At 68.0% G+C, this 107,236-nt stretch carries 87 protein-coding genes, 4 tRNA genes and 3 pseudogenes; 32 read left to right on the forward strand and 62 right to left on the reverse strand.

The window, feature by feature from the left end:
* Positions 1 to 110 precede the first annotated feature (110 nt).
* From BSP109_RS09755 to BSP109_RS09765, 3 genes are all read right to left on the reverse strand, one after another.
* The gene (locus tag BSP109_RS09755; protein WP_101600318.1) at positions 111 to 431 is read right to left on the reverse strand and encodes a hypothetical protein; all 321 of its coding nucleotides are present in this window, start codon (positions 429 to 431) and stop codon (positions 111 to 113) included.
* A 100-nt stretch (positions 432 to 531) separates the two neighbouring features.
* The gene (locus BSP109_RS09760) at positions 532 to 2,055 is read right to left on the reverse strand and encodes an acyltransferase (RefSeq protein WP_180959686.1); all 1,524 of its coding nucleotides are present in this window, start codon (positions 2,053 to 2,055) and stop codon (positions 532 to 534) included.
* Positions 2,056 to 2,369: 314 nt separating this feature from the next.
* Positions 2,370 to 3,086, reverse strand: a complete 717-nt coding sequence (locus BSP109_RS09765) for a response regulator transcription factor (protein ID WP_257944641.1) — start codon at positions 3,084 to 3,086, stop codon at positions 2,370 to 2,372.
* Positions 3,087 to 3,207: 121 nt separating this feature from the next.
* Between BSP109_RS09765 and BSP109_RS09770 the strand changes: the two genes are divergently transcribed.
* The 5 genes from BSP109_RS09770 to BSP109_RS09790 are packed head-to-tail and all read left to right on the forward strand — an operon-like array spanning position 3,208 to position 8,948.
* A complete protein-coding gene (locus tag BSP109_RS09770) occupies positions 3,208 to 4,230 on the forward strand; it encodes a hypothetical protein (RefSeq protein WP_101600321.1) in 1,023 nt (340 codons plus the stop codon).
* Between the two features lie 5 nt (positions 4,231 to 4,235).
* A complete protein-coding gene (locus BSP109_RS09775) occupies positions 4,236 to 6,266 on the forward strand; it encodes a sensor histidine kinase (RefSeq protein WP_146001118.1) in 2,031 nt (676 codons plus the stop codon).
* 10 nt (positions 6,267 to 6,276) lie between these two features.
* A complete protein-coding gene (locus tag BSP109_RS09780; protein WP_101600324.1) occupies positions 6,277 to 8,064 on the forward strand; it encodes an ABC-ATPase domain-containing protein in 1,788 nt (595 codons plus the stop codon).
* Between the two features lie 15 nt (positions 8,065 to 8,079).
* Positions 8,080 to 8,541 carry a CrcB family protein gene (locus BSP109_RS09785; protein WP_101600326.1) on the forward strand — a complete coding sequence of 154 codons (462 nt, stop codon included), beginning with the start codon at positions 8,080 to 8,082 and terminating at the stop codon, positions 8,539 to 8,541.
* Positions 8,538 to 8,948 (forward strand): CrcB family protein, encoded by a 411-nt coding sequence (locus BSP109_RS09790; RefSeq protein WP_101600328.1) that lies wholly within the window; start codon positions 8,538 to 8,540, stop codon positions 8,946 to 8,948. The genes BSP109_RS09785 and BSP109_RS09790 overlap by 4 nt, the downstream gene beginning before the upstream one ends.
* A gap of 49 nt (positions 8,949 to 8,997) precedes the next feature.
* Here BSP109_RS09790 and BSP109_RS09795 read toward each other — a convergent pair whose 3' ends face one another.
* Complete coding sequence (locus tag BSP109_RS09795) at positions 8,998 to 10,917, reverse strand: NAD(P)/FAD-dependent oxidoreductase (protein ID WP_101600330.1); 1,920 nt, start codon at positions 10,915 to 10,917, stop codon at positions 8,998 to 9,000.
* Between the two features lie 141 nt (positions 10,918 to 11,058).
* Here BSP109_RS09795 and BSP109_RS09800 point away from each other — a divergent pair, with 141 nt between their 5' ends.
* Positions 11,059 to 12,072: a helix-turn-helix domain-containing protein gene (locus BSP109_RS09800; protein ID WP_101600332.1), complete on the forward strand. Its 1,014-nt coding sequence runs from the start codon at positions 11,059 to 11,061 to the stop codon at positions 12,070 to 12,072.
* 135 nt (positions 12,073 to 12,207) lie between these two features.
* Positions 12,208 to 14,499, forward strand: a complete 2,292-nt coding sequence (gene betT, locus BSP109_RS09805; protein WP_101600333.1) for a choline BCCT transporter BetT — start codon at positions 12,208 to 12,210, stop codon at positions 14,497 to 14,499.
* Between the two features lie 49 nt (positions 14,500 to 14,548).
* On the opposite strand, the gene BSP109_RS09810 is transcribed toward betT, so the two are convergent.
* A complete protein-coding gene (locus BSP109_RS09810) occupies positions 14,549 to 17,515 on the reverse strand; it encodes a hypothetical protein (protein ID WP_146001119.1) in 2,967 nt (988 codons plus the stop codon).
* 90 nt (positions 17,516 to 17,605) lie between these two features.
* Here BSP109_RS09810 and BSP109_RS09815 point away from each other — a divergent pair, with 90 nt between their 5' ends.
* Complete coding sequence (locus BSP109_RS09815; protein ID WP_257944642.1) at positions 17,606 to 19,099, forward strand: flotillin family protein; 1,494 nt, start codon at positions 17,606 to 17,608, stop codon at positions 19,097 to 19,099.
* Positions 19,100 to 19,115: 16 nt separating this feature from the next.
* On the opposite strand, the gene BSP109_RS09820 is transcribed toward BSP109_RS09815, so the two are convergent.
* The 3 genes from BSP109_RS09820 to BSP109_RS09830 form a co-directional block, all read right to left on the reverse strand.
* On the reverse strand, positions 19,116 to 19,889 hold the full coding sequence (locus tag BSP109_RS09820; protein WP_101600414.1) for a YggS family pyridoxal phosphate-dependent enzyme: 774 nt from the start codon (positions 19,887 to 19,889) through the stop codon (positions 19,116 to 19,118).
* 16 nt (positions 19,890 to 19,905) lie between these two features.
* On the reverse strand, positions 19,906 to 20,796 hold the full coding sequence (locus BSP109_RS09825) for a dihydrodipicolinate synthase family protein (protein ID WP_101600416.1): 891 nt from the start codon (positions 20,794 to 20,796) through the stop codon (positions 19,906 to 19,908).
* A 72-nt stretch (positions 20,797 to 20,868) separates the two neighbouring features.
* The gene (locus BSP109_RS09830) at positions 20,869 to 21,405 is read right to left on the reverse strand and encodes a TetR/AcrR family transcriptional regulator (RefSeq protein ID WP_101600337.1); all 537 of its coding nucleotides are present in this window, start codon (positions 21,403 to 21,405) and stop codon (positions 20,869 to 20,871) included.
* 141 nt (positions 21,406 to 21,546) lie between these two features.
* Here BSP109_RS09830 and BSP109_RS09835 point away from each other — a divergent pair, with 141 nt between their 5' ends.
* Positions 21,547 to 21,981: a pyridoxamine 5'-phosphate oxidase family protein gene (locus tag BSP109_RS09835; RefSeq protein ID WP_180959687.1), complete on the forward strand. Its 435-nt coding sequence runs from the start codon at positions 21,547 to 21,549 to the stop codon at positions 21,979 to 21,981.
* Positions 21,982 to 22,087: 106 nt separating this feature from the next.
* On the opposite strand, the gene BSP109_RS09840 is transcribed toward BSP109_RS09835, so the two are convergent.
* Positions 22,088 to 22,160: transfer RNA gene (locus BSP109_RS09840), tRNA-Ala, on the reverse strand.
* 97 nt (positions 22,161 to 22,257) lie between these two features.
* On the opposite strand from BSP109_RS09840, the gene BSP109_RS09845 reads away from it, so the two are divergent.
* Entirely contained in the window at positions 22,258 to 23,271 is a 1,014-nt protein-coding gene (locus BSP109_RS09845; RefSeq protein ID WP_101600340.1) for an alpha/beta fold hydrolase, read from the forward strand.
* Between the two features lie 150 nt (positions 23,272 to 23,421).
* Here the strand turns inward: BSP109_RS09845 and BSP109_RS09850 are convergent, their stop codons facing one another.
* From BSP109_RS09850 to BSP109_RS09875, 6 genes are read right to left on the reverse strand one after another with little or no spacing between them, the layout of a single operon-like run.
* Positions 23,422 to 23,850, reverse strand: coding sequence for a monovalent cation/H(+) antiporter subunit G (locus BSP109_RS09850; protein WP_101600343.1), 429 nt, complete (start codon positions 23,848 to 23,850; stop codon positions 23,422 to 23,424).
* Positions 23,850 to 24,110 carry a monovalent cation/H+ antiporter complex subunit F gene (locus BSP109_RS09855; RefSeq protein WP_101600345.1) on the reverse strand — a complete coding sequence of 87 codons (261 nt, stop codon included), beginning with the start codon at positions 24,108 to 24,110 and terminating at the stop codon, positions 23,850 to 23,852. Before BSP109_RS09855 ends, BSP109_RS09850 begins: the two co-directional genes overlap by 1 nt.
* Positions 24,107 to 24,493 (reverse strand): Na+/H+ antiporter subunit E, encoded by a 387-nt coding sequence (locus BSP109_RS09860; protein ID WP_101600347.1) that lies wholly within the window; start codon positions 24,491 to 24,493, stop codon positions 24,107 to 24,109. The genes BSP109_RS09855 and BSP109_RS09860 overlap by 4 nt, the downstream gene beginning before the upstream one ends.
* Positions 24,486 to 26,048, reverse strand: a complete 1,563-nt coding sequence (locus tag BSP109_RS09865; RefSeq protein WP_101600348.1) for a monovalent cation/H+ antiporter subunit D family protein — start codon at positions 26,046 to 26,048, stop codon at positions 24,486 to 24,488. Before BSP109_RS09865 ends, BSP109_RS09860 begins: the two co-directional genes overlap by 8 nt.
* Positions 26,048 to 26,374: a sodium:proton antiporter gene (locus tag BSP109_RS09870; RefSeq protein ID WP_087006085.1), complete on the reverse strand. Its 327-nt coding sequence runs from the start codon at positions 26,372 to 26,374 to the stop codon at positions 26,048 to 26,050. The genes BSP109_RS09865 and BSP109_RS09870 overlap by 1 nt, the downstream gene beginning before the upstream one ends.
* Positions 26,371 to 29,418, reverse strand: a complete 3,048-nt coding sequence (locus tag BSP109_RS09875; RefSeq protein WP_179207089.1) for a DUF4040 family protein — start codon at positions 29,416 to 29,418, stop codon at positions 26,371 to 26,373. The genes BSP109_RS09870 and BSP109_RS09875 overlap by 4 nt, the downstream gene beginning before the upstream one ends.
* Positions 29,419 to 29,570: 152 nt before the next feature.
* Between BSP109_RS09875 and BSP109_RS09880 the strand changes: the two genes are divergently transcribed.
* Positions 29,571 to 30,671, forward strand: coding sequence for a glycosyltransferase family 1 protein (locus BSP109_RS09880; protein ID WP_101600349.1), 1,101 nt, complete (start codon positions 29,571 to 29,573; stop codon positions 30,669 to 30,671).
* Between the two features lie 7 nt (positions 30,672 to 30,678).
* Here BSP109_RS09880 and BSP109_RS09885 read toward each other — a convergent pair whose 3' ends face one another.
* The 14 genes from BSP109_RS09885 to BSP109_RS09945 form a co-directional block, all read right to left on the reverse strand.
* Positions 30,679 to 31,335, reverse strand: a complete 657-nt coding sequence (locus BSP109_RS09885) for a histidine phosphatase family protein (protein WP_101600351.1) — start codon at positions 31,333 to 31,335, stop codon at positions 30,679 to 30,681.
* Positions 31,336 to 31,337: 2 nt separating this feature from the next.
* Positions 31,338 to 31,751 (reverse strand): ribosome silencing factor, encoded by a 414-nt coding sequence (rsfS, locus tag BSP109_RS09890; protein ID WP_087006076.1) that lies wholly within the window; start codon positions 31,749 to 31,751, stop codon positions 31,338 to 31,340.
* A gap of 20 nt (positions 31,752 to 31,771) precedes the next feature.
* Positions 31,772 to 33,415 carry a hypothetical protein gene (locus tag BSP109_RS09895; RefSeq protein WP_101600353.1) on the reverse strand — a complete coding sequence of 548 codons (1,644 nt, stop codon included), beginning with the start codon at positions 33,413 to 33,415 and terminating at the stop codon, positions 31,772 to 31,774.
* Positions 33,408 to 34,028 carry a nicotinate-nucleotide adenylyltransferase gene (gene nadD, locus BSP109_RS09900; protein WP_256970255.1) on the reverse strand — a complete coding sequence of 207 codons (621 nt, stop codon included), beginning with the start codon at positions 34,026 to 34,028 and terminating at the stop codon, positions 33,408 to 33,410. The genes BSP109_RS09895 and nadD overlap by 8 nt, the downstream gene beginning before the upstream one ends.
* A 30-nt stretch (positions 34,029 to 34,058) precedes the next feature.
* Positions 34,059 to 34,214, reverse strand: coding sequence for a hypothetical protein (locus BSP109_RS17290; protein WP_179207088.1), 156 nt, complete (start codon positions 34,212 to 34,214; stop codon positions 34,059 to 34,061).
* Positions 34,215 to 34,324: 110 nt separating this feature from the next.
* Positions 34,325 to 35,608 carry a glutamate-5-semialdehyde dehydrogenase gene (locus tag BSP109_RS09905; RefSeq protein WP_087006070.1) on the reverse strand — a complete coding sequence of 428 codons (1,284 nt, stop codon included), beginning with the start codon at positions 35,606 to 35,608 and terminating at the stop codon, positions 34,325 to 34,327.
* Positions 35,605 to 36,759 carry a glutamate 5-kinase gene (gene proB, locus BSP109_RS09910; protein WP_087006067.1) on the reverse strand — a complete coding sequence of 385 codons (1,155 nt, stop codon included), beginning with the start codon at positions 36,757 to 36,759 and terminating at the stop codon, positions 35,605 to 35,607. Before proB ends, BSP109_RS09905 begins: the two co-directional genes overlap by 4 nt.
* On the reverse strand, positions 36,756 to 38,345 hold the full coding sequence (gene obgE / locus BSP109_RS09915; RefSeq protein WP_087006064.1) for a GTPase ObgE: 1,590 nt from the start codon (positions 38,343 to 38,345) through the stop codon (positions 36,756 to 36,758). The genes proB and obgE overlap by 4 nt, the downstream gene beginning before the upstream one ends.
* A 164-nt stretch (positions 38,346 to 38,509) precedes the next feature.
* Entirely contained in the window at positions 38,510 to 38,761 is a 252-nt protein-coding gene (rpmA, locus tag BSP109_RS09920) for a 50S ribosomal protein L27 (protein WP_101589746.1), read from the reverse strand.
* Between the two features lie 30 nt (positions 38,762 to 38,791).
* Positions 38,792 to 39,100: a 50S ribosomal protein L21 gene (gene rplU, locus BSP109_RS09925; RefSeq protein WP_087006058.1), complete on the reverse strand. Its 309-nt coding sequence runs from the start codon at positions 39,098 to 39,100 to the stop codon at positions 38,792 to 38,794.
* Between the two features lie 190 nt (positions 39,101 to 39,290).
* On the reverse strand, positions 39,291 to 39,626 hold the full coding sequence (locus tag BSP109_RS09930; protein WP_101600355.1) for a chorismate mutase: 336 nt from the start codon (positions 39,624 to 39,626) through the stop codon (positions 39,291 to 39,293).
* Positions 39,627 to 39,775: 149 nt separating this feature from the next.
* Entirely contained in the window at positions 39,776 to 41,350 is a 1,575-nt protein-coding gene (locus tag BSP109_RS09935; RefSeq protein WP_101600357.1) for a sodium:alanine symporter family protein, read from the reverse strand.
* A gap of 179 nt (positions 41,351 to 41,529) precedes the next feature.
* Complete coding sequence (locus tag BSP109_RS09940; RefSeq protein WP_257944643.1) at positions 41,530 to 45,057, reverse strand: Rne/Rng family ribonuclease; 3,528 nt, start codon at positions 45,055 to 45,057, stop codon at positions 41,530 to 41,532.
* A gap of 264 nt (positions 45,058 to 45,321) precedes the next feature.
* Entirely contained in the window at positions 45,322 to 45,873 is a 552-nt protein-coding gene (locus BSP109_RS09945; RefSeq protein ID WP_087006255.1) for an NUDIX hydrolase, read from the reverse strand.
* A gap of 107 nt (positions 45,874 to 45,980) precedes the next feature.
* Here BSP109_RS09945 and BSP109_RS09950 point away from each other — a divergent pair, with 107 nt between their 5' ends.
* A complete protein-coding gene (locus BSP109_RS09950; RefSeq protein ID WP_257944644.1) occupies positions 45,981 to 46,616 on the forward strand; it encodes a vitamin K epoxide reductase family protein in 636 nt (211 codons plus the stop codon).
* 153 nt (positions 46,617 to 46,769) lie between these two features.
* On the opposite strand, the gene ndk is transcribed toward BSP109_RS09950, so the two are convergent.
* The 4 genes from ndk to ileS form a co-directional block, all read right to left on the reverse strand.
* Entirely contained in the window at positions 46,770 to 47,192 is a 423-nt protein-coding gene (ndk, locus tag BSP109_RS09955) for a nucleoside-diphosphate kinase (RefSeq protein ID WP_087006048.1), read from the reverse strand.
* 112 nt (positions 47,193 to 47,304) lie between these two features.
* Entirely contained in the window at positions 47,305 to 47,676 is a 372-nt protein-coding gene (locus tag BSP109_RS09960) for a DUF4233 domain-containing protein (RefSeq protein WP_101600360.1), read from the reverse strand.
* The gene (locus BSP109_RS09965) at positions 47,673 to 49,244 is read right to left on the reverse strand and encodes a folylpolyglutamate synthase/dihydrofolate synthase family protein (protein ID WP_257944645.1); all 1,572 of its coding nucleotides are present in this window, start codon (positions 49,242 to 49,244) and stop codon (positions 47,673 to 47,675) included. The genes BSP109_RS09960 and BSP109_RS09965 overlap by 4 nt, the downstream gene beginning before the upstream one ends.
* Positions 49,241 to 52,519, reverse strand: coding sequence for an isoleucine--tRNA ligase (gene ileS / locus BSP109_RS09970; RefSeq protein WP_101600362.1), 3,279 nt, complete (start codon positions 52,517 to 52,519; stop codon positions 49,241 to 49,243). Before ileS ends, BSP109_RS09965 begins: the two co-directional genes overlap by 4 nt.
* A 598-nt stretch (positions 52,520 to 53,117) precedes the next feature.
* On the opposite strand from ileS, the gene BSP109_RS09975 reads away from it, so the two are divergent.
* Positions 53,118 to 54,059: a hypothetical protein gene (locus BSP109_RS09975; RefSeq protein ID WP_101600364.1), complete on the forward strand. Its 942-nt coding sequence runs from the start codon at positions 53,118 to 53,120 to the stop codon at positions 54,057 to 54,059.
* A 216-nt stretch (positions 54,060 to 54,275) separates the two neighbouring features.
* On the opposite strand, the gene BSP109_RS09980 is transcribed toward BSP109_RS09975, so the two are convergent.
* Positions 54,276 to 55,028, reverse strand: a complete 753-nt coding sequence (locus tag BSP109_RS09980) for an SDR family oxidoreductase (protein ID WP_101600365.1) — start codon at positions 55,026 to 55,028, stop codon at positions 54,276 to 54,278.
* A 116-nt stretch (positions 55,029 to 55,144) separates the two neighbouring features.
* Positions 55,145 to 56,410: an acyltransferase gene (locus tag BSP109_RS09985; protein ID WP_257944646.1), complete on the reverse strand. Its 1,266-nt coding sequence runs from the start codon at positions 56,408 to 56,410 to the stop codon at positions 55,145 to 55,147.
* An 83-nt stretch (positions 56,411 to 56,493) separates the two neighbouring features.
* Between BSP109_RS09985 and valS the strand changes: the two genes are divergently transcribed.
* Positions 56,494 to 59,172: a valine--tRNA ligase gene (gene valS, locus BSP109_RS09990; RefSeq protein WP_101600367.1), complete on the forward strand. Its 2,679-nt coding sequence runs from the start codon at positions 56,494 to 56,496 to the stop codon at positions 59,170 to 59,172.
* 183 nt (positions 59,173 to 59,355) lie between these two features.
* Positions 59,356 to 60,021, forward strand: coding sequence for an AIM24 family protein (locus tag BSP109_RS09995; RefSeq protein WP_087006028.1), 666 nt, complete (start codon positions 59,356 to 59,358; stop codon positions 60,019 to 60,021).
* A 150-nt stretch (positions 60,022 to 60,171) separates the two neighbouring features.
* On the opposite strand, the gene BSP109_RS10000 is transcribed toward BSP109_RS09995, so the two are convergent.
* The 5 genes from BSP109_RS10000 to tig all read right to left on the reverse strand — a co-directional run bounded on the left by BSP109_RS10000 (position 60,172) and on the right by tig (position 65,591).
* Entirely contained in the window at positions 60,172 to 60,915 is a 744-nt protein-coding gene (locus BSP109_RS10000) for a transcriptional regulator (RefSeq protein ID WP_101600368.1), read from the reverse strand.
* 261 nt (positions 60,916 to 61,176) lie between these two features.
* Positions 61,177 to 62,460, reverse strand: a complete 1,284-nt coding sequence (gene clpX / locus BSP109_RS10005; RefSeq protein ID WP_087006247.1) for an ATP-dependent Clp protease ATP-binding subunit ClpX — start codon at positions 62,458 to 62,460, stop codon at positions 61,177 to 61,179.
* A 162-nt stretch (positions 62,461 to 62,622) separates the two neighbouring features.
* Positions 62,623 to 63,273, reverse strand: coding sequence for an ATP-dependent Clp protease proteolytic subunit (locus BSP109_RS10010; RefSeq protein WP_087006244.1), 651 nt, complete (start codon positions 63,271 to 63,273; stop codon positions 62,623 to 62,625).
* A 35-nt stretch (positions 63,274 to 63,308) separates the two neighbouring features.
* Positions 63,309 to 63,899 carry an ATP-dependent Clp protease proteolytic subunit gene (locus BSP109_RS10015; RefSeq protein ID WP_087006241.1) on the reverse strand — a complete coding sequence of 197 codons (591 nt, stop codon included), beginning with the start codon at positions 63,897 to 63,899 and terminating at the stop codon, positions 63,309 to 63,311.
* Between the two features lie 270 nt (positions 63,900 to 64,169).
* Positions 64,170 to 65,591 carry a trigger factor gene (tig, locus tag BSP109_RS10020; protein ID WP_087006022.1) on the reverse strand — a complete coding sequence of 474 codons (1,422 nt, stop codon included), beginning with the start codon at positions 65,589 to 65,591 and terminating at the stop codon, positions 64,170 to 64,172.
* 239 nt (positions 65,592 to 65,830) lie between these two features.
* Between tig and BSP109_RS10025 the strand changes: the two genes are divergently transcribed.
* Together BSP109_RS10025 and BSP109_RS10030 are read left to right on the forward strand one after the other, a co-directional pair.
* Entirely contained in the window at positions 65,831 to 67,123 is a 1,293-nt protein-coding gene (locus tag BSP109_RS10025; protein WP_146001121.1) for a hypothetical protein, read from the forward strand.
* Positions 67,120 to 68,478, forward strand: a complete 1,359-nt coding sequence (locus BSP109_RS10030; RefSeq protein WP_101600372.1) for an aromatic amino acid lyase — start codon at positions 67,120 to 67,122, stop codon at positions 68,476 to 68,478. The genes BSP109_RS10025 and BSP109_RS10030 overlap by 4 nt, the downstream gene beginning before the upstream one ends.
* On the opposite strand, the gene BSP109_RS10035 is transcribed toward BSP109_RS10030, so the two are convergent.
* From BSP109_RS10035 to BSP109_RS10050, 3 genes are all read right to left on the reverse strand, one after another.
* Positions 68,434 to 69,048, reverse strand: coding sequence for a cysteine hydrolase family protein (locus tag BSP109_RS10035; RefSeq protein ID WP_101600374.1), 615 nt, complete (start codon positions 69,046 to 69,048; stop codon positions 68,434 to 68,436). The two genes, BSP109_RS10030 and BSP109_RS10035, sit on opposite strands and share 45 nt — an antisense overlap.
* Positions 69,045 to 70,466: a cytosine permease gene (locus BSP109_RS10040; RefSeq protein ID WP_101600418.1), complete on the reverse strand. Its 1,422-nt coding sequence runs from the start codon at positions 70,464 to 70,466 to the stop codon at positions 69,045 to 69,047. Before BSP109_RS10040 ends, BSP109_RS10035 begins: the two co-directional genes overlap by 4 nt.
* A gap of 321 nt (positions 70,467 to 70,787) precedes the next feature.
* The gene (locus tag BSP109_RS10050) at positions 70,788 to 72,089 is read right to left on the reverse strand and encodes a cbb3-type cytochrome c oxidase subunit I (protein ID WP_146001122.1); all 1,302 of its coding nucleotides are present in this window, start codon (positions 72,087 to 72,089) and stop codon (positions 70,788 to 70,790) included.
* A gap of 153 nt (positions 72,090 to 72,242) precedes the next feature.
* On the opposite strand from BSP109_RS10050, the gene BSP109_RS17295 reads away from it, so the two are divergent.
* Complete coding sequence (locus BSP109_RS17295) at positions 72,243 to 72,392, forward strand: hypothetical protein (protein ID WP_180959689.1); 150 nt, start codon at positions 72,243 to 72,245, stop codon at positions 72,390 to 72,392.
* Between the two features lie 301 nt (positions 72,393 to 72,693).
* Here BSP109_RS17295 and BSP109_RS10055 read toward each other — a convergent pair.
* A tRNA-Pro gene (locus tag BSP109_RS10055) sits at positions 72,694 to 72,767 on the reverse strand.
* A 116-nt stretch (positions 72,768 to 72,883) separates the two neighbouring features.
* On the opposite strand from BSP109_RS10055, the gene BSP109_RS10060 reads away from it, so the two are divergent.
* Both BSP109_RS10060 and BSP109_RS10065 read left to right on the forward strand, forming a co-directional pair.
* Positions 72,884 to 72,957, forward strand: a tRNA-Gly gene (locus BSP109_RS10060).
* A gap of 181 nt (positions 72,958 to 73,138) precedes the next feature.
* The gene (locus BSP109_RS10065; protein ID WP_101600380.1) at positions 73,139 to 74,314 is read left to right on the forward strand and encodes a site-specific integrase; all 1,176 of its coding nucleotides are present in this window, start codon (positions 73,139 to 73,141) and stop codon (positions 74,312 to 74,314) included.
* Between the two features lie 72 nt (positions 74,315 to 74,386).
* On the opposite strand, the gene BSP109_RS10070 is transcribed toward BSP109_RS10065, so the two are convergent.
* The gene (locus BSP109_RS10070; RefSeq protein WP_101600381.1) at positions 74,387 to 74,890 is read right to left on the reverse strand and encodes a hypothetical protein; all 504 of its coding nucleotides are present in this window, start codon (positions 74,888 to 74,890) and stop codon (positions 74,387 to 74,389) included.
* A 28-nt stretch (positions 74,891 to 74,918) separates the two neighbouring features.
* Positions 74,919 to 75,551: a hypothetical protein gene (locus tag BSP109_RS10075; RefSeq protein WP_146001123.1), complete on the reverse strand. Its 633-nt coding sequence runs from the start codon at positions 75,549 to 75,551 to the stop codon at positions 74,919 to 74,921.
* Positions 75,552 to 75,644: 93 nt separating this feature from the next.
* Here BSP109_RS10075 and BSP109_RS10080 point away from each other — a divergent pair, with 93 nt between their 5' ends.
* Positions 75,645 to 75,920, forward strand: coding sequence for a helix-turn-helix transcriptional regulator (locus BSP109_RS10080; RefSeq protein WP_219618524.1), 276 nt, complete (start codon positions 75,645 to 75,647; stop codon positions 75,918 to 75,920).
* Positions 75,921 to 76,901: 981 nt separating this feature from the next.
* On the opposite strand, the gene BSP109_RS10085 is transcribed toward BSP109_RS10080, so the two are convergent.
* Positions 76,902 to 77,459, reverse strand: coding sequence for a DNA-binding protein (locus BSP109_RS10085; RefSeq protein WP_180959690.1), 558 nt, complete (start codon positions 77,457 to 77,459; stop codon positions 76,902 to 76,904).
* Between the two features lie 362 nt (positions 77,460 to 77,821).
* Positions 77,822 to 78,394: a hypothetical protein gene (locus tag BSP109_RS10090; RefSeq protein WP_101600387.1), complete on the reverse strand. Its 573-nt coding sequence runs from the start codon at positions 78,392 to 78,394 to the stop codon at positions 77,822 to 77,824.
* A gap of 178 nt (positions 78,395 to 78,572) precedes the next feature.
* Between BSP109_RS10090 and BSP109_RS10095 the strand changes: the two genes are divergently transcribed.
* The 5 genes and pseudogenes from BSP109_RS10095 to BSP109_RS17995 all read left to right on the forward strand — a co-directional run.
* Positions 78,573 to 79,865 (forward strand): DDE-type integrase/transposase/recombinase, encoded by a 1,293-nt coding sequence (locus BSP109_RS10095; protein ID WP_096145777.1) that lies wholly within the window; start codon positions 78,573 to 78,575, stop codon positions 79,863 to 79,865.
* A gap of 669 nt (positions 79,866 to 80,534) precedes the next feature.
* Positions 80,535 to 80,684 carry a hypothetical protein gene (locus BSP109_RS17300; RefSeq protein ID WP_180959691.1) on the forward strand — a complete coding sequence of 50 codons (150 nt, stop codon included), beginning with the start codon at positions 80,535 to 80,537 and terminating at the stop codon, positions 80,682 to 80,684.
* Positions 80,685 to 81,957: 1,273 nt separating this feature from the next.
* Positions 81,958 to 82,833, forward strand: coding sequence for a CPBP family intramembrane glutamic endopeptidase (locus BSP109_RS10105; protein WP_146001124.1), 876 nt, complete (start codon positions 81,958 to 81,960; stop codon positions 82,831 to 82,833).
* 118 nt (positions 82,834 to 82,951) lie between these two features.
* Positions 82,952 to 84,590: pseudogene (locus BSP109_RS10110) on the forward strand (Ada metal-binding domain-containing protein); the annotation flags it as partial.
* A gap of 503 nt (positions 84,591 to 85,093) precedes the next feature.
* Positions 85,094 to 85,342 (forward strand): annotated as a pseudogene (locus BSP109_RS17995) (methylated-DNA--[protein]-cysteine S-methyltransferase); the annotation flags it as partial.
* A gap of 15 nt (positions 85,343 to 85,357) precedes the next feature.
* Here BSP109_RS17995 and BSP109_RS10115 read toward each other — a convergent pair.
* Positions 85,358 to 86,020: a TetR/AcrR family transcriptional regulator gene (locus BSP109_RS10115; RefSeq protein ID WP_101600393.1), complete on the reverse strand. Its 663-nt coding sequence runs from the start codon at positions 86,018 to 86,020 to the stop codon at positions 85,358 to 85,360.
* Between the two features lie 260 nt (positions 86,021 to 86,280).
* On the opposite strand from BSP109_RS10115, the gene BSP109_RS10120 reads away from it, so the two are divergent.
* Positions 86,281 to 87,480, forward strand: coding sequence for a DUF418 domain-containing protein (locus BSP109_RS10120; RefSeq protein ID WP_180959692.1), 1,200 nt, complete (start codon positions 86,281 to 86,283; stop codon positions 87,478 to 87,480).
* On the opposite strand, the gene BSP109_RS10125 is transcribed toward BSP109_RS10120, so the two are convergent.
* Positions 87,404 to 87,862 carry a ribose-5-phosphate isomerase gene (locus tag BSP109_RS10125; RefSeq protein WP_087005993.1) on the reverse strand — a complete coding sequence of 153 codons (459 nt, stop codon included), beginning with the start codon at positions 87,860 to 87,862 and terminating at the stop codon, positions 87,404 to 87,406. The two genes, BSP109_RS10120 and BSP109_RS10125, sit on opposite strands and share 77 nt — an antisense overlap.
* Before the next feature lie 89 nt (positions 87,863 to 87,951).
* Positions 87,952 to 88,557 (reverse strand): DsbA family protein, encoded by a 606-nt coding sequence (locus BSP109_RS10130; protein WP_180959693.1) that lies wholly within the window; start codon positions 88,555 to 88,557, stop codon positions 87,952 to 87,954.
* 170 nt (positions 88,558 to 88,727) lie between these two features.
* On the opposite strand from BSP109_RS10130, the gene pepN reads away from it, so the two are divergent.
* The 3 genes from pepN to BSP109_RS10145 all read left to right on the forward strand — a co-directional run bounded on the left by pepN (position 88,728) and on the right by BSP109_RS10145 (position 93,349).
* Complete coding sequence (pepN, locus tag BSP109_RS10135; protein WP_101600399.1) at positions 88,728 to 91,352, forward strand: aminopeptidase N; 2,625 nt, start codon at positions 88,728 to 88,730, stop codon at positions 91,350 to 91,352.
* A 217-nt stretch (positions 91,353 to 91,569) separates the two neighbouring features.
* Positions 91,570 to 92,742 carry a mechanosensitive ion channel family protein gene (locus tag BSP109_RS10140; RefSeq protein WP_257944647.1) on the forward strand — a complete coding sequence of 391 codons (1,173 nt, stop codon included), beginning with the start codon at positions 91,570 to 91,572 and terminating at the stop codon, positions 92,740 to 92,742.
* 163 nt (positions 92,743 to 92,905) lie between these two features.
* A complete protein-coding gene (locus BSP109_RS10145; protein WP_087005985.1) occupies positions 92,906 to 93,349 on the forward strand; it encodes a globin in 444 nt (147 codons plus the stop codon).
* A gap of 45 nt (positions 93,350 to 93,394) precedes the next feature.
* On the opposite strand, the gene BSP109_RS10150 is transcribed toward BSP109_RS10145, so the two are convergent.
* Both BSP109_RS10150 and BSP109_RS10155 read right to left on the reverse strand, forming a co-directional pair.
* Positions 93,395 to 94,087, reverse strand: coding sequence for a hypothetical protein (locus tag BSP109_RS10150; protein ID WP_101600401.1), 693 nt, complete (start codon positions 94,085 to 94,087; stop codon positions 93,395 to 93,397).
* Positions 94,080 to 94,664, reverse strand: a complete 585-nt coding sequence (locus tag BSP109_RS10155) for a thioesterase family protein (RefSeq protein ID WP_257944648.1) — start codon at positions 94,662 to 94,664, stop codon at positions 94,080 to 94,082. Before BSP109_RS10155 ends, BSP109_RS10150 begins: the two co-directional genes overlap by 8 nt.
* Positions 94,665 to 94,824: 160 nt before the next feature.
* Here BSP109_RS10155 and BSP109_RS10160 point away from each other — a divergent pair, with 160 nt between their 5' ends.
* Positions 94,825 to 95,712, forward strand: a complete 888-nt coding sequence (locus tag BSP109_RS10160) for an acyl-CoA thioesterase II (RefSeq protein WP_087005980.1) — start codon at positions 94,825 to 94,827, stop codon at positions 95,710 to 95,712.
* Positions 95,713 to 95,834: 122 nt separating this feature from the next.
* Here the strand turns inward: BSP109_RS10160 and ettA are convergent, their stop codons facing one another.
* The 8 genes from ettA to BSP109_RS10200 all read right to left on the reverse strand — a co-directional run bounded on the left by ettA (position 95,835) and on the right by BSP109_RS10200 (position 104,709).
* A complete protein-coding gene (gene ettA / locus BSP109_RS10165; protein ID WP_087005978.1) occupies positions 95,835 to 97,517 on the reverse strand; it encodes an energy-dependent translational throttle protein EttA in 1,683 nt (560 codons plus the stop codon).
* A 112-nt stretch (positions 97,518 to 97,629) separates the two neighbouring features.
* Entirely contained in the window at positions 97,630 to 98,394 is a 765-nt protein-coding gene (locus BSP109_RS10170) for a hypothetical protein (RefSeq protein ID WP_101600403.1), read from the reverse strand.
* 150 nt (positions 98,395 to 98,544) lie between these two features.
* Positions 98,545 to 99,057, reverse strand: a complete 513-nt coding sequence (locus BSP109_RS10175) for a single-stranded DNA-binding protein (protein ID WP_087005973.1) — start codon at positions 99,055 to 99,057, stop codon at positions 98,545 to 98,547.
* 174 nt (positions 99,058 to 99,231) lie between these two features.
* The gene (locus BSP109_RS10180) at positions 99,232 to 100,938 is read right to left on the reverse strand and encodes a GTPase (RefSeq protein ID WP_257944649.1); all 1,707 of its coding nucleotides are present in this window, start codon (positions 100,936 to 100,938) and stop codon (positions 99,232 to 99,234) included.
* Positions 100,938 to 102,662 carry a dynamin family protein gene (locus BSP109_RS10185; protein ID WP_257944650.1) on the reverse strand — a complete coding sequence of 575 codons (1,725 nt, stop codon included), beginning with the start codon at positions 102,660 to 102,662 and terminating at the stop codon, positions 100,938 to 100,940. The genes BSP109_RS10180 and BSP109_RS10185 overlap by 1 nt, the downstream gene beginning before the upstream one ends.
* Positions 102,663 to 102,956: 294 nt before the next feature.
* Positions 102,957 to 103,029, reverse strand: a tRNA-Arg gene (locus tag BSP109_RS10190).
* Positions 103,030 to 103,188: 159 nt separating this feature from the next.
* Positions 103,189 to 103,506, reverse strand: coding sequence for a thiamine-binding protein (locus tag BSP109_RS10195; protein WP_087005966.1), 318 nt, complete (start codon positions 103,504 to 103,506; stop codon positions 103,189 to 103,191).
* 6 nt (positions 103,507 to 103,512) lie between these two features.
* Positions 103,513 to 104,709 (reverse strand): acetyl-CoA C-acetyltransferase, encoded by a 1,197-nt coding sequence (locus BSP109_RS10200; RefSeq protein ID WP_101600404.1) that lies wholly within the window; start codon positions 104,707 to 104,709, stop codon positions 103,513 to 103,515.
* 375 nt (positions 104,710 to 105,084) lie between these two features.
* On the opposite strand from BSP109_RS10200, the gene BSP109_RS10205 reads away from it, so the two are divergent.
* The gene (locus BSP109_RS10205; protein WP_101600406.1) at positions 105,085 to 106,656 is read left to right on the forward strand and encodes a cell division protein; all 1,572 of its coding nucleotides are present in this window, start codon (positions 105,085 to 105,087) and stop codon (positions 106,654 to 106,656) included.
* A gap of 139 nt (positions 106,657 to 106,795) precedes the next feature.
* On the opposite strand, the pseudogene BSP109_RS10210 reads toward BSP109_RS10205, so the two are convergent.
* Positions 106,796 to 107,236: pseudogene (locus BSP109_RS10210) on the reverse strand (hypothetical protein); the annotation flags it as partial.

Raw genomic sequence — 107,236 nt, forward strand, 5'->3', positions numbered from 1 at the left:
GCCGACTCACGTCCGTCGAGACCACCGGAGGCGAGGTGAGCACCGACCCCGACCACGCCCTCGAACTCAGCGCCTGAGACCCCTCAGCGAAGGATCCAACCGTTACACCACTACACGGGACTTGACCCGCGGCGCAGGATCCGGACGAGAGCGAAGCGGGCGAGCCGGTGCATCTGCACCGCGCGCAGACGACCGGACGCAGTCGAGGTCTGAGCCCATTCCCCCAGGCAATCAGCTGGAAGCGGAAGGTCTGCGTCGATATCGACGTCCGACCACTGCGACGACTGTGCCGAGCGCTCTGCTTCGTCAGCAGCGATCTCTGCGAAGAGCTGCGCGTTGGACGGCACATCAGCGGTGGCGAGCGCGACGCGCACATCGACGGCGCTCGCGTAGAACAGTTCCCCTGCTCTCCCCCGCAGTACCCGTTCCATCGCTGCCCTTCCCCGGACGCCCACCGGCTGCCCGTCACCCTCATCGCATCCACGTCTATGTGATGCTCCACACCCTACGAGGAGGTACGGACACAACTCCTCACCGAGCTTCGTCACCCGTGTCACCAGGAGCGCTGCGGTCCTCGCGGATGATTCCACCCGCCCGCCCACGGCGCGGCACAGGCCAGACGCTCAGAGTGAGGAGTGCGCTGGCGACCAGCGTGGAGGGAATGATGTCACCGAGGCAGAAGAGGACGATCACGACGCCGGCGACGGCCGCCAGCACGTACAGGACCGCCTGGTTCGCACTCGTACCCTGGTTGGCACTCGCACCTCGGTTCGTTCTCACACCCTGGTCCGCACTCGCACCCTGGTCCGCGCTCACACCCCGAGGCGAATGCTTCCCGCGAGATGACCAGCCCCATGAAGGAAGCGTCCACCGGGCGGCGACCGACGTAAGCGCCCGCCGGACCACGTTCTGCCACGCCCGGGTCATCGCCTGACGCATCGCGTAGGCACCGCCCCATACGAGGGCGAGCGCGACGAGCCAGGGGATGCGGGTCAGCCACCACGCCTCGGAGTGCGGCGCCGGCAGAGGCAGACCCACCGCCCAGATCGCAGCAGCGACCGCCAGGACGACGGGCATGTGCCACAGGTAGAGGGTCATCGACCCGGCGCTCACGGCTGATCCTGCACGGGCGATGGCTCGAACGCGCATCGCACCACGATCGGAGACGGCACCGCTGTGCTCGCTGCCGTCCGTCGCGTGCCACCACCGGTCCATCCGCGGCTTGACCGCACTCAGCGCGAAGAACTGCGCCAGGCCCAGCAGACCCAGCGCGGCAGTGGGCGGGTTGAGATTCACCAGCATGTCCGCCGAGTACGGTCCTCTCGTCACCACGACTACGAGCAGCCCCAGCACGACGACGCTCAGCAGCATCCCCCGTGGGATCCCACCAGAACGCCGCGCACCCGTACCCGCACCCAGTCCCACCCGAAGGCGGCGGCTCGCCCACACCTCCACCCGCCCATCGCTCAGCAGGAACCCCAGCTGCTGCATGAACAGCCAGACGAAGGCGAGGTTGGCATACCCGACGGCAGGAAGCTCCGCGGCGAGCCGCACGGCGTCCACGACCGCGATCCCACTCCCCAGGCCGATCAGCATCACGGTGGGTCGCACCTCATGCATCCGCATCATGATCGGCACCATCGCCGTCACACCGATGTAGACCGCGAGGAACCAGAGCGGCTGGGCCACACGCAGCCTCGCCTCTTCCAGAAGCGCTGGATCCGCCCCGAGTCCCCCCGCCAGTGCCAGAGCCGACCCCACCACCAGGATCATCGTCGCCGCGGGGAGATCAAGGCGCCGCACACGACTCCGGACGAACTCTGCCGCCGTACCGCCCCGGCTCTTCACACCTCGCCAGTGCTGGGCGGAGGCGAAGCCGCCCACGATGAAGAACAGCGGCATGATCTGGATCAACCAGCTGACAGGAGCGAACCACTCCGTGCCCGCCAGCGCGACCCGCGTGCTGAGGCCCCCGTCGGGCGACCTCTCCACTCCGACCATGAGGGCGTGCAGCATCACCACGATGAGCACGCACGCCGCCCGCACGACGTCCACGGTCTGCGACCGGACGATGCTCGGGGCCGGTCCGGGGCCTCGGTCGGGGCCGTGTTGGGCGCCTCGGCTCGTGCTCCCGTCAAGGGACACATGCAGATCGGGCGGCGTCGGTCCTCTCGATGCCAGAGGGGTAGCCTGCGGCGCAGGAATCAGGGCTGTCATGGTGTCTCCTCGTGTCGAACACGAGGACCGTAGGTCGCCGCCTGCACCTGCCGCGTCACCCTGTGGAGCGGTTCCCCACCCCTACGTCAGACCCATCCTCACCCTCCAGACCCATCCTCACCCGTCAGGCTCCCGAGCTCACCCAGCCCGCATCACCCAGCCGGACTCACCAGACCCGATTCGTACGCCACGACGACGATCTGGGTCCTGTCGCGCAGCCCCAGCTTGCCGAGGATCCGCGACACATGGGTCTTCACCGTCTGCTCTGCGAGGAACAGAACACCTGCGATCTCCGCATTGGATTGCCCGGTCGCGACCAGCTTCATGACCTCGATCTCCCGCTCCGTCAGCGGCGACAGCACCTCCGTTCGACGAGGAGCACGGGGCCTGGACGCGTAGTCCGCGATGAGCCTGCTCGTCACGGATGGCGCGAGCAGAGCCTCTCCCGCCGCCACGATCCGCACGGCGGAGACGAGGTCCTCAGCCGTCGCATCCTTCAGGAGGAAGCCGCTGGCACCGGCGCGCAGCGCGGAGAAGACGTACTCGTCCGCGTCGAAGGTCGTGAGGATGATGATCCGCGGGTGCCCCAGCCCGGGCATCGCCTTCACGGCCCTCGTCGCGTCGAGCCCGTTCATCCGCGGCATCCGGATATCCATGAGGATCACATCCGGATGGGTCCGCCGGACCAGGTCGACGGCATCACTGCCGTCACCGACGCTGCCGACCACGGTCATATCCGTCTGCGCATCGAGCAGTGCGCCGAATCCCTGCCGCACCATCGCCTGATCATCCACGATGGCGACACGGATCGGCCGGTCGTCCTCCCCACCGTCAGTCGGCGGGTTCTGTTCTCTTAATGACGGGGCCACACCTCGAGCGTAGTCCAGCCGGGCCCTCACGCTGCCGGTCGTCGCATACCCCTCAGGTAGCCCCGTGATTCACCCTCCGGAGTGACGCGAAGTCCTCCACCGCACCGCCACGCTCACTGTCATGTTCACCTTCGCCATCGGCATCGCCGTCATCGCTGCCCTCTGCCTGGCCCTCGGCACCCACCTCCAGCACCGGGCCGTGTCGGGTGCCGCCGACACTCATGCCGCCGTCACTCACACACCTACGGCCGGAACGACCCCACCCCCGCCGAGGCGCCTGGTCGGTCTCCTCCGCAGTCCCCTCTGGCTCGTGGGACTCGGGCTGCTGGCTCTGGAGACCGGGCTCAATATGGTCGCCCTGGGACTGGCGCCGGTAGCCCTCGTGCAGCCGATCGGAACCCTGTCGCTGGTCGCCGCGGTGGTCCTCGGGAGCCGGACCTCGCGGTCGCCCCGGCCTCCGGCCCGGAGTGTCCTCGGGGGCATCGGCCTCACCCTGCTCTCGACCGGCCTGTTCGTCGGGGTCTCGGCTCAGTGGTCCACCGCGCCCGAGGCCGCTGCCCCCGACCTCCTCACCCTCACCTTCCTGCTCCTGGGCATCGCCGGACTGGGCACAGCCGTCGCGCTGAGCGCGGTCGGGCATGCGGCCCGCATCGTGACGGCCGGTGTCCTCTTCGGCCTCGTCGCGACCGGTGCCCACGCGCTCCTCCACGCGCTCGCGGGGTCCGGGGCAGGTTCGTGGGTCGCACCCGCGCACGTCGTCCTGCTGATCGGGCTCATCGCCGGGTCGATCGTCGGGATGTGGATCGTCCAGACCGCGTACGCGAGCGGGCCGCCGGAGACGGTGCTGGCCGGTCTCACGGTCATCGATCCGCTGACCGCCGTCGTCGTCGGTGCCGCGGTGCTGGGCGAGTACTCGACGATGCCGCTCCTCGTCGTGCTCGTCCTCCTCCTCACCGGGGCGAGCGCCGTCGCGGGAGTGCTCCTGCTCGTCCGTGTGCACCCGGACGTCGTGCGGACGGGATCACCCGTGGAGCATCAGTCACCCACCCCTGCACGTCAGACATCGCCACCACGTCAGACACCACCGGCGCGTCAGCCCGCCCCCGCACTCCATGGTGCCCAGCCCACAGATACGAGAGAGTGATCACGATGACCCACGAGACCCCCGCCCCGCAGTCCGACCCGGACGCTCGCACGCGCCGCCCGGGCTCCTTCGGCTTCTCCCTGCGGCAGCTCGGACGTGACTACGCCTATGTCCTGCCGGGCTTCTTCCTCTCGCTGGCCGGCTTCATCGTCCTGGTGCCGCTCTTCGCCCTGTCCATCGCCACGTTCGTCGTGTGGGTGGGCGCGCTCCTCCTCCCGCTCACCCTCACCATCGCGCGCGGCTTCGCTCAGCTGTCTCGCAGAAGGGTCCGGCACTGGGGCACGGCCCCCGTTCTCGCCCACTATCGGCCCGCCTCATCGGGCCTCGCCGGATGGGTGACGTCGGTCGCTGACCCGCGTCCGTGGCTCGACCTCGTGTTCGAGACGGTCATCGCCCTCCCGCTGAGACTCCTCACCTTCGTCGTTGCAGTGTCGTGGTCGGCGGCTGCCGTGTCCGGGGTGACGCACGTCCTCTGGGGCGCTTTCCTCCCCGATGACGGGTCGGGCGCACTCACGATCGTCCTCGACGCGCTCTTCAACGGTGCACTCCCATCGTCGGTCACGGACAGCTTCGCTCTGGAGGCGCTGGCGCACTTCGTGCTCGGTGTCCTCTTCCTCCTCTCGCTCCCCGCTGTCATCCACGCTCTGGCTCGACTCGACGCTGCCATCACAGTGGGTGCACTCGGCTCGAACGACGGAGGCCCCAGCCCTGCACTCGGCACTGCCGTGACTCGCCCCGGACATGCTGCGACTCACTCCGGCCTTGTCTCGTCCCAGCACAGCCCTGCCTCGTCCAACCCCAGTCCAGAGGCATGGGCCTGGCTCTCCGCAGGGTTCGCCGCGATCGTGATGCTCGCAGTGTCGTGGCCGGTGACGGTCGTCGTCTATGGGGTCCCCGTGGTCCTCGCGATGGTCATCACGCTCCTCCAGAGCGCCGCCCTCGTCCTCGCAGTCCGCTGGCCCATCGCGGGAATCGCCGGTGGCGCGGCAGCGGTCTTCGCCATGGCCTGGGCCACCGGGACCGTGCTGGGCCTGCCCTGGCCCTGGCCGGTCACGACTCTCATCACCATCGGCCTGCTCGTCCTCGTCCTCGCTCTGCGACACCCGTGGCCATATGCAGTCGCCGGGTGGATCTCAGGAGCCGTGGCATCCGTCCTGGCAGTGCTCCTCCTGCGATCCGACGGGTTCCCCGGCGCGATCGACAGCGTCCTCATCGCGGCTCCGATCTGCGCGGGGCTCGTGGCACTCGGCATCAGCATCCGCCAGCTGACTCGCAGCCGGGAAAGCCTCCGTCGCGCGGAGGAGGCGAGCGCACAGCAGAGCGCACAGAGACGGGAGCTGGCGGAGCGGAACAGGATCGCCCAGGAGCTGCACGACGTCGTCGCCCACAGCATGTCCGTCATCAGCGTGCAGGCCACCACAGCGGAGTACCGCATGCCCCACATCGACGACGACTCCGCACAGGAGTTCGCCTCGATCGCGGACTCGTCCCGACGGGCACTCAACGAGATGCGGGGGCTGCTCACGATCCTGCGCGGGTCCGGCGACGCTCCACTGGTCCCCCAGCCGACACTCCTGGATATTCCCGATCTCCTCGACGCCACCCGGCAGTCGGGCACGACGATCACCGTCGACTCCTCGCCGGAGGACGTCCTCGGGGCCGCGGCCTCCCGCATCTCGACGTCCACGGGACTGACCTCCTACAGGATCCTGCAGGAGGCGCTGAGCAACGCTGTGCGCCACGCACCGGGCGCAGACATCGCCGTGGTCCTCGGGCTCAGCGACTCCCACCTCATCCTCGAGGTGGATAACGGCCCCGCGACGACAGCGGCCTCGGCCAGCGACAGCCCCGACCTCACACCCAGCACCAGCCCCGACCCCACACCCAGCGCAAGCCCCGACCCCACCTCGCCCCCCGGCGGCGGCCTCGGCCTCGCCGGCATCCGCGAACGCGCGACCGCCCTGGGAGGAACGGTCGAGGCGGGACCGCGCCCGGACGGGGGCTTCGCCGTGCACGCGCGCCTGCCCACGCTGTAGCGTCGCCCACATGGATCTCGCACAGCTCCTCACGTCCCTGGACGGTCGCGGATACGGCGACTACAAGAGAATCAGGGGCACGCACACCCTGCCGCTCCCCGGGAACTCCGGAGACACAGCACTCGAGGTCGACCGGGTGCAGGTCGATCCCTTCGCACCGCCGTCCCTCATGCGCGTGCGCGTCGACAGAGCGCAGACGGGCATCCCCGCCGACCTGCTCGCCGACCGTGCCGGCCGCATCGCCGCAGGCGACTTCCTCACGCGCTCCTTCTCCCGGGCCGTCTCCTCGCTGCTGGGCAGCGGCTCGACGAGCTCCCGCCGTGCGGACCGGGACACGCCTCCGCCGATCGTGATCGGCTCTCCCGGTCAGCAGGTGCTCGAGCGCACCTCCGTCGTCTTCACCGACGCCGAGGTCGAGGCGCGGATCACTGTCGCCCTCCCCGCCGCCGGGCGCAGGATCAAGGGCCGCAGGGCGGCGAGCCTGCTGTGCGAGGAGCTGCCGCAGATCGTCGCCGACGCACTCATCGCGCCGCTGGACCTCGACGCGCTCCGGGCGCACGTCACCCTCTACCGCGACCAGCTGGACCTCCGGGAGCAGCTGACGGCGCGCGGGCTCGTGTCCTTCGTCGCCGACGGTGCACTGCTCCCCCGCCGCTCCGGGGACTCCGATCTGCCGCTCACCGACGGAGGAGTCCCCTTCCGGTCCCCGGACGTCCTCCGGACCTCGTTCGATCTGCCCAGCGGCCGCAGCGTGGAGGGCATGGGCGTGCCGGAGGGGATCACCGTCATCATCGGCGGCGGCTACCACGGGAAGTCCACACTCCTGCGCGCCATCGAACGGGGCGTGTACCCGCACGTGGCCGGGGACGGCCGGGAGTGGGTGTTGACCAGGCCGGACGCCGTGTCGATCCGCGCGGAGGACGGCCGCTCCACCGCCTCGGTCGACATCTCCCCCTTCATCAACGACCTGCCGTCAGGAGCGGACACCCGCACGTTCACCACCACGAACGCGAGCGGCTCCACGTCCCAGGCGGCGAACCTCATCGAAGCGGTGGAGGCGGGAGCATCGGCACTGCTCATCGACGAGGACACGTCCGCGACGAACTTCATGATCCGCGATGAGCGCATGCGACGGCTCATCCCCGCCCACCGTGAGCCGATCACCCCGTTCGTCGATCGCGTCCGCGCGCTCCACGACGAGCGCGGGGTGTCGACGGTGCTGGTCGCCGGAGGTTCGGGCGCGTTCTTCGACGTCGCGGACCACGTGATCGCGCTCGACGCCTACGTCCCCGATGACGTGACCGAACAGGCCCGTGCGATCGCCCGCGAGGAGGCGCCCGCGGGCAGCGACGGCCGGCCTCACTCACAGGCCCAGCCACACCTGCAGGCCCAGCCACACCCTTCTGCCCAGCCTCACCCGCAGCCGCACTTCGCCGCCGCGCCCCGCGTGCCGGAGGCCGGCAGCCTCCGTCCCGCCGACAAGAGGAAGTTCGCCCGCGCCCGAGGCCGCGCCGCGATCCAGTACGGTCGCGACGACATCGACCTGACAGCAGTCCTCCAGCTGGTCGACACCGCGCAGACGCAGGCGATCGCGCACGCGCTCGAGCGCCTGGCCGACTCGCTCGATGCGCACGCGACGCTCACGGATGCGGTCGCAGCGATCGACCGCATGATCGCCGAGGGCGGGCTCGACGCCCTCTCGCCGCACACCGGTCATCCCGGCCACCTCGCCAGGCCGCGCCCCCAGGAGATCGCCGCCGCGGTCAACCGCTATCGCGGACTGCGCATCCGTGGCTGACTCGCGCCCCTTCCGGTGACCCGCAGCGCGCCTCTCCACCTGCGCCCCGGAGCACTCGCCCTGGTCTTCCTGGGCGGTTCCGCGGGAACGAGTGCGCGCGTGCTCCTCACGGATGTGACGCCGCTCGTCGCCGGAGTCCCCGCCGTGACCGTCGGGATCAATGTCGTGGGCGCCTTCCTCCTGGGCCTGCTCCTCGAGGCACTCATCCGCCGGGGCCCCGACACCGGCACGCCTGGCCGTCTCCGCCTGCTGCTGGGCACCGGCTTCCTGGGCGGTTTCACCACCTACAGCGCGCTGTCGCTGGACACCGCGGTCCTCCTCACGGACGGGCGACCGGGCCCCGCAGCCCTCTACGGCCTCGGCAGCGTCGTCCTCGGACTCCTCGCGGCCGCCGGAGGCGTGGCGTGCGGGACGAAGAGCCGGCTGCCTGCTGCCGGCACAGACCCCGCCCCCGAGGCCGGAGGCACCACTCCGTGACAGCCTCCCTCCTGCTCCTCACGTCGCTGGCCGGCGGTCTGGGCGCTGTGTGCCGGCTCGTCCTCGACGGCATGATCCGCTCCGGTCTGACGCCTCACAGCGGATCACCGGCCGAGCAGACCCGCACGCTCCCATGGCCCACGATCACGATCAACCTGTCGGGCTCGCTGGTGCTCGGAGTGGTCGTGGGCCTCACGCTCTCCTCAACGCTCCCCTCCGGCTGGGACGTCGTCGTCGGGTCCGGTTTCCTGGGCGGCTTCACGACGTTCTCGACCGCGTGCGTCGAAGCGGTGCGCCTGGCGCAGGCCGGGCGGTGGGCGGCGGCCGCAGCGACCGCGTTCGGAGTCCTCCTCGCAGGCACTGCGGCCGCTGGGCTGGGGATGTGGGCGGGCGCACTCGTCGTCTGAGGCGCGGCGCCCGCCGTTCGTCAGGCCCGCCTCACACAAGCCCTCGCCCTCACCGTGCGTGGTGCGATTCCTGCAGCCCGTACACCGGAGTCTCGATGCCCTCCAACCGTGCCTTGAGCTGCAGTGCGAGGTACCGCGAGTAGTGGCGCGACTGGTGGAGGTTCCCACCGTGGATCCACAGCTGCTCGACGTTCGTGGGCTTCCACATGTTCCGCAGCTCGCCCTCCCACGGTCCCGGATCCCGGGTGGTGTCGGAGCCGAAGCCCCAGACCTTGCCCACGCGATCGGCGACCTCAGGTGACACGAGGTCCGCCAGCCACGCGTTCATCGAGCCGTAGCCGGTCGCATAGACGATGAGATCCGCGGGCAGACGAGTGCCGTCCTCGAGCACGACGGCGTCGGACTCGATCCGCGCCACCTGACCGCGGGCGAGCGCGACCCGCCCATCGATCAGCAGCTGCGAGGCACCCACATCGATGTAGTAGCCCGACCCCCTGCGCAAGTACTTGAGGAAGAGACCCGAACCGTCCTCTCCGAAGTCCAGCTCGAACCCTGCTGCCTCGAGCGCGGCGTAGAAGTCCTTGTCCCGCTCCGCCATCGCATCATAGATGGGGACTTGGACATCCGGCAGGACCCGGTAGGGCCACGAGGCGAAGAGCATGTCCGCCTTCTCCGTCGTCACACCGTTCTCGAGTGCCCGTTCGGAGTAGAGGTCCCCCAGCCCCAGATCCATGAGCGATGCGCTGCGCGAGATGTGCGTCGACGACCGCTGCACCATCGTCACCTGCGCGTCCTTCTCCCACAGCGCGGCCGCGATGTCGTGGGCGGAGTTGTTGGAGCCGATCACGACAGCGCGCTTGCCGGCGAAGTCCCCCTCGCCGGAGAACTCCGACGAGTGCCACTGCTCGCCTGCGAATGCGTCCGCGCCCTCGAACTCCGGAGTGTGCGGGTAGCCGGAGACGCCCAGTGCGAAGACGACGTGGGTGGGCCGCAGCTCGATGTCCTCTCCCCGTCGGTTGACGCGCACGCGCCACGTGCCGTCCGCGTCGTCGAACTCCGCGCCCAGGCATTCCGTGCCGGACCAGTAGTCGAGTCCCATGATCCCGGTGTAGTGCTCGAGCCACTCGCCGATCTGGTCCTTCGCGGCGAACACCGGCCAGTCGTCGGGGAACGGCAGGTACGGCATGTGGTCGTACCAGACGGGGTCGTGGAGGTGGAGCGACTTGTACCGCTTGCGCCACGAGTCGCCGGGGCGGTCATTCTTCTCCACCACGATCGTCGGCACGCCCTGGCGCTTGAGCCGCGCCGCCAGCCCGATTCCGCCCTGACCGCCGCCCACGATCACGACATAGGGCTGCTCCTGGATGCCGAAGCGAGCCTGATGCTCCTCACGCGCCTCTCGCCACGTCCGGCGTCCCTTCGTGATGACGTGGTCGACTCCGGCTTCGCGCCGGGGGCCCTTCCTCTCCTCGAACCCCTTGAGCTCCTGCATCGTCGTCAGCAGCGTCCAGGCGCGTCCGTCACGCAGTCGCAGATGGCCCCAGCCGCGCGAGACCCGCGTCTCGAAGGTGATCCAGGCTTCGACCACTCCGTCAGCCTCGGTCGCGGGTTCCGACAGCGCCCACCCGGATGGTCCGGTGTGCTCGACGGTCGCCGCCACCATGTCGCGGATCTGCGCGCGCCCCTCGAGGGTGCGCAGATTCCAGGTGAAGGACACGAAGTCGCGCCAGTACCCGTCCTCCTCGAAGAGCTCTGCAGCGGCAGCCGCATCATGAGCGGTGAGCGCTGCGTCGAACGCCGCGAGCCATTCCTGGACGGCCGTCGACGGGCTGCCGCCGGCGCCTGTCTGGGTGTCCGTCTGAGTATCTGACTGGGTGTCTGCCTGGGTATCGGTCTGAGTATCCGTCTGGGTGCCGGCCTGAATTTCTGACTGCGTGTCCGTCTGGGTGTCGATCCGTGTATCGGTCATGTCCACTCCTTCGTGCCATGTCCTGCTGCTGGTTCCTGTGCGCAGTCTCCTGCGTCCTGTACCGTCGGTACTCTCCGACCATGACATGCGTCACAGTCGGAGCGTGCTCCACAGTCTCGCCGCAAGGGGGTGTCAACGACGTTGCATCCGTCTCTCAGGTTCACCGACCCCACCGTGTTCGCGCGCCGCACCGTCGCGGCCCACGACGCGGTCTTCGGCGACTCGATCCCAACCTCCTCCGCTGATCCCCAGATGTTCGCCGCCTGGCGGCGCAGCGGCGACGCGGGGATCCGACCGGACCAGGAGATGCCCAACCGGATCCTCACGGACTCCGACCTGCGGCTGGCACGCGACCGGACTCCCTTGAGCCGCATCGCAGGGGAGGTCGTGCAGGCGGTGGCAGACACCTCGGCGGCGGGACGGCACCTCGTCGTCCTCTCCGATGCGGACGGCATCGTGCTGTGGCGGTCGGGCAGCCCGCAGGCCATGCGCGGCGCCGACCGGATCGCGTTCGCGGAGGGCGCGGACTGGTCGGAGGCGGGGATCGGCACGAACGGCATCAGCCGCGCGCTGGAGACCGGCGGCATGACGCACGTGACGGCCGGGGAGCACTTCGTCCGCGCCCATCACACGTGGACGTGCTCGGCCGCTCCGATCCGGGACTCCGGCGGGACGGTCGTCGGGGTGCTCGACGTGTCCCTCCCCGTGCGATTCGCGACCGCGGAGAGCGCAGCACTCGTCCGATGCGGAGTCAGGCTGGCCGAAGCGCTCCTGCCGGCAGCGGCGCAGCCGCCGCGACGTCCGACCACGACGATCCGCCTCCTGGGCCACCGGCCGGAGGTCGTTGGCGCCGACGGGTCGCGCACCCAGCTGTCGCAGCGGCGCGCAGAGCTGCTGGCACTGCTCGCCTCCCGCGAGGCGTGGACCGCACGCGCGCTCGCCGAGGCCCTGTACGACGACCCCGCAGCCACAGCGACCGTCCGGGGCGAGATCCGTCGCCTCCGTCGCACGACGGGCCTCACGATCTCGACGCAGCCGTACGCGCTCGCCGACCACGAGCGCGCCGGTGTCGACTTCCTCACAGCATCCGACGCACTCGACCTGCTGACGGACTCCGATGTGCCGGCCATCGTGGATCTTCGCTACACCGTCTGAGCAGGCGTCGCACCAGCGCATTCACAGAGAGCAGCAAGCGTCACGATGCGGATCCGCGGGCTCGGAGCTCTGTCAGAGAATCCTCCGCCCCGTGCATGAATCCCTCGTCACCGGCGAAAGGTGTGGACCTGCTGTATGGCTGAAGTCGACGATCAGGCGAAGCGTCCCGTGGTCGAACGCGAGAAGTTCGGCGGCACGGAGCGGAAGTCTCACCGCAGCGCGACCGAGGCCGAGGGTCGTCCTCCGGTCTCCAGCGAGGAGCTGCAGCGCGGACGCACTGAGCTCACGCAGCACCCCGGTGCGCGCGTGAACTGGAGGGTCTTCCTCTCAGCCTCACTGATCATCGTCGCCTTCTCCGTGTGGGCGATCCTCCAGCCGGACACCGCCCAGTCGACGATGAAGTCCGCCGTCGACTGGATCGCTGCGAACCTGGGCTGGTTCTACGTCGTCACCGTCACGATCGTCATCGCCTTCGTCCTGTGGGTCGCCCTGTCCAAGGAGGGCACAGTCCGCCTGGGCCCCGATCACTCACGGCCCCAGTACAACCTCTTCACGTGGGTGGCGATGCTCTTCGCCGCGGGTGTCGGCATCGACATGCTGTTCTACTCCGTCACCGGCCCCATTACCCAGTTCCTCCTGCCGGTCAACGCGGAGCCGGAATCCGCCGCCGCGACACAGGACGCGGTCGTCTGGACGATGTTCCACTACGGCATCGCCGGCTGGTCGATGTACTCGCTGCTCGGCATGGCGATGGGCTACTTCGCGTACCGGTGGGGCATGCCGCTGTCGATCCGCGCCGCTCTCTATCCGCTGCTGGGCAAGCGCGTCCGCGGTGCGACCGGTGACGTCATCGACATCTTCGCGCTGGTCGGCACCGTGTTCGGCGTCGCGACGTCCATGGGCATCGGCGTCGTGCTGCTCAACGTGGGCTTCTCGTGGCTGTTCGGACTCCCCCAGGGCCTCGCGCTGCAGATCGCGCTCGTGGCGGTCGCCGTCGTCATGACCATCGCCGCGTGCACCTCCGGCGTGGACAAGGGCATCCGGCTCATCTCCGAGCTCAACCTCTGGATCTGCGCCGCGATGATGGTCTACATCCTCGTGACCGGACAGACCGCCTTCCTCCTCAACGCACTGGTCGAGAACATCGGCCGCTTCATCTTCAGCCTTCCGGAGCGCACCCTCCAGACGTTCGCCTACCAGGAGGGCGGCGCTGAGTGGATGGGCGGCTGGACCCTGTTCTTCTGGGCGTTCTGGCTGGCCTGGGGCCCCTTCGTCGGGCTCTTCCTCGCCCGCATCTCCCGCGGCCGCACCCTGCGCGAGTTCGTCATCGCTGCGATCACGGCCCCCGTGCTCTGCGACTTCTTCATCGTGTCGATCTTCGGCAACTCCGCGCTGGCCCGCGTGTTCTCCGGTGATCGAGACTTCGCACAGCTTGCGATCGACTCCCCGGAGCAGGGCTGGTACGCCCTGCTCGAACAGTTCCCCGGCGCGGCGTTCCTCATCGGCCTCGCCACGCTGTCCGGCCTGCTCTTCTACCTCACGAGTGCGAACTCCGGCGCGATGGTCATGTCGAACTTCTCCTCGACCATCCCGGACCCCTCGCAGGACGGGGCGAAGTGGCTGCGCATCTTCTGGGCGCTGCTCACCGCACTGCTGACGATCTCGATGCTGGTCGCCGGCGGCGTGACGACGATGGAATACGCGACGCTCATCTTCGCGCTGCCGGTCACGGTCATCGCGTATCTCGTCATGGCGTCCTTCTCGAAGGTCCTCAGGATGGAGCGCGCAGAGCGGGAGGGCAGGTCCCGTCGCCATCGCGGATCCGCGGCCCACGGCGGCAGGGCGCCGGAGAAGACCTGGCGCCAGCGACTGGCCGGCATGCGCTCCTATCCCTCCGAGCGGTCGGCCGAACGGTTCCTCGAGGAGATCGTGCGTCCGGCACTCGACGCCGTCGCCACGGAGTTCCGCACACAGGGCAGCCAGATCGATCTGTCCCGCTCCACCAACGAGGAGACCGGCCTCACCGACACGCTGCTGCGCGTCGACATGGGCGAGCACCGGAGCTTCCTCTACCAGGTCACGGCCGTCGCCTATCGCATCCCCGAATTCGGAGCGCGGAACGCGGCACGCGGCGACGACGTGTACTTCCAGATCGAGGTCTTCACCCACACCGGGTCCGAGGGCTACGACCTCATGGGACTGACCGCCCAGCAGATCATCGACGACGTGCTCGACCGCTACGAGACGCACCTGTCGTTCCTCGAGTACTCGCACGAGCACTCCTACCAGTCCGTCCTCACACCGCCCACGCCACCCAGCTCCGGGCCGATCCCGGCCGTGCCGGATTCCGCGCACGAGGTCGAGGCCGTCCGTCCGTCGACCCGCACCGCCCGTGACGACGGAGAACGGACGTCGGAGGACCGCTGAGGCTGGTCGTCGGCTTTTGCTGGCGGCTGCAGGCTGGCGGCTGAGCGGCTCAGCTCTGGGCTCGCAGGCCAGCCCGGACGGCTTCGGCACCCCCGGAGAGGAAGGTCTCCACGAGTGCGAGCGCTTCTGCCCTGTCAGTCAGCGCTCCGCGAAGCGACGGGGCAGGCGCGTTCGCCTCCACGTTCTCGAGTGACGCCGAGGCCTGACCGAACTCGAGCGCCCACCCGTCGCTGTCGGTCACGGCGACGACTGTGTGCTCCGCATCATCCGCGTACGCCTCGTCGAACAGGGCGCCGTAGAGCACGGCGAACGCCTGGACGATCCCTGTCGCGTCCGAGGCCGCGGCGCCATCCGACTCGGATCCCCACCGATCAGTCAGCCAGACAGTCCGGACCCGAGACTGGTCGGCGCCGTCGTGCTCGTCATCGGAGCACCCCCGCAGCCACGTCTGCGCGTCATCGGCACCACCGTCTGCGGGCGCCGCCCAGACCACGTGATCGACCGTGATCCTCGATCCTGCATGCCCGTCCCACTCCACGTCGAGCCCCTGGGCACGCAGCGCGGCGACCGCCTCCGCAGCGATCGCCGCATCTGCACTGCGAGTAGCCGGCACCGCGCCGAACCCGATGAGCAGCTCACCGTCCTGCACCGCGCGTGCGAGGTCCTGGTCGTGGCTGAAGACATACCCGCGGACCGTGGCCCCCGGGTCCTCTGCGATCAGCGCGCCCACCCGCTCGATCCCCTGGTCGTGACCGTACTGCACGTCTGCCGCGCCGAGGACCACGAGGATCCCCCGCTTCTCCAGCGCAGCGAACGCGGCCATGATCGGGCCCACGGACGAATCAGCGCCCTCCACCACCTCGTCGTGGAGTCGGATGAGATCGTCCACCAGCGACGTCCCCTGCTCCTCAGTGGAATCCGCCTCGTCCGTGGAACCCGCACGCTCCGCCGCCTCCGTGCTCAGAGTGGAGACGTCGTGCACGCCGATCGCCACATCGAGCATGAGGGTGCCCTCCAGCGATCCGTCCCCTGGCGGATGAGCAGTCGAGAAGGCGGGATGCATCCGGGTCGCCGGACCGCGCCCACCTTTCCTGCGCTTCGCCACGATCCCAGGTGTGCTCACCTCCCAGTCGTGCGCCAGCAGATCCGCGATCCGTCCGGCGAGGAACGCGTCGATCCACTCGCCCAGAACGTTCGGAGAGGGCCGCCGCCGCGTGTGCACACGCGGCGAGCGCACGTGCGTGAGCCGCACGACGCTCCGTTCGACCTCCAGCTGCCAGCCCTGTCCCGTCCACACCTCGACGCGACGGTGGGCAGGGCCTCGGCGGCCATCGATCGAGTGGACCGCGGCGAGCACGGATTCGGGGGTCACCTGCTCGTCGGCGAGCATCCCCGTTCCGGGGCCCCACACCCGACGCAGCGTGAGCTCCTCTCCCGCATCATGGGTGAGCGCCCAGTCCAGCGGCTCGAGCACGACACGAGAGTGCGCCGACCCATCCCACCGCACATCCAGGCCCCCATCCCTGAAGACATCAGCCGCCAACGCTGCCGCATCCGTGGAATCCTTGATCGGGTCGGCACCGCCGACGGCTACCGGGAGGGAGCCGGTGAGGACCGCCTGCTCGAAGGATCGCCGTTCCGCCCATGCCCGACCGACCGCTCCCGGCACGAGGTCGACGACCTGGTCGGCGCTCTCACGCGCCGTGGTGGATCGCCCCGCTGGCAGTCCCATCGCGAGGCCGTGGTCGTGCACGCTCTGGAACGCCGTCATCGCTCGGAAGAAGTCGGTCGAGAACGTGCCAACCGCCTCGTCGTGGAGCGTGAGCACATCGTCCAGGAGCAGCAGCGCCTCTTCAGGGGTGAGCACGCCATGACCGTCCGCGAGCAACAGCGCCTCCGCTTGGAGATCGTCGTACGACCGGGATATGCCGGATGCGACCATGAGCATCATCGACCCCGGCAGGGTGCGGCGATCAGGCGGGTACACAGTGCCGGAGGATGGGTGGCGGGCGCTCCCCGGCGCGCGAGAGGGCTGCTGAGAATGGCTGCGCTCCCACGGGTGGGCTCTCAGCTTCCGTATGTCTCCGGCGATGAGTGCATCGACCAGCTCGCCCGTCTCCCCGTCGCCACCCAGCGGCGCCGTATACGACCACGGAGATCGCAGGTGGCGGAACCGCAGCGTGTCCCCGTCCGCTTCGAGGAGCCATCCGAAGCCGTTCCAGACGCGGACGGGAGCCACAGCTGCGGACGCCGACGTGCCCGGCCGACCGGTCAGCAGACTGAGGAACGTCGCGGAGGAGACGCCGGACGTCTGGACCACCTCGAAGCGGGGTCCGCGCATGTGGACTGCTGCGAGCGCCCCGGCGTCATCGCGCGGGGACGCGTAGACGAACCCGTCGAGGACGACCGCGTCGTCGCCATCGGGTGTGGACAGCACCGCAGCCGCCAGACCGTGGGCACACAGCACAGCGAGCGCCGTGTCCACGACCGGTCCCGCCGTGCCCAGGACGAGGCGGCCGGTGAGCACCGCTTCCTCGACAGCCGTCTGCTCGAGGGTGAGCCACCCTCGCACATCCGGAACGACACAGCTGAGTGCTTCGCCTGCGGCATGTGCGCCCCTCCGGTCCATGTCCGAGGAGACCGCCAGGATCCCGTGCTCCCCCTGGAGCTCCCCGAACGCCTGGAGGAGGGCGACGGTGTCCTCACTCCGCTCGCCCACTGCTGCGTCATGAGCACGCACCAGGTCCTCGAGCAGCAGCAGCGCGTCGTCCGCGTCACCGACCTCACCCGCCTCACCCGCCTCACCGAGGTCACCGAGGTCACCGAGGTCACCGAGGTCACCGAGGTCACCGTCTGCACGTTCCGCCCTGCCGCCGCTCTCCACCCAGTCGACGACCTTCCACTGGAGACGGTCCATCTCCTCCATGCCCGCGGCGACCTGCAGCATGAGGCGGCCGGCGAAGGAGCTGCGGTCAGGAGGCTGAGCGGTGCTCGCGGTGGGATGCGGTGACGTCATGAGCCAATTCTGCACCGCTTCTGACGAGTCCCCGCGCGAATCCTGCGTATAGGCTGAAGACACCAGCCGCACCACCGAAGGGGCACTCTCGTGCAGTCCGTCATCATCATCGGCGCAGTCGTCGTGGTCCTCGCGGTCGTGGGCCTCATCGCGTTCATCATGTTCATCCGCGCGTATCGCGTCGCGGCCCCCAATGAGGCCCTCGTCATCACGGGGCGCGCCCCCGCGAAGAAGGGCGACATCGATCTCAAGGACGGTGCGCGGATCGTCGTGGGCGGACGCGCGATCGTCCGCCCGCTCTTCGACCGCGCGCACGTCCTGTCGCTGAGCTCACGCCAGATCCAGGTCGAGGTCGAGGGCTATTCGCTCAACGGCATCTTCCTCCGCCTCAAGGGCGTCGCCCAGATCAAGGTCGGCGAGGAGATGAGCGATATCCGCAAGGCCGCTCAGCGCTTCCTCGACCAGCAGGACAGCATCGAGTCGTACTGCCAGGAAATCCTCTCCGGTACGCTGCGCGCCGTCGTCGGTACGCTCTCCGTCGAGCAGGTGCTCCGAGACCGTGCGAGCTTCGCCTCGCAGGTGCAGGATGACGCCGCGGGTTCGATGAACAACCAGGGCCTCGTCATCGACACCTTCCAGATCATCTCCGTCGAGGACGACAGCGACTACCTGCGCGACCTCGGTCGTCCGGAAGCGGCACTCGTCGCCAAGAAGGCGCGCATCGCGGAGTCCGAATCGCTGCGCGAATCGACGGAGTCGGAGAACCGCGACCGGCAGGATATCGCGGAATCCCAGAAGGCCGTCGACCTGCGCAATGCTGAGATCCAGCGGGAGACGGCGGTCCAGCGCGCCGCGGCAGCAGCCGCGGAGGAGCTCGCGGGTCGTGAGCAGGAGCAGCGCATCCTGGACGAGCAGCAGAAGATCGCGGAGCAGAAGAACGACCTGCGCGAGCGCGAGCTCATCGGCGAGGTCCGCAAGCCTGCAGACGCGCAGAGGTACGAGACCGAGCGCCGCGCGGACGCAGAGCGCTACAAGCGTGAGCAGGCCGCACAGGCTGCGCTGGCGGAATCGGAGAACAAGGCGCGGGCCTTCGAGATCGATGCGCGCGCGCAGGCGCTGTCGATCTCCGAGCGCGGACGCGCGGAGGCAGAGGCGGTCAAGCTGCAGGGTGCGGCGGAAGCCAGCTCGATCTCTGAGAAGGGCCGCGCGGAGGCAGAGGCCGTCCTCGCATCGGCAGAGGCATACAAGCAGTTCAACGAAGCCGCAGTGCTCTCACAGATCCTGGAGGCGCTGCCGAAGATCGCGCACGAGCTGGCCGCGCCGTACAGCAACATCGAATCCCTCTCCGTCGTCTCGTCCGACGGCGAGGCGAAGCTCAGCAAGAACGTCTCCGTGGGCATGCGGGAGACGATCGAGATGCTCAAGTCCACCACGGGTCTGGACCTGGGCGAGTTCCTCCAGGGCGCTATGGAGGCCCGCAGCGGCGGGACTGTTCCGGATCGGGCGACGCCCGCGGCCGCGCCCACTCCACCGCCCGCGGCATCTCCCACCGCGACGCCGTCCGCCGAGGCTGCAGAGGACTGAGCGGAACAGTCAGTCCTCAGGTCAGCCCGGGCCAGTAGTCCGAGTCCGGGGTCGTGCGGGCGCCGAAGATCGCCTGCCCGACCCGCACCACGTCGGCACCCTCCTCGACTGCCGCCTCGTAGTCCCCGGACATGCCCATGGACAGCTCTCCCGGTCCGATGAGTTCGGGATCCGCTTCGCGCGCCCGATCACGCACGGTCCGCAGCACGCGGAAGCACTCCCGCACCCTGGCCGAGTCCGTCGTGAAGACCGCAAGCGTCATGAGGCCGCGCACACGCAGGGCGCTGAACTGCGGCAGCGCCTCGAGCACACCCTGCACGGCTTCGGGCTCGAGGCCGTACTTCTGCTGTTCCGCGGACGTGTTGACCTGGATGTACACGTCGATCCCCCGACCGGCCGCCTGCAGTCTGCGGTCCAGGGCCTCCGCGACGCGCAGCGAGTCGAGGGCGTGGAACTCTGCGGCGAACGCGGCGACATCGCGTGCCTTGTTCCGCTGGAGATGCCCTATGACCGCCCAGTCGACGTCCAGGTCGGACATCTCCCCGTGCTTCCGGACCGCTTCCTGGACCTTGTTCTCCCCCAGCTGCGTGCAGCCTGCCGCGACCGCCAGCCTGATGCGCTCCTGCGGCACCGTCTTGCTCACCGGCAGGAGCCTCACAGCACGTCCGTCGCGCCCGCTGCGTGTCGCTGCCGCGTCGATCCGGGCCCGCACGTCTGCGAGGTTGGCCGCGAAGTCCTCAACGGTCTCCGCCGTCGGGTACGCGGAATGCTGAGCTCCTGTCTCCGTCATGATGCACACCTCTCCCTCATGCTGCAGTTCCCAACTCGTCGAGGGCGGCCGCCACCTCCGCGTGCTGGGCGTCGGTGAGTCCGCGCACGGGACGGGGCAGGCTCGGGCGCGACGCGAGACCCCGATGCTCTGCGATCGATGCCGCCACCCGCAGGCTGCCGTGGGCCGCGAAGAGATCCCACAGGGGTTGGAGCTGGTCGCTCCTGCGCTGAGCCTCCTGGGCATCTCCCGCGAGCGCTGCGGCTGCGATGGCGACCGACTCGTCGGGCAGAGTGCCGGCGATGACCGAGTACCAGGCATCGCAGCCCGCCAGCAGTCCTGCGGCGCCGAACGCGTCGCCGGATACGCCCAGGCCCACGGCGGCGGGCAGGATGCTCCTCAGGTGCGCGATCCGGGCCCGGGCCTCGGCGGGGTCCGCCGGCACACCCGGGATCTTGAACGAGGCGACGTGGGGCAGAGACGCGATCGCCGCATAGAGATCGTCCGTGAACGTCACGTGCGTGGTTCCGGGGTTGTCGTAGACGACCAGCGGGACGGAGAGTTCGGCGGTGACGTCCTCGTAGAGTCCGTACACCTCGTCCGGTGTGAGTGCCTGGTAGGTCATGGGGGCCAGGAGCACCCCGGCGGCACCGGCGGCCTGGGCGTCCTCTGCCAGCGCGAGGACGTGTTCGGTGCGCAGAGCCCCGATGCCCACGATCACCGGAGTCTCCCCTGCGTGCTCAGTCGTCAGCCGTGCGATGCGCGCACGCTCCTCACGAGTGAGGTAGGCGTACGAGCCCGTCGATCCGAGAGCGCCGATCGAATCGACCCCCGCACCCGCGAGCCGCTCGATGATGCGCACGACAGCCGCCTCGTCGACCGTGCCGTCTCGGATAGGCGTGAGCGAGAAGGCGCTCACTCCCGACACGAACGGGTCCGGACGGGCAGGTGCGGTCGCAGCACGGGGACCGGAGAGGTCGTCGTTCACGTGGTTCTCCACTCAGTCGCTCAGCAGGGTGCGGAAGGATCTGGCAGCCGCCTTCGTATCCACGGGGCGCGGATCGACGGTGAGCGCATGGACGAGGAATCCGTCGAAGCTGGCGGCGAGAGCGCGGGCCCGCTCCTCGACATCATGGTCCAGCCCCGCGCGCATCATGACCTTCTCGAGGACGTGCAGGAGCCGGGCATGGAACGCCGCCGTCTCCTGCGGGTAGGCGAGCATCATCGTGAAGCGCACCCGGGTCAGGGCCGCTCCGTCAGGATCGAGCATCCGCTCCAGGCCATGCGCCAGCAGTGACGCGAGGTCAGCCGGTGTGGACACGAGCGACGCGTCCGCATCGGCGAACGACGCGACGTCGCGCGCCTCGAGGCGCCGCATGATCGCGCGGATGAGATCGTCCCGCCGCGGGAAGAGGTTGGCCGTGCTGCCTTCCGCGAGCCCCGCGTGCTTGTCGACTGCGCGATGCGTCAGGCCCTTGAGCCCGCTTTCGGCAACGACCAGCAGGATGGATTCGACGATCTGCTCACGACGCCCCATACCTGTGATGCTACGTCGGCCCCGCACACGAATGAAAGTTTATTCACGCTCGAGCATACGACCGTTCCGCGTTGGACCACCTATCATGAGGTCATCCGACACACGAAGAAGTGGGTGAGAACGATGCAGGACCACGAGGCAATGCAGAGTCTGACGGAGGCGGAGTCCCTCGAGTTCCTGGACGCACCCCGCCTGGGCCGCCTCGTCACCGTCATCGCGGGCGAACCGTACATCTTCCCCGTCAACTACGTCCTCGACACCACCGCCGCAGATCTCGGAACGCTCTACATCCGCACGGCACCGGGCGACAAGCTCTTCGCCGCGACGGTCACGCGGGTCGCCGCCTTCGAAGTCGACGAGATCACGGAGTCCGGGGCCTCCAGCGTCATCGCGCGCGGCAGGACCCGAGTGGTCGAGGCCGCCGATGAGCTCGCGAAGGTCGAGGCAGCCGGGCTGGTCCCGTGGATCGCCGCGTGGAAGCCGACCGTGATCGCCGTCGACCTCCACAGGATCTCCGGCCGACGCTTCCTCTTCGGCCCGGCCCCGGACCACGGGGAGGCGGAGGTCCCGGGTTGAGGGCTGGGGTCCCGGGCCGAGGGCCGAGGTCCCGGGTTGACGGCCGAATGCTGAATGCGAAGAAGCCCCGTCATGCGACGGGGCTTCTCCTGATTGCTGCTCTACGTGGAGGTAAGGGGATTCGAACCCCTGACCTTCTCCATGCCATGGAGACGCGCTACCAACTGCGCCATACCCCCGTAGGTGCCTCCCGCGTGCGGGCGACTCGATACATATTAGGTCGACTCCCATGCGAATGCAAAACGAGCGGCGGGGTGGTGACCGTAGACTCTCACCATGCAGTTCCCGCCTTCTCAGAGGCTCGTCGCCGGTACCGACTTCCCCTGGCCGCTCTCAGCTGATCCATCACCGGACTCGTCGGCGCAGGCCGCTGCCGTGCGGGCCGCAGCACCCACGGCAGCCGCACCCACGGCAGCCGCCCCACCCGCAGTATGGCTGTATCCGGCGAGGAGCCCGGCAGAGCCGTCGTCGACGCGCCGCAGGCCGATCGTCCTCATCCACGGATTCCGCGGGGACCACCACGGCCTCGCACTCATCGCCCACGAGCTGCGCGACCGCGATGTCTGGGTGCCCGACCTCCCCGGATTCGGCAGCGCTCCCCCGCCTGAGCGCGGGCTCGACCTCGCAGCCTTCACCGCCCACATCCGGGCTCTCTGCGGCGCGTGCGAAGCAGCCTCCGGACGACGACCGATCCTGATCGGCCACAGCTTCGGGTCGGCGCTCGCCGCACATGCCTATGCGCAGCGCCCGGACATCAGCTCCGGTCTGGGACTGCTCTCCCCTATCGTCCAGCCGGCCCTCGAGGGCTCCGCGCGAGTGCTCACGCAGCTCACCCGGCTCTACTACGCCGCAGGCGCCGCACTCCCGGAGCGGCTGGGCTCCGCGCTGCTGGCGCACCCTCTCATCGTCCGCGGCATGAGCGAGGTGATGGCCACAACGTCGAACCGGATGACGAGGCGCTTCATCCACGACCAGCACGCCCGCCACTTCTCCGACTACGCCGACCGGCGGTCACTGGCCGACGCGTACCGGGTCTCCATCGAGCACACCGTCGCCGAGGTCGCAGCTGAGCTGGCGCGCGCGGCCCGCCCGATGCTGGTGGTCGCCGGGGACGACGATCTCATCGCGCCGATCGAGGCAGCGCACGGATTCGTGGCTCATCTGCGCGACCAGCACGTTCGAGTCGATGCGGAGACACTGACGGGAGTGGGGCATCTGCTCCACTACGAGCGTCCTGCCGCGGTGGCCGACGCGATCGAGACGTTCGCACGCACGATCGACCAGAGCTGACGTCGCCGAGGCCCGCCGAATCCTTCGACGGGCTTGACCCGCTCGTTCGGGCTTGACCCGCTCGTTCGGGCTTGACCCGCTCGTTCGGGCCCGAGCGCTCATGCGAGTCCGGGCTCGATCAAGTCCGGGCGCTCGATCGAGGCCAGGCGATCAGTTCGCCGCCGGGTCGTCGTCCCCCTGCGCCCCGTCCAGTTCGTCCCCCGCAGCAGAGCCCTCTGCGCAGGCGCCGTCCTCCCGGGCGTAGGCCAGGCGGTTGGGACGCGTGTACCTGTGCACGGGAGAGCCGGACAGCAGGGTCGCCCGCGACAGCGTGTTCGAAGCGATCGAGCTGACGATGATGAGCGACGAGAACCCGACGATCGCGATGAACAGGTGGTAGAGGGAGAAACCCTCCTGCTGCAGCGTGTACACATAGCAGCCCACGACGACCAGCGGCATGCCCAGCCCGGTCGCCGGTGAGAACACGTTGATGCGGGACAGCGCGTCCTTCGCGCGGAACATCGCGAGTGCGCTCACGAGCACCAGCAGGGAACCGCTCAGGACGCAGAACGCGATGAAGACATCGACGACGGTGGTCATCAGCGGTGCCCCCTCGTGAGGATGCGGGACAGTGCGATCGTCGCGAGGATGCCCAGCAGCGACGACAGGAAGATCACATCGAGCATGATCGAGACGTTCGTGAGCATCGCGATCAGCGTGAGGATCCCGATCGCGGCGAAGTACACGAGGTCGCCGATGATCGCACGCGAGCCCAGATCCTTCGCGGACGCCACGCGCACGAGTCCGACAGCGATCGCGACGGCGAAGATCGTGATCGCGATCCAGAATACGAGAGTCATGATGCACCCCTCCCGAAGACCTCGACCGCCGGGCGCGGTGGCTTTCCGCGCATCGCCGCCAGCAATCGCGTCTCCATGTCGTAGAGACCATCCATCGCCTCCTCCTCGGATTCGGAGAAGAGCACGTGCACGAACAACGTGGGCGGATCGTCGGCTCCATCACTCGCCGCGATCGCGGCGACGAGTGTGCCGGGAGTGATCGTGATGGATGACGCGAACATCGTGATCTCCAGATCCGTCGTGCAGCGCAGCGGGAGCTGGACGATCATCGGGCTGCTGTACCCGCGCGGAGTGAGCAGAGCGACGATGATGTCGACCGTGCCGGTCACGATCTCCTTGCCGACCCAGAGGAAGTATCCGATGAGCCTGAGCGGATTAACCATGGCCGAGCACCGCCCTGATGTAGTCGCCGTTGGAGAGCAGTCCGTCCGCAGATCTCTGCGTCACGTCGATGAGTGGCTGCGGCGCGACGAAAAGCATCACAGACAGTCCGATGAGGACCGCGCCCGGGATCAGGAGCCGGGTGGGTATCCGCACATCGGCAGTCAGAGTCGTCGCCCGTGATCGTCCGGTGAGGCGTCCGTCCGGATAGTAGGTGTCGGGGTCCTCGCCCCAGAAGACGCCGCGCCACAGCCGGATGAGTGCGAAGAGACTCAGGACCGAACCGACGATGATCGCCGCGATGAGCACCCAGCCCATGACGGATGTGGATTCGCCGTCCGTCGGGACGGCAGCGGCCACGACCAGTCCCACCTTGCCCCACAGTCCCGATGTCGGAGGCAGCCCCACGAGCGAGAAGAGCCCCAGCACGACGAGGACGGCAGTCGCCTTCTCTCGCCTCGCGAGTCCCGTCAGCTTCCGATAGAGGCCGGTGCCGTAGGTCTGCTCCACAGCTCCGAAGATCAGGAGCAGTCCCGCCATCGTGAGGATGTGGTGGACGGTGTAGAAGATTCCCGCCTGGAGTGCGGCTGACGTGAGCAGGACCACTCCCACGAGGATGTGCCCCACGCCGGATGTCATCTGCACGGCAAGCGTGTTGCGCACGCGATTCTCCGCCATGCCGGACAGCGAGCCCACGAGGATCGATGCGACCGCGACGACCGCCAGCGCCCACGTCCATGCGGGCGGTTCGCCGAAGACGGTGCCGTAGATCCGGAAGATGGCGTAGAGCGCGACCTTGCTGTGCAGGGCGGAGAACAGAGCCATCATCCCGGCGGAGGTGTTGGGGTACGACCGCACCAGCCACGTGTGCGCGGGCACTGCGCCGGCCTTGATGAGGAACGCCACGACCACGAGGCCCAGAGCCAGCTGGCCCGGTGCGTCGATCTCGTCCATCGCCGCGAGGGTCCCGATGTTGACCGTGCCCGTCGTCCCGTAGACGAAGCCCACTCCCACCAGGAGCAGCGTCGAGGTCAGCAGGTTCACGATGACGAACATCCGCGCGACGCCCAGCCGGCGCCAGGTCCCCGTCACGGCGATGAGCGCGTAGGACGGCAGCACCATCACCTCGACGAACACGAACATGTTGAAGAGGTCACCCGTGAGGATCGTTCCATACGCACCCGTCAGCATCATGAGGATGAGCGCGGGCACGAAGCGGTACTGATCTTCGCCCGTGGAGATGAGGAACCAGCCGCACAGCACGGACGCGACGCTCGTCACGAGCAGGAGCAGCGCGGCGAAGCTGTCCGACACGAACGGGATCGCGAGCCCGTTGAGGTACCCGCCCACGGAGTGGGCGAGCACCGCGTGATCCGCGTGGATCACCAGCAGCACGACCGCCGCAGCGCCCACGAAGACGGGCACTCCGATGAGGAGTGTGCGGTCGAATGTCCGCGATTTGACGAGGGTGCTCAGCGCAGCGGCGGCAAGCGGCACGGCGACGAGCAGGAGCAGCAGTGCGGGATCGACCGGTGCTGCGACGGGAGGATTCTCCATCAGCGCTCCTCCCCCGTCTCCGGCAGACGGTATTGGTCGTCGTCGTGGCCGAACACAGCGGTCGACAACATGAAGATGGTGATCGCCAGCGTGATGACGATGGCGGTGAGGACGAACGCCTGCGGGAGCGGGTCAGCGGCGACCGCGACGTCAGTGCGGCCGTTGATCGGCTCCCCGCGCCACGCGGACACACCGGAGGCCAGCAGCATGAAGTTCGCTGCGTGCGAGATCATCGTCATCCCGAAGACCGCGCGGACCATCGAGCGCTGGAGCGTGAGGTACACACCGCCGGTCACCAGGACCGCCACTGTCACTGCGAGGATCATGATCCGCTCTCCTCCGACTCACGACCGCGGGACATAGACACCGTGTGCGCTCCCACGCTCCGCCTGCGCTGGGCCGGGCTCCGGCTCCACCAGGAGGGGCGCTCGCCGCGCACCGAGTCCATGGGGCCCGACATCTCGCCGTACACCATCTCGTCGACGCGCTCACGCGTGCTCTCTGTCGCATCATCGTCGACGTCTCGGATCATGGTCCCCTCGACCAGGACGTCGTCGCCCGCGGGGGTGAACGCGGAGTCCGAGGTTCCCAACAGGTTGAAGCTGATGAGGATGAGACCGAGCACCGCGAAGTAGACGCCCACGTCGAACAGCATCGACGTCGTGAAGTGCTCGCCCAGGAAGTAGCCGTGCAGCGGCTCGAGGAACGACCCGGCGAAGATGAGGCCCACCCCACCGGTGATGACCGCGATGAGCACACCGCCGCCGATCAGACCGACCGGCGCCTGCGGTGGACCGATCGCTCGATCCGTGGTCGTCGACATGTAGAGCAGCCCGATGACTGCCGACCCGATGAGGGCGGCGATGAAGCCTCCGCCCGGCTCGTTGTGCCCGCGCCAGAACACGATCGCCGACGTGATGACGAGGATCGGGATCAGACGACGCACCGTGAGCTGGACCGGGATGACGTTCGGCCACGCGACGAACACCGCACGCTGAGACGCGGCGTGTCCGAGCCTCACGTACGGGGTGCGCGGCACTTCGGGAACGTCCGCGGCGGGAGGGTCGATGTACCGATCGCGCACAGACGACATGACCGCCACGATCGCGATCCCCGCCATGCCGAGCACAGTGAGCTCGCCCAGCGTGTCCAGCGCACGGAACTCGACGAGGATCGTATTGACGATGTTGTCGCCGCCGGAGATCTCGGGAGCCTGCTCGAGGTAGTACATCGCGAGGTCGGAGCGTTCGCGGCGACCCAGCAGCGCCCACGTCGCGATGCCCATGGCGACACCGACGACCAGGGCGAACGCCCCGCGCTTGAGCTGGAACCTGCGGGGATACTTCCAGAACGTGCGGGGGAGCTTCTGCAGCACGAGCATCATGATGATGATCGTCATGGCTTCGACGAGCAGCTGGGTGAGGGTGACGTCCGGAGCACCGAGCGACATGATCTGGACGGTCGCGAGGATGCCGACCGCGGACAGTGCCACGATGGCGGTCATCCTCGACCGCGCCAGGCACGCGACCACGACTGCGATCGTGATGAGTGCGAGGAGGATCGCATCGATGGGGCGGTTGAGGCCCTCCTGCGGGGCGGACAGGCCCGGTCCCTGCATGATCGCCGCGACTCCCGCCAGGATGACGACGGAGAGCAGGCCCAGGCCCGGCACCACGTGCCGTGCGGCGCGCACCGGCTCCGTGAAGCGGGTGAGGGCGTGTGCGGGGCGGATGAACGCCGATTCGACCGCGTTGATGACGTCCGCTCCGTCGAATGGGAGAACCGCACGATCGAAGAACCGCCACACCCTGCGGCGCGCGAGGATGATGACGACGCCGATCGCGACGATCGCCATCGTCGCGAAGAGTTCGGGGGTGAGCCCATGCCACAGTGCGAGGTGCGGTTCCGGCGACGTGCCCGGCAGTGCCGCTGTCACCGCGGGGACCACCAGGCGCTCGAGCTGCGGGAGCATGAAGGCCAGCGGGACGGACGCGAGGATCGGCAGCGCCGCGAACACGAGCATGACCGGCGACTGCGCACCGACTTCATCGTCCTGGACCCGGGGTCCGTCGACGAACGACCCGAAGACGAGCTTGGCGCAGTATGCGAACGTGAGGACCGAGGCGGCGGCGCCGGCGAGGAGGGCCGCCCAGCCCGCCCAGGCACCGCCGGGTGCGTCGAGCAGACCCGTGAACACGGACTCCTTCGACACGAAGCCCAGCAGCGGCGGGATCCCTGCCATGGAGGCGCAGCCCAGCACGACCACCGCGAACGAGGCGGGGGCACGTCCGATGAGCCGCGGGATCTTCCCGACCTCACGGGTGTGGGCCACATGGTCGACGACGCCCACCATCATGAACAGGCCGGATTTGAAGAGCGCGTGTGCGATCACGTGGAGCACCGCAGCCACCAGCGCGGCTTCCGTCCCCACGCCGATCGCGGCCGTGATGAGTCCCAGCTGGCTGACCGTGGAATAGGCCATGAGCTTCTTGATGTCGGACTGGTTCAGTGCGAACCAGCCGCCGAGCGCGGTCGTGAGGAGTCCCGCGACGATCAGGAGTACGTTCCAGGCCGGAACGTCGTGGAAGGCCGGGCTGAAGCGGATGAGCAGGAAGACGCCTGCCTTCACGACCGCCGCAGCGTGCAGGTAGGCGCTCACGGGAGTCGCGGCCGCCATCGCGTCGGGCAGCCAGGAGTGGAACGGGAACTGCGCGGACTTCGTCATCGCCGCCACCGCGACGAGCACGGCGATCGTCGAGACGAGCGCGGGATCAGCACCGTCCCAGGCCGACGAGGTGAGAGCTTCGCTGATCCGCGTCGTGCCGGTGACCACGATGATCCCGGCGATCGCCGCGAGAAGTGTCAGCCCGCCGAGGAAGGTGATGAGCAGGGTCCGCATCGAGGGGTGCTCGGCCGTGGTGCCGGACCGCGCGATGAGCAGGAACGAGGCGAGGCTGGTCACTTCCCAGCAGAGGAAGAGGACAAGCAGATCATCGGTGAGGACCAGCCCGGTCATCGCGAGCGTGAAGGTGCACATGAGCCAGTAGAAGCTCAGCTGCCGGCCGCGGCCCAGATAGCCGGTGGAGTAGGCGAGCACAGCCGCGCCCACGAGCAGGGCGATGAGTGTGAAGACGACGCCGATCCCGTCTGCGCGGAAGGCCAGCTCGACTCCCAGGCCCGGGATCCACGGGCGCGTCCATTCGAGCGGTGCCCCGTCGAGAGCCGCCCGCACCGCCGGCAGGAAGGCCGCAGTCGCAGCGAGGTATCCCGCCGCGAGCACCCAGCCCGCATGCCTGCCGAGGCGCGCGGTGATGGCCGGCGTCAGCAACACGATCACCGCGAGCACGCCCAGTGTCCACACGATCGACATCCTCGCCCACCTCCGGTTCACTGTCAGGTCCCCGCGGAAGTGACAGAGTCGCCCGGAGGTAGAAATTTCAGTTTCTTCACCCTACAGAGTCGTGTGAAAGACGTGCAAAATGGCTGACGCACTCGATCTGCCGGGCGGATACGCTGGAGAACATGCGATTCCTGTTCGACGCGAGGTACACCCGCTGGCCGCGGCACGACGGCATCTCCCGCTACGGAGCAGGCATCCTCACAGCTCTCACGCGGATCACCGCGAACGATCCGTCCGTGACCGTCGAGGCTCTCGTGAGCGACCCCCGACAGGTGGACATGCTGCCTCCGGTGCTCACCCACCGGATCTCCTCGCCCACGTCCCCGGCCGAGCCGTTCCTGGCCCGCCAGGTGAACCGTCTCACACCCGACGTCGTCTTCTCACCGATGCAGACAATGGGGTCGTGGGGCAGGGACTACCAGCTCATCCTCACGCTGCACGATCTCATCTACTACGACCACCCCACTCCGCCGCGGGATCTCCCGCTGCCGATCCGGGGACTGTGGCGCGCCTTCCACACGTCCTATCAGCCGCAGCGACTGCTGCTCAACCGTGCCGATGCCGTGGCGACGGTGTCACAGACCACGCGCGACCTCATGGTGGAGCACTCGCTCACGCGGCGGCCCCTGACGGTGATCCCGAACGCGGCGGACCCGGTCGAACCTCTGCCCGAGCGCGCGAGTGGACACGACGCGCGCACGCTGGTCTACATGGGCGCCTTCCTCCCCTACAAAAACGCCGAGGCCCTGGTCCGGTCACTCAGGTGGCTGCCCGGATACACCCTGCATCTGGCGTCGGGGATCTCTCCGCAGCGAGAGGTCGCTCTGCGTGCACTCATCCCGGATGGTGCGCGGGCGTTCTTCCACCGGGGGATCAGCGATGAGGACTACGCCGCACTGCTGGACCGTGCGACGGCACTCGTCACGGCGTCGCGTGCCGAGGGGTACGGCCTACCCGTCGTCGAGGCCCTGTCGCGCGGGGTCCCCGTCGTCGTGACGGACATGCCGATCTTCCGCGAGGTCGCAGGCGCCCTTGAGGGCGTGGACTCCCCCGCCCTGTTCGCCGATCCCGACAACCCCGAGGACTTCGCCCGCGCTGTCCGCAGGCTGGAGGACCCGGTTCAGTGGTCTCGGGCGTCGGCAGCAGCGCCGCAGCGGGCGGCCGCGCACTCATGGGATGCGTCGGCTCGCACCCTGCTGGAGTTGGCACGCAGCCTGGTGTGATGACTGCTCAGCGCGCGGCGACGACCTCGGCGTCCTCACCGGGTCGTGCGAGCGCGACTGATTCGGCTCCGCCGCCCCACGCGCGCAGCACCCAGCCGTCGCGGCCCGGGCTCAGCCGCGCGTACGTGCAGTTCGTGAGCACGCCCAGACGACCTTCGCCGTGCTCCATCCCGAGCAGCATCTCCGTCGCTCCGCGGATGACAGCGCCGTGCGCGACGACGACCAGGTCGCTGTCCGCACCGGATTCGTCTGCCAGTCGCGTGATCGCACTGCAGACGCGCGTCGCCGACTCATCCCGGCTCTCTCCCCCGGGCGGGCGCATGTCGACACCGGCCAGCCATGCGTCAAGCTCGTCCGGCCACATCTTCGCGATCTCGTCACGGGTGTGGCCCTCCCACTCACCGACGGAGATCTCCCGCAGCGCACTGTCGAACTCGACCGCGACACCCGCTTCGTCGGACAGTGCCTGAGCGGTCTGCGCAGCGCGGCGCAGGTCCGATGCCACGATCCGGGACACCGTCGACGATCCGGCCAGATGCACAGCGACCGCTCGGGCCTGTGCCTCGCCCAGATCGTCGAGCGGGACGTCCACCTGACCCTGGAAACGGCCTTCGGCGTTGTACGCAGTGCGTCCGTGGCGCAGGAGCGTGAGCGAGCGGACCATCGTCATTCCTCCCCGGAACCGACGTCTGCAGGCGAGACGGCCTCGGCCGATGCGACCGCGTCTGCCACGTCCACCACGGGGCAGTCCTTCCACAGGCGCTCCAGCGCGTAGAACTCCCGGTCCTCCTGGTGGAAGACGTGCACCACGATGTCGGCGAAGTCCAGGAGTACCCACCGGCCGCCGCTCTTGCCTTCTCTGCGCACCGGCTTCGCCTCGTGACGCTCGAGCAGGAGCTCTTCGATCCGGTCCACGATGCCGGCCACCTGGCGCTCGGAGGAGGCCGACACGACGACGAACACGTCCGTGATGACCAGCTGCGCGCTGACATCCAGCGCGACGATGTCCGATCCCAGCCTTTCGGCGGCGCCTGCTGCGGCGGTGCGGGCGAGGGAGACTGCTTCAGGTGTGGCTGACACGGGGTCCTTCCGGTGTGCGGTCAGAGGAGCAGGAACAGGGCGATGACGACCAGGGCGAGTGCGACGAAGCCGGCAGCGCCCAAGACGATGTAGGGGACCATCGAGTTGCGTTCGGCGACCAGGATCTCGCCGTCCTCGTTCGTCACGGACCGAGCGCTCATGGGCTTGGCCGGCGGCTCTTCGAGTTCGTCGGAATCCTCTTCCTCGTCGGCGCTGGCAGCCCCGACGCTCCGCCAGGCGTCACCGCGGTCGGCGGTCGACACCATGGTCTGACCGGCGGACGTGCGGGAGGCGGTGCTGAACGTCCCGGTGCCGAGCGATGCCTCATCGATCGTCGACAGCGGGGTCGTCGGCGGGTTGTCGTCGAGGTCCTCCGGCTTGATGATCGGGAGCGCACCGGTCACGACGCGGATGTTCGAACCGGTCGGGGGCTTCACCACAGGGGTGCGGCGCTGCAGCGGGGCGTCGAAGTCACCGATGGCGGACGGTGCGATGACGGCAGTCGAGCTCGTCTCGAAATCCGGACCGGTCGGGCTCGCATCGACGCGGTGGCGTGCGAGGTCGAAATCAGGCGCAGGTGTCCTCGCAGCATCCGCGTCGACTGGCCCTGCAGCATCGGTGGGTGCGGCGGCGTCAGTGGGTGCTGCCGTGTCAGTGGGTGAAGCGGCGTCAGTGGGAGCCGCAGTATCGGTGGATGCCGCGACGCCGACGCCTTCCGGGCCGGATGCGATCCCCGGACCAGCCGCGTCCGCCGAAGCGGACGCGTCCTCCGCGGTGGCCTCGTCTTCCCGGGTGATCTCGGCGTCCGTGGTGGTCTCGCCGTCCCAGGCGGCGCCGTCCACAGCCGTAGTGTCGCCTGAACCGGTGGCGTCGTCCTGGGAGACGGCGGCCGTGGTGGCGGAGACATCATCGGGCGTGCCCGCGACGACTGCGGTCGGTGGAGCATCGCCGGAGACGCGCGTCTCCGAGTCACCCGGAGCCGTGCCCCCTGTCGGTGCCTGTGCGTCTGATGTCGGGTCCTGTGCGTCTGAGCCTTCGGTTTCGCGCTCGGCCAGCACGCGCGGGATGGCCGCCGTCGAGATGTCCGATGGCAGATCGTGCTCGCGCAGGAACCGCTTGCGCTCACCGCGGGATGCGAACCGGGGCACCTCGGGGGTCGATGCGGACGTGGCCGGGACGTCGGCAGAGGGTGAGGAGGCCTCGGCAGCGGATGTGGAATCGTCTGCGGGTGCCGCTGGCGCGTGCGTGGGCGCCGCGGGGACGTCGGCGGGCGCCTCAGGAGCAGACGCCTCAGGAGCAGACGCCTCAGGAGTGGTCGACTTCGACGACGACTGCCCGCGAGGTGGGGTCAGAGGAGCCGGCGGCACCGAAGCATCCGCGTCGGCGGATCCGGTTGCCTTCGCCTGTGCGGACTCCGGCTGGGTCGCGTGCACGAACTCCGGTTCGGGCGCGATCTCCGGTTCGGGTGCAGGTTCCGGTTCGGGCACGGACTCCGGCTCCAGCGCAGGTTCCGGACGGACAGCCTCGGGCACCTCCGGCTCACCGGCCGCCGCAGGAGCGTCCGCTTCGACTGCGTCAGGCGACTGCTGAGCGTCGTACGCAGCGTCTGCCGCGCGGCGCTCAGCTTCGCGGCGCTCCCGTCGCGTCATGAACTTCTCAGCCAATGTCACTCCTGTACAGATTGTGCTTAGCGATGTACTGGACGACGCCGTCCGGTACCAGGTACCAGACGGGCAGATCCTCCTTCGCGCGCTGTCGGCATTCGGTCGACGAGATCGCGAGTGCGGGGATCTGCAGCAGACTGAGCCTGCCGGTCGGCAGTCCATCGCCGGTCAGCGCGTGCCCCGGCCGCGATACGCCCACGAAATGTGCGAGGGCGAAGAGCTCGTCCGAATCCTTCCACGACAGGATCTGCGCGAGCGCATCCGCGCCCGTGATGAAGAACATGTCCGCGTCTTCACCGTACACCTCGCGAAGATCCCTCAGCGTGTCGATCGTGTAGGTGTGTCCCGGTCGGTCGATGTCAGCCCGTGACACCGTGAACCGAGGATTCGAAGCCGTCGCGATGACCGTCATGAGGTAGCGGTCCTCCGCAGCGGACACCCGCCGCTCTTCCTTCTGCCACGGCCTGCCGGTCGGCACGAAGACCACTTCGTCCAACTCGAACGTCGCCGCCGCTTCGCTCGCAGCGACGAGGTGGCCATTGTGGATGGGATCGAAAGTACCGCCCATGACGCCGATGCGGCGGGGCGGTGCGTCTGCGTGAACGGGATTCACTCGCGGAGGGGTCTTCGGTCGACGAACGGATCAGTGACGGTGTGAGATGCCCTTCCACGACAGCGTGACGACGCCCAGGAACATGAGGATCGAGAAGGTGATGAGACCGAAGCCGATCGGGGGGATCGGCAGGTCGTACACGACGTGCGGAGTCGCCGCGACGGAAGCGAGGATGGAAGTCGCCATGGTTTACGTCCTTCGATTTCGTGGGAGTGGTCGATAGTTCGGGACAAGTCTCTCATGTCGGATCGGCGATTGCAGAAGCGGCCCGCCGACCGCGTTCCCGCTGCGAGCGGTCACGCGCGGATCTGACCGTTGCCCCGCATGATCCATTTCGTGGTCGTGAGCGCATCCAGGCCCATCGGCCCCCGTGCGTGGAGCTTCTGAGTCGAGATCCCGACCTCCGCGCCCAAGCCCAGCTGTCCGCCGTCGGTGAAGCGGGTCGAGACGTTCACTCCTACAGCCGCGGCGTCGACGGCCTGGACGAAGGTGTCGGCATTCGACAGGTCGTTCGTCACGATGACCTCGGTGTGGCCGGAGGTGTAGGCGTGGATGTGCTCGATCGCCTCATCGACGTTCGCCACCAGCTTCACGGCCAGTTCGAGGCCGAGGTACTCCTTGGCCCAGTCGCGCCGCGTCACGCGCCGGATCTTCATGCCGCTCGGCGCGAATTCGTCGACCGCCTTGTCCGCGCGCACGACGACGCCCGCCTCATTCAGCGCCGTGAGGATCTTCGGCAGCACTCGCTTGGCCGCCTTCTCGTGGACCAGCAGGTTCTCCAGCGCGTTGCAGACGCTGGGACGATGCGTCTTCGAGTTGAGGACCAGATCCGTGGCCATCCGGACCGGGGCGGAGGAGTCGATGAACATGTGCACGTTGCCGACCCCCGTCTCGATGACGGGCACCAGCGATTCGTGGACCACCTTGGAGATCAGGTCCGCTCCCCCGCGAGGGATCAGCAGGTCGACGTAGTCGCGCGCCTGCATGAGAACGGTCGTGCCATCGCGACCGAACTCATCGATCCCGGTCACGGTCGCGGACGGCAGTCCGACGGACTCCACGGCCGTGCGGAGGAGCTCTATGAGCAGTGTGTTGGACGAGCGGGCCGCGGATCCGCCGCGCAGGACCACGGCGTTCCCCGATTTGAGCGCGAGCGCTGCGATGTCGACTGTGACGTTCGGGCGTGCTTCGTAGATCGCACCGACGACTCCGACGGGCACGCGCTCCTGCGAGACGCGCATCCCATTGGGCATCGTCCTGCCGTGCTCCACCGTTCCCACGGGGTCGGGCAGGCCGATGACTTCGCGGACAGCGCCGGCGATGTCGAGGATCCGTGCTTCCGTCAGGGTCAGGCGATCGACGAGGGGCTCGTCGACTCCGCGCATGCGCGCGGTCTCGATGTCCTCCGCGTTCGCCGCCAGGATGTCGTCGACATTCGCTTCCAGTCTCTGCGCGATGGCTTCGAGCGCGTCGTCCTTGAGGCGCGTCGATGCCTGGGCAACCCCGCTGGACGCCTCCTTCGCCGCCGCCACGACACGTGTGACCCCGCGGACCACGCGTGGGCTGATGTCAGTCGTCATTGCTCCCCTTGCTCGAAAACCGCGTCCGTGAGGACCATGTCGTTCCGGTGGATGACCTCTCTACGGTAGTCCGCCCCGAGAGTGTTGCCCAACTCCTCCGACGATTTGCCGATCATGGCCGGCAGCTCGTCCTCGGCGAAGTTGGCGATGCCGCGAGCGACGAGTGCGCCGTTTGGACCGCGGACGTCCACGGGGTCTCCTGCGTCGAATCCGCCGTCCGCGCCGGTCACGCCGACGGCGAGCAGCGATCTGCCCCGTTCGGACACTGCGCGCGCCGCACCCTCGTCCACGTGCACCGTCCCGTGCTTCTGCGCGAGGTGCGCCAGCCACAGGAGCCGGGTGGATCTCCGGCGGTGCGTCACACCGAAGGCGGTTCCGACGTCGTCCCCGGCCACGGCCTCGGCCACGCGGTCCGCAGACGTGAGGATCGTGGCGATCCCGGAATCGGCCGCCATCGTCGCGGCCTGGACCTTCGTCACCATCCCGCCGGTGCCGGTCCCGGCAGCACCCGTGCCGCCGATGCTCAGCTCGTCCAGATGCCCGGGACCCGAGATGAACGGCACGCGCTCGCTGCCCGGCGTCCCCGGCGGTGCAGTGCACAGGGCGTCGACATCGGACAGGAGGACGAGCGCCTCCGCGTGGATGAGGTGGGCGACCAGCGCCGACAGGCGGTCATTGTCGCCGAACCGGACTCCGTGCGAGACCACCGCGTCATTCTCATTCACGATGGGGAAGATCCCCAGCGCCAGCATGCGTTCGACAGCCCGCTGGGCGTTGCGGTACTTCGCGCGGTGGATGAGATCGTCGGCGGTGAGCAGCACCTGTGCGGGAACCAGACGATGCGCGGCCAGCGCCTGGGTGTAGGCCGCCATCAGGAGGCTCTGGCCCACACCTGCGGCGGCCTGCTTGGTCGCCTGGTCCTTGGGACGTCGGGAGATGCCCATCGGGTCCAGTCCCGCGGCGACCGCGCCGGACGATACGAGGACGACTTCCCTGCCGGCCGCGCGCTCCGCGCCCAGCACGTCCGCGACCCGGCGCAGCCGATCGTGGTCGAGTCCGTCCGCCATCGTCGTGAGCGACGAGGAGCCGATCTTCACGACGATCCTCTTGGCATCGCCCACCTGGGCCCTGGTCAGGGCCTCAGTGATCACGACCGCCCGTCCTCGCCGCCGTCGTCAACGCTCTCGGGTGCAGGGCGAGCGGTGCGCTCGGCACGAGCCTCGCGCTCCTTGGCCGCGTTCTCCGCGACGCGCTCAGCCTCGAACTCCGCACGGGTCGCGGCCTTCGCATCCATGCGATCGTGGAATGCTTCCTTCCGCTCACGGCGCGTGGCACGTGTGCGATCTTCGAAGCGGGCGTCGTGTCCACGGCCTCCGAGCAGCTCGGCACCGCCGACCATCGTGGGGTCCCAGTCGAAGATGACGCCATCGCCCGCGCCCACGACGACCGTCGCACCGGGCACTGCACCGGCGCGGAACAGCTCCGCCTCGATGCCCAGACGGTCGAGTCGATCGCTCAGGTAGCCGACGGCCTCGTCGTTGGAGAAGTCCGTCTGCAGGATCCAGCGCTCGGGCTTGTCGCCCAGGATGCGGTAGACGGGCTCGTCGTCGGCGTGCTCGACGACGACGCGGAAGCCCTTGTCGTCGACGGCCCGGGGACGCAGGACGACGCGTTCCGGCACATCGGGCTCCGCTTCGCGACGGGCGCGCTCGGCCTCCACGAGACCGGCCATGGCGAACGACAGCTCGCGCAGGCCCTCGTGCGACACGGCGGAGATCTCGAAGACCCGGTAGCCCGCGGCCTCCAGCTCCGGACGCACCATATCGGCCATCTCGCGACCATCGGTCACGTCCATCTTGTTGAGGGCGACGAGGGTGGGCCGTTCATCGAGTGGCAGCAGGTCGCCGCCGTGGGCGATGTCGACTGCGTAGTCCGCCAGCTCCGCCTCGATCGCCCGCAGATCGTTCACAGGGTCCCTGTCCGTCTCCCAGGTGGCGAGGTCGATCACGTGGACCAGGCCGGCACAGCGCTCGACGTGGCGCAGGAACTCGAGTCCGAGTCCCCTGCCCTCTGCGGCGCCGGGGATGAGGCCGGGGACATCCGCGACGGTGAAGCGGGTCCCCCCGGCCTCGACGACCCCGAGGTTCGGCACCAGCGTCGTGAACGGATACTCCGCGATCTTGGGCCGTGCCGCCGACATCGCAGCGATGAGGCTGGACTTCCCCGCGGAGGGGAAGCCCACGAGGGCGATGTCCGCCACCGACTTGATCTCGAGCACGAGGGAGCGCTCCTCCCCCGGGATCCCGAGCAGGGCGAAGCCGGGAGCCTTGCGCTTCGTCGACGCGAGAGCGGCATTGCCCAGGCCGCCTCGTCCGCCCGCTGCGGCGATGAAGCGCGTTCCGTGGCCCACCAGGTCGGCCAGCACCTCTCCGGACTTCGTCTTCACGACGGTGCCCTCCGGGACGGGGAGGACCAGCTCGCCGCCGTCGGCGCCGTGGCGCAGGTCGCCCTTGCCGATCCCGCCGTGCGCTGCGCGGCGGTGCGGGGAGCGGTGGTACGGAAGCAGCGTCGTGGTCTGCGCATCGACCTCGAGCACCACGGTTCCCCCGTCACCGCCGTTGGCGCCATCCGGGCCGCCCAGGGGCTTGAACTTCTCACGTCTGATCGAGACGCAGCCGTTTCCGCCGTCCCCGCCTGCGATGTGCAGGGTGACGCGGTCGATGAACTCAGTGGCCATGGGTGCCTCACAGGGATGGAAGGGGCAGGATGACGGAGGTGGGGCGCACCCACGATCCTACGGTGGTGGTCGACCGCACGCACCGTGCGGTCGTGGAACGCAGGAGCGGGGCGAGTCGTGATCGACTCGCCCCGCTCATACTGCGGTTCGCAGTGGTGCTGGTGTCAGCCCGCGAGGATGTTGACGACCTTGCGGCCGCCCTTCGCGCCGAACTCGACGGTGCCGGCCGACAGAGCGAACAGCGTGTCGTCCTTGCCCCGGCCCACGTTGGCGCCGGGATGGAAGGCAGTGCCGCGCTGGCGGACGAGGATCTCACCTGCGCTGACGACCTGGCCCCCGAAGCGCTTCACGCCGAGGCGCTGGGCGTTCGAGTCGCGGCCGTTCTTCGTGGAGCTTGCGCCCTTCTTTGTTGCCATGGGTAATTCTCCTTCAGATGTCGCTGTCGCTCAGGCGATGCCGGTGATCTTGAGTCGGGTGAGGTCCTGGCGGTGGCCCTGACGCTTCTTGTAACCCGTCTTGTTCTTGTACTTCTGGATGACGATCTTGGGTCCGCGGAGTTCATTCTGAACCTCTGCGGAGACCGAGATCTTCGACAGCGCATCTGCAGCCGTGGTGACGGTATCGCCATCCACGTGGAGGACTGCGGGGAGCTCGACGGAATCGCCGGCCTCCGCCTTGATCCGATTGACGGTGATGACGTCGCCGACGCTGACCTTCTCCTGATGGCCGCCGACGCGGACGATGGCGTAGACCATGTGCGTACCTCTCGCTTCACTCCTGCGCGCGACCGTACGCCGCGCGGCTTCTCCATGTGCGGAGCGACCCCTCCTTGGCGTCCGCAGCCGGTGGGGACCGGCTGAATCCGAACGTCCCATTACGAGGGGGGATCTGCTCTCGGTGCTCAGAGCACCGACGGTCAATCCTAGCGCACCCGCGGAGTCTCGGTCAACGCGAGCGGCCGCCCTCTGCGGAGTCTCCGTCGCTCTCCCCGCGGGCCTCGTCGGCGATCCGCTCGTGGTGACGGATGACCTCTGCGACGGTGAAGGCGAGGAACGTCTCCGCGAACTCCGGATCGAGGTTCGCCTCCTCTGCGAGCGCCCGCAGCCGATCCACCTGGCGAGCCTCGCGAGCCGGATCCGCCGCGGGGAGCTCGTGCTCGGCCTTGAGCCGCCCGACACGCTCCGTGAGCTTGAACCGCTCTGCCAGAACGTGGATGAGTACCGCATCGAGATTGTCGATGCTGCCGCGCAGTGAGGCGAGCTCTTGGGGGATATCGGCCATTCCGCCTCCTGTGTCCACGGTGTCACGGGTCGCCGACGACGCCGCTGACCGGCGCTCAGATGACCCTCGGAGGTCCACGATACAGCGCTGCGCGCCCCGGCGTGTGCCGGGGCGCGCAGCGCGTCCGAGGACGCTGATCGATGGGACGCTCAGGCGTTGCCCTGCTCCTCCTTGATCTGCGCGAGGTGCGCGTCGTCCTCAGCACCCAGCTCGTAGAGCTTGCCCGACTTCCGGTCGGCCAGGTACTCCTTCATCTCACGCTTGACGACCGGCATGAGCATGTAGAGGCCGAGGATGTTGACGAAGGCACAGCAGAACAGTGCGGCATCGGCGAAGTTGACGATCTGACCGAAGGACGCGATGCAGCCGATGATGATGAACGCCAGCAGGATGCAGCGGAACAGGATGTCACTCGACTTGCGGCGACCGAAGAGGTAGTGCCAGGCCTTCTGACCGTAGTACGCCCATGTGATGAGAGTCGAGATCGCGAACAGCATCACCGCGAAGGCGAGGAACACCGGCCACCACGGGGAGATCGTCGCGAACCCGGCGGAGACGAGCGAGACGCCGTCCGGGGAGAGCCCGGTCTCAGCGAACTCGGCCATCGCACCGTCGTACGCAGAACCTGCGGCGATGACAATCGTCAGTGCGGTCATGAGGCAGACGACGATCGTGTCGAGGAACGGCTCCAGGAGGGCGACGAAGCCCTCCGACACCGGACGACGGGTCTTCACCGCGGCATGGGCGATCGGCGCGGAGCCGATGCCCGCCTCGTTCGAGAACGCGGCGCGCTGGAAGCCCACGACCATCGTGCCGAAGATGCCGCCGGCCACACTGTCCATGGAGAAGGCGCCCGCAACGATCGCACCGAGCGCGGGGAGGACCTGATCCAGGTTGCCGAAGATCACGATCAGGCAGGAGAGCACGTAGAAGATGCCCATAGCCGGCACGAGGCGGCTGGTGACGCTGCCGATCGACTTGATCCCCCCGAGGATCACGAGCCCGACGACGAACGCGATGAGGAGTCCGATGACCAGGCCACCCGTCGGTCCGGCGATGATGCTGTCTTCGCCACCGGAGACCTCGCGGAGCTGCACGTATGTCTGATTGGCCTGGAACATGCCGCCGCCTGCCACACCGAAGAGCAGGATGGCGATGGCGAAGAAGCCGGTCAGCGCGCTTGCCACAGGACGAGAGAAGCGCGAGAAGGCGACCGGCAGATACTTGAAGGGCCCGCCGTTGACGACTCCGTCGGCGTCGATCTCGCGGTACTTCACACCCAGGGTGCACTCGACGAACTTCGTGCACATGCCGAGCAGACCGGCGATGATCATCCAGAATGCGGCGCCCGGACCGCCCATTGCCAGCGCAGCTCCCACGCCGGCGATGTTTCCAAGTCCGACGGTGCCGGACACCGCAGACGTGAGCGCTTGGAAGTGTGTGACTTCTCCAGGATCACTCGGACTGGAGAACTTGCCGGAGATCACCTCCAGCGCGACCTTGAAGCCGCGGAACTGGATGAAGCCGAAGTAGATGGTGAAGACGAGGGCGGCGACGATCAGCCAGATCACGACGATGGGGACGGGCCCCACGGCGAAGAAGACTATATTGCCGAAAACCGTGACTGCAGGCTCGAGGACCCCATTGACGGCCTCCTCAATCTTGACGACCTGCTCCTGTCCGGCAGGCTGCGCGCTCACATGCGCCAGTAAGTGTGTGTTCATGGTCACAGAGACTACAAGTGCCCGTGACTCACGCCACACTCAGAGTCGACCGGCTCGCCACTGTTTACCTGATTGTTACCTGTACAGGCATGAACAGAACAACGAATAGGTAAGAGCCCGGTCATCGCGTCTGCGATGACCGGGCCCTCACCCGACGGAGAATCAGCGTCGAATGCGCATCAGTCGTCCATGCCCAGCATCAGGATGGGCCCGGCAGGAGCGGGAGGCTCCACCGTCGTGGCAGTGGTCCCCGTCAACTGCTCGGGGCTCGGAGATTCCGTGCTCGGAGATTCCTTGCTCGACGGCTCAGCGCCCGACGGCTCCGCTGCGGACTGTTCTGCCTTCTTCACGACCTTTGTCTGCACTGTCGTCGAGGAATCGGCGCCGATCATGAGCGGCATCGGCCCCGTCGGCTCCGGCAGCGCCGGTGCCATCGGCTGAGTGTCCGCGGGTGCAGCCTCGGCAGCGGGTGCGCCCTGAGCAGCGGGGTCGGCGTTCTTCCCCGTCGAGTGCGAACGACCACCCCGGCGGCGTGATCGGCGTCCGTCCGCCTTCGACTCATCCGGTGTGTTCGCCGAGGCTGTGCTCGCCGACGCGCCGGGGGTCGAAGCAGTCGCTGCATCCGTTCCCTCGTCGGACTCGTCGCCGGACCTCTTAAGCGTGGCCTTCGCGATGGCTGCGACGGCAGAGCGCGACTGGCTGTTCAGCTCGTCCAGGTCCCGCTCCTCGTCCTGCCCTGCATGCTGAGCCTTCGACCCGCGCGACGATCCGTCCGAACCGCGTCCGCCGTCCGCAGCGCGGCGCGAGTCGGACCCGCGGTGAGAGTCGGAGCCGCGCGACGATCCGCCGTCGCCGCCCTTCCGCTGCCCGCGGCCGCGCTGGCCGCCTCGCTGTGATCCGCCCGAGTCCTTCTCATCGGTTCCCGGCAGCATGAGTCCGCGTCCCGACAGATCCTCTCCGGCCTCGGACAGCGATTCTGCGAGACCGGTGCCGATCCGCTTGCGCGTCATCTGTACGAGTCCCAGGGACGTGACCTCTGCGACCTGGTGACGGGTCCTGTCGCGCGCGAGGCACTCGACGAGCCTGCGTGTCACGAGGTCGCGGTTCGACTCGAGCACCATGTCGATGAAGTCGACGACGATGATCCCGCCGATGTCCCGCAGACGCAGCTGTCGGATGACCTCGTCGGCCGCCTCGAGGTTGTTCTTCGTGACCGTCTCCTCGAGGTTGCCCCCGGAGCCGGTGAACTTTCCGGTGTTGACGTCGACCACGGTCATCGCCTCGGTCCGGTCGATCACCAGCGAACCGCCCGACGGCAGGTTCACCTTCCGGCTCAACGCCTTCTCGATCTGCTCGTTCACGCGGAAGTGATCGAAGATGTCGGTGCCTGACGCACCGGACTCTGCGGTGTCGGTCCCCTCCGCTCCGTAGCGGCTCACGCGCTCCAGGAGGTCGGGTGCGACCGCTTCGACGTACTCGTGGATCGTGTCCCACGCGCCTTCGCCGTCCACGACGAGCGAATCGAAGTCCTCATTGAAGACGTCACGGATGATCCGCACGATCATGTCGGGCTCGCTGTAGAGCAGCTTGGGTGCGGACGCCTTGGGTGCCTTCGACTTCTTCTCGATCGACTCCCAGCGCTTCGTGAGGCGGTCCACGTCGCGACGCAACTCGTCGTCCGACGCGCCTTCCGACGCGGTGCGCACGATGACTCCGGCCTGCTCCGGCAGGATCTCCTTGAGCAGCTTCTTGAGGCGTGCGCGCTCGTTGTCCGGGAGCTTCCGGCTGATGCCCGTCATGGAGTTGCCGGGGATGTAGACCAGGAAGCGGCCGGGCAGCGAGATCTGGCTCGTCAGCCGCGCGCCCTTGTGGCCGACCGGATCCTTCGTCACCTGGACGAGGACCGAATCGCCGGAGCTGAGCGCCTGCTCGATGCGCTGCGGCTTGCCGTTCATCCCCAGAGCGTCCCAGTTCACCTCACCGGCGTAGAGGACCGCGTTGCGGCCCTTCCCGATGTCGATGAACGCGGCCTCCATGCTGGGCAGCACGTTCTGGACACGGCCCATGTAGACGTTCCCGATGAGGGACGCCTGCGCCTTGTGCTCGCTGAGGTAGTGCTCGACGGTCACGCCGTCCTCGAGCACTGCGAGCTGTGTGCGATCCGACTGCTCGCGGACGAGCATCGTCCGGGTGACGGATTCGCGACGTGCGAGGAACTCCGCCTCGGTCAGCAGCGGGCGTCGCCTGCCGGCCTCCCTGCCCTCGCGACGACGCTGGCGCTTCGCCTCGAGGCGCGTCGAGCCCTTGATCGCGGTGACCTGATCGTCGCCCGTCGAACCGGTGTCTCCCCCACCGCTGTCGCGACGGGATGAGCGCCCACGACGGCGACGGCGGCGGCGCGATGAACCGGAGTCGTCGTCGGAGTCGTCCTGTCCGTCACCCGAGCCGTCGGAGGATCCGCTGTGGCCGTCATCCGACGAACCGCGCCCGGAGGCATCGCCATCGGCCTGATCGCCGTCGGAGCGCCCGCCGTCGGAGCGCCCGCTATCGGACCCCCGGCTGCCGGAGCCTCGCCTGTTGGACCCCCTGCTGCCGGAGCCGTCGGAGGCGGACTCGTCGTCGGAGGAGCCGTCGTCCGCGCCTCTCCCGCCGTCCGCGTCCGAGGCCGAACCACCATCGCCGTGCGCGTCATCGCTGCCGGATGACCTGCGGCGGCGTCCGCGTCGGCTGCCGCGACGGCCGCCGTCCGCGTCTGAGGTCGACTCGTCGTCGTCGCCGTGCCCGCCGGCCTGGTCACTGCCGTTCGCATCATCGTCGGACCCGTCCTCCGAGGACCGGTCACGACCGCGCGAGCGACGGCCACGGCCTCCGCGGCGGCGACGGGAGCGGCCGCGGCCGTCCCCTGACCCGTCGTCAGACCCGCTGTCGTCTGACCCGCTGTCGTCGGAATCGCTGCGGTCGGATCCGCCGCGGTCGTCGGTCGACGAGTCCGCGTCGTCGTCCGTCTGCCCCTGATCGTCGTAGCGGTCGTCGGAGTCGTAGTCGTCGTCCGAATCGTCGTCGGAGTCATCGTCCGCGTACCAGTCGGGGTCCGCCGGCTGCGCGTAGTCCTCCTGCGGCGGCTGGAAGAGCAGGCCGCCCCCGGCCGGCGCGGCGACCGGTGCGAAGGCGCCGGTCGTGGCATCGGTCGAGTGGGAGAACGGATTGCGAGGATCCACCGCGCGCGACGAGCTCACGCTGGTCGCATCGTCTTCCTCGTCGGCACGTGAGCCGGCCGACGCATGAGCACCGTCACCGGGGTGGGTGCCGGAACCGCTGTCGCTGTGGGCGTCGTCCTCGTCGGAGTCGCGATCGGATGCATACGACTCGAAGACGAGGCCGCGCAGAGATTCGGCCGAGCGCTCCGAACGCGCCGTGCGCGATCGGCTCCCCCCGCCCGAGGTCGTCGTCGGCTCTGCGGTCGTGGCGGCCGCGACATCATGACCGCCGTCCGCGCCCTCATCGTCGTCGGGGCCGAGGTCATCGGCGTCGTCGCCCTCGTGCTCACGGAGGCGGGCTGCGGCCGCCGCGATCTCATCGAGTGCAGACAGGGTGTCCGGGTCGGCGTCAGAGGAATCGTCGGCTGCATCGCGCGAGGCGCGCAGCGACGCGAGATCGGCCAGGATGCCCGCAGTGGGGTCCAGGTCGTCGTCGTGGGTGTTGGACATGGGTCGGATCTCCTGCCCACGATCGGGGCGCCACACCTGCGTCCCGACCGCGGTCGGTCGTCAGCGCCCGGCGATCAGCGGCGGGCATGGAAACCTGCGGTGCGTCGTATCCGGCTCGCGCGAATGCGCGCGGCGGCCTGACACGTGCCGCTTCTGCTTGGCATACCGGCGCGAGGGTGCCGCACGGCGAAGTGTCCGTCATGCGCTGCTCGGCTCGGTGGAAGCGGGCCTGGCCCGGGTGTGTGCGGGCCTGCACTCCGATCATTATGTCACAGGCAGACTGCGCGTTCTCTGAAGACGTCGCCACAGATCCAGTGCGTATCCGACCGTCGACACCACGCGCACACCGTCACGCGCGCGGTCCGGCCCGGCGGACGTGTGGTCGGGAAGGCGCCCTGCGGCCTGCGGGCCGGGTGCGACGTCGTCGATCGGCACCCAGGCCGCGTACTCCGTGCTGCCGCCAACCTCCAGCGTGCCGAGCGTCCCGCCCGTCACCACCGCCTCGAAGATGACGGCGGCGCTCTTGAACGGCCTGCCGCCGGGTTCGCCGTCCCCTCGCCGCTGCGGCGTGAACGTCCGCGCGCCGAGCATGCCCACGATCTCCGCGTCGAAGCCGGTCTCCTCCTTCACCTCACGCACTGCCGCCTCTTCGAAGCCCTCGTCATACTCGACGCCTCCACCCGGCAGGGTCCACATGCTCCCCCACCGCGTCCGGTCCGCACTGAGCATGCTCAGCAGGATGCACTCGCGCCCGTCCTGCCGGCTCACGATGACGCAGTAGGCGGCGAGCCTCGTGTCGTAGTCCCGGAACTCCATGCCAGCACAGTACCGCTCGGTCGACTCAGTGCCCCCGATCGGCGCCGCACCGCCCATCGGGACTCTCAGCCTTTGCGCACCCGGCCGCCCGGTGTCATCCTTTCTCCGTGAGCACACTCGACGCGCCCCCCGCACCCGCACAGTCCCGCCGGTGGTTCACCGGTCATCGCGGGATGGGCACGTTCCTCGTCCTCACCGGGGTGATCGGGATCGTGTCGTCGTTCGCACTCACGGTCGACAAGATCACCCTCCTTGCGAACCCGGACGCGGTGCTCGGCTGCGATCTGAACCCGTTCTTCTCCTGCGGCAGCGTCATGGAGTACCCGCAGTCGGAGATCTTCGGATTCCCCAACCAGCTCTTGGGCGTCGTCGCGTTCGTCGTCCCGATCGTCCTGGGCGTGCTGCTCCTGTCCCGCGTCGACATCCCCCGCTGGATCATGAACGGCCTCGCTATGGGCCTGCTGGGCGGGATCGTGCTGGTCACGTTCCTGCAGTACACATCGATCTACACGATCGGCGTCGGCTGCCCCTGGTGCATGGTCGTGTGGGTCGTGACGATCGTGCAGTTCTGCGTGGTGCTCGCAGCGAACGTGCTGCGCGGCGCGTTCGGACGATCCGTTCAGGACTCGACGCTCCTCCGCGTCCTCGCCTCGATGCCGCTGCTCATCGCCGGGGTCTGGCTGCTCGTCATCGCGACCGCGATGGTCACGCAGTTCTGGACCTATTTCGGCTCGCTCATCTGAGCCTGCTCATCCGGGCTCTCTCACCCGAGCCCACTCGTTCGGCCCGTCGTCTGAGTGCGCACAGCGCGAGGGCGGGACCGGTCGATGACCGGCCCCGCCCTCGCGGTCGCCTCAGCGCAGTCGTCTCAGCGCAGTCGCCTCAGCGCATTCCTCTCAGGCGTTCGCAGGGAACCAGATCCCGATCTCGCGCTCGGCGGATTCGACGGAATCCGAGCCGTGCACGATGTTCTTCTGGACCTTCTCGCCCCAATCCCTGGCGAGGTCGCCCCGCACGGTGCCGGGAGCAGCCTCGGTGGGGTCCGTGGTCCCCGCGAGCACGCGGAAGCCGCGGATGACGCCCTCGCCCGACGCGATGACCGCGACGACGGGACCGGACTTCATGAAGTCGACGAGGGGCTGGTAGAACGGCTTGCCCTCGTGCTCTGCGTAGTGCGCAGCCAGCTGCGCATCCGTCGGGTGCACGAGCTCGAGTCGGTCGAGGCGGTAGCCCTTCCGCTCGATGCGGGCGAGCACGTCGCCCACGAGTCCGCGTTCGACGCCGTCGGGCTTCACAAGGATGAGCGTGCGCTCTGACATGGAGTCTCCAATTCTGAGGTGGGCAGATGCTGCGTAGAGCAGGTGGTGGTCAGTCGGTCTTTCCGGTGGCCAAGTCTAACGGCGGCGGGCCTTCCCTCTCACAGCGACCGGACTATGCCTCCCGTTCGGCCGATTCGCGGTCGATGCGCCGGCCCCAGTACGCTCCGAGCGCCCACATCGAGCCGAAGATCACCGCGATGATGATCAGTGCCGGCATGATGATGCCCAGTCCGAGGATCAGGCCCTGGCCGATCCAGCCCAGGAGAATGCCGGGACGCTGCTCGAACCTCCTGCGCGGCAGCAGTGCTGCGGCTGCGATGAGGACGAGCGCGGTGAACGTCAGCAGCCCGACGAACACTCCGTACGGGACGAGGTCCGGACGCAGTCCGTACCCGGTGAGCCCCGCGAAGTAGAGCACCAGCACTTCACTCACGATCACAGTCCCGCACAGCATCGGAAGCTTCGACTTGGCCTGGACGCTCATGCGATCCCTCCTCGTCCCAGGAGGACCCGCGCCTCTGCCGCCGTGAGGAGTGAGCCCGTCACGGCGATGCCGGCACGGGCGCGTTCTCCGGCGGAGGCCTCGGCGGTGTCCGCCAGGTCCAGCGCGGTCATGAGCGCGTCCTTGACGGTGGGACGGATCATCACGTCATCCTCATCGAACCATTCCGCCGCCGCGGCCGCGAGGTCCTCGGGATCCATCGCGCGGTCGCTGAGCGTCTGTGTGACGATGACGCGGTCCGCGAAGCGATGCACGTGCTCGAGCACCCCGTGGGGGTCCTTGTCCGCGAACATCCCGAGCACTGCTGTCACGTCGGTGAGGTCGAACGCCTCGTCCATCGCCTCAGCGAGCGCACGAGCGCCATCCGGATTGTGCGCGCCATCGACGAGGATGGTCGGCTCCGCCTTGAGGACCTCGAGCCGACCGGGGCTCGTCATCGCGGCGAAGGCCTCCCCCACAGTGTCCTCTGCCAGCGGACGCTCGCCGCCGGTGAGGAAGGCCTCTGCCAGCGCGACCGCAGTCGCCGCGTTGTGCGCCTGATGCGCACCGTGCAGCGGGAGGAACAGCTCCGGGTAGTCACCCCCGATGCCGCGCAGCGACACCATCTGGCCGTCCACGGCCAAGGTGCGGTCGACCACGCCATAGCCCTGCCCCTCAGTCCACGCACGGACATCTCGGCGGGACACCTCATCTGCGAGCACCGCGAGCACGCCGTCGGCCGGCTGGTCGGCGATGATGGCGAGCGGTTCCGGTTCCGGGGAGGGATCGACGGAGCGATCGAGGATCCCCGCCTTCGTGCGGGCGATCTCCTCCGTCGTGTCGCCGAGATACGCCTGGTGGTCGAGTCCCACAGCGGTGAAGCCGCAGACCCGCGCGTCGACGACGTTCGTCGAGTCCCATTCGCCGCCCATGCCGACCTCGAGCACCATCACGTCGACCGGAGCATCCGCGAACACGGCAAGTGCGAGCACCGTGAGTGCTTCGAAGAAGGTCAGACCCGGCCGCCTCTCGTCCGCGAGAGCCGCGTCGATCATCTGCAGGTACGGTTCGATCTCGTCGTAGACGCGGGCGAACGCCGCAGCGCTGACGTCGTCTCCGTCGACGCCGATCCGTTCCGTCACGCGGTTGAGGTGCGGGCTCGTGAAGCGGCCCACGCGCAGGTTGTGCGCACTCAGCAGCGTGTCGACCATCCGGACCGTCGACGTCTTCCCGTTCGTCCCCGTCACCATGATCGCCGGTGCCGCGGTGTGGATGTCACCGAGCAGCTCGCACGCCCGTCGGGTCGCATCGAGGCGCAGTTCGACCTGGGTCTCCCCTGCCCGCGCCAGCAGTGCTGAGTACACGCGGGCGAGGGCTGCGGTGTCCTCCGCGGTCTCGACCGGTGCCTCGAGGGCCTCCTCACCGGATGCACCGGCTGCACCTGCGAGGTCATCGCCGGACCCGTCTGCGAGATCGTCTTCGGTGTCGGCCCAGAATGCGGAGCCCGTCGCAGCCTCGGCGTCGTCGTCCTCCGGCAGGATCGGTGCGAGTTCGTCGTCGTGGCCGGTCATGCCCGCACCACGCGCACGGAGACGCCCTCACCCAGTTCACGGACGGTCGTCGCGTCGGCCGCCGCGGCGTCCGACCCGGCGACGTCCAGAGCTTCGGCGAGCACTTCGCCGGCCACGAGGTCTCGGTGGGCCGTAAGTGCCGTCGCGACGGCCTCGGGAGCGTACAGGGTGACCCGGATGCGATCCGAGACGTGCAGGGCCAGCTGCTTGCGCACGCCCTGGATGGCACGGATCGCATCGCGGGCCGTGCCTTCGGCCTCGAGTTCGTCGGTCAGCGCGGTGTCCAGGGCGATGAAGCCGCCCTCCACCGGCGCGAGCGCCAGGGACTCCGACGCGGACTCCGCGTGCTCCTCGAGCGCGTACTCGCCCTCGACGAGTGCGATGCCGCCCGAGGTGACGACTCCGTCCTCGACCGACCAGTCTCCCGTCTTCGAACCGCGGATCGCCTGCTGCACGTCCTTGCCCAGGCGGGGTCCTGCTGCCCGGGCGTTCACGCTGAGCCTGCGTTCGAACGAGAACCCGGCATCGCGCGCCTCAGAGGTGCCGAGCACACGCACGGACTTGACGTTGAGCTCATCCGCGATGATCGACGTGAACTCCTCGCCCATCTCGAGGTCCGTGACGAGGACCAGGTCCGACAGCGGCAGGCGCACGCGGAGGTTGCGCGCCTTGCGCAGCGCGGAGCCTGCCGAGCACACGGCGCGGGTGAAGTCCATCGCGTCGACGAGGTCCCGGTCCGCGGGGAACGCCTGGGCGTCCGGGTAGTCCGCGAGGTGGACCGAACGGCCGCCGGTGAGGCTCTTCCAGATCTCCTCCGTCGCGAACGGCAGGAGCGGGGCGATCGCGCGCAGCAGCGCCTCGAAGCTCGTGGCGAAGACGTCGAAGGTCGGGTGCGTCTCCTCCGTGCCGTCCCAGAAGCGTCGGCGGGAACGGCGGACGTACCAGTTCGTCAGCATGTCGAGGTGGCTGTTCGCCAGTCCGCATGCCGCCCAGATGTCATACGCATCCATCGCGGACTGGAACTCGTCCAGGAACTCCCGGGTCTTCGCGACGAGGTAGCGGTCGAGCACCTGGTCCGACTGCAGGGAGTCCTGCGCCTCGTATCCGGAGGCGGGCCCTGCCGGACCGTCCGCCGTGTTCGCGTACGTGGCGAAGAACTGCCATGAGTTCCACAGCGGCAGCAGCACCTGACGCACGCCGTCACGGATGCCCTGCTCCGTCACGACGAGGTTGCCGCCGCGCAGGATGGAGCTGGACATGAGGAACCAGCGCATCGCGTCGGACCCGTCGCGGTCGAATACCTCGCTGACGTCCGGGTAGTTGCGCAGGCTCTTCGACATCTTCTGGCCGTCGGAGCCCAGGACGATCCCGTGGCAGATCACATCGCGGAACGCCGGCTTCTCGAAGAGCGCCGCCGCCAGGATGTGCAGCGTGTAGAACCAGCCGCGCGTCTGTCCGATGTACTCGACGATGAAGTCCGCCGGGTAGTGGTTCTCGAACCACTCGGCGTTCTCGAACGGGTAGTGCACCTGGCCGTACGGCATCGAGCCGGAATCGAACCACACGTCGAGGACGTCCTCGACGCGGCGCATCGTCGACTTCCCCGTCGGATCGTCGGGGTTCGGACGGGTGAGGTCGTCGACATAGGGGCGGTGGAGGTTCGGCTCGCCGTTCTCGTCCACGGGCAGACGTCCGAAGTCGCGCTCGATCTCTGCGAACGAGCCGTAGACGTCGAGGCGCGGGTACTCCGGATCATCCGACCGCCACACCGGGACCGGGGATCCCCAGAAGCGGTTGCGGGTGATCGACCAGTCGCGGGCATTCTCCAGCCATGTGCCGAACTGCCCGTGCTTGACGTTGTCCGGGACCCAGGTGATCTCCTCGTTCGTCGCGAGCATCGTCTCCTTGATCGCGGTGACGGACACGAACCAGGAGGACACCGCGCGGTAGATCAGAGGATTCCGGCAGCGCCAGCAGTGGGGGTACGAGTGGTCGTACGTCTCGTGGCGCAGGAGCAGCGCGGAGCGGCCCTCCATCGGACCCGTGTGGTTCTTGAGGTCGCGGACGATGTCGCGGTTCGCGTCGAATACCTGCTGACCGCGGTAGTCCGGCACCTGGTGGTCGAAGCGTCCCGCGTCGTCCACGGGGCGCACAGCGGTGATGCCGTACTCGTCGGTGAGGAGCTTGTCCTCCTCACCGAAGGCCGGCGACTGGTGGACGATGCCCGTGCCGTCGTCCGTCGTGACGAAGTCGGCCGACAGGATCGTGTGCATCCGCTCGCCGTACTCGGACTGCTTGCCCTCGAAGTACGGGAAGGGCGGCTCGTAGGTGCGCCCCACGAGGTCGGCGCCCGTGTACTCGCGGACGATCTCCGGCTCCTCCCCCAGCTCGCGGGAGTGCGCGGCGAGGAGGGCGCGGGCGAGCACGAACGTCTTCCCGGCGAACTCCTCCGGGGCATCCGCACCGGCCTTCACGGCGACGTAGTCGGTGCCCGGGTGCACGGCGACCGCCTGGTTGCTGGGCACGGTCCACGGGGTCGTCGTCCAGATGAGGACCCACTCGTCATTGCCGTCCGCGTCCGGTTCGCTCAGCTTGTAGCCGATCGTGACCGCCGGATCCTGTCGCATCTTGTAGACGTCGTCGTCCATGCGCAGCTCGTGGTTGGACAGCGGGGTCTCATCGGACCAGCAGTACGGGAGGACGCGGTAGCCCTCGTAGATGAGGCCCTTGTCGAAGAGGGTCTTGAAGACCCACAGGACGGATTCCATGAATGTGGGGTTGAGGGTCTTGTAGTCGTTCTCGAAGTCGACCCAGCGACCCATCCGGTTGACGTAGTCCTGCCACTCATCGGTGTACTTGAGGACCGAGGCGCGCGCGGCCTCGTTGAAGGTGCCGACCCCCATCTCGAGGATCTCGTCCTTCGTCTTGAGTCCCAGCTGCTTCATCGCCTCGAGCTCCGCGGGCAGTCCGTGGGTGTCCCAGCCGAAGCGGCGCTCGACCCTCTTGCCGCGCATCGTCTGGTAGCGGGGCACGACGTCCTTCACGTAGCTGGTGAGGAGGTGGCCGTAGTGCGGCAGGCCGTTCGCGAACGGGGGTCCATCGTAGAAGACGAACTCATTCTCACCGGCTGTTCCCGCATCACGCGACTCGACGCTCGCCCGGAACGTGTCGTCGGTGTCCCAGAAGTCCAGGATGCGCTGTTCGAGCGAGGGGAATGAGGGTGAGGCCGACAGGCCGAAGGCTGATCCCGGCTTGGGATAGATGTTTTCGCTCATGAGCGTCCTTTGGTGAGCGGGGCCGCGCACCCGGTGGCACCCGTCCCCTGTTTACGGTTCTTCCCGTGCGAGGACGACTGCACGCGCACGCGCTGCCGCGGTACCACCCCGCTTATCCGCTTCCGCGTCCCCGCGGGGACGTGCGAGCGGATCGCTCATTCGGCTGTGACGGGCCGTCCCGTCCGGGTCTACTGGGCGGCGCCCTGGGCGTCTGCCGTTCTTCCGGATGCTCCCCGGTGATGGCCGGATCGATGCACAGGCGAGTCTAGCGCACGGGCAGGCTCCCGTGCACGGTGCGGGAGGCTTCCGACCGAGCCTGGACCTGAGACGACGATCCAGCACAGAAGACGAGGGTCCGGCGTGCTGTAGTGACGTCTCGATGTGATGCATTGTCGACTCGTGGCGACAGCTCGAGCTTCTGGGAGTGTCGCTCTGCGTCTGAGACAGGGGCTCGACCTTCTGTGTGAGTGGCTCTCGCGGCCATCTGACTGTGGATTCGAGGATGCAGATGCGCACATCTTCCCGTGGAGATGCACTCCCCTGTCCACAGGCGCCGCGGCTGTCCCCGCATCGGTCGCTGGCTCCATACTGTCTCCGCATGCCACCGCACGCGAACGAGCACACGATCATCTGGGTGCCGGTCCTGGTTACCCAGAGGAACAGCGCCGCATTCGGGCTGCCGCGCTCAGCAGCGATGACGCGCCCCACCCGGGCACCCATCATTCCCGGCGTCCACCCTCACCCGTGGGATGTCGAGCCGGTCGCAATCCCTGGCTGGGCCGACGAACGGTGGTCTGACATCCGTCTGAGAGCGGAGGCGCTGCAGCTGTCACGGCCGGATGCCGTCGTCTCACATTCATCGGCCGCGATCCTGCACGGATGGCCCCTGCCGAACAGGCTCCGCACCACCGACATCCACGTGACGAGCCCTCGAACGCAGGTACGCCGCCGCGGATTCCGAGGCCATGTCGCCGGTCGACTGGAGGTCCTCGACCACTGCCGAATCTCAGTCGCGGGCCACTACGACACTCTGCGGCAGCTCGCCGGGATGATGAGCGCCCGTGAACTCATCGACGTGCTCGACACCATGTGCGGCTCGTGGCACGGCCCGGCGCTCACCACTCCTGACAAGCTCCGAACCGCCGCAGCCACATGGCCGCGCTTCCGCGGACGAACCGCGCTGGAGTATGCATTGCGACTGGTGCGCGCTGGAGTCGGATCGCCTCAGGAAACCGCACTGAGGCTCTCAATCGTCGACGCCGGGCTTCCCGAGCCCGCAGTGACCTCACCGGTCACCCTCGCCGGACGAACATACCGCCCAGACCTGTCGTACCCGCATCTGCGGATCGCCATCGAGTACGAAGGCGCACACCACCTCACGCACAGGAGACAGTGGACAAGCGACATCACCCGCGAGCGCGATTTCAACGACCACGGATGGGTCTATATCCGTGTCACCGCAGACACCGACCGGGGCGCGTTCCTCATGTATCTGCGGCAGAGGCTCGCTGAGCGCGGAGGCGCAGGTTCGGGCATCTGAACCGCCGCAGCTTGACACTGACGCGTCCACATACCGCCAGGCAGGGCAGCTCAACGGCAACGCAGCGCGCTCACATGGCACCTAAGCACTCAACCGGCGACCCAGCACATTGAACCGTCACTGGTGCACATCATTCAGCCTGATCGTGTGCACCAGTGACGTCTCAGTATGCTCAGCGGTTCTCGGTCCCAGTCTCAGACGTACTCACTGGCCGTCTCACAGCCCCTTGTTGCGTGCGACCTTGTGCTGGGCCGCCTGCGCGATGGGGCGGATGACCATGAGGTCGACGTTGAAGTGGTGGGGCCGGGTGAGCGTCCACACCACTGCCTCGGCGCAGTCCTCGGCGGTCAGCGGCTTCTCGACGCCCGCGTACACCTTGTCCGCCGCGTCCTGGGACCCCAGGCGCTTACGGGAGAATTCCTCCGTCGCGACCATGCCCGGCGCGATCTCGATGACGCGGACGGGACGCCCCGCGAGCTCGAGCCGCAGGGTCGCCGCGACGGAATGCGCGCCGTGCTTCGAGGCGACGTATCCGCCACCGCCCTCATAGGCGATGTGGCCCGCGGTCGACGACATGACGACGATGTCGCCGCGGCCCGATTCCTCCAGCGCGGGGAGCAGTGCCTTCACACAGCGCACGACGCCCAGGACGTTGAGGTCGAACATCTCCGCCCAGCCTTCGACGGATGCGTCTTCCACCTGGTCCTGCCCGTACGCGGCCCCGGCATTCGCGACGAGTGAGTTCACCGGACCGCCCGCCAGCACCTTCTCAGCCATCTGGGCGACCGATTCGTCACTCGTCATGTCCGCAACGACGACCTCGCAGCCCGTCTCCTGTGCCAGCTGGGCGAGCGCATCCTCCCGGCGGGCGACGGCGACGACATCCCAGCCCTGGTCCCTCAGCTGGCGGACGGTCTCCCTGCCCATCCCCGAACTCGCTCCCGTGACGACGGCTCGCAGTGCACTCATGTGTGTCTCCTCTTCGCAGAAAGGTCTGTCCGCACGCACCTCGACGGCGCGGCAGCGGGCTCCTCATCCAGTCTAGTGAACCCGCTCACGCACGCATGTGCTTCAGCACGCACCGCTCACGCAGGCGCTGGCTCAGAGCCCGGACGGTCGAGGTGATCTGTGTCGCCTGCGTCGGCCGCCTCGGGTGAGGGGACCTCGGGCACGGTATCCACGGCCTGCCCTGGATCATCAACCCCAGGACCGCCCTGCCCAGGACCACCCAGCCCAGGACCGCCCTGCCCTGCAGTGTGCGCCGGCGGAACGGCCGCGACACCGGTCGGGACCTCGCCGAAGGCGATCCGCACGACGGGCGTCCGCAGCGCCACCTTGGTGACGATCGCGCAGATGAGCGCGTAGACCAAGGGCAGGAGCAGGCCGTGCAGAAGGACCGCACCGACCGAGTCCGCCACCCCGATCACATCGCGCAGCGAGTACACGAGGAGCGGATGGAGGAGGAACACCCCGAACGAGTACGGGAAGAGTCGGCGCAGGCCCAGGTAGCTGCGTGAGTCATCCGAGAAGAACCGGTGGAGGATGAGGTAGCCGGTGAGGCTCATGACCACGACGGTCGGCGCCATGTACTCGTAGACGATCACCCACGGCTGGTCCCCGGGGCCGAAGCCCGCCCACAGCGCGGTGAAGGCGATCGAGCCGACGAAGCCCACCCACGCCCACACCAGCTTCGCGCCGCGGACCAGATGGTCGCGCATGATCCAGCCCAGCAGGTAGTAGCCCATGAGGGGGAGGAACCTCGTCGCGATGTTCGGCTCCCCCACCCCCGCGAGCACCGCGGAGAAGTGGTCGACCATGCCGATGCCCAGCAGGACGAGCGCTGTGCCCCACTGGGCCCGCCGCGACCCGTGCACCGTCAGCTGCCGCATGAATGGGGTCAGCAGCGTGAGCAGGGCCAGCACGTAGAGGAAGTAGAGCTGGACGAACGGCGAACCGGTGAGGATCGCGGTCAGGGGGTCCCACCCCGTCTCGCGACCGGACATCGCGAACAGGCGGTAGGGGACGTAGACGGCGGTCCACACGACCAGCGGGACTCCGATGCGCCAGAAGCGCTTGGAGAGGAAGTCCCTCGGCCGGCCGCCCTTCGTCGGATCCAGGGCGAGGGCCCCGGCGATCATGAGGAAGACGGGGACGGACCAGCGGCTCGCGGAGTCGATGACGTTCGCGACCCACCACGGCGCGGTGCCGTGGTCGGTGAATCGCAGTCCCACGGTGTCCGCGATGGCGTGGATGGCGACGACCGCGAGGATCGCCAAGGACCGGGTGGGGTTCATCCACTGGGTGGACCGCGGAGGCGGTCCGGTCTCATCCACACGGTCGATCAGCGCCATGGGCACAATCATGGCAGGGAGGCGGGGCGGAACTCATCCTGCCCCGTCCAGGAGGCCGATCACCATATGGAACAATCGCACGCATGACGACTTCCGACAGCACACATGACTCGGTGCGCCTTCCGGACAAGCCGGCCCTCGAGGGCCTCAGGGACAAGTGGGACGCGGCATGGGGTGAGAGCGGCGTCTACGCGTTCGACCCGGACACCACCCGCGAGGACGTCTACTCGATCGACACGCCCCCGCCCACCGCCTCGGGCTCGCTCCACGTGGGACACGTGTTCTCCTACACGCAGACCGACGTGATCGCCCGCTACCAGCGGATGCTGGGGAAGAACGTCTTCTACCCCCTGGGATGGGACGACAACGGCCTGCCCACCGAGCGCCGCGTGCAGAACTACTACGGCGTCACGTGCGACCCCACGCTCCCCTACGACGCGGACTTCGAGCCGCCCGCGAAGGCGCCGCGCAGCGCCCGGGACTACGTGAAGGTCTCGCGTCAGAACTTCATCGAGCTGTGCCTCACACTGTCCGCTGAGGACGAAGCGGTCTTCGAGCATCTGTTCCGCTCCGTGGGCCTGTCGGTCGACTGGAAGTACACGTACAGGACGATCGAGGACACCGCCCGCGCCGTGTCGCAGCGCGCGTTCCTCGCGGACCTCGCCACCGGCAACGCCTACTCGCAGGATGCGCCCACGATGTGGGACGTGACGTTCGGCACGGCGGTCGCGCAGGCTGAGCTGGAGGATCGCGAGAAGGACGGCGCCTATCACAAGGTGGCCTTCTACCCGAGCGCCGCAGACGGCACCGCCGACACCGCGAAGGATCCGGTCGTCATCGTCACGTCGCGTCCCGAGCTCATCCCCGCCGTGGTGGCGCTCGTCGCGCATCCGGACGATGAGCGCTACCAGCCCCTCTTCGGGAGGACAGTCGTGTCGCCGCTGTTCGGCGTCGAGGTCGAGGTCCGCTCGCACCAGCTGGCGAAGGCCGACAAGGGCACGGGCATCGCGATGGTCTGCACGTTCGGCGACCTCACCGACGTCACCTGGTGGCGCGAGCTCAACCTTCCGACCCGCGCGGTCGTCACGCGCGACGGGCGCCTGCAGCGCGAGACGCCCGAGTGGATCGCGGAATCCGCGAAGGCGGACGCCGCCGAGGCCTACCAGAGGATCGCGGGCACCACCACCTTCACAGCCCGCAAGGAGATCGCGCAGCTGCTCGCCGAATCCGGCGACCTCCTCGAGGCCCCGGAGGCCATCACGCACCCGGTGCCCTTCTACGAGAAGGGCGACAAGCCGCTCGAGGTCGTCGCCTCCCGCCAGTGGTACATCCGCAACGGCGGCCGGTCCGCTGAGCTGCGGGACGACCTCATCGCCCGCGGCCGCGAGCTCGAGTGGTATCCGAGCTACATGCGATCGCGCTACGAGAACTGGGTCGACGGGCTGAACGGCGACTGGCTGGTCTCCCGTCAGCGCCACTTCGGCGTGGCCATCCCGCTGTGGTACCGGCTCGATGCCGACGGCACACCCGACTACGACGCCCCGATCGTTCCCGACGGCGCACAGCTGCCGGTCGATCCGCTCGCGTCCGCACCGAACGGGTTCAGCGAGGACCAGCGCGATGTGGCGGGCGGCTTCACCGCCGACCCGGACGTCCTCGACACCTGGGCGACCTCGTCGCTCACCCCGCAGCTGGTGAGCGGATGGTCGCGCGACGAGGAGCTGTTCGCGAACGTGTTCCCGATGGACCTGCGACCGCAGGGCCACGACATCATCCGCACCTGGCTCTTCTCGACGGTCGTCCGCGCGAACTCCATCAACGACTCCGTGCCGTGGCGCCGCACCGCACTCTCCGGATGGATCCTCGATCCGGACCGGAAGAAGATGTCGAAGTCGAAGGGCAATGTCGTCGTCCCCAGCGACATCCTCGCGGAGCAGAAGCCCGGCTTCGGCCCCGACGCGGTCCGCTACTGGGCGGCCAGCGCCAAGTTCGGCGCGGACACCGCCTATGACACCCAGCAGATGCAGATCGGCCGCCGCCTGTCGATGAAGCTGCTGAATGCGTCGAAGTTCGCACTCGCGCAGGGCGTGCACGCGGACCTCATCGGCCGCGAGGACCTCATCACCCACGAGCTCGACCGGTCCGTGTCCGCGGCGCTGCGCACTGTCGTCGCCGACGCGGGCCGTCACATGGAGGCGTACGACAACGCGCAGGCTCTGCGCATCGTCGAGTCCTTCTTCTGGGACTTCACGGATGACTACGTCGAGCTCGTGAAGGACCGCTCCTACGGGGCGCAGGGCGAGGAAGCGCAGCTCTCTGCGCACGCGACGCTCGCGACCTCGCTCGACACGCTCCTGCGGCTCTTCGCACCGTTCCTCCCGTTCGTGACGGAGGAGGTCTGGTCGTGGTGGCGCGAGGGGTCCATCCACCGCGCGCCGTGGCCGACCGCCGAGCCCGCGCAGGTCCCCACAGACATGCTCGGCAAGGTGGCCTCCGCGCTGTCCAAGCTCCGCCAGACGAAGACGGAGGCGAAGGTGTCGCAGAAGACCCGCATCACCAGCGCGGTCCTCCATGCCCCCACCGACGTCCTCACCGCCGTCGCAGCGGCACGCGGCGACCTGCTGGCTGCCAGCCGCGTCGACGACCTGGACGTGCGGACGAGCTCCGTCACCGCGGCTGAGGTCCCGGCCGGCGCCGAAGGTGCCGACGTCGAGGCGTCCGTCACCGTCTCGGACGTCGTCTTCGCGGAGTCACCTGCCTGAGCTCAGCCGTGACGGGCCCGGACCTCGCGGAGCTCGAACCGCGCGGGTTGGTGCTGATCTGCACCATTCCTCGCCGCGTCCCCACGACGCGAGCGCACTACTGTGGGGCGGGGAACCCCACGCGGATGCCCCGCCCCACAGTCGTTCGTCCGCATGCGCGGACGCAGGAAGAACAGGTGAGTCATGAGGTCAGAGCTCTTCAACAAGCGCAATGCGGAGATCCAGTCGACGGAGCGGTGGACGATGCAGTCGCAGAAGATGCTGCGCACGATCGTCACACCGCAGTCGCCCATCATCGCCACCAAGGGGGCGATGGTCGCCTATCAGGGCAACGTCCAGTTCAAGCACCAGGGATCCGGCTCCGTGGGGAACTTCCTCAAGAAGCAGGTGACCGGCGAAGACACCCCGATGATGCGTGCTGAAGGTGCCGGAGAGGTCTTCTTCGCCCGCAACGCCGCGAACATCTTCATGATGCAGCTCGAGGGACCCGACGATGCCCTGAGCGTGAACTCCGCGTCCCTGCTCGCGTATGACCCGACGCTCACCGAAGACATCCGCCGGGTCAAGGGACTCGGCTCACTGGCCTCCGGTGCCGGACTCTTCAACGTCGTCCTGTCCGGCCAGGGCATGGCCGCTCTCGCCTGCCAGGGAGACCCGCTGGTCCTCGACTGCTCGCAGCAGCCCACCTATGTCGATCCGCAGGCGGCTGTGTGCTGGTCCGCCAACCTGTCGCCGGACATCCACACCGATGTGTCGATCGGATCGTTCGTGGGCCGTGGCTCGGGAGAATCCGTCCAGATGAAGTTCCACGGCCCCGGCTTCGTCGTCGTGCAGCCGTCGGAGATGTGAGGCTGCCCCTCACTCGCCCGCCTCGCCTCCTGCGATCTCCATGCCTTACATGACTGAGGGGCTCTCCTCGTGCGAGGAGAGCCCCTCAGTCATGGGAGGTCACAACTGGCAGATCGTGAGCAGCAGCTGGCGGATGGGGAGTGGCAGGTGTCAGGAAGCGGGGATCTCGAAGTCCGCCTCGAACGGATCGATCAGCTCGTCAGAGCCGATCACCTCAGCACCTGCACGGGTGTAGCTCATCTGATAGGAGTCGGCGCGTTCGTCGGCCAGGAACGCGATCCAGCCGGTGTGCTCTCCCCCGTCCCGCCGGGACACGTCTTCGAAGACCGGATAGTCGGCTGCCTCGAGCTCATCCTCGACCATCCGCGTCTTGTTGTTCCAGAAGTCCGCGCCGTCGTCCCATGAGATCTCGAAGTCGCCCATCGACACGAGACCGCCGTACTCGTCACCAGGACTCACCGACACCTCGAGCAGAACGACCTCTCCGCCGTCCGCGATCAGATCCGCCTGCTCCTCGGACGGGAAGTCCCGCACCGCCGAGAGCACCTCGATCGAGTCGCCCATGTCCGGATCCTCCAGCGTCTCTCCGATCTCCACCTGGGTCTCCTCCCCGGCCGCTCCCCCAGACTCGCCGGAGTCGGCCCCCTCGGAAGAATCATCGGCGCCCTCGCCGGCGTCGCCTTCCGCGCTGTCCTCCGAACCGGCTTCGTCGTCCGAACCGTCTTCGTCGTCCGAGCCCTCGCTCTCGACCGGCGCAGCCGCCCGCTCGTCCACGGCTGCGTCGTCAGCCGCAGCTCCACCCCCACCGCACCCACTGGCGGTCAGGGCGATGCCGAATGCGGCGGCTGCGGCGAGTGCTGGTCGGATGGACTTCCTGCGGGTGATCGTCTTCATGGTGTCCTCACAGAGCTTCAGGTATGAGCGGGCGGTATCGCGCTGAAGGAGGAGAAACTCCCTGAGCGATGCCCTTAGGATACCATCGAGCCTATTCACCCGTACGGTTCCTGAATGACCGCCCGTGTGACAGCTCTGGCACACGAGAACCCGGATGGACACAGACTCCGGAAACGCAGGAAGGTCCACCGCCGCAGCGGTGGACCTTCAAGAGTGAGCCTTCAGAGTCGAGGCTGGCGCACGGAAACCGTGCTCGGCGGCTCAGGCGCTCTTGCGCCGGGCCTGACCGCGCCCCGGCTTCGACGCGTCCTTCGGGATGAGCGTCGGAGCGACGTTGTCCTCGACCACGTCCTTCGTCACGAGGACGCGATCCACATCGTCGCGGGACGGGATGTCGAACATCACCGGCTGGAGGACTTCCTCCATGATCGAGCGCAGGCCACGGGCACCAGTCCCCCGCAGCAGCGCGAGGTCGGCGATCGCTTCGAGCGCCTCCTGCTCGAACTCGAGTTCGACGCCGTCGAACTCGAACATGCGCTGGTACTGCTTCATGAGGGCGTTCTTGGGCTCCGTGAGGATCTCCATGAGGGCCGCACGATCCAGGTTGCCGACCGCGGCGATGACGGGGAGGCGACCGATGAACTCCGGGATGAGTCCGAACTTGTGGAGGTCCTCCGGGAGCAGTTCCTGGTAGATGTCCGCATCGTCATCATCGGCCGACTGCAGCAGCGCGCCGAATCCGATGCCGTGCTTGCCCCTGCGCGACGAGATGATCTCGTCGAGGCCTGCGAACGCACCCGCCACGATGAAGAGCACGTTGGTCGTGTCGATCGTGAGGAACTCCTGGTGCGGATGCTTCCGTCCGCCCTGCGGCGGCACCGCGGCCTCTGTGCCCTCGAGGATCTTCAGCAGCGCCTGCTGGACGCCCTCACCGGACACGTCGCGCGTGATGGAGGGGTTCTCCGACTTCCGCGCGACCTTGTCGATCTCATCGATGTAGATGATGCCGCGCTGCGCGCGCTCGATGTCGAAGTCCGCCGCCTGGATGAGCTTCAGCAGGATGTTCTCCACGTCCTCGCCCACATAGCCCGCCTCCGTCAGCGCCGTGGCGTCGGCCACCGCGAACGGGACGTCGAGCTTCCGAGCGAGCGTCTGCGCGAGGTACGTCTTGCCGGAGCCGGTGGGCCCGACCATGAGGATGTTCGACTTCGCGATCTCCACATCGTCGTCCCGCTGCGCCTCCGTCTGCGTCCGCAGGCGCTTGTAGTGGTTGTAGACGGCGACCGCGAGGGCGCGCTTCGCAGGATCCTGTCCGACGACGTACTCACCCAGGAAGTCGTAGATCTCCCGCGGCTTCGGAAGTGTCGTCTCCTCGACTTCCTCTGCGGCGGAGCTCAGCTCCTCCTCGATGATCTCGTTGCACAGACCGATGCATTCGTCGCAGATGTAGACGCCCGGACCCGCAATGAGCTTCCGGACCTGCTTCTGCGACTTCCCGCAGAAATTGCATTTGAGGAGATCAGCTCCCTCTGCACTGCGCGCCACTGTCACCGCCTTCCACGGGGTGCGCCGCGTGCAAGCGGAGCCCCCGGTCATGTGTCTCCCCACAGCATCCCATACCGCACGGACACGGCGGCCCAAGACCGGTCAGGCGTGTCACGCCCGACCCTGTCCTGGACCGCCGTCCGGAGCGCGGTATGCGCGATGTCACGCGGGGCGCGCCACCTTGCGCGACGTGAGGACCTGGTCGACGAGACCGTAGTCCTTCGCCTGCTCCGCCGTGAGGAACAGGTCGCGCTCGATGTCGGTCGAGACCTGCTCCGGCGTCTTGTTCGAGTGATCCGACAGCGTCTGCTCGAGCCACTGGCGCATGCGCAGCACCTCGTTCGCCTGGATCTCGATGTCGGAGGCCTGGCCCTGGCCCTGCCCCTGCATCGCCGGCTGGTGGATGAGCACCCGCGCGTTCGGCAGGGCCAGACGCTTGCCCGGTGCACCGGCGGCCAGCAGCACCGCGGCGGCGGACGCCGCCTGGCCCAGGCAGACCGTCTGGATCTCCGGCTTCACGTACTGCATCGTGTCGTAGATCGCCGTGAGCGCGGTGAACGAGCCGCCGGGCGAGTTGATGTAGAGCGTGATGTCCCGATCCGGATCCTGCGATTCGAGGACGAGCAGCTGGGCCATCACGTCGTCGGCGCTCGTGTCATCGACCTGGACGCCCAGGAAGATCACGCGGTCGTCGAACAGCTTCGTGTAGGGATCCTGGCGCTTGAAGCCGTACGGCGTCCGCTCTTCGAACTGCGGCATGACGTAGCGGGACGAGGGCATCTGTCCGGCAGAGCTCCACGGTGTCTGGTTCATCATGTGTCCTTCAGTGTTCCCTTCGCTGCCGTGAGTCATTTGCTCGCAGGATTCGTGACGTCCTTGGCGCTCTGGACGACTCCGTCGATGAAGCCGTAGTCCAGGGCCTCGCTCGCCGTGAACCAGTTGTCGCGGTCGTTGTCCTCGAGGATCTTCTCGAGGGACTGGCCGGTCTGCTCAGCCGTCAGCTCCGCCATCTGGCGCTTCATGTGGAGGATGAGCTCCGCCTGGATCTTGATGTCCGTGGCGGTGCCGCCGATCCCGCCCAGGGGCTGGTGCATGAGGATGCGCGTGTGCGGGGTCGCGAAGCGCTTGCCCTTCGCGCCGGAGGACAGCAGGAACTGCCCCATCGACGCGGCCATGCCCATCGCGACGGTGCCCACGTCGGGCTGCACGTACTGCATGGTGTCGTAGATCGCCATCCCCGCCGTGACGGAGCCGCCCGGCGAGTTGATGTAGAGGAAGATGTCCTTCTCCGGGTCCTCCGCCGCCAGCAGCATCAGCTGGGCGCAGATGACGTTCGCGTTGTCGTCGCGGACGTCTGATCCCAGCCAGATGATCCGCTCGCGCAGCAACCGGTTGTAGATGTGGTCGTCGAGGCCCAGACCGCCCTGTGTGTCGGCCATGACGGGGCTCGCCGAGGAGTTGCCTCCAGTGCTCACGTCTCACTCCTGTCGTCGGTGTCGGTATGTCTCGAAGCGTAACCCGCGCCTCCCCCCGATTAGTCCTCCGGACACCCTGTGTTCGCCCTCAGCGTGAACACCTCCGGATCGCGGCGCCGCTTCGTCGATGGATGGGCCCGGTGAATGGGTAGAGCCCCCGGACACAGTCCGGGGGCTCTGGGCGTCTGCGCGGTCAGGGACCGGTGACGAGCGCTCCGCTGGGGAGCGTGCGCGTCACTCCTTGTCGGCGGACTCCTCTGCAGTCTCTGCGGAATCCGCGGCAGAGGCGTCGGTCGCCTCCGACTCGACGGTCTCCTCGGTGCCTGCGGCTTCTTCCGCTGCGGCCTCTTCCTCCGCCGCGGCCTCGGCAGCTGCGCCGCCGGGGGTCGTGAAGGCTGTCATGTCGAGGACGTTGCCCTCGGAATCCTTCACGACGGCCTTCGCCAGCGCTTCGGCGAGGCCCTTGCGACGTGCGACGTCGCCCATGAGCGCCTGGACCTGGCCCTGCTGATCGAGCATCTGCGCGAACTGGTTCGGGTCCATGCCGTACTGCTGCGAGGCGTTGATGATGTACTCGATGAGCTCCGGCTGGGAGACCTCGATCTCCTCGGCCCGGACCACGGCGTCGAGCACGAACTGGACGCGCAGGTTGCGAGTCGTCTCCTCCGTGACCTCGGCGCGGTGGACGTCGTCCTCGAGGCGGCTCTCGCCCTCGAGGTGGCGGTGCACCTCGGCCTCGACGACGTTCGACGGGACCGGCGGGTCGATGCGCTCGAGGAGGGCCTCGAGGACCTTGTCGCGCGCCTCGACGCCCTGGTCGAACTCCTTCTTCTCCGCGGCCTGCTTCTTGAGGTCCTCGCGGAGCTCCTCGACCGTGTCGAACTCGGAGGCCAGCTGTGCGAACTCGTCGTCGACCTCGGGCAGCTCGCGGACCTTGACGTTCTTGACGCTCAGCGTGACGACACCGGTCTCGCCGGCGCGCTCACCGCCGGCCATCGTCGTCTCGAAGGTGGTCTCCTCGCCCTCCGACAGTCCGTCGAGCGCCTCGTCCATGCCTTCCAGCATGGTGCCTGAGCCCACCTGGTAGGAGATGTCCGCTGCCTGGTCGATCTCCTCGTCGTCGATCTTCGCGACGAGATCGAGCGTGACGAAGTCATCCTTCGCCGCCGGACGATCGACCGTGACGAGCGTGCCGAAGCGCTCGCGCAGCTCGTCGAGCTGCGCGGCGACGTCTTCGTCGGTCACCTCGATGTCGTCGACCTCGACCTCGATCGAGTCGAAGGCGGGCAGTTCGATCGTCGGGGCCACGTCGACCTCGATCGTGACCTTCAGGTCACCCTCGTCCTTGCCGTCCAGTCCGGGGATGTCGGTGACCTCGACCTCGGGCTGACCCAGCGGAGTGAGGTCGTTCTCTGCGAGCGCCTCCTGGTAGAAGCCGTCCAGGCTGTTGTTGACGGCTTCCTGGATGACGGCCGGGCGGCCGACGCGCTGATCGATGATGCGCGCGGGGGCCTTTCCACGGCGGAACCCGGGGATGTTCACCTGCTTGGCGAGTTCCCGGTAGGCCTCGTCGACGCTCGGCTTGAGCTCGGCGAACGGCGCGTCGATGCTGAGCTTGACCCGGGTGGGGTCGATGGTCTCGACGGAGCTCTTCACAGTTTCCCTCTCGTTGTCTGCTGCGGAGTGCGGGGCGGCGGCCGAGCCGTGCAGCAGACTGCGGAGCGGACGGACGCGTACCGGTATCATCTGCGATCGGGCAGGGCCGACCGCACATCCTGCGCAATAGTACTCACCGATCCGACCGATTGCAGAATCAGGGGGCGAGCGCACCGTACCGACCGGCGGACGCCCGCTAGGCTGAATCGGACCCCGTGCCTCTGCGAAAGCTCCAGACGATGCCCCGTTTCCTGCTTGTGGCCCCGCTCGTGCACACGTCGGCGCACGACCCGATCGACGAGCGGACCTCCGCTCAGGTCTCCAGCCTGCTGTCGATCGGCCATGGTGCCTCGGACGCAGGCTCCGACGCCGACACGATGCGGATGCGGTCGCGCCTGTCCTACACACCGCAGTACCTGACTCAGCGCTGGTACGACATCGTTCCGCCCAGCGACGGGGAGGCCGGTGCCGTCTCCGCTGAGAGCGCGCCTCACCTGACCTCCCGCCTGGTCTCCCCCACCCCGGACGACTCCACCCGCGGGTCCGACGTCCGGATCGAGCGGGCAGCGATCGCCGTCTCCCGCACGACCACGGTACTGGTGGTCGACGCGTACATCGGCGAGTCGTGGGACGCCGCAGAGGCGGTGGAGTCGGACTCGCACATCTACGACAGCATCGACCGTCTGGAGAAGGCGCTCTCGGAGTGCGCGGAGGAGCTGGTCCGCGACATCCGCGCGGGCCTGACGTCGATCCCCGGAGCCCCCGCCACGTCCGCGATCTGGGTTGCGCGGTACCTCCGGGTCTCGCAGTCCGACTCGCTGCCCGAGGGCTGGCTGGGCGGCGACACGGAACCTGTGCCGATCGGCTCACCGCCCGATTCCGCAGCACTCCAGATCGGCTGGGGCAACGGCGTGCTGCGCGGGGTCGAGGACCTGGGACCGCTCGAGTGGGACGAGATGGTCCGCGGCCTCGTCGACGCGCAGACGATCTGGTCGGAGCTCGCTATGCTGTCCGACGTGTCCGGCCACACGCTCAACGAGCTGTACGGGCCCGATGATCGGGACTCGAAGAGACGGCGGCGCAGGCTCATGGGTCAGGTGGAGAACTTCGCCGGTGCGCTGGCGACGCATCAGCTCGCCTACGACGACCTCACTCTGACGATCCAGGGCATCCGTCGCCGGACGGCAGTCGCCACCCTCGAGTCGTGGGAGTACGCGGACGCGCTGGGGCGCGTCGACAGACGGCTCTCAGACGCGCTCGTCGTGGCGAACACGATGCGCAGCGTGAATGAGCGGAAGTACCAGGAGCTGGTCCAGGGGGTGCTCTACGGCCTCGCGGTCCTGACGGTCCTCGACGTCTCGCTCGCTCTCATCGGCACCGCCTTCTCCGGCAGCGATGAGGAGCCCGGCCAGGATTCTCCGCTGAGGATCCTCGAGGCGATCCGCCTCACCAATCAGGACTCACTCATCGTCGCCGCACTTGTCATCGCCGTCGCTGCCGCGGCCGCCTACTTGATCGGACGAAGGACATGACACCGCATACCTCATCCTCCGCCATCCGCCGCGTGCTCACCGCCGTGCTGGACAGCTCACTGCCGGACGCGTGGGCCGCCGGCGCAGCACGGGTCGAGTCCGAGCGTCAGAGCATTGACCGTCTGCTGACGTCGAATCCCGTTCCCCGGATCTACGGCTTCACGACCCTCCTTGGCCATCTGGATGACCACCGGGCGTCAGCTGACGACCAGTGGACGCTGCTCGACGCGCACCTCGTCGGCACACCCATGCCGCAGACGCCCGCGTTCGGACGGCTCCTGGCCGCCTGCAAGATCGAGCAGACCTCCCACGGCGGATCGGGGATGTCTCCTGCCGCGTTCGACGCTCTCCGCGACCGTGCGGTCGACGCCCAGTCCGACATCTCAGGTGCCTGGACCGCGTCCTACGGTGCAGGAGACGTCGTCCCGGGCGCGTGGCTGGCGCGCGATCTGGTCGCTCGCCGCGCGCGAAGGCAGTTCGCCGCGGGTGATGTCATCGCACTCATCAACGGCCACCACATCTCCACGGCCATCGCACTCCTCGCCGCGGCACGGGCGACGCACGAGCTGGCGGCCGTGAGCGCCGAAACGGCGATCCTCACGGCGGCCTCCGACCCCTCCGAGGCCGACGGCGCCTCGCACTCCGACGACGCCTCCCGCGCACTCATCACGATCGCGCGGGCCGCAGCCGGGGAGCGAGCCGGTGAGCGGGATCCGACCGCCCAGGCGCCCATCTCCCAGCGCGATGCGCGCCCCCTCCTCGAGGCGGCTCTCGCACCGCTGCGGCAGACAGTAGCCGGCGTCGAGGCACGGCTGTCCAAGCCCAGCGCCAATCCCCTCTTCACCGGTCAGCCGCTGCGGGCGCACAGCCAATCGGGATTCCTCGACCTCACGCTCACCCACACCCTCACCGCGCTGCAGCAGTCGCTGCACCTGGCTGCCGGACTGTGGCAGCGCTTCATCGTCCTCACCACCGCGAGCGCGCCGTCCGATGATCCTGCCCGCGCACTCGTGCAGCCGGCGAAGGTAGCCCAGGCCGTCGTCGAGCGGATGGCGACGACCGCGGTGCTCCCGTCGAGGTTCACGGGCACGGACTCCGAGGGCGTCGAGGACGTGCGCGACCTGTCCCTCCACACAGCCCTGCGCGTCCTGGAGCTGGTCGACATGTGCGCGGAGATCCGGTCACTCGCCTCACGCGTGCCCGGGCTCGAAGCCGAGCCTCCGCAGCCGTTCGCCGGGGCCTTCGTGGAGGCTGCGTGGGGTCCGCACGCGGACCCGCGGATCACCGACAGCTTCGCCCGGGAGGCGTCGCTACTGGTCAGCCTCCAGTCGGCCCGAGCCCACGAGTCGACCTGAGTCCATCAGCCCGATCTGCGGGTCGAACAGGTTCATGATCCGCAGGGCCGCCGCCCCGTCCTCGGCGGTCGAGCCCGCGCAGCCGTCCGTGAGGACCTGGACGTGCGCGCCGGCGTCCGCCGCAGCCAGTGCGGTCGTGATGACGCAGCAGTCGGTCGAGACGCCGGCCAGGACGAGGTGGGGCGCCTCCCCCACCACGGCGCGCAGGCCCTCTCCCCACTTCCCGAAGGTCGGCTCGTCAATGGTCGGACGGTCCGTGAGCTTTCGGGCGCGCGGGACGAGGTCGTAGAGCGGGTCCGAAGCGGGCCTGTCCGCGAAGGTCCACTGCGCGAAGTAGCCGGCCCACGAGGTGGGCAGTCCCTCCGGCGTCGAGCGGGCTGCAGTGGGCAGCCAGCGAGTCAGTAGGACGTGCTCGCCGAACGCGGGGGCGACGCGTTCGATGACAGTCATCGCGTCGTCGAACTCCGGCGATGCCCACTGCGAGGAAGGGTCCGCGAAGATCACCTGCGGGTCGACCACGACCAGCCAGGGGGCCTCGGCGACAGGGCCCTGGGGCACCGACTCACTCATGCCGCGGCACCTTCCTGGCGGCGGATCCGGCCGCGGCGCAGGAGGAGGGCGACGACGAAGGACAGGGCGAGCGAGACGATGACGCCCAGGTTCGCGTACGCCCAGGCGCCGTCCCGGCCGCCCAGCGGGCCCAGCAGGTAGCCCTGCCAGTTGTTCCAGGCGGCGTCGTCGGCGAACCCGTTGACGACCAACCCCCAGCCCACGAACGAGGCGACGACCATGATGGAGACGGAGATCCAGTCCGTCGAGCGGTAGCGGCCGGCCGGATCGAAGAGGGCCGCCTCGTCATACGGAAGCCTGCGGGTCAGCACGTCCGCGATGAGGATGCCGGCCCACGAGGCCAGCGGCACGCCCAGCGTGATGAGGAACGACTGGAACGGTCCGATGAAGGACTGCGCGAAGAACACGACCCAGATCGTGGCGACGGTGAGGATCACTCCGTCGATCGCGGCGGCGAGCGGACGGGGGATGTCGATCCCGAGGCTCAGCAGGGTCAGTCCGGACGAGTAGATGCCGAGCACCGCGCCGGACACCAGCGAGAGGACGGCGGTGAGGAGGAACGGCACGAGCGCCCACAGCGGGAGGATCGAGGCGAGCGCACCGACGGGGTCGTCCCCCACTGCGGCGCGGAGGCCGTCGTCCGAGCCCGCGAGCAGGAGGCCGAAGACGACGAGGATCGCGGGTGCCGCGGATCCGCCGATCGTGTTCCACACGACGATCTTCCCGTCCGAGGTGTGCCGACGCTGGTAGCGCGACCAGTCCGCGGCGATGTTGATCCAGCCCAGCCCGAACCCGGTCATCACCATCACCAGCGCGCCGATCACCTGCTGGGTGGAACCGGACGGGTGCGCGAGCACGGCGCCCAGGTCGATGTGAGGGACCGTGAGGATCATGAAGCCGATCGTCATCGCGCCGGTGAGCCACGTGAGCACCGACTGCAGCCGGATGATCGTGTGATAGCCCAGGACGGACGCCAGCACGATGAGTGCTGCGATGACGAGCGTGGCGGCGATGAGGACGCCGGTCCCCGACGGGAGGCCCAGGGCGGAGAAGACGGTGGCCGTGGCGAGCACGGCGGAGATCGCGAGCATCGTCTCCCACCCGATGGAGGTGAGCCACGAGGCGATGCCGGGCAGCTTCTGTCCGTGGACGCCGAACGCCGCACGTGAGAGCACCATCGTCGGTGCGCTGCCCCGCTTCCCCGCGATCGCGATAAGGCCGCAGAGCCCGAAGGACACGACGATGCCGATGAGCGCGACGACCGTGGCCTGGACGAACGAGATGCCGAAGTCCAGGATCCAGGAGCCGTAGCTCATGCCGAAGACGGACACGTTCGCGGCGAACCACGGCCAGAACAGGTGGTGGGGCTTCGCGGTGCGCTCGGACTCCGCGATGATCTCGATCCCCGCGCGCTCGATGAGTGCCGGTGCGGCGGCTGCCGGTGATGCGCGAACGGCGGTGGCGGGGGGGGGGGCGGGGGTCGCGGGTGGGGGGGGGGGGGTCGCGGGTGGGGGGGGGGGGGTGGGGGGTGTGGGGTGGGGGGGGGGGGTTGGGTGTGGGGCTGGGTGTGGGGACGAGACGGGATCAGGCACGGGCGTCTCCTCTCGGTCGGGTGGAACGCTTCGACGCGCCGAGGGGCCGGATCGTCGTCGTTCCGCGGATGCGGTCCGCTGGTCGGGCAGTGCCTGACGCGCCGCGGACGTGCGGTTCGGGCTCGATACTAGCTGACGAAGCACCCTTTATCGCGCTTCTGCGATAAAGTTCTGCGGCCCGGCCCGCCGCCCGCGGACACCGACGATGATCCCGCGCAGGAGGAGTGGCACGAGGAGGCCGACCGCGAGCATCACGGCGGCGAGCGCCACGCGCTGCGCCTCGACGGGGACCGGGCTGAGCGCGACGATGAGGCCCGAGTTGAGCACGGCCAATCGGAACCACAGCAGCCGTCCGAACTCCGCGTCCACGGCAGCGCGGACACGCGGCCCGCCGCCCAGGACGGTCGGGATGAGCTGCGACAGGGCGCCGGTGAGGAGCTGCAGGGTGAAGCCCAGCACCGCGATCAGTGTGATCGGCAGGTAGCCGCCGGCGATCGCGCCCCACGAGTCGGCCGTCGCGACGTGCACGATGAGGGACACGAGCAGGACGAGGCCCCAGACGAGGGCCGCGGCCGCGAACACCCCCGGCGCACGGCGCGGTGGCGCCGTCCGGAAGGGACCCACCAGCGCCCGTCCCCACCAGATCACGCCCAACAGGTGAACGAGCAGACCTGCCACGACGAGCCCTTGCAGGGCCGCGAGCGCACCGATGTCGATGAGAACGATGCCCGCGAGCACGATCGGGAGCGCCTGCTGCGCGAGCACCGCGGCCCGCGGGTCGACGCGCGTCCTGAGCATCGTGGGCCAGAACGTTACGAGCGTGCCAATGATCGTGAGCCCCAGCCAGCCGAGCAGCATCGTCAGCGTGTGCGCGGTGAGGAGTCTGCCGAAGAGCTCGCTCGCGGGCCAGCGCGCCAGCAGCACTCCGAACACCGCTCCCACCGGCAGGCACACGGACGCGGCGAGGTAGTACCGGACGGTGACGCCGAATCGGCTCGGCAATGCAGCGCGCAGTCTCCGGGCCATGGCGATCCCGTGCCAGACGACCACGGCGGCGACCACGGATGCACCGGCGACCACGAGCGGCCACAGCGACAGGGGCACGCCGGTGACGACGCAGAGGACCCCGACGACCATGCCCGCCTGGCGGAGCGACTGGTGCACCGCGGGGTCCACGGATTCCGGGGTCTTGAGCAGTGCCTGCGCGAAGAAGGTGCTCCAGACGAGGACCGCGTGGGTCATCGCACCGAGCAGGGCGAGGTGGACCATCACCCACACGGCTTCCCGCAGATACGGCTGGATGACGGCGGCGACCGCGGCGAGGAGCAGCCAGAGGACGACCGGGAGGTCGCGCAGCGGCGAGACACCACCGCGGCGGGGGCGCCCCACCTGCGGCCGGCGCCCCGACCCTGGCGCTGACTCCGGCCTCGGCCCTGAAGACAGTCCCATGCACGTAATTCTACGAGCCTCTGCACCCGTGGCCCGTCCCAGCATCGGGACGGTGATTTGAACTGCGGCTGTGTATCGCGTTTCCATGTTCTGAGAACGATCTGCGCCGACGACGTGAGGTTGACGCGGACATGACAGCTCGAAAGGGACACGATGCCAGACGCCACCCCGTTCAGCTCCTACCTCGCCTGCAGCCCGACACTGCGCGCAGCGCACCTGAGCGAGGTCCGGACGCTCGCCGAGGAGCACCCCGAGAACCCGATCGGCCTCACACTCATCCTCGAGCACCTCGAAGCGATGTGAGCCGACCGGCGAGCTCGCCTCTCCAGCACTCCGACGGGGCCACCAGGTAGCGGGGGCCACCATCTCGCCGGGGCCACCACCTCGCCGGGGCCACCACTTCGCCGAGTGAGTGCAAACCGGTCCACGAACAGCCCGGTCGGGACCACATAGCACTCACTCGAGGAGCGCTAGAGGCCGTTCAGCCTGAGATCCGGGGGCTCTGAGATCCGGGGGTACGGGGCCGCAGAATCGTCTGTCCGCATAGAAGGAATAGAAGAAGAGGTGGGACATCGCCTGAGCGATCTCCCACCTCTTCCGTCGGTCGGGATGACAGGATTTGAACCTGCGACCCTCTGCTCCCAAAGCAGATGCGCTACCAAGCTGCGCCACATCCCGCGACCTCGTCATACTAGCCCAGCCGGGGAGTCTCCTGCTAAACGCCCTGAGCCGTCGCACGACCCGCCCCCGATTTTGCGCAGCACTCCCGATTGCTCTAGAGTCAGACGTTGTTCGGGGATGTAGCTCAATGGTAGAGCCTCAGTCTTCCAAACTGATGGTGCGGGTTCGATTCCCGTCATCCCCTCCAGAATTAGATCAGCTCCAGCTCTCATCTGAGAGCTGGAGCTTTTCGTTTCTCCAGCGCAGCTTCACGGGGTACGCGGCCCGATCCCTTGGGGTCGCGCGGCCACGTGTGCTAACGCAGAACAATCGTTGACACTATCGGCGGCCACCGTTGTGGTCACGTAGTGGTCACGCGAAGGAGAACGATGACTACGAAGACGAAGACGAAGAAGGCGGCTCGCCGCCAGTTCGGCTCGCTGGACACCCTCAAGTCCGGCCGAATCCGCGCCCGCTACCTTGCACCGGACGGGCAGCGCTATGCCAGGACCTTTCCTGACATGAAAGTCGCCCGTGCCTGGCTCAGTGCCGCCGAGGCCGACATCGCCTATGACCGGTGGGAACCGCCGAGCAAGGAGAAGGAAGACGCGGAACGCGAGGCACGAGAAGCCGAGCGGCGGGCAATCACGGTTGCGGAATGGGCCGAGAAGTGGCTCGCTGCGAGGGCTGAGACCTGGAAACCGTCCACCTTGCAGGCGCACAGGCGACGACTTCGGCGGCATCTGCTTCCGTACATCGGGCAGGAACCGCTGGTCGGCCTCACGTCTGCAGATTGGGAGACGTGGTACCGCCGACTGAGGCGGCGGACTTCGGACGGGGTTCCGCGCACCGTCTACATGACTACGAGCGCCATGCTTCATGCAGCCGTCTCCGCTGGAATCATCGATTCGGTTCCGCTGTCCATTCCCGGAGCCGCCCGCTACAGAAGCGTCACGGACCCGGACGGAAGCGGGCCGCGCGTGCTGACCGGTTCCGAGATTCAGTCTGTTGCAACTGCTGTGCCAGAACGGCTCCAGTTCGCTGTGCTCCTGGCCGCTGTATGCGGACTCCGGATTGGAGAGGTCACTGCGCTCCGACGTCATGACCTCGACCTCGGTGCAGGCATTGTCCATGTCCGCCGGTCCGCGACGTCGATCATCGAGCGAGGCATAGTCGAACACGAGCCGAAGTCGGCAGCCGGACGGAGGCGTATTGCCATGCCACCCTCCGTACAAGCAATCGGCTCCGCTCATCTCAGTCGCCACCCAGGACGAGGCGTGCAGGCTCTTGTGTTTCCGCGCCCGGATTCGAATGGCCGAGTTCATGAGCACCAGAACTCGCTTCGGCGCGCCCTCCGACGGGCTGGTGCAACTGTTGGGATTCCCGATCTGAAGTGGCACCAGTTGAGGCACACGGCACTCACCCGTCTCGCTCGCGCTGGGGCCACGACAGCGGACCTCATGGCCGTGGCTGGGCACTCTGACGTCAGTGTGGCCATGATCTACCAGCATTCCGAAGTCGAGCGCGGGCGAGGTCTCCTCGCAAGTGTCGATCAGATGGACTGACCCATCAACCGCAGGTGCCCCGGCTTCCGTTGAGGAGCCGGGGCACCTGGTGCGCGGGGATGATCCGTTCGGTCAGCCTTCGGAGCCGCTTGCGCAATCGACCTGGCCGGGAATCTGGACTCGGACCTCGCCCTCGTCGCTCTTCGTGGTCGCTTGGCGCAGGCCAGAGCCGAACTCGACCACTCCGGTGTCGGTCCAGGTGACGGGCGAGCCTGTCTGCTCGTCGTTCTCGAAGGGGTGCTCTGCGTTGCCGCTGTCGCTGACCTCCCAGGTGAACTCCTCGCCATCGCCCATCTTCAGGGTGCCGCCAGCGGGGCCACTGCCATCGTCGGGCTGAGTGGTCGTGAAGACGCTCCCGTCATCGCTGGCGGTGATCGTGGCGGAGATGGTCCCGCCCTTCTCACTGCACTCGACGGTCACGTTGTCAGCGCGATGGAGGTTCCCGACGTAGAACGAACTGTCGCCGTTGGCTACGGTGAACTGACCGTTCCACTCGGTCGTGCCGCCACAGGCGGACAGGGTGAGGGCAGAGACGGATACGGCGACGGTCGCAATGGCCAGGCTTCGGATTTTCATGGGTTCCTTTCGGAGGGGGTCGGCGGATTCAGAGGACGGCAGTGTTCTCAGCGTCGGTCACCAGGAACTGCTCAAGTTCGGCCGCTGCGATGGCTGCGGGATGCACTGACCCGTCGGCCGGGCGGGCCGTGGCGAGCGTCTGCATTTGCCGTGTCCGGGCTGCCCAGTACGGCCGGTAGAACTCCGCTGCGATCTGCTCCTTCGCGCGCTTTGTGTTCTCTCGGACGGCGAAGAATAGGAGCACGGGGATGCCGGGAATGACGATGCCGAGTAGTCCAAGGACGGCTGCGATCATGAACGCGAACATCCCACTTCCGAGAGCGGTTGCGCCCGCCGGTTGACTGCTGTCCACCGAGTTCTGGAGCGAGTTGAAGACCGAGAAGAAGATCAAGAACCAGATGATGAAGCAGATGAATGCGCTGCCCGCGTAGCTGCCCGCGATGATGAGGAACGAGTTGACGGGTTTCCTTGGCTGCATCGGCCGTGAGGGCGGGCGGTTCTCCAGCCGACCGTCGACTCGGAGCGCTACGAGATCGTGTCTGATCTCCGCATTGACCTGCTGGGCCTCCTCGGCGGCGATCCTCACGTAGCGCCGACCGGCTCCGAAGAAGCTGGCGAGCAATACTCCGCCGCCTGCCGCGATGTACCCCATGGAAACCATGCTTGTCCTTATGCCGAAAGTGTGATGATGTAAACCACGATAAGGCACTTTAGGGGACTGTGCACTTCATTGCCCTTCGGCACAGTGGAATCCGTGGAGATTTCAACTGGGGTCGGCGTCGTGCCAGCGCCCGACCTCAAAGCGTTCGGAGCGGCGGTCGCGGCCGCACGACGAGAACGTGGGTTCAGCCTCGACGCCTTGGCGGAGGCATCCGGTGTCTCGCGGAAATCTCTGATCAATGTGGAGAAGGCGCATAAGATCGCTCGACTCGACACAGCGCACGCGATTGCACATGCCCTTGGGATGCCGCTGTCGCCCCTCGTTGACTCACTCTGCGCCGACCATGACACGCCGGGCCACCCGGCCTGAGGGCTGAGAACGAGGGGGTCGGGGGCGAAGCCCCAGGGATCCGACCGGGTGCAGGGCGAAGTCCGCAAGCGGCGACGGCGGCTGCGCGCGAGCGTCAGATGAGGGAGTCAGTCACACCCCAGATTCAGCTTCGGCCGCCAGGACTAGACCACGCGCGATAGGCCACCACGAGCACACCGAGAACCCAGTTCACCCAGTACACCTAGAACCCTTTTCCCTCACCTGCACACACCTCCACGGCCCGATCACGCTCCCGTCTCCAGTCCGTCCCGTACCGACGATATCGACGAGGCCAGCGAAACCCGACCAGTGGTTGAGCGCAGTCCTACGACCGGGAACGACGAGCCAGCGGCCAATCACCTCAATCAGCACCACTGTGGTTGCCTGGACGGAGTGAACGCTCAGGTCCTCGACCGTCACCGATGCTGTCTACCGGCTTGTCTTCGGTCTCGGCGGTGTCTCCGCAGGTTTCCTGCTGACTCCGCCGTCTCTGGGTGTCCTGGAGACCGTCCAGCGGAGCGTCCTGGACGATCAGGTGGACGGCGCCCTGGTCGGGGCCGCAGGGCTAAGTGCAGGGCAAAAGCCAGGGCTAACTGCATGCCTTGCCGTACTTGCTTTCCTGCCTGCTACAGTGCGCGGACGCCAAATCTAGGGAGTCGCTCGCGACGACTCTTCCTGCCATCCAGCGCCTCGGGAACGGTCGCTGTCAGTCCTCCCATTCGAGGCCGTCGCCATCGACGTTTCGCGGGGTCTCGCTGCGGCTCTTCGTTGCGTCGCGGTAGAAGCTCTTCCGTACACCTTCCGGTGACGTTTGGAGAACGACGGCGATGTCTCCATCTGTCATTCCCGCGCCCCTCATCAGGTGCCTCGCACGTCTCCGCAGATCGGCGCGTCGCTGAGCTTCAGACCGGCCCGCGTGTGACCACTTCCGCGTGCGGCCCGTGACTTCTGTGGTGCTCGGCACGTTGCCGTTGCCGGAGTTCACTGCTTCCCCTTTCGCGGTGCTGGGACGCGCTCGATGAGGGCGGTGACCTGATCCGCGAGGCGGTCGCGCTCCGCCTCGACTGCGGTCGCGCGTGCTTCGGCCTCGCGAGTCCCGCGCTCCGCGACTTCCGCTCGACTCCCCGCCTCCGAAGCGGCCCCACGCGCGGTCTCTAGATCGGCTGCCAGTCGATCCCGCTCTTCCTCGACTTCCGCCACGGTTTCGGTCAGCGCCTCGACTTCTTTGCGGAGGTTCCCGACTTCCTGTGCGAGTCGGTCTCGATCCGGCGAGATGGCGGCGACAGCGGCCCGGTAGGCGTCTCCCCAGATTGCCGTCAGGCGCGCCGCCACGTCTTCCGGTACGGGTGGCACGGGCACACTCTCGTCGTCGTTCTCTGCTTCCTTCCACGCCTTTGCCACTTCGGCGGCGAGGACCATGCGCACTCCAGCGGCCTCCCGGACCGCGCGTGCCGTGACAGGTCGCCCTCGGTCCGCGAGGTCGCGTGCAGCAGCTTCGGCGCGTTCCTCAGGTGTCCGCGTCTCATCAGTGGTAGCCATCAGCGCATCCTCTCGGAAAGTAGTATGGAAACACGCGTTTCCGGTTTCCATGTTACCGAACTTGGACGTCCCTTGGTAGCTTGGAGGGCGCCCTGGCTTCTGGCGGGCTGGCGAAGGGGATCCGGGAGTCAGCTACCACAGCGGCTCAGGCCTCACTGATTGCGTCGGCGGTGACCGGGCACGCGGGCGCACGGGTGGCGCTTCTCCGGTACTGGCGCGGCGCGTCGCGCTTGTGCTCGTTAGATGCACACCACCCCGACGAGAGTTCTCCCGGCTCTGGCGGTTTCTGACGCACCGCACAACAGGGGTCGGAGAACGGTGAGGTCTCCGACCCCTGTTGTGCGGTGCTTGCGTTGGGGACCTCAGCCCCGGAAGTAGGTTCCGCTCTGATTGATCCTCGGGACGTAGCCCCGGTACTCCTCGATCTCCACGTCGGTCATGCGAGTTACGACGAACGCTTTCCTGAGGCTGAGGGGGTGGACCATGGCGAGGGCGTCGATCCAGGCTCCACTGGTGACGAGGCCACCCGTGACGCCGAGGATCGGGGACCGCTCAGTCACCAAGCGCCCGGCGTTGTCGATGTGCACGTTCCACCATCCCGTGAGGAACTGGTCAGCAGTGAGGGTGATGCCCTCCTCCTGGATCGCCTGCTGGGCGAGGCCCGCGTCGTTGGCGGCGGTCAGTTCGAGATCGGGGCTGAGGTCGGGGTTGGTGAGTGGGACCGCCAGGCCGAGCTTGTCGTAGCCCTCGCGGATGTTTTCCCTGCCGGTGACGAACTCCTTCTGCATCCAGTCCTTGATGAGGAGGAGGTCTCCGTAGTCGAGGTTCTCCTTGAAAACGCCTGCGCTCTGGAGTGCCTCCAGGGCGTAGCGTTTGATGCCAGTGAGGCGCTGAACTGCGGCGGCGGAGACTCGCTCCGTGGTCGGTCTCGTCATGTCGGGGACTCCTTGCGTTGACTGGCCTGACAATCAGCACTCTACAGTTAGCAGATGGCAATAGTCAATCCATCGACGAGACTCATAGATAGTCCCCGCGTAGCCAAGGGTCGTGCCTCACATAAATTTCCCCGCCAGACTCTTCACCCGGGGACATAGACACGACGACGATGGGGTCATGGTCGACAAGGACGTTTCCATGAACACCAGAATCGAGATCACGAAGAAATACGCCACCGCGTATGCCAAGGCCGGCAGGCAACAAAAGTCGGCCATCCTCGATGCCGTCACCGACATCACTGGCTGGAACCGCGACCACGCTCGCCAACAGCTCATGCGTCGGACTCGCCAGCCCAAGGGCAGAGCCAACGCCACCGTGGCCGTGATCGATCGACGCAAGACTAAGGCCCGTAAGTACTCCTACGACGCGATCAAGATCCTGCAGTATGTGTGGTCAGTTGCCGGTGGAATCTGCGGCAAATACCTCGCCCAAGCTATGGTCGATCTCCTCAACTCCCTCGAAGCCCACAACCACCTCGTGCCTGGCCAGGGCCGCTACAGCACGAACGTACGCGACGAGCTGGTGTCGATGAGTCCAGCCACGATCGACCGATACCTGGCACCAGCCCGGGCTAGAGACACCCTGCGTGGGAAGTCGGCAACGAAGCCTGGCACACTGTTGCGCAACTCGATCCAGGTTCGTAAGGCCGGTGATGAAGTCGAAGCCGAACCCGGATTCTTCGAAGTCGATACCGTTGCCCACTGCGGACCGACGTTGAAGGGCGAGTTCATCCGCTCGGTCAATTACACCGATATGCACACCGGGTGGGTCTACACCCGAGCAGTCAAGAACAATGCTGCCGTACACATTGTTGCCGCGTGCACTCATTTCGTTGAAGCGGTGCCCTATCTCGTGACCGGGCTCGACTTCGACAACGGTTCAGAGTTCATCAATCACGACCTCATCGACTGGGCGGCCCAGCGGAAGATCTTCTTCACTCGCGGCAGGCCTTATACGAAGAATGACCAGGCCACGATCGAGTCAAAGAACAACCATCTCGTGCGTCGGTACGGGTTCTACTACCGCTACGACACGACAACCGAACTCGGACTCATGACGACGCTCTGGGCACTGGTCAATGACCGGTTGAACTACTTCACTCCGACGAAGAAACCCACCGGGTATTCCACTGATTCGGTGGGTCGTCGCAAACGTGTTTATGACACCCCGCGGACCCCGTTCGTGCGTCTGCTGGATTCCGGGATCCTCAACAGAAAGCAAGTCGCTGAGCTCAGGGCTTACAAGGCTGGTCTTGACCCGGTCCATATCGCGGCCGAGATCGATCGGATCCAGCAGAGGCTGATCAAGCTCGCTGCCGGGAAGACCGCGCGTATGGAACGTGAGATCGAGGCCAAGCAGGCATTGCCCGATTCCTCGGGTATTCGGGTCAGGCCGAGTCGGGTGGGGTGAGAGTTGTTCCCGGGGATAATTTGTGTGAGGCACGACCCTCATTAGCCGGGGGTATTGACATGAGGCACTCCGTCCATTGTCAGCACAACATGTCCGCTCGGCACTTGCGAACGGTCTCCGGACCGCGTCGGAGAGGGAGGGGATCGTGCGCGCGGGCGCACCTCGTCCGAATGTGGGCCATTTCTCCAGGGCGCGCGCATGATTCGAGCGCTTGTCGCAGCCGGGTGCACGCAGTTCTCTTTCCGGGACACTGGGGCTACGACTTGTACTCGGCGGCGAGCGAGCATACGGCAGTGCTGGAGCACGGAGGCTAGTCCCCGACCAGCCGAGACCACCACGGTCATGAGCGCTATAAGGACTGTGCGAGCGAGTTTCGCGACACGAGGACACACCTCGACTGGGTGGGGTGAGTTCACCCAGGCCCCGCACGGAATAGCGGCACTTGTCGTCCCCGCCTGCACATCGCTCGTACTAGAGGTTTCCAGGGGAACGTTGATGCACTCGCCGCACTCAGTGTCAGCGGCGCGGATCAGGCTCGCGTCGTCCCGTGGCTCCATCACCCGCGCCTCCCTGGTCACGCTGGCGGGAGTGTTGTGCTCTGCAGCACGCCACCGATTCAGCAAGTCCTCCGGTACGGACTGAGACATCGACGTGACGTGCGGACGCAACGTGAGCATCCCGGCAGCGATTCGGCCCGCATCCGCGCGCGCTGTCGCCCCTTCCAGTCCGATTCCTGCCGCGATGTGGGCAGCCGCAGCCCTTGTCGTCCGCGTCGTCACCGGCCCCGGCGCTGCGGACGCAGCCGTGATCGCGGCCTGAGTCTCCGCCCACGGGTCCAGCCACACGCGCGCCTCGGCAGAGTCGCCCGCCGCACCGATCTCCGCTCCGTGGCGGGCCACCGCCGTCAGCGACCAGGCCTTCCCCTTGCTTGTCGGCGGTAGGACCTCATCGTTCTGGCCGAAGTAGACGCCGAGGGCGGCGATACCGTCAGGGTCGTCGGGGTCTATGAGGCTGGAATGGACGGCATCGGGGTCCGGACCGCGTGAGACGTCGTACAGGCTCGCCAGATCTTCCCACGTGTCGCGGATCGTAGGCACGAGCGCCGCCGCGACCGCGATCTGAAGGTGGGGTCGGGCCGTCCAGGCGTCGGCGCCAGGCTGGCTTATCGGTACAGTGAGCGTGCCGACCATCCGCCCCCACGGTCCGGGGAGTGCGCGGATACTTGTCACGAGTTTCTGGAGCGCGAGTAGCGCCGCACTCGTCCGTGAGGCTCCAGATCCCGCCGGGAGTGTCGGGGACACAGTGAGGAAGGTTGTCGTCACGCCGTCGGCTGCCTGCTGCATCACGAGCAAAGCTAGGCTTGCCACCATGTCACGTCGTCTGATGTGTGAGCCTTGCCAGCCGTCGAGTGGGTCGCGCGGGGTCCGGCTCGGATAAAGCGACCACGGACACCCGGCCCAGCCAAGGGCCGCAGTCCCGTGGAGGTTGCAGTGAGCACGCATGTAGTAGGACAAGAAGTCCTCAGCTCCGTGCGACATGCGCACGCCAGCGGGGACCCGCTGGGGTGCTGGGCCATCGGGTCGTGTCGCGGGTGACACAGAGCCGGGAGCGCCCGTAGACTCAGACATGAGTGATATTCCGAGCGGCTCCCGCCAGGCCTGAGAAACCTGGGTCCACGGGGGCCGCTTTTCTCATGCTCGCACGCCCGCGACCCTCACGCGAGCATTGACTCTTGACGCAGCAGCTTGCGCCTGGTAAATGGAGTGTGCTGACGTAGATGTTCCTCAGGGGTTTCCGGCGATTCGGTTCCGTGACACGCGAAGAGGTTGTAGCCTGGCTGTGGTCACGCTATGGTCGCGGACCCCCAGAGAGCAGCATTTAGCCTGGTCAGAGGGCATGTGGGAGCAATTCCCGTCATCCCCTCCGACACGAAAGCCGCTGGTGACAGCGGCTTTCGTCATTCACCGACGCCTCCCGTGCATTGCCTTCTCTCGCGCCTTGACGCCTCTCGCGCACTGCTGCCTCCCCGAGTCCGGACACCTCCTCGCGGGACCGCCCTCGCCCGCCGGCAACCCCCTCGTAGACTGGGTGCATGCACGACGACGGCCCGAGCGCGAAGACGCCCAGACCCGCCGCCGAACCGCCGAGGTCCACTCCCCGCCTCGGTCACGCCACTCCCCTGTCCACCCTGAGCCTCGGAGGGCTCGGCGCAGCGCTCATCGCGATCGCGGCAGTGCTGATCTTCGGCTTCCTCACGCCGTGGGGCTACCTGCCGCTCGTCGCAGGCGTCGCAGTGGGCTTCGCAGCGTCGCGCCCGCTGGGACGGGACCTCGGCCTCATCGCGCTGGGCCTGGGCATCGTCAGCACGATCTCCGTCGAAGCCGATATCGAGTGGCCGAACTTCTTCCTCATGGGCGCGGTCCTCACCGCCGCCGTCGTCGTCCCCTACATCGTCCACCGCAGACTGCTGCGCGACGACGCGATCCGCTACCCGCGCCGCCGCGGCGAGCCGTGGTCGAAGCTCGAGTGGGGCTGGCTCGCCTTCGTCCTGCTTGCCGGCTGGTTCATCCTGCCGCGCTACTTCATCCATTCCGGCACGTACCAGAATTGGCCCGCAGTGGAGGCCCCGAGCGAGATCGGCCGCCTCTTCGTCGGTGTCAACGCCGTGGGCATCTGGGACGAGCTCTTCTTCATCTGCATGATCTTCACCCTGCTGGCCCGACACTTCCCGTTCTGGACGGCGAACGTCCTCACCTCGATCATCTTCGTGAGCTTCCTGTGGGAGCTGGGATACCGCTCCTGGGGCCCCCTGCTCACGATCCCGTTCGCCCTCGTCCAGGCAGTCATCTTCACGAAGTCGCGCTCTCTGCCGTACACGATCACGGTCCACCTGCTCTTCGACTTCATCGTCTTCTGCTCGATCGTCCATGCGCATCACCCCGAGTGGCTTCCCATCTTCTGGTACTGAGTCCCCGCCCCGCGCTCCGACCTTCTCACTCCCATCCCCGCGCTCCCACCCCCGCACTCCCGACGCCCATGTCCGAAAACCGCCAGCGGCGCTCCTGCGAACCTGGTTGACTGGAGGCATGCAGACGCTGAGGACGCACGCCGCGGTGTGCGCGGAAGGGGATCCGGGCTTCCCGGAGCACTACCGCGCGATCAGTGCGCGCGATGCCCGCTTCGACGGCCAGTTCCTCACCGGGGTGAAGACCACCGGCATCTACTGCCGCCCCTCGTGCCCCGCGCTCACGCCCAAGCCGCAGAACGTCGTCTTCCTCGTGACCGCAGCTGCCGCGCACGAGGCGGGGTTCCGGGCATGCCGTCGCTGCCTGCCCGACGCGGTCCCCGGCACCCCGGCCTGGAACCTCCGCAGGGACGTCGCAGCCCGTGCGATGCGGCTCATCGAGGACGGCGCCGTCGACCGATCCGGCGTCCCGGGCCTCGCGAGGACGCTGGGCTTCACCCCGCGCCACCTCACACGCCTGCTCAGCGCCGAGCTGGGTGCCGGTCCCCTGTCGCTCGCCCGCGCCCACCGCGCGCAGACCGCCCGCACTCTGGCGACGGAGACGGACCTCTCCTTCGCAGACGTCGCCTTCGCCGCCGGCTTCAGCTCCGTCCGCCAGTTCAACGAGACCGTCCGCGATGTCTTCGCCGCCACCCCGAGTGAACTGCGAGCTCGCCGTCGCCCCCGAACACTACCCACGCGCGGCACACCCACCACGCGCTCCGGCCCAGCCACGGTCGCCTCGGACTCAAACGCCACGGTGTCAAACCTCTCGGACTCACACGCCGAGTCCCCAGCAGCACCCGCGTCGGACATCCGCCTCGCGGTCGACCTCCCCGTGCGCTCCCCCTTCGACGCCACAGGGATGTTCGCGTTCCTCTCCGCCCGCGCGATCACCGGCGTCGAGACCGCCGACCTCACCGACCCTGCTCGCCTGCGCTATGCCCGCACCCTGGCACTGCCCCACGGACCCGCCGTCGCCGAGGTCGTCGCCACCGCCCAGCCCCCGGCACCTGCACCCGAACCCGCGCCTTCACCCGGGCCCGCATCTGCACACGCTCACGAAGCCCAGTCCGGAACCGCACGCCGCCCGTGCGTCGACTGGTCGATCCGCGCGCACCTCACTCTCACCTCGCTCGCGGACGCGCCCACCGCCATCGCCCGGCTGCGGCGCATGCTCGACCTGGATGCGGACCCCCATGCAGCAGACGCGGTGCTGTCCAGCGACCCGCTCCTCGCACCGTTCGTCGCCGCCGCACCCGGCGCTCGACTTCCCGGCGCCGTCGACGCCCACGAACTCGCGGTGCGGGCAGTCATCGGCCAGCAGATCTCCGTCGCCGCCGCCGGCACCCACCTGGGACGGCTCGTCTCTCATGCCGGCACGCCCCTGTCGACCCATGTCCCCGGCCTCACCGCCCTCTTCCCCACTGCCGAGCGCATCGCAGCAGCGGTCGTACCCGTCCCCGCGGGGACGCCTCTGGACCCGGGCAGACCGCTGCGTCTCCCCCGTCGCTCGCTCGCAGCGATCCATGATCTCGCCTCAGACCTCGCGGACGGGAGCCTCGACCTCCACCTCGGCATGGATCCCTCGGACATGCGAGCCGCACTCGTGAGCAGACGGGGCATCGGCCCATGGACGGCCGCCTACATCACCATGCGCGTGCTGGGCGATCCGGACGTCTGGCTGCCGGGAGACGCCGCACTGCTCACCGCCGCCCGCACACTGGCATGCGACGACGACCTCGACACGCGTTCAGCGGCGTGGGCGCCATGGCGCTCCTACGCAGTCATCCGGCTCTGGCGCGCGAACGCAGACGGGCCTCCGGCGAAGTCCACGAGACACCCGAAAGTCCCCTCAGCTCCAATCCCCTCAGCTCCAGCCCCCACAGCACCGGCCCCCTCAGTCTCAGACCCGCAAGGACGTTCCATGACCCAGCTCCCCGCTCTCGCCACGACACTCGACACCCCCGACGGTCCCTTCACCGCCATCGTCGATGCGCACGCCGTCCTCGCGTCCGGCTGGACGACTGACCCGGACGCACTCGTCGCCCTCATCCACCCCGCACTGCGTCCCGACTCCGTCGCCACCGATCCCACCGCGACCGGCGCCGCCGTCCGGGATCTCGCCAACACCGCCGCCGAGGCCGTCCGCGCATACTACGCGGGCGACCTCACTGCGCCTGCCCACGTCCCTGTGGTCCAGCAGTCGGGCGAGTTCCGCACGCATGCGTGGGAGGTCCTCCGCGAGGTCCCCGCAGGTGCTCCCGTCACGTACACCGAGTACGCGGAGGCCGCCGGACGGCCGGCTGCAGTGCGCGCGGTCGCCGGAGCGTGCGCGCTCAACGCCGCCGCTCTCTTCGTGCCGTGCCACCGCGTCGTGCGCACGGACGGATCGCTCGGAGGATTCCGCTACGGCCTCACGATCAAGCGCAGTCTGCTGGAGCGGGAGAAGGACGCCTCCTCTCACACGTGAGGTGGGCCGCAGCCCTCACGACTGCGCACCGCTCGAGCGGCCGCCCTCCACCGCACGGACTGCGACCAGCGCCGCCTCGACGAGGCCCTGGGCCCGTTCCGCTGTCATGTACTGCGGCTCCGTCATCCGTGAGACAGCGATCCCGTCGAGCGAGGCGAGGAGGAGATCCGCTGCAGATTCCGGGCCCGTGTGTCCCGGTTCGATCTCCGAGATGAGGTACGCGAAGAGACCTCGCAGCCGTGCCCATGCACTCCGGTGGATCCCAGCGAGCCCCTCGTTCACACGTGACGTCGCCACGAAGTCCAGCCACACCCCACCCAGCCGGCGGGACTCCTCATCGACGAGCGCCAAGCCGATGCACATCGTGCGCAGCACCAGGAGAGGGTCGCCGGGACCGTCCTGTCGCGCAGAGCCGCCGGGGCTGTCAGGAGCTTCCGCACCAGCGGCGGCATCGTCACGAGCCTGAGCCTCGAACAGCGCCGTGAGCTGAGCCATGGCGCCCTCGAGCATCTGAGCCTTCGTCCTGAAGTGATGCTGGACCGCACCTATCGACACGCCGGCACGCTGTGCGACCGCCCGAACACTCGCCCTGTCGATCCCCTCATCCGCTATGACGTCGACCACAGCCTCGAGGATCCGGGAGCGTCCGCCTGTCATGCCTGAGCCGTCGTCCGTCATGGCCCTCACGATAGCGTCCTCGAGAAGCGGGCCATGCGGCTCGCGATACAACCAATACGGTCGTATTGCACTGCAGGCAATACGCCCGTATTGTCTGAGTCATGACTTCCTCCCGTCGCCCGGCGAGCACACCAGCAGCCGAGACAACCCCAATAGTTCCGGCAGACGCGACAACCGCCACCGACAGTGGTCCGCTGAACGCGTCTCCTCCCACCGGACCTCGTCGAGAAGCAGGCCTCGACATCGTTCGAGGCCTCGCAGTGCTGGGAACCTTCGGCACGAACGTCTGGCTCTTCACGCATCCGGCCGGGATGTTCGGCTCACTCGTCGACCCGCTCGCAGGGATCGACACTGTCGCCGAGCTCTTCCTCTACGGACTCGCGGCGGGACTCCCCAATGGGAAGTTCCTCGCCCTGCTCATGATGGTGTTCGGCATGGGACTGACCATCCAGCACGCCGCGTGGAATCGCAGACAGGCGGGCGGCGACAGACAGGCATCCGGCGAGCGCCGCAGAGACTGGTTGCGCTCCTACGCTCCGCGCGCACTCATTCTGCTGCTGGACGGCGCGGTGAACTTCGTCCTCGTCGCGGAATTCGACATCCTCATGGGCTATGCCTTCACCGGCTTCATCGTCGCGGCGCTGATCGCGGGCTCACCTCGCACCGCACGCGTCTGGACGTGGTGCGCGGGCCTCATCCATGCGGGTGGGCTGCTGCTCCTGGCCGCACTGGTCCTCACACCGGTCGCCCCTCCGACTGCCGCCACAGACCCCACCGGAGAGGCAGCAGCGGTGCACCAGGACGGATCATTCCTCGACCTCGCGCTCTTCCGCCTCGATCACTCACTCATCTTCCGCGCGGAGCCGGTCCTCACTCTGGCGATGGGAGTCTGCCTCTTCCTCGTCGGTGCTCGCCTCTATGACCGGGGAGTCTTCACCTCGCACGGCGGTCCGCTGCGCAGGCGCCTCATGATCATCGGTGCGTGCGCTCTTCCGATCGATATCGTCCTGGGCTTCACCGGGTTCGCGTCCGGGATCCTCCTGCAGCGCTATCTCACTGCACCATTCGTCGCCCTGGGGCTGCTCGGCCTCATCGCGCACATCGCCCGCACCCGTGCCGCGCACACCCTCGCGGGACGGTGGGCCGCCGCAGTGGGTCGCATGTCCCTGAGCGTCTACGTGGCGCAGAATCTTCTCGCCGGTGCGCTCTTCTACGGGTGGGGCCTGGGACTCGCGGGCCGCTTCCCCGATCACCGGATCGCGATGACCCTCATCGCCGTCGTGGTGGTCGTCACCGCCATGATCGCCTTCGCGCTCGCCTGGCAGACGACAGCGGCCCGCGGCGTCATGCGCCGCGGGCCGCTCGAGGCGATCAGTCACGCACTCAGCGCGACTCGTACGCGGCGATCTGCCCGATCCGACGATTGTGACGCTCATCGTCGCTGTACGGAGTCGCGATGAACGCATCGACGATCGCGATCGAATCGGCCTCCTCATGCTGACGCGCACCGACGGACACGAGCCACGCGTCGTTGTGCTCACGGGCCAGCTGCGCGATCTCCGTGTTCCAGGCGAGCGCACAGCGGGCGCCGGCGACCTTGTTCGCAGCCATCTGCTCGCCGTTCCCGGATCCGCCGATGACGACGCCCAGCGCGTCGGTGCCGTCAGCACGAGCGGCGACCACGGCCTCGGCGGCGGCGATGCAGAACGACGGGTAGTCGTCCAGGGCGTCGAACTCGAGCGCGCCGTGGTCGATGACCTCGTGCCCGGAATCGGTGAGGTGCGCCTTCAGAGTCTCCTTGAATTCGAAGCCTGCGTGGTCGGTGCCCAGGTGGATCTGCATGGTGAGCCTTTCAGTCTGAGACGGAGAAGTGGGCAGCGGACGGGTCGGTCCGCTGGGATACGGCGGTCAGTACAGGCGGAGTCCGCCGCTCAGTCGAAGATGGGTCCGGTGGTCCGGGTGCGCTTGAGCTCGTAGAAGCCGGGGATGCTCGCAGCGGCGAACACACCGTCGAAGAGCTTTCCGGCGTCCTCGCCCTTCGGCGCGGGCGAGACGACCGGACCGAAGAAGGCCACGTCACCGACCGCGACGACGGGAGTGCCGACGTCCTCACCTACCTTGGAGATGCCCTCCTGGTGCGAGGCGCGCAGCTGCTCGTCGTACGCGTCCGATCCTGCGGCGTCGAGCAGCGAGGCGGGAAGGCCGACCTCGTCGAGCGCCTCGGCGCACGCCTTCATCCAGTCCTTCTCCTCACCGGGGTGGATCCGCGTGCCGATCGCGGTGTAGAGGTCGCGGATCACGCCTTCGCCGTGCTCGACGCGGGCGGCTGTGACGACGCGTGCGGGCTCGATCGCCCGGTCCATCGACTCCCGGTATTCCTCCGGGAGTTCGCGGCCCTCATTGAGGACGGAGAGGCTCATCTGGTGGAAGACGACGTCCACGTCTCGCACCTTCTCCACCTCGAGTGCCCAGCGGGACGTCATCCACGCCCAGGGGCAGATCGGGTCGAACCAGAGATCCAGAGTCGAAGCAGCCAAAGTCCCCTCCCAAGGGATCGAGTGGGCATATGCGGCACCAGCCTACGCCGCCGGGTGCACAGCCGGCCCGGTCGCCCGACTCGGGCAGCGTCCCGCATGTCAGAATGAGGACAGGAACGACACCGATGCACACTGATGCAGACCGATGCAGACCCCCACCGGAGGACCGTATGCCGCAGCACAATCTCACCCGCGCAGAGGCGCAGGACCGCGCCGGGGCTCTGGATGTGCACTCATACGACGTCACGCTCGTCCTCGACGGCACGGGCAGCGGCTTCCGTTCGGTGACGACCGTCGCGTTCTCCTCCGTGAGCAGGTCGGGCACCTTCATCGACGCGATCAGCGAGAGGATCGACCGGCTGATCCTCAACGGCGAGGAGCTGGAGCCCGAGCGCTTCGTCGAGGACGGCCGCATGGCACTCCCCCATCTGGCGGAGAAGAACGTCCTCACCGTCGACGGGCGCTTCTCCTACATGAACACGGGCGAGGGCATGCACCGCTTCGTCGACCCGGTCGACGGCGAGACGTATCTCTACACGCAGTTCGAGGTGCCGGACGCGCGTCGTGTCTTCGCGGTGTTCGAGCAGCCGGACCTCAAGGCCTCCTTCACGTTCACCGTGCTGGCCCCGTCGCACTGGACCGTCGTCAGCAACTCCCCCACCCCGCAGCCCGACGCGGCGGCGCAGGCCGCCGCCGGGCTCGGCATCGACGGGACCGGGCTGTCCGTGTGGCAGTTCGCCCCGACACCGCGGATCTCCAGCTACATCACCGCGATCATCGCCGGGCCCTACTCCTCCGTGCATTCGTCCCTCACCAGTGCGGACGGCTCCGAGGTGCCGCTGGGCGTCTTCTGCAGGGCGTCGCTGGCCGACCACCTCGACGCGGACGACCTCTTCGAACTGACCCGCGCGGGCTTCGCGTTCTTCGAGCGCCTGTTCGGTGTCCCGTACCCGTTCGAGAAGTACGACCAGCTGTTCGTCCCGGAGTTCAACGCGGGCGCGATGGAGAACGCGGGCGCCGTCACGTTCCTGGAGAACTACGTCTTCCGCTCGCGTCCCACCCGGGCGATGGTCGAGCGACGCGCGGTCACCATCCTCCACGAGCTCGCCCACATGTGGTTCGGGAACCTCGTGACCATGCGGTGGTGGAACGACCTGTGGCTCAACGAATCCTTCGCGGAGTACATGTCGACGCTCGCCGCCGCAGAGGCGACGGAGTTCACCGACGCCTGGACCACGTTCGCGACTCTGGAGAAGTCGTGGGCGTACCGCCAGGATCAGTTGCCGTCGACGCACCCGATCGTCGCGGAAATCTCCGACCTGGAGGACGTCGAGGTCAACTTCGACGGCATCACGTACGCGAAGGGCGCCGCCGTGCTCGGCGCGCTCGTGGCCTACGTGGGCCGCGAGGAGTTCTTCACCGGCGTGCAGGAGTACTTCTCCGCGCACGCCTGGTCGAACTCCGTGCTGGACGATCTGCTCCGCCCGCTGGAGAAGGCATCCGGCCGCGACCTCCGCGCGTGGTCGCGCCTGTGGCTCGAGGAGTCCGGCGTCAACGTGATCCGGGCGCTCCCCTCCCGGGACGACGCCGGCGCGCTCACCGCACTGACGCTGACCCAGGAGCCGCACATCATTCCGGGCCAGCCGGTCCCCAGCCTGCGCCCCCACCGACTCGGTGTGGGCTTCTACCGCCTGGACGAGGACGGTCGCTTCGCCCGCCTCGCGACGGTCCACACGGACCTGGACGGGGATTCCGTCGACGTGGAGCTGCCGGACGGCGCATCCGCCGCCGAGGTCGTCGTCACCAACGACGGTGACCTCACCTATGCGAAGGTCCGGCTGGACGAGGAATCCCTGGCCCTGGCATCGGAGCACCTGAACGGCTTCGACGACTCGCTCACGCAGCTGATCGTCCTCTCCTCTGTCTGGGACGCTGTGCGCGACGGCGAGCTGCCGGCAGCCCACTACGTCGAGCTGCTCCACCGGCATCTGCCCGCGATCACGCATTCCTCCGGGCTGCTCGTCCAGCTGCGCCAGCTCGCGACCGCTCTGGACGCCTACGTTCCGCATGCGCGCAGGTCCGACCTGCGCGCGCGGATGGCCGACCGCCTCTGGGAGCTCACCGGCGGTGCCGACGGGATCCCCGCCGGATCGGACCAGCAGCTGCAGCTCTTCCAGGCGTTCTGCCGCCAAGCATCCACGGATGCCCACATGGATGCGCTCGAATCCGTCCTGGTCGACGCGGGGACCGTACCGGGACTCGTCGTCGACACCGACCTCGCCTGGACGATCGTCACGGCGCTGGCCGCCGGTGGGCGCTGGACCGACGTCCGCATCGCCCAGCACCTCCGCACCGACGACACCGCCGCAGGGCAGCGCGCTGCGGCCACCGCGAGGGCCTCCCGGCCATCCTCGTCGGCCAAGACGCAGGCATTCCTGGGGCTGGTCGACGACCGCTCCCTGCCGAACGCGATGATCGGCGCGATCGCGCAGGGGTACGCCCGCGGGCTCGAGCACGACGACGGGACGCTCGTTGCCGCGAATGCGCCGCTGACTGATTTCAGCCGGGAGTACTTCGATCGCGTGACGGGCTGGTGGGAGTCGCGGACCCTGGAGATCGCCCAGACGCTCACCCTGAGTCTCTTCCCACCGGCATCGGAGCGCACGGCGAAGGCCACCGAGGCGTGGATCGAGTCACATCCGAAGGCGCCGAAGGGGCTGCTGCGGCTGATGCGGGAGAACCTCGACACGACACTCCGCGCGCTCCGCGCGCAGGCCGTCGGCCTGGAGGACTGACCGACCGCGCAGAGTGCGGACGTGCAGGTCAGCCGAAGCACGGCCTCGGCGGCGGATGCTCCGTACCGGTGGCCGCCGGCGGCCGACTGCGGGACTGCGGGGGCACCTCGGCGGGGACTGCCGACAGCCCTCCGTGACCGCACCGTGGAGTGTCCTCTCAGACAGCGCGCGAAACATGAGTGTGCTGTCCAGGATCCGACGTTAGTGTCGGGGCAGTATGGCAATCCTCCCTCTCCTCCACGCAGTCCCGTCGCTGCTGACGAGCACCGCCTCCAGCGTGCTCGCAGCACCGCAGACGGCGGACGCCTCACCTGAGCCGTCGACCTCTGCAGATTCGACTCCCACCCCGACACCGTCACCTCCGTCGGTGGAGGACGTGCAGCGCAGCGTCGAGGAGTCTGCCTCCTCCGGGCTCGAATTCATCACCGGCACCGGCCTGCGCGTCGCCGTCATCATCCTCGTCGCGATCGTCCTGACGTTCGTCTCCAGGCGCCTCATCTACCGTTTCGCCCAGTCGATCGCGGAGGGCCACACCAAGCGGGGGATCATCTCCAAGGGCGACCGGCCGCAGTCGGGCGCTGCGGATGCTGCAGCGCGGACGCGACGCGCGCAGAGATCCACCACGGTGGGGTCCCTCCTGAAGTCGATCGCCGCGATCATCATCTGGCTCCTGGCCGTGCTGATGGTGCTCACCGAACTCGGCTTCGACCTCGCGCCCATCCTTGCATCCGCCGGCATCGCCGGCATCGCGCTGGGCTTCGGCGCCCAGACACTCGTGAAGGACTACCTCGCGGGCTTCTTCATCGTCATCGAGGACCAGTACGGGATCGGCGACGTCATCGATGTGGGCGAAGCGATCGGCACCGTGGAGGAAGTGGGTCTGCGGACGTCGAAGATCCGCGCGCTCGACGGCACGCTGTGGCATGTGCGCAACGGCGAGATCCTGCGCGTCGGCAACTTCTCCCAGGGCTTCGGCAACGCGCTGCTCGACCTGCCCTTCCCGTACGACGCGGACGAGCAGACCGTCACGACGATCATCAAAGATGCGGCATCCGCTCTGCGCGAGCTCGAGCAGTACGACGCCGTCATGCTGGAGGCTCCGGAGATCATGGGCGTGCAGGAGATCAGCGGCGAGGCGGTCACCATCCGCGTCACCATCAAGACGAAGCCGGGCGAGCAGTTCGCGGTCGGTCGTGCGTTCCGCGGCGAGTTCAAGCAGCAGATGGCGGCGCACGATCTGACAGTGCCATGGAGCCAGGCCGTCATCCGCACGATGCCGAATCCGACCGCGGCCTCCGCGACGCGCAGGGCAGCCGACCACGCGGCGGAGAAGTCCGACGGCGAGTCCGGCGGGAGCAGCTCGGAGGCCGCTGCGCCGCCGAAGGAGTGAGTGCCGGCCGCGCAGCACTGGCCGACGAGCAGCCGCCTGTCGGTCACGGGGCGAGGCATTCCAGCACCGGGATGCGGCCGCCCGGGACCGGGCCGAGACTCTCCGGTACCGTGGCGAGCAGGACAGCGGACCATCCGATGCCTGCAGACGAGGAGCCCCATCCATGACCACGCCCCGCACGACGATCCCCGTCGGACGACCGTCGAGCGTCTTCGAGTCCGTCGGCGGACATGAGACCTTCACCGCTCTGGTGGACGCGTTCTACGCGGGGGTGGCCGAAGACGAGGAACTCATCGCGATGTACCCGGACGGTCTGGAGCTCGAGGGGGCGAAGTGGCGGTTGCAGGCGTTCCTCGAGCAGTACTTCGGCGGCCCGACGACATACTCCGAGCAGAGGGGCCACCCGCGTCTGCGGATGCGGCACATGCCGTTCCCCGTCACGTTCGATGCCCGCGACAGGTGGCTGCATCACATGCGGGGCGCTCTCGATGCGATCGCGCTGCCACCCCTGTACGACGAGCTCATGTGGGACTACTTCCAGCGCGCCGCCACTGCGATGGTCAACACCGGGGACGGCGACCGGCAGCCTCCGGGCCCGCTGATCTGAGAGAGGCCCGCCGACCTCGGTGACCGAGGGGTCGGACCAGACACCTCATCGGACCAGCACGTGTCCCCCGGGCATGCTCAGTCGTGTCCACACCCCTGACCGCAGGACGTGGGCGGCGCCGTCGCTGGGGAGGAACCCCAGCACGTACGCACCGAACGCCGCGCCGGCGGGGATCGGCTGCGAATGCTCCGCGTCCGACGACTCCGGTGTGTAGCCCACTTCCAGGGCGGTGCGCGACCAGACCTGCTTCCGCAGCGAATCGACAGCGTGCGAACCCGCCCGCTCCGGAGTTCCTCTGGCGACTTCTTCGATCCCGTCCTCGGCCACGCCCCTGAGCGACCCGACGCTCACAGTGCCCAGCGGTTCCCACGGTCCGCGGGGAGGTGAGATGCCCGCCCACGAGGCCCGGACCTCGGCCGGGGGGATCGAGATTCCGCGCACTGACTCGCCATCCGCCTCGAGCCGCGCGAAGCGATCGAGCAGAGCTCGAGCGTCGACCACGACGTCGAGTCCGTCCATCGCCTGGGTCGTGATCCGCAGCATGCGCATACCCAGCACCAGCGGCATGCGGTCGCCCAGGCCGTGGGGGTGGAGCGGGGCGACGGTGAGGACGAGGACGTCGTTGGCGACGGCCATGCGCACGGCAGCGTCGTCATCAGCGTGGGCGGCTCGCGAGACGAGCGTCTTCCAGTCCTGCAGGGCCGTCGGGTCGACCGGGATCAGCAGATCGTCAGACATGGCGGAGCCGCACAGGTGCCGCCACTGCGGCTTCGAGCTCTTCCCGTTCATGATCGCGGATGCGACGAGCGCGGCCGCTGGCCGTGTCGACGAAGACGACCTCCGTCTCTGCGACAGTGTAGGCCCTCGCCCCGTCAGGCTCTGCGATGACGTATCCGACCGTCATCGACACAGCGGACACGGCGGAGATCACGCAGTCCACGGCGACCGGGCCCTCACGGTACGGGATGGGTTCTCGGTACTCGATCTTGTGGGAGAGCACGAGGAGGTCGGTGTCAGCACTCGCGCGGCCCAGGACGTCCGGCAGGCCCGAGCCCAGGACGACCCGGCCGGCGCCCGGCACCTCCGTGTTCGCGGCGTCGCGCGCAGCGGTCGGCGATCCGAAGGCCCGCACACGTGCCTCTTCCAGCACCCGCAGCTGGGTCACGTTGTTGACGTGGCCGTACGCGTCCATATCGCCCCAGCGCAGCTCGATGAGCACGCGGGTGAAGGAGCCGGGGATGAGCGGGTTCGTGAGAACCGAGGACGACGGGTGCATGTCCTCCATCCTGCCATCCACCACGCGTGCGGCCTGCATCAGGATCCACCGGACGAGATCCCCGCACGTCCCTGAACGATCGATCAGACGGAGCGGTAGGATCAGTGCATCACGCGCGCGGAACCCGGGTGGAACCGGATGCGACGGCGCGCGCCAACGACTGACGACGACCCAGCGGTACAGCCGCGAGGAGGAGACCATGGACGCGACAGCGGACATCGACGAACTGCAGCGGGTGCTCGACCTGCGCCGGCTCGACACACCGGGGATCGGCGGCGAGGAGCACAACTTCCAGGGGTGGAACCAGCCCAAGCCGGGTGACGTCCTGTTCGGCGGGCAGGTCCTGTCGCAGTGCGTGGTCGCCACCTCCGCCACAGTGGCAGACGACCGCCCGATCCATTCGTTCCACGGGTACTTCCTGAGGGCCGGGTCGGTCTTCTCCGATCTCACGTTCGGCGTCGACGTGCTCCGGGACGGAGGGTCGTTCTCCGCCCGGCGCGTGCAGGCCTACCAGGATGGTCAGCCGATCTTCACCGGTATGGCCTCGTTCCAGCGCGACGAGGAGGGCCTGGACTACCAGGACACGATGCCGGCCGACGTGCCGGCGCCGGAAGAGCTCCCCTCGCTCACGGAGCAGCTCGCGCACATCGATCATCCTCTGCTCGAGGGCTGGGTCTTCAAGCGCCCATTCGAGATCCGGGGAGTGGAGCCCGCCATCCAGGCCCGGTTCCAGGGCGAGCAGAAGGCGTCGGAGATGTTCTGGGTCAAGACCGTCGCGCCGTTCGGCCATGACCGTGTGCTGAACGCGGCGGCTCTGGCATACGTGAGCGACTACAACCTGCTCGAGCCGACGCTGCGGGTCCACGGGATCCCCTGGTACACGCCGCAGCTGCGGATGGCGAGCCTCGACCACGCGATGTGGTGGCACTCCCCCGTCGACTTCGATGACTGGCTGCTGTTCGACCTCACCGGCCCGAGGTCGAACAACGGTCGAGCGCTCGGCACCGGCCGCGTGTTCTCCCGCGACGGTCGCCTCATCGCCAACGTCTCGCAGCAGGGGATGCTGCGACTCAAGCCGAAGAGCTGAGCGAGTTCGTCGAGCTACACGCACCCGACGAGCTCGACGAGTTCTTCGACGAGTTCAGGTGAATGTCTGGAGGGCCCCCTCGAAAGGGGGCCCTCCAGACATTCACCTGGCGCGTGTGCGGCTCAGTCGCGCGTCAGACGGCGGTGCGTGACGCGGTGCGGACGTGCCGCATCCTCGCCCAGACGATCCACCTTGTTCTTCTCGTATGCTTCGAAGTTGCCCTCGAACCAGTGCCACTTGGCCGGGTTCTCATCCGTGCCCTCCCACGCGAGGATGTGCGTGGCGACGCGGTCCAGGAACCAGCGGTCGTGGGACACGACCACGGCGCAGCCGGGGAACTCGAGCAGAGCGTTCTCGAGCGAACCCAGGGTCTCGACGTCCAGGTCATTGGTCGGCTCATCGAGCAGGAGCAGGTTGCCGCCCTGCTTCAGCGTGAGCGCGAGGTTCAGCCGGTTGCGCTCACCGCCGGAGAGGACGCCGGCCTTCTTCTGCTGATCCGGGCCCTTGAAGCCGAAAGCGGACACGTAGGCGCGTGACGGCATCTCGACGTTGCCGACCTGGATGAAGTCGAGTCCGTCGGACACGACCTCCCACAGGTTCTTGTCCGGGTCGATGCCGCCACGGGACTGGTCGACATAGGAGATCTTCACGGATTCGCCGATCTTCAGCTCTCCGCCGTCCAGCTCCTCCATGCCGACGATCGTCTTGAACAGCGTGGACTTGCCCACGCCGTTCGGACCGATGACGCCGACGATGCCGTTGGGCGGCAGCGAGAACGACAGACCGTCGATGAGCGTGCGCCCGTCGAAGCCCTTCTGCAGGTTGTCCGCTTCGATGACGAGGCTGCCCAGGCGCGGGCCGGGCGGGATCTGGATCTCCTCGAAGTCCAACTTCCTGGTCTTCTCCGCCTCTGCCGCCATCTCTTCGTAGCGAGCGAGGCGTGCCTTGGACTTCGTCTGCCGGGCCTTCGCGTTGGACCTCACCCATTCGAGCTCGTCCTTGAGGCGCTTCTGCAGCTTCTGGTCCTTCTTGCCCTGCACCGAGAGGCGTTCCTGCTTCTTCTCGAGGTACGTCGAGTAGTTGCCCTCGTACGGGTACAGGTGTCCGCGGTCGACCTCTGCGATCCACTGCGCGACGTGGTCCAGGAAGTACCTGTCGTGAGTGATCGCGATGACGGCGCCGTGGTAGCTGGAGAGGTGCTGCTCGAGCCACAGCACGGATTCGGCGTCCAGGTGGTTGGTGGGCTCGTCGAGGAGCAGCAGGTCGGGCTTCTCCAGGAGGAGCTTGCACAGTGCCACGCGACGGCGCTCACCGCCGGACAGGTGGGTGACTGCCATGTCGCCGGGCGGGCAGCGCAGGGCGTCCATCGCCTGCTCGAGCTGCGAGTCCAGGTCCCACGCATCCGCGTTGTCGATGGCTTCCTGGAGCTTGCCCATCTCTTCCATCAGGGAATCGAAGTCTGCGTCCGGGTTCGCCATCTCCTCGGAGATCGCGTTGAACCTGTCGACCTTGCCCTTGATCTCGCCGACTGCCTCTTCGACGTTGCCCCGCACGGTCTTCTCCTCATTGAGAGGAGGCTCCTGCAGGAGGATGCCGACTGTGTATCCGGGGCTCAAGTGGGCTTCGCCATTGGAGGGCTGCTCCAGCCCCGCCATGATCTTGAGGATCGTCGACTTGCCGGCGCCGTTGGGGCCGACCATGCCGATCTTCGCTCCGGGATAGAACGACATCGAGACATCGTCGAGGATGACCTTGTCACCGTGCGCCTTGCGCGCCTTGTGCATGGTGTAAATGAATTCTGCCATAGTGCCTTCCAGCCTATAGCTCGAGCACGCCTACGACTATTCCGACGCGGGCGTCACGCATCACCATGTGTGGACTGGTGCGGCTGACGGTCTGGCGCCGTGCGCGGACGGGTCAGTTGCCCCCGAGTCCCGCTCCGCCGGAATCGTCACCGGAACCGCCCTCAGCGCCGCTGTCGGAGCCCTCTTCGGCTCCCCCGTCGCTGGAGCCGCCATCGCTGGAGTCTTCGCCACTGGCGTCGCTGCTGGAGCCTTCGTCACTCGAGTCCCCGCTCGAGTCCCCGCCGGAGCCTCCGTCGCTGCCGTCCTCCGAACCGCTCGAACCACTGTCGGAGCTGTCTTCCGCGCCGCCGGATTCTTCGCCGTCATCTGCCGACTCTCCGGAGAAGTCCTCTCCCGGGATATGTCCGGCACCGTTGTCCCCGGCGCCGTCCTCCCGCGGCTCACCGCTGGGCTCGGGCGCGTCCTCGGGACGATCGACAGCGCCGTACAGGCACGTCCCCGTCGACTCCGACGGCGGCATGAGGCTCGCGAAGATGTCGCCTTCCCTGATCTCACCGACGATGCAGCCCTCCTCGAGCAGCACCGCGAACATCTTCGAGGAGACGCCGGTGTCCAAGGGCGTCTTGTCCTGTGTGGCTTCGAGCTGGCCGGCGTCGTAGCCGGCGTCCATGAGGGTGTCGAAGAGGGATTCGGAGGTCGGCAGCTCCCCCTCCTCCTCGACGAGCGGCGCGAGCACCGCCGTGACGTCATCGACGATCGCAGGCTCTTCGGATTCCACGACCTTCGGCTCGGACGGTTCACGTTCGAACACGGAGCAGCCGGTCAGCAGAAGCGCGACGGTGCCCGTGAGGGCGGCGAGTCGGCGAGTCGTGACCATTCGAGTCCTTCCGGAGTGCGATTGCGCGGATCCCACTCTAGCGCCGCACGGCCTCCTCGACGACTCGCCGCTCCCGAGCGGGCCTGAAGCACCATGCCTCAGCACCGACCGGCCCCTGCACAGGCTCGGACTGCTCAGACGCGAGGCCGCTCAGAACGGTGCGCCCGCCGGTTCGCGCTCCTCCTTGTCCTGCGGGGCCGCGTCGGCCAGTGCTGCGGTCGGGGGCTCGTCACCGGCTCCGACGGGCGGTGGGACGGGCCCGTCTCCCTCACCCTCGCCTCCGTCCGGGAGAGGCTCAGCGTTCAGGGTGCTGGAGCTGACGAACTTCGCGACGCCGAACAGCAGGTTGGGACCCACGACATCGGCCACGATCGTGCCGCTGGTGCCGGTGCGCCCGTCCTTCTCCCAGTCACGCAGTCGCAGTTCGCCCGCGACGATGATGCTGTCGCCCTTGTGCACGCAGTACGCCATGTTCTTCGCCAGCGCACCATAGGCGTTCACGTCGAACCAGCTCACCCCGCGGCTCACGACCTCACCGGTCGCGCCGTTGAAGTAGTCGTGGTTGACGGCGATCCGGACGTTCGCCCAGGGACGGCCGTCGTCGAAGGCGCCGGAACGCGGTTCCTGGCCCACCGTTCCGACGAAGACATTCGTGAACTTCATGTGACTCCCCTTCCACCCAGCGGGAGGGCGTCTCCCTGCCCGTCAGTGGAACGACCACATCGTGCCGGCGCCGGACGTTCAACGAGCCCGCCACAGCTGTGGAAACAGCGATGGTGCGCACACATGCTGTGTGCGCACCATCGTGCGACGCGGGATTCGACCTGTGACGCGGAGTCAGCGCAGCCCGTCGTGGATCCGGCGGTGGTCGTCGACGACAGCGGTGATCGGCTCGAGGAACGCGCTCTCGGCAGTGGAACGGACGGCGTCCTGAAGCCTGACGGTGATGGAATCCGCAGCGTCGACTGCACCCTTCTTCCGAGCGCCTGACGCCCAGGAGGACACGACGAAGGACCCGACCACCCCTCCCACGAACAGGACGACCGGCACGATCCACAGGAGCGGGCCCGGTTCGAACCCGACTCCGACGATCGCGATGATCTGGATGACCAGCCACCCCAGACCGACGAGGGTCGCGGCGAAGAAGAGCACCTGGAGGATCCCGGCCAGCGTCCACCAGCCGGGCTGTCGGCGCGGGACCTCGACCGCGGTGATCGCCTGGTCGAGGTTCTCCGAGAGCGCTTCCGAACTGGCGCGCTCCTCCTTCGCGACCCGGTTGCGCCAGACCGACGGCATCCCGGACACCGCCGCGTCGACCAAGTCGTGCGCGGCCAGGCTCACGCGCGCACGCTGGGCACGTGTCACCTCGGGCGATCCGGCGCGGATGAGGTCGTCACGGTCTGCTCCGTGCTTCGCTCCCAGCGGATCCGCCTGTGAGCGCTGCATCCACGCGAACACCGGATACGCGGTCCGCTTGTATGCGCGACGGAGGTAGTCGTCGTGCACCGTCTGCGCGATCGCATCGACTCCGGCGGCATCGGTCATCGCGTCCACGAGCTCCTGCGCCCCGCGGATGTCCGCGATTCCGTCGGGTGGCTCACCGATCTCTGCGAGGACGCGACCGTTGACGGTGCGCACGTCGGCCAGCAGCCGTTCCGTGACGGCACGCTTCTGCGCGACCGTCTCTGACAGGATCCGACGCAGACCGTCCACGCCGTGTCGGGTGACGGCCGATGCTGTGCGGACACGCGCGTCCACCAGGCCATCCGCCTGCAGGAGCGACGCGAAGTGGGTGGAGGCGTCTTGGCGCTCCGCCGGTGCGATCCTGTCGATCTGGTTGAGCACGAACACCATCGCCGTGCTGTGCTCCGCGAACGCGGCGAGGTACCCCGTGTGCAGGGAGTAGTCGGCGTACTTCTGGGGATCGACGACCCAGAAGACCACATCGACCAGGCCCACCATGCGGTCGGACTCCAGGCGGTGTTCGCTGGCGGTCGAGTCATGGTCGGGCAGGTCGATGAGGATCAGCCCGTGCAGCGCGGACTCGTCGTCACCGTCCAGTGCGGATTCGCGCCATGTGCGGTTCTCCACCGGCACCTCGAGCCAGTCGAGGAGCTCCTCTCCCCCGGATCCCCACACGCAGGCGGTGGGCTTCGAGGTGGTGGGGCGCCGGACGCCGACCTGGGCGATCTCCAGCCCCGCAACGGCGTTGAACAGGGAGGACTTCCCTGAACCGGTCGATCCTGCGAACGCGACGACCGTATGCTCCTCGCCCAGTCGCATGCGCTCGTCGACACGGGCCAGGAGGTTCCTCGCGTCGGTGACGATCGCGGGGCGCAGTGTGTCCTCCCCGCGGTCGAGCGCGTACCGCAGGCCCTCCGTGAGACGGCCCAGCTCATCGCGCGACGGGTCGGCCCCCGCCCCTGCGTCTGAACCCGTCGACATGGCTGTGCTTGGCGATGTGCCAGCGCCCGACAGTGTGCCGGGGCTCGACGACATACCGGGGCCCGACGACGCGCCGGGACGTGTCGACTGCTCGGTCATCACAATGCCTCCTCGAGTCTCGTGCCGCTTCCGCGGAGCGTGCCCGCCTGCCGGGGCGGGACCTCGGCCGCGGCGAGGGCGTCGTCGAACGGTGCGCGGCACGACGCCAGGAGCTCCTGTGCGGAGTCGAGCAGGCGAGTGCGGACCGTGTCGGCCAGGTCGCGCGTCACCTGGTCGCCGAAGATCGTGTCGAGCAACTTCCCCGCCACGACAGCGGTGCCGCCCGCGATGCCGACCTCTGCACCCGTCAGCCCGCCGGTGCCCGCGAACGCGGCGAGCATGACGACCGCACCGACGCCGTTGACGCCGAACGACAGGATGCGGGCCTTTGCACGCTTCGACTGTCCGACGTCGCGGACGAGCTCGTTGACGCTCGCGGACCATTCCGTGATCGCCCTGTTCACACGCGCGTCGAAGTCCGCGGGGACACGGAAGCGGGCGAAGCCGTCGTCGCCGTGTGCTGCGATGAGCGCCGCACCTGCCGGGGAGTCCTCCCAGCTCATGCGCGCGCCCGTGACAGCCTGGACGGCCTGCTCGCGGATCAGCAGGCTCACGCTCTGCTCGATCGCGAGCTCGAGCGGTTCGGCGGTGTCCCTCTTGCCGGTGACTGCGGCGGTGATCCGGTCACGCAGCCGCGCGACGGTGGGCTCGAGGCCGCGGAAGAACTGACCCGCACCCACGAAGTCCTGCCAGCGGGCCAGGACCTCGCCGCGCAGTACGCGGCCATCGGCGAGCGATGACGCCAGTTCGTCCGTGGCGGAGCCGAAGCTGTCGTCGACCGCTGAGCTCAGGCGGGCGTGCGCATCCTCCTGCTCGACGATGTGTGCGGCCAGCTCCTCGGCGCGCGGAGGGACTGTGGCCAGAGCACCAATGAGGGTCTTCTCGACGACGCGCGATCGGGCGGCGTCGCTGCGACCCAGGTTGAGGATCCACGAGGTGAGGGTGAAGACGGCGGCTTCCGGGAGCAGCCCGTCCTCGAGCGGGACCTCCGGCACGGTGACGACCGGCGAGGACCCCAGCCCGGCGTCGCTCAGCAGATCCGTGAGGTGGCGGCGGACCTCGCGATTGGCCTCGGTCGGGACACGATCCAGCACGAGCGCGACGGTCGTGCCGCGGGCCTGCGCCTCAGTGAGCAGTGCCCACGGGACGGCGTCCGCGTACCGGGCCGCGGTCGTGACGAAGAGCCAGAGATCTGCGGCTGCGAGCAGCTGGCGGGCGATGCGCCGGTTCGACTCCATGACGGAGTCGATGTCCGGCGAGTCGAGGAGTGCGAGGCCGGGAGGGACGGAGGCATCGGCGACGAGTCGCAGCTGCGGCTTGTCCAGCTCCGTCTCCTCACGCGTCACGCGTGCGAAGCCGGCGAGCACGCGGTCGGACTGGAAGTGCTCCGCGTCATCGGGGTGGTGGACGAGGACGGGAGACCGCGTCGTCGGGCGGATCACACCGGATTCCGTCACGGACCTGCGAAGGATCGAGTTCACGAGGGTCGACTTGCCGGCTCCTGTGGAACCGCCGATCACCACGAGCAGCGGCGCATCCGGATTCTGCACGCGGGGCAGCAGGTAATCCTCGAGCTGATTGCGAAGCGAGTGCTGGAGAGCCCGGGCGTCGGGGGCTGAGGCGGTCTCCAACGGGAGTCGGGCTTCCTGCACGCGTCGCAGCAGGTCCGCGAGCGCGGAAGCGGCGTCTGCGCCGACGGACTGGGTCAATGAGCGGGCATCCACGCGTCAATCATCGTCGCGATTCGCGACGACCTCCACTCACCACGCCGGGAACCCGCGGTTTCACTGAGAGTCGTGACCTTCTGAGTGCCCGCATCTGCTGAGTGACCGCACCTGATGGGTGACCGCACCTGATGGGTGCCCTCACCTGCTGAGTGACCGCACCAAATGGGTGCCCCCACCTGCCGAGGATCCCGAATCGACTCGTGTGCCCGTGGTCGGCGGTTCCGTCGCCGGCAGACTCGCAGCCTGCAAACTCCTCGCAGCTCGCAATCTCACTGTCAGTGGCGCTGAAAGTGCCCCCAGCAGGATTCGAACCTGCAACCTACGGATTAGAAGGCCGTTGCTCTATCCATTGAGCTATGGGGGCGTGTCGCCTTGTGACGACCACGCAGTATCCTACCGCCGCCGAGGCGCCGGGCACACTCCAGCAGGACTCCACTGGACGTGTGCTCCGACTCCCCCGGCGCAGCAGTCATGCGGGTCGGTAGTGCCCGATCCACTCGTTACTCGGACGCGGGTCCGCTCGTTACTCGGAGGCGCGGTCGATCGCCTGCTCCAGTCGCTCCAGCTTGCCTTCCAGCTCACCGGTGCGACCCGAACGGATGTCGGCCTTCACGACCAGCGAGACGCGGGGGCCGAAGGCGGCCACAGCCTCGGTCGCGGCCTTCACGACGGCGAACACCTCGTCCCACTCTCCTTCGAGAGTGGTGAACATCGAATCGGTGCGGTGTGGGAGTCCGGAATCCCGCACCACCTTCACCGCGGCGGCGACGGCGTCATGGACGCCGCCGTCACCGTCGGGATCAGCACCTCCGGAAGGTGCGACAGAGAACGCGAGCAGCATGATGGATCAGCCCTTCGGAACGGTGATGATGAGCGCGTCGCCCTGACCGCCGCCGCCGCAGAGCGCCGCAACACCGGTGCCTCCGCCGCGACGCTTGAGCTCGAGTGCGAGGTCCAGGGTGATGCGAGCACCGGAGGCACCGATCGGGTGGCCCAGTGCGATCGCTCCGCCGTTGACGTTGACCTTCTCCGGGTCGACGCCCAGGTCTGCGGTCGATGCGAGGCCGACAGCGGCGAACGCCTCGTTGATCTCGTAGAGGTCGAACGAATCGGCTGCGACTCCCGCGCGCTCCGCCGCTGCCCGGATGGACTGCGACGGCTGATGCTGCAGCGACGAATCCGGGCCGGCGGTCCACGCGTGAGCGCCGATCTCCGCGAGGATCGGCAGGCCGAGCTCCTCCGCCTTCGCCTTGGACATGACGACGACTGCGACGGCACCGTCGGAGATCTGCGACGCGTTGGCCGCCGTGATCGTTCCGTCCTTGCGGAAGGCGGGACGCAGCTTGCCCATCGACTCAGTGGTCGAGTCAGCGCGGATGCCCTCATCGTGCTCGACGGTGACCTCGCCCTTGCGGGTCTTCAGCGTCACCGGGGTGATCTCCTCGGCCAGGTGGCCCGCTTCCTGTGCTGCTGCAGCGCGCTGGTGCGACGTGGCTGCGAACTCGTCCTGCTGCTCCCGTGTGAAGGAACGCTTCGGATCGTCCTCGTCGTTCGCGGTCTCCGTGAGTCCGCCCATCGCCTGATCGGTGAAGGCGTCCCAGAGGCCGTCGTAGTCCATGTGGTCGCGGACCTGGACAGTGCCGTACTTGTATCCGGCGCGGGACTTCTCGAGCATGTGGGGCGCGTTGGTCATCGACTCCTGGCCGCCCGCGACCACGACGTCGTACTCACCGGCGCGCACGAGCATCGCCGCCTGTGTGATCGCGTTGATCCCGGACAGGCAGAGCTTGTTGATCGTGATCGCGTTGACGGTCATCGGGATGCCCGCCTTCACTGCGGACTGGCGTGCAGGGCCCTGCCCGAGTCCGGCCTGGAGCACCTGCCCCATGATCACGTGCTGGACCTGGTCCGGGCTCACACCCGCACGGGTGAGTGCCCCGCTGATCGCTTCAGCTCCCAGGTCGACGGCACTGAGCGAGCCCAGCGCTCCAGACATCTTCCCGAATGGGGTGCGCGACCCCGCGACGATGACGGCTTCGGTCATTGTTCCTCCTCATGAGAGTGCTCCTGCACCACCGATCGATGTGCTCGGATCGGAGTGCTCAGCACCAGACGACTGTGTTCTGCATCGCACGTCCCCTACAGCCTATCGAAGGCCACGGACTCCCCTGAACTCTCGGGGCACCCTGAGGGATGGCAGACGAACGATCCGCCCGACCTCATAGGTACCTGGGACAGTCCGCCCATTGGCCGATACGGGTGCCGCTGGAGGGCCCCCACGCATTAGAGTGGGTTCCGAAGCGCGGCGGGACCGCGGCCATGCGGGCATACGTCCAGCAGAGTCACTGTCCGGTGAGGAGAGACTCCGACCAGCCGCCATACAGCGATCGAGCATGATCTGAAGAGGATGGGAGCCTCAGTGACGCCTCCAGAAGAGTTCCGCACCGCGATGCGCGGTTACGAGAAGAGTGAAGTCGATACGCGCATCGGGCAGCTCAAGAAGGAGATCGACTCCCTGCGCAAGGCGCTCAAGGACGCGCGCAGCCAGGTGATCAGTGCCGACCGTGCGAAGCTGCAGGTCGCAGGAGAGCTCTCCGAGGCCAAGCAGCAGCTCAAGAAGGCCGCCAACGCGCAGCCTGAGACTGACGGAGCACCGGGCACCCGGATAGACCATCTCCTCAAGATCGCGGAGTCCCAGGCTCGGGAGACCCTCGCCCAGGCGACCGCGGATGCCGAGACGATCCGCAACAAGGCGCGTGCGGATGCCGCTGGCCAGCGCGCGCGGATGCGCACGGAGTCCGACGACACACTGAGCGGTGCGCGTTCCGAGGCCGAGGCGATCACCTCGTCCGCAGAGCTGCGCGCATCCGAAACGATCACCGCGGCCGACAAAAAGGCGAAGGAGACGATCGCCTCGGCAGAGCGCGAGGCGGAGCGCCTCCGTTCGGTGGCGACGGCCGAAGCATCCGATTCTCGCGAGTCCCTCACGCGGGAGCTCGCCACGATGAGCGCCGACGCGGAGGAGGCAGCCGCGCGAGTCCGCAGCGAAGCGAAGACGGAGGCCGACGAACTGCGTGCCGCAGCGCAGACGGAGGCTGACGAACTTCGCAAGGACGCGCAGGAGAAGGCGGATGCTCTCCTGGCGGATGCGAAGTCCCGTGAGGATGAGACGCGGAAGACGTCCGAAGCCCTCGAGCTCGAGCTCGCCACCAAGAAGAGCGACTTCGAGAAGGCCGAGAAGGAGCGCTTCGAGACGTCGAAGGCGGAGAACGACCGTCTCTTCAAGGAAGCACAGGAGCGTGCGGAGAAGGCCGAGGCCGACGCGAAGGCGGCGACGGAGCGTGCGGAGAGCACTCGGAATGACGCGGTCGAGCAGGCCGACACGATCATTGCGGACGGCAAGAAGCGCGCGCAGACGCTGATCAGCGAAGCGCGTGCGACGGCGGAAGCCACCATCGAGGAATCGCAGGCTGAATCCCGCCGGAACGTGCAGTCCGCACAGTCGCAGGTCGATCTGCTCACGAAGCAGCGGAAGACGATTGCAGCGCAGCTCGACCAGCTCCGCTCCATGTTCGCGAACCCGGGCCTCCTGCCCACGACCGATGAGTCGAAGGAGCCCAGCCCGGAACGGGTGGCTGCGGGCGCTGTGCCCACGGAGAAGATCGCAGACGAGGACGAGCTCAATGCTCTTCGCGCGGAAGCGGGTATCGACGCAGAGGCCGATTCGGACGGCGATCAGGACACGGACGAGATGTCAGTCTCTGAAACTGCGTCCGGGGATGCTGCGGACGCCGAGGCCGTGGTCGTCGATGCAGAGACAGATGACCCCGCACCCGAGGCCGCTGACGACGCCGCCGATCAGGGCAGCGAGGACGAGGCTGCCGAAGACGACGCAGATGAGTCCGCCGACAGTGCAAAGGATGGCTCCACCGGCAAGCCGGGAGCTCCCACCCTGCATGGACGCCCGCAGGCGAACAACCGCCTGCGCTGAGTCATCGGTGACGTGACGACGTGACATCGGCTGTGGCCGAGCGGTGATCCGCTCGGCCACAGCTGTTTCTGCCCGTGCGCCACAGCACCGTACGACTGTGCGAGCTTGTTCGGGGCCAGGCCCACTCCTGCCCTGGACGTCAGAACGGGGGTGGAACCTCGCCGGGGGCGCCAGGTTCGTCAGGTACCTCGACTGTGGTGAACAGGTCCGGGCCCTCGTAGTCCTCCCCTACCGGTGCCCGATCCAATATCTCCGCCCGCGCCACCAACACCTCCGGATCAGGAGGATCGAGCCCCGCTGCCAACGGCGGCGGGCTCGTCGATGCGGTCTGTCCCATCGGCAGCACCCACGCCACCTCATTCCTGCTCAGACGCTGCAGCCAGATGATGCCCTGAGTCTTCAACTCATGATGGTGCTTACACATGGCGTGAAGGTTCTCCATCACGGTCAATCCGGCTCTTCGCGGTTCGTGGTGAATGACCCTGCTGTGGCGGGTATTCACGCTACGGTTCTCGCGGCGCTGGTGAGCAGGATACGCGTCCGGTAGTTCTCCGCGTTGCGGAATCCGCGGCCGGTGCGT

The sequence above is a fragment of the Brevibacterium sp. Mu109 genome, from assembly GCF_900169375.1.
GTDB classification, from domain to species: Bacteria; Actinomycetota; Actinomycetes; order Actinomycetales; family Brevibacteriaceae; genus Brevibacterium; species Brevibacterium yomogidense_A.

Coding starts and splice junctions, on each gene's coding strand:
- BSP109_RS10175 (WP_087005973.1), bottom strand. CDS start 99,057: ATGAAGTTCACGAATGTCTTCGTCGGAACGGTGGGCCAGGAACCGCGT.
- BSP109_RS10170 (WP_101600403.1), bottom strand. CDS start 98,394: ATGGTCACGACTCGCCGACTCGCCGCCCTCACGGGCACCGTCGCGCTT.
- BSP109_RS09810 (WP_146001119.1), bottom strand. CDS start 17,515: ATGACGTCACCGCATCCCACCGCGAGCACCGCTCAGCCTCCTGACCGC.
- BSP109_RS09885 (WP_101600351.1), bottom strand. CDS start 31,335: ATGGTCCGCTCGCTCACGCTCCTGCGCCACGGACGCACTGCGTACAAC.
- BSP109_RS09960 (WP_101600360.1), bottom strand. CDS start 47,676: ATGAGCGTCCAGGCCAAGTCGAAGCTTCCGATGCTGTGCGGGACTGTG.
- BSP109_RS09820 (WP_101600414.1), bottom strand. CDS start 19,889: ATGACGGAGACAGGAGCTCAGCATTCCGCGTACCCGACGGCGGAGACC.
- betT (WP_101600333.1), top strand. CDS start 12,208: ATGGCTGAAGTCGACGATCAGGCGAAGCGTCCCGTGGTCGAACGCGAG.
- BSP109_RS10125 (WP_087005993.1), bottom strand. CDS start 87,862: ATGCAGATCCACCTGGGCACCGACCACGCAGGCTTCGAATTCAAGGAG.
- BSP109_RS10070 (WP_101600381.1), bottom strand. CDS start 74,890: ATGAAAATCCGAAGCCTGGCCATTGCGACCGTCGCCGTATCCGTCTCT.
- ndk (WP_087006048.1), bottom strand. CDS start 47,192: ATGTCAGAGCGCACGCTCATCCTTGTGAAGCCCGACGGCGTCGAACGC.
- BSP109_RS09860 (WP_101600347.1), bottom strand. CDS start 24,493: ATGGTTAATCCGCTCAGGCTCATCGGATACTTCCTCTGGGTCGGCAAG.
- BSP109_RS10115 (WP_101600393.1), bottom strand. CDS start 86,020: ATGACGGACGACGGCTCAGGCATGACAGGCGGACGCTCCCGGATCCTC.
- BSP109_RS10030 (WP_101600372.1), top strand. CDS start 67,120: ATGACACCGCATACCTCATCCTCCGCCATCCGCCGCGTGCTCACCGCC.
- BSP109_RS10010 (WP_087006244.1), bottom strand. CDS start 63,273: ATGAACCAGACACCGTGGAGCTCTGCCGGACAGATGCCCTCGTCCCGC.
- BSP109_RS10195 (WP_087005966.1), bottom strand. CDS start 103,506: ATGCTGCTCGCGTTCTCTGTCGCACCTTCCGGAGGTGCTGATCCCGAC.
- BSP109_RS09995 (WP_087006028.1), top strand. CDS start 59,356: ATGAGGTCAGAGCTCTTCAACAAGCGCAATGCGGAGATCCAGTCGACG.
- valS (WP_101600367.1), top strand. CDS start 56,494: ATGACGACTTCCGACAGCACACATGACTCGGTGCGCCTTCCGGACAAG.
- BSP109_RS10155 (WP_257944648.1), bottom strand. CDS start 94,664: ATGCAGGCCGCACGCGTGGTGGATGGCAGGATGGAGGACATGCACCCG.
- BSP109_RS10145 (WP_087005985.1), top strand. CDS start 92,906: ATGACCACGCCCCGCACGACGATCCCCGTCGGACGACCGTCGAGCGTC.
- BSP109_RS09875 (WP_179207089.1), bottom strand. CDS start 29,418: ATGTCGATCGTGTGGACACTGGGCGTGCTCGCGGTGATCGTGTTGCTG.
- BSP109_RS10000 (WP_101600368.1), bottom strand. CDS start 60,915: ATGAAGACGATCACCCGCAGGAAGTCCATCCGACCAGCACTCGCCGCA.
- BSP109_RS09835 (WP_180959687.1), top strand. CDS start 21,547: ATGCAGAGTCTGACGGAGGCGGAGTCCCTCGAGTTCCTGGACGCACCC.
- rpmA (WP_101589746.1), bottom strand. CDS start 38,761: ATGGCAACAAAGAAGGGCGCAAGCTCCACGAAGAACGGCCGCGACTCG.
- BSP109_RS09830 (WP_101600337.1), bottom strand. CDS start 21,405: ATGGGGCGTCGTGAGCAGATCGTCGAATCCATCCTGCTGGTCGTTGCC.
- BSP109_RS09965 (WP_257944645.1), bottom strand. CDS start 49,244: ATGACCGGCCACGACGACGAACTCGCACCGATCCTGCCGGAGGACGAC.
- BSP109_RS10015 (WP_087006241.1), bottom strand. CDS start 63,899: ATGGCCGACACACAGGGCGGTCTGGGCCTCGACGACCACATCTACAAC.
- ileS (WP_101600362.1), bottom strand. CDS start 52,519: ATGAGCGAAAACATCTATCCCAAGCCGGGATCAGCCTTCGGCCTGTCG.
- BSP109_RS10180 (WP_257944649.1), bottom strand. CDS start 100,938: ATGACCGAGCAGTCGACACGTCCCGGCGCGTCGTCGGGCCCCGGTATG.
- BSP109_RS09770 (WP_101600321.1), top strand. CDS start 3,208: ATGTTCACCTTCGCCATCGGCATCGCCGTCATCGCTGCCCTCTGCCTG.
- BSP109_RS09880 (WP_101600349.1), top strand. CDS start 29,571: ATGCGATTCCTGTTCGACGCGAGGTACACCCGCTGGCCGCGGCACGAC.
- obgE (WP_087006064.1), bottom strand. CDS start 38,345: ATGGCCACTGAGTTCATCGACCGCGTCACCCTGCACATCGCAGGCGGG.
- BSP109_RS10025 (WP_146001121.1), top strand. CDS start 65,831: ATGCCCCGTTTCCTGCTTGTGGCCCCGCTCGTGCACACGTCGGCGCAC.
- BSP109_RS10065 (WP_101600380.1), top strand. CDS start 73,139: ATGACTACGAAGACGAAGACGAAGAAGGCGGCTCGCCGCCAGTTCGGC.
- BSP109_RS09935 (WP_101600357.1), bottom strand. CDS start 41,350: ATGAACACACACTTACTGGCGCATGTGAGCGCGCAGCCTGCCGGACAG.
- ettA (WP_087005978.1), bottom strand. CDS start 97,517: ATGGCAGAATTCATTTACACCATGCACAAGGCGCGCAAGGCGCACGGT.
- rplU (WP_087006058.1), bottom strand. CDS start 39,100: ATGGTCTACGCCATCGTCCGCGTCGGCGGCCATCAGGAGAAGGTCAGC.
- BSP109_RS10075 (WP_146001123.1), bottom strand. CDS start 75,551: ATGGTTTCCATGGGGTACATCGCGGCAGGCGGCGGAGTATTGCTCGCC.
- BSP109_RS09755 (WP_101600318.1), bottom strand. CDS start 431: ATGGAACGGGTACTGCGGGGGAGAGCAGGGGAACTGTTCTACGCGAGC.
- pepN (WP_101600399.1), top strand. CDS start 88,728: ATGCCGCAGCACAATCTCACCCGCGCAGAGGCGCAGGACCGCGCCGGG.
- BSP109_RS09780 (WP_101600324.1), top strand. CDS start 6,277: ATGGATCTCGCACAGCTCCTCACGTCCCTGGACGGTCGCGGATACGGC.
- BSP109_RS10140 (WP_257944647.1), top strand. CDS start 91,570: ATGGCAATCCTCCCTCTCCTCCACGCAGTCCCGTCGCTGCTGACGAGC.
- BSP109_RS17290 (WP_179207088.1), bottom strand. CDS start 34,214: ATGGCGACTTCCATCCTCGCTTCCGTCGCGGCGACTCCGCACGTCGTG.
- BSP109_RS09905 (WP_087006070.1), bottom strand. CDS start 35,608: ATGACGACTGACATCAGCCCACGCGTGGTCCGCGGGGTCACACGTGTC.
- BSP109_RS09870 (WP_087006085.1), bottom strand. CDS start 26,374: ATGATCCTCGCAGTGACAGTGGCGGTCCTGGTGACCGGCGGTGTGTAC.
- BSP109_RS09775 (WP_146001118.1), top strand. CDS start 4,236: ATGACCCACGAGACCCCCGCCCCGCAGTCCGACCCGGACGCTCGCACG.
- BSP109_RS10105 (WP_146001124.1), top strand. CDS start 81,958: ATGCACGACGACGGCCCGAGCGCGAAGACGCCCAGACCCGCCGCCGAA.
- BSP109_RS10150 (WP_101600401.1), bottom strand. CDS start 94,087: ATGTCTGACGATCTGCTGATCCCGGTCGACCCGACGGCCCTGCAGGAC.
- BSP109_RS09930 (WP_101600355.1), bottom strand. CDS start 39,626: ATGGCCGATATCCCCCAAGAGCTCGCCTCACTGCGCGGCAGCATCGAC.
- BSP109_RS10200 (WP_101600404.1), bottom strand. CDS start 104,709: ATGACCGAAGCCGTCATCGTCGCGGGGTCGCGCACCCCATTCGGGAAG.
- BSP109_RS10095 (WP_096145777.1), top strand. CDS start 78,573: ATGGTCGACAAGGACGTTTCCATGAACACCAGAATCGAGATCACGAAG.
- BSP109_RS10085 (WP_180959690.1), bottom strand. CDS start 77,459: ATGGCTACCACTGATGAGACGCGGACACCTGAGGAACGCGCCGAAGCT.
- BSP109_RS09975 (WP_101600364.1), top strand. CDS start 53,118: ATGCCACCGCACGCGAACGAGCACACGATCATCTGGGTGCCGGTCCTG.
- BSP109_RS09845 (WP_101600340.1), top strand. CDS start 22,258: ATGCAGTTCCCGCCTTCTCAGAGGCTCGTCGCCGGTACCGACTTCCCC.
- BSP109_RS09985 (WP_257944646.1), bottom strand. CDS start 56,410: ATGGCGCTGATCGACCGTGTGGATGAGACCGGACCGCCTCCGCGGTCC.
- BSP109_RS09850 (WP_101600343.1), bottom strand. CDS start 23,850: ATGACCACCGTCGTCGATGTCTTCATCGCGTTCTGCGTCCTGAGCGGT.
- BSP109_RS17295 (WP_180959689.1), top strand. CDS start 72,243: ATGCCAGACGCCACCCCGTTCAGCTCCTACCTCGCCTGCAGCCCGACA.
- BSP109_RS10035 (WP_101600374.1), bottom strand. CDS start 69,048: ATGAGTGAGTCGGTGCCCCAGGGCCCTGTCGCCGAGGCCCCCTGGCTG.
- BSP109_RS10160 (WP_087005980.1), top strand. CDS start 94,825: ATGGACGCGACAGCGGACATCGACGAACTGCAGCGGGTGCTCGACCTG.
- BSP109_RS09795 (WP_101600330.1), bottom strand. CDS start 10,917: ATGACCGATACACGGATCGACACCCAGACGGACACGCAGTCAGAAATT.
- BSP109_RS09940 (WP_257944643.1), bottom strand. CDS start 45,057: ATGTCCAACACCCACGACGACGACCTGGACCCCACTGCGGGCATCCTG.
- BSP109_RS09855 (WP_101600345.1), bottom strand. CDS start 24,110: ATGACTCTCGTATTCTGGATCGCGATCACGATCTTCGCCGTCGCGATC.
- BSP109_RS09865 (WP_101600348.1), bottom strand. CDS start 26,048: ATGGAGAATCCTCCCGTCGCAGCACCGGTCGATCCCGCACTGCTGCTC.
- BSP109_RS10090 (WP_101600387.1), bottom strand. CDS start 78,394: ATGACGAGACCGACCACGGAGCGAGTCTCCGCCGCCGCAGTTCAGCGC.
- BSP109_RS09945 (WP_087006255.1), bottom strand. CDS start 45,873: ATGGAGTTCCGGGACTACGACACGAGGCTCGCCGCCTACTGCGTCATC.
- BSP109_RS09980 (WP_101600365.1), bottom strand. CDS start 55,028: ATGAGTGCACTGCGAGCCGTCGTCACGGGAGCGAGTTCGGGGATGGGC.
- BSP109_RS10050 (WP_146001122.1), bottom strand. CDS start 72,089: ATGGGACTGTCTTCAGGGCCGAGGCCGGAGTCAGCGCCAGGGTCGGGG.